The following is a 115,343-nucleotide window of genomic DNA, read 5'->3' as shown; positions in this document are numbered from 1 at the left end:
GCCTGGTTGATTTTATCGGTAAATGCGTCTTGTACTTCAAAATACGTCAAAAGGTCATCGCGTGTGTTGGCAAGCTTTATATTGACAAGGCTGGCAGTGTTGTCGGCAAAGGTGCTCATGGGGATAAGAAGCGTGACCCAAATACTAAAAATAAAGGGGAGAAGATATCGTTTAGACTGCATCAAAAATTTCATGGTCAATTTGCCTATTCCATCCTTGCGGGTCCAGTTTCCCAGCAATCTTTATTTTCAAGAAAGGTTTTAATGAACAAATGATTCAGGGTATGCCCGGACTTATGGGTAATAATATGTCCCTGGATGGGCATGCCCAGAAGGGAAAAATCTCCCAGGCTATCCAGCAGTTTGTGCCGGACAAATTCATCGGGATAGCGCAACCCTTCTTCATTTAAAATTTTATCTTTATCAATAACGATGGCATTGTCAAGGCTTCCTCCTTTTCCAAGGGAAAATTTTCTTAAAAGCTCAAGGTCCTTGATAAATCCAAATGTCCTGGCGCGGCTGATCTCTTGCTCAAAATTATTCTTTGCCCGGTCATAGGTGATCTTTTGTTTGCCGATCAAGGGGTGGTCAAAGTCAATGGAGCAAGTTATTTTAAAACAGGGTTCCGGCAGAACCATTACCGATTTGTCCTGGTCTTGAACCTGAATGGGTCGTTTGACAATGATAAAGTGTTTGGGGGCATCTTGCTCAATGGTTCCGGCGGCTGTCAAGGCCCTTGTGAAATCCATAGCACTGCCGTCCATGATGGGCATTTCATAATCATCAACTTCCACCAGAGCATTATCGATGTCAAGGCCGGCAAAACTGGCCATGAGGTGTTCAATGGTGGAGACGATGGCACCATTGGTTCCCAGAACCGTTGCCAGGCTGGTATCCACCACCAGTTTGAAAAGGGCCTGAATGTCCTGGGTGCCGGGCAGGTCTACCCGTCGAAATTTGATGCCATGATTTTCCCTGGCCGGTTTGATGGTAATATTGGTTCGTTTGCCCGAATGAACCCCTGTGCCGGACAGGGCTACATTTTGGGCCAGTGTGATTTGTTTGTAATATTTTTCCATATTCCTTCGTTGATTTTAGAAGTTTTTTTAATATTTTGAGTAAATATAGCCGTTTTTAAACCACAAAGCAAATGAGAAAATTCTTTGGTTAATCCTAAAATTTTGATAGATATAAGTAATATTTATATTGTAAAGTTTAACCGGGTTCTTAATCCGGTTTTCCGGGGGTGGATGTGATTGCACGCGTAAATTCATGTGCGGTTTGTGGTATAGACGCCATGGTGGTGGAGGTGGAAGTGGATATCTCCTTTGGCCTGCCGGTTTTTAATATGGTGGGACTGGCTGAAATAGCTGTCCGGGAAAGCAAGGAACGGGTGCGCACTGCCATCAATAATTCCGGATATACCTTTCCCATGGATCGGGTGGTGATTAATCTGGCACCGGCAGACGTCAAAAAGGAGGGCACCGGACTGGACCTTCCCGTGGCGTTGGGGATACTTGCGGCATCTGGCCTGATTCCAAAGGAGACGCCCCTGGCCTGGCTGATTTCCGGGGAACTTTCTCTGGATGGAAGGGTAAAGCCTGTAAAAGGGGCTTTGCCCTATGCCCTGGCTGCCCGGGATGCTGGTTTTAGAGGGATCATTGTCCCAAGTGAAAATGCCGATGAAGCTGCCATGGTAAGCGATATAGAGGTGATTGCCGTCAGTCACCTGGCCCAGGTGGTAGACTTTTTTTCAGGCTTTTTACAAATTGCCCCCCATCAAGTGGATCCAAAGCAATTTGCCCGGCCATCTGATGTGTCCCGCCTGAAAGATTTTGCCGATGTCAGGGGCCAGGCCCATGTTAAAAGAGCTCTGGAGATTGCAGCAGCCGGTTTTCACCATGTACTGATGACAGGCCCCCCGGGATCCGGGAAGAGTATGCTGGCCAAGAGACTGGCCGGTATTTTACCGTTGCCGGTTTTTGAGGAGTCCATGGAAATCGCCCGGATTTATTCGGTAATGGGACTTGTGGGGAAAAATTTTGAAATGTTTGGAGCACGTCCTTTTCGATCTCCCCACCATACCATTTCAGATGCAGGCATGGTGGGAGGAGGTTCCAGGCCTACTCCGGGAGAAATCAGCCTGGCCCATCATGGGGTCCTTTTCCTGGATGAATTGCCGGAATTTAAGAAAAATGTGTTGGAAGTATTGCGCCAGCCCCTGGAAGATGGGCAGGTCAGCATTGCAAGGGCCGGGGTAAAGGCGACATACCCTTGTGTTTTCATGCTGGTGGCTGCCATGAATCCTTGTCCCTGCGGCAATTTTGGGAATCCATTGCAGGAATGTACCTGTGCCAAGCCTATGATCCAGCGGTACCGTTCTAAAATATCCGGCCCTCTTTTGGATCGCATTGACATTCAAATCGAGGTTCCCCAGGTGTCCTATGATGATCTGGCAAACAATACACCGGGTGAGTCTTCGGCTGATATTCGTATCCGGGTGGATGCGGCACGAAAAATTCAGATCGGCCGGTTTGAAAACCAGGGGGTTTTGTGCAATGCCAGGATGGGATCGGGCCTTGTGAACGAGACCTGTGTTCTTGAAAAGGATGCCCAATCTGTTCTTCATCAGGCCATGGACCGACTTGGATTTTCTGCCAGAACATTTAACAGTATCCTAAAGGTTGCCAGAACCATTGCAGATCTTGCCTGTGAAAAGAAAATTAGCCGCCGGCATGTTCTGGAAGCAATTCAATATAAAAGTTATGGCAGAAGTGATGCATCGGCTTTTTGAAATTGAGCGGGTAAAATTGGCCTGGGTGGTCTAAAAACAGGCGGTTTAAAATGGTACTGGTTTACAATCTGTTACAAACACTTATAATAGAAGTTGCCCTCTATTAGGAGCCCCCTGTTAACAGCAGGATAACCCCATAATTTTTTTAATAAAAAATACTGCGAAGAAAGAGATATGATAAAAAAAGATATTTTTAACAAGGATGTAAAAGCACAATTTAAAGCCGCTGCCAAGGACCGTATCTATCGGTTTGTCATGGCCGATGGCATGATAAAAGGAGCTGTGGTCCACACCACCCGGATGGTCAATGAAATGCGGGCTAACCACGAACTTGGGCCTTTGGAGACTTTGGTGCTGGGCCAGGCGTATATTGCGGTGGCGCTCATGTGTTCGAGCCTTAAGGGCAAGGACAGGGTCAGCTTCAATATCCGGTGTTCAGGACCTGTCCAGGGGCTGGATGTGGAAGCCAATACCTTTGGCGAGGTCAGAGGCTCTCTGAAAAATAGGGAAATTCGGGTGGAAGACCCTGGGCAGATTAAATCTTTATCCGCCTTGTTTGGCGCCGGATTTTTAACGGTAACCAAATATCTTGAGGATGCCAAAACCCCCTATTCAGGACAGATCGCCTTGGAGCACGGGAGCATTGCCGAGGATTTGGCCGCTTATTTTTTAAGGTCGGAGCAGATCCCGACCGGATTCAAGCTAAGTGTGGCGTTCAATGGAAAGGAAGAGGTGGAAGGCGCAGGCGGTATCTTTCTCCAGGCCATGCCGGGGGCCTTGCCCGAACAGGTCATTGAAGCGGAAAAAAGGATCCAGCAGATCCATTCTTTGGGCGAAGCCTTTGCAAAGGGGGCGTCACCTGAAGGCTTGATTGAAAAAGAATTTTCAAGCCTCTCTCCTCGCTTTCTGGATAGTTCCCGGGTGGAGTTTTTCTGCCGGTGCACTAGGAAAAGAATGGCAGATTATCTTAAAAACCTGCCCGCCCATGACAGGGATGAGATCATGGAAAATGGGCCCTTCCCTCTGGAGACCAGGTGCCATCATTGCAATTCCGTGTACCAGTTTTCCAAGGATGATATTTCCTCTTTTTAAACCCCATGTTCATGCTATAAGAGATGGACTCCAGGGGATTAAAAAAAGAAAAACTGTAAAAAACAAGAGTTTTCCTTGCAAAAAAATATAAATATATTATAAATATCGGTAGGGAAGTATAGCCATAAGATGGCTATAATAAAGCTAAGTATAAAATAGTCGTTAATCCATAAAAAAGGCAAAAATTATGTGTAATAGTTGTAATGAGCATTCCCACCATCATCATCACCCTGAGATTGTTCAGCTGATGCCCGTTCAAAATAATCTCTATGCGGTTTACAAGACAAAAAACCCTCCTGATTTTGCGGTCGAAACAGGGAAGGACGATATCAGTCTTGTTTCTGTGCTGTTCATGGGGCTGATCCGCCATGGAGAAAAAACCATGGTGGAAGGATTTTTTGCTTCCAGTTCCATTAACTCCTGTGAAGATGTGGAGGGATTTTCAGGGTATGCGTCTTCCCTTGAAAATGCAGAAAAATTGTACGCCTAGTCTAATGTAAAACGTCTCAAACCAAGGAGAACAAATGCATAAACTATTAAATGACAGCCCGGGTGAGAAAATCATGCTCCTGGGGAACGAAGCCATCGCAAGGGGTGCTGTTGAAGCTGGTGTGGCATTTGCCACCACCTATCCGGGTACCCCCTCTTCTGAAATCTCTTTGAATCTGTTTCAGATGTCCCAGGAATCCGATCTCTATTTTGAGTACAGCACCAATGAGAAGGTGGCCCTGGAAGTTGCCGCTGCTGCGGCTAATTCAGGTCTTCGAACCTTTTGCATGATGAAGCACGTGGGGCTGAATGTGGCGGCTGATCCCTTGATGACCCTGGCTTATGTGGGGGTTACCGGCGGCATGGTTATTTTAAGTGCAGATGATCCGGCCATGTTTTCCAGTCAGAATGAACAGGACAATCGGTATTATGCTAAGTTCGGCGGCATGCCCATGCTGGAACCTTCTTCGGTGGCAGAAGCCAAGGAGATGATTAAGGGTGCCTTTGAACTGTCAGAATCCTTGGGTCAGCCCGTGTTGTTGAGGACCACCACACGGATCAACCATTCCAATGCGTTTGTGACCCTTGGGGATATTCAAAAACCGGCCACCCAGGGTAAATTTATCCGGGATCCCCATCGGTGTGTCACGGTTCCGGCCGTCTCCCGTGGTCTCCATGCCAAACTTCTGGAAAAACTTGAAAAAGCTACTGGGATAGCCGAGTCTTCCTCCTTCAATTTTGTCCAGGGCAGCGGTAAATTTGGTATTATTACCAATGGGGTGAGTTTTCATTATGCCGAGGATGCGGTGAAAGATCTGGGCATTGAAGACAGGGTCCAGATTTTAAGACTGGGATTTACCAATCCTTTGCCTGAACAAATGATAAAAAAATTCCTGGGCGAGTGTGACAAGGTATTGGTCATTGAAGAGGGGGAACCCTTTATGGAAGAAGCGGTCAAAGCCTTTGGCCAGGAAGCTTCTATTGTTATTCCCATCAATGGTAAAGATAGAGGGGGCAAATCCAAAGGGGGCAAATCCAAGGACCTTTTCTCCCGCCTTTCCGAGTATGATCCGGCCATGGTCCGGGAAAAAATTGCCACCTATTTCGACATTGCCTATACCCCGGCAACAAAGATGGATACGGCCGATATTCCTGAAATTGCCATGCGTCCGCCCAATCTTTGTTCGGGCTGTTCCCACAGGGCCACCTTCTATGAAGTGAAACAGGCGGCCAAGGACATGGATGTCATCTGTCCCACGGATATCGGTTGCTATACCCTGGGGTTTATGCCTCCTTTGAGCATGGGTGATTTTGTCATCTGCATGGGATCTTCGGTCAGTACCTCCTGCGGATTCAGCAAGGCAACCGACCAGAAAGTGGTCTCATTTATCGGGGATTCCACCTTTTTCCATTCCGGTATCACAGGTCTTGTGAACGCGGTTTTCAACCGGCATAATTTCACCCTGGTCATCCTTGAAAATGACATCACGGCCATGACGGGCCACCAGCCCCATCCAGGTGTTGATATGGAGCGGTTCGGTATGGACACCTTTGGCCGGGTGAATATTGAGAAGCTGGTCCGGGCTTTAGGGGTGGAGCATGTCTCCATTATTAAACCCTTTAAGGTTCAAAAAAGTATCGATCTCATCAAGGAGGCTCTTGCATTTAAAGGGGTTTCCGTTATTATTTCCCAGGAGCCCTGTATCCTGTTTGCCAAGAGCATAGGCCTGAAAAAGGCCAGGCCCTTTATGGTAACCGACAAATGTACAGACCACAAAGAGTGTATTAACGGCATTGCCTGTCCTTCCTTTTATATTGAGAATGATCGGGTGAAGATCGATGCCGATACCTGTGTGGGATGTGCCCTTTGTGCCCAGATCTGTCCTGAAAATGCCATCAGGCCCTTGAAAAAATAACCCTAAAATAAGGATACCAAAAAGATATGGAAACAACCAGGCTTGTAATCGTAGCCGTTGGCGGACAAGGCAATCTTCTGGCTTCCAAGGTGCTGGGCGAAGCTGCCTTGATTTCAGGGGTGCCGGTACGAATGAGTGAGATTCACGGCATGGCCCAGCGGGGCGGTGTGGTGGAATCTGCCATTGTGTTCGGGGATGCCAAAAGCTCTATCATTTCAGACGGGGAGGCAGATATTCTCCTGGGTTTTGAACCGGCCGAAACCCTTCGCGCCATCAATCGGTGCAGCAAAAAAACCATGGTGATCACCAACACCGCCACCCTGCCGCCCTTTACCGTGGGCATTGGCAAAGGGAATTACCCTGAGGTGGAGGAGATCAAGACCCTGCTTGCGGCAAAAACCGCAGGACTCGTTGCCCTTGACGCCATGGCCCTTGCCAGGGAAGCCGGCAGTCCCATGAGTGTTAATATTGTTCTTTTGGGTGCCCTGATCCAGACCGGCGCCCTGGGGTTTACCAAGGAAAACGTGATTGAGGCCATCCGTCGCCGGACCAAACCGGCCTTTCTGGAAAAGAACCTGAAGGCTTTTGACTTGGGGATGGAAGCGGCAAAAACAAATTAATTGGCAAAGGCGCATCAACGCAGATGGTCAGGACAAAATTTAAGGGTGATCACTTAAAATGAACGAGGTAAAACCGCGGGTGTATGTGATAAACGGGCCGAATTTGAATATGCTGGGAAAAAGGGAGCCAGAGGTATATGGCTTCCTTTGCCTGGAGGAGATCAACCGGCAACTTGCCCTTGCGGCAAAGGATCTGGGTGTGGAAATTTCTTTTTTTCAGTCCAACCATGAAGGGGTGATACTGGACCGGATCCATGAAATTTTTGAAGAAAATCCTGCCGGCATTATTATTAACCCCTGCGCCCTGACCCATACCTCTGTGGCGTTGCGGGATGCATTGCTCCTATTGTCTTGTCCCATTGTGGAGGTCCATTTGTCCAATATCCATAAACGCGAGCCTTTTCGCCATAAATCCATGCTGGCGGATATTGTCACGGGCCAGCTGACCGGATTCGGTCATTACGGGTATCACATGGCCCTTAATGCCATTCATCAATTACTTAAACCCCCTGTGTGACATCATGTCAAAGGGGTTAATCCTTTGTGCCACTGAGTTTGAGATGGCCCGGTTTTTAGGCGAGCAGCCTCTGGTAAAAGGGAAAACCCCATCGGGCCTGACCCTGTATTCGGGTATTTTAGAAGATATCCCCTTTGATTGTATGATTTCAGGCCCCGGGGTCTTTAATACAGCCCATGCCTTGACCGTCTACCTGGAGCATACTCGCCCGACGCTTATCCTGGATACCGGAATCGCAGGGGCCTTTGCTTCTTTCGGATTTGGTGATGATGATGTGGAAGGGGTCCGCATTGGAGATATCGGTATTGCCGCCCGGGAGCAGTATATCCATGCCGTGGCGGGGTGCCATACCCCAGCGGCCGGTCTGCCATTTGACCTTATCAAAAACCAGCCCTTGACCCGCCAGGGGATCTATCCCTCAGACCCTGGATTGTTAGACCTTTACCATGGAATTTTTACCCGGGAGTTAGCAGGTCCCATTGCCCGGGGTGATTTTATAACGGTCTCCTCCATTACGGCCTCCCATCATCATGCCCAAAAAATTTATAATAGGTTTTTCCCAGCTATGGAAGCCATGGAAGGGGCAGCTGCCTTTCATGTGGCAGCCTTGTACGATGTGCCCGTCATCGAAATCCGGGCAGCTTCCAATTTTGTGGGGGAACGGGATAAGGATCGCTGGGATTTTCCTTTGGCCTGTGACCGGGTCAGGCAAATCTGCGAGATTGTCATTGCCAATGGATTCAAATTAGAATAAATCCTAAAATAAAGAAGGCTTCTTTGAAATAAGATAGTTTATCTGGAAGGGGTCCTTTCTTTTTAGCCTGAGGGATGCCGGCGTTAGAACCAAAGCAACACGGATCGTTCCGGATTCAGTGAGGGTGTCCAACGATATCTGTTCGGTAAAAATGGTGGCAATATCTCTTAGTGCCAGCCCCCCGCCAATGATTTTAACGGTTGAGGGATTAGCTGTGGCTTCCGTCATGACAAGGCCTTTGGGTAATTTTCCGCTCCATTGGGGCTGGACGGGGAGTTCTTTTTCAACCAGGGTGTCCAGGGTGATATCCAGCTCTGAAGGCTCAATGCTTTTGAGCCGTATTCCCGGTGGAAGCAGGACATTTTCTCTGGTGATGGTCAACTTGTTACTGCCGACCACAGATTGGGACAGGTTTAGTTTTATATTGATCTGTTCGGGCTTGATGGCATTGATTAAGGGTCTTGCCCCGCTGATCAACAGCTTCACACTGGAAGCTGAAGAGGAAATGATTTCCATTCGTTGATCCGGGTTTATAAATTCCACGGGAACCTTTTGTGTTGCCAGGGTTTCCATTCCTTTTGAAAAACTGAGCCATATCCCCGTGAAGCAGACAAGACATATCAAACCTGCGGCGACCAGTTCTATTGTCTGGCGTCGGATGCCTTTTGAGGTTGAATCGTCTCCTGCATCTTCCTTGAGTAATTTTCCAAGGGCCAGTCGGTTATGGATCGTATGGGTTTGATTCTCTTTGAACAGGGTGATCTCGCCCCGCTCTTCTGAGACAACAATGACCAGGGCATCTGTGCGCTCTGTTAATCCCGATGCCGCCCTGTGACGGGTCCCAAAAAAAGAGGGCAGTTCCTTGCTTTTTGACAAGGGAAGGATCACACCGGCACTGGTGATTCGCTCCCCCTGTATGATGGCTGCACCGTCGTGTAAGGGGGAACCGGGCCAGAAGATGCTCACCAGCATTTCCTGGGACAGCCTGCTCTGTATGGGGATACCGCCTTGCACCACACTGTCCAGACCCTGTTTTAAGGGCAGCACGATCAAGGCCCCAATTTTTTTCCTGGCCAGTTCAAAAACACTTTCAATAATAATATTTAAAGGCGTATTAAATTGATGTTGGGGGATCCCCCAAAAAAATGATTTCAGACTTTTGGTCTGGAGAACGCTGGAAATTTCATTTCTGAAAACAATGATGACAATGAGTGCTGCCACGGTAATTATACCCTGCATTGCCCAGTTTGTTATGATCAGCCCAAGGGAAACTGCGGTCTGGCTGACGGCCCAGAGGACGCAAATGGTCAGGAGAGCCCGGATCACATTGGTGCCCCTGAAAAGCACATAGAGCCGGAATGAAATATAGGTATTCAACAGGATATCCAATCCATCCTGCCAGCGAAATCCGGAAAATAAATCGAGAAGCGTTTCCATTGTTAATCAATCGACCATACTGAATCTTAGGGTTTGTATCAGGGAATCATCGGCAGCGTGTATCTCAACCCGCCAGGGTCCCTTGTCGGCTTCCCGGAGCTGCACCCTGCTGAAGGAGGACCATTTGGGAGGTGACAGGGTGAGGCGCATGGTGAAAATTAATTTATCTTTTTTATACCATCTGTGAAAAATATGGGTTTTTTTAATCACCGGATCAAAATTTGAAAAACAAAAAACTTCTCCCTGGGAGATTGAAAAGACCACTGCCGGGTTAAGGGGTTGAAAATTTTCAATGGCTTCACACATCACCGCCTGAACCAGAGTTGCATTTGATGGTTCAGCACTAAGGCCGTTTATAAAGATAAGCCCCAGACCAATAAAAAAGAGGAAAAGGGATATGGGTTTTTGGGTAAAGAATTGTTTCATGGCCCTCACTATAGTGCATCCTTTATTTTTTTCAAGATAAAAACAACAAAGAGTCTTAAACCCGACGGGAAATTTTGTCGGGGTTTTTGGGAGGCGTGATATAGTGATTTGAAGCGGGTCCATGATTCATCCCGCAGACTGAATAAATTCAAGAATCATGGGCCAGATTTCTTGCTTTGCATTTTGACTGGCAATGAGCCGGGGATGGGTATAATCTTCCTTATAACCGTTTTCTTTTGAACACAAAACAAAGGACTTTTCGATACTGCCCAGGGAATTGACCAGGGTTCGGCAGCCGTCGGGCGGCGCAATCTTGTCCTTTGCACCGGCAATGAAAAGGGCTGGGATCCGAATCTTTTTCATGGCCTTGTCATAATCAAACCCGTCTGTTCCCACCCATTTACCCGAGCGATTCCATCGGGACCACTGGGATAGAAAACCAGACACTTCGTCTTCGGGCCCCAATCCGGATAACGGCCCCGGAACTTTACCCACCAGGGTATCGATCACAGGCAGTATTCGGGTGATCAGTTTGCCTGTTATTGTTTTGCCAGCCCCTGTGGTTTGGGAGCCCAGGCCGGCAATAACCTGTATTTTTTCCTGGAGAAGGGGATTTCTTGCCATAACCATGAGGGGTAAAAAACCGCCGCCGCTGTGGGCGATCCAGCTGCATGTCCTATTGTTGGTTCTTTTCAGCACAGCTTGAATAACCCTTGGCACATCATGGCGGGCAAATCCTTCTGCATCAAGATACAATTGTCCGGATTCACTTCGCCCATGGCCGGTCCATTCATAAATCCAACAGTCAAACCCGGCTCTGTTGAGGAATGCTGCCAGATTTTTGCAGATCAAGGCATTGGAAAAGGTCCCATGGGTTAAAATAACCGGCGGGTATCTGTTGGATAGATTGGCATACCGGTACAAGGCGATTTGACTTTTTTTTTCACCCGGAATAAGGACAGGAGCGGGCAGATAATTTTTATGACTTTCAACCATTCAGGCAGACTCTCAATATACAAATATTATTAATATCACTTAGGCTGTATTTTACTGATGCCGTGACCTACTGATACCGTATCTGATTGAAGAGGGTGACCTATATTCCCTAATCTTGCAAGTATAGTTGTCAATCCTGATGGGGCCATGGTGCAGGTGGCAGGCCGCTAAAAATAATTTTAAATCGGGTCTATGGACAAAAATCAACCGTTACATCTTCTGCACCAATGGTCACGGTGGCTTTGGCTTTTTCCATGCGGCTGATGATCTTTCCTCGCCGGATAACAAATAGTCTGGCGGGACGAAGGCGGATCGCTTCCTGCTTGGAAGATGCCTGGAGGATCACCATGTCCGCATTGCACCCCGGTTCAAGACCGTAGTTTTCAAGATTCAATGTTTTTGCCCCGTTAACGGTGATTGCGTCAAATAAAGCGGCCTGCTGGTCAATGCCTGTCATGTGCAGGGCATGGGCGCCCATGTGGGCCACTTCCAGCATATCATGGGTTCCCATGGGGTACCAGGGGTCCATGACATCATCATGGCCGAGACTGACATTTATCCTTGCATCCAGAAGCTCTGGAACCCGCATGAGTCCTCTTCTTTTCGGGTAGGTATCATGACGTCCCTGGATACTCATATTTACAAGGGGATTGCAGATACAGTTCATCTTTGCCTCTGCCATGAGGGGCAAAAGTTTGGACACATAATAGTTGTCCATGGAATGCATGCTGGTGAGATGAGAGCCTGCCACGCGACCCTGGAGTCCCAGGCGCTGGGTCTCAAAGGTAAGGGCTTCAATGTGGCGGGAATGGGGGTCATCGGATTCATCACAATGCATGTCCACCATAAGGCCCCTTTGTTCCGCAAGTTCGCACAGGAGGCGAACCGACGTTTGTCCGTCTGCCATGGTTCTCTCAAAATGGGGGATACCCCCCACCACATCCACCCCCTTGTCCAAAGAGGAGGTTAGCGTTGCCATGCCGGTCGTTGACCGCAGAACACCATTCTGGGGAAAGGCCACCAGCTGGAGATCAATAAACTCTTTCATTTCATGGCGAAGTTCCAGGAGAACATCAACGGCCATAAGGCACGGGTCCGATGTGTCCACGTGGCTTCGAATGACAAGGTTGCCCTTTGCAATGGACCAGTGCAGCAGTTTTTTGGCTCTGGCCTTAATGGTTTCATGGGTAAGGGTGGGTTTGAGCTCTCCCCATATTTTTATGCCCTCCAGAAGGGTGCCGCTCTGGTTTAAGTGGGGCAGGCCCAGGGAAAGGGTGCCGTCCAGGTGGAGATGGCTGTCGACAAAGGGAGGGGTTACAAAATATCCTTCGGCGTCAATGGTTTGAAGGGTTTGGGTTTGAAGGGTCTTGGCGTCTATTTGCGGGGAGACCCCAAGGATTTTTCCCTCTTTGCAAGCGATTTGCATCAATTCTTTTTTGTTGTGGAGTCGTGCATTTATAACCAGCAGGTCCAACATGATTACCGCTCTCCTTTTCTAAATGGAATAAGCAAGGCTTTGGGGTAGGCTGCCTTTCGGGACATGATAATCAGGGCAATGATGGAAAAAATATAGGGCATCATGAGATAAAACTGATAGGGGATGGCCATGCCGGCTTGTTGCTGAACCCGCATCTGGATGGCATCAAAAGCGGCAAAAAGAAGACATCCGGCAAGGGCCTTAAAGGGTTTCCAGGAGGAGAACACCACAAGGGCGATGCAGATCCATCCCCGGCCGTTTACCATGCCGATATAATAGGCATCAAAGGCCGACATGGTCAAAAATGCCCCGCCAACAGCCATCATGGCGCTACCTGCACACACGGCAAGGGTTCGAAGATAAAAGACGGACAACCCTTGGGCTTCCACGGCCAGGGGGTTTTCACCCACCATGCGAAGGGCAAGACCCAATGGGGTTTTAAAGAGGATAAAGGCCACCATGATGATGGCGGCAAAGGCAAGGTAGGTCAGCGCCGTCTGGCTGAAAAGAATCTGTCCCAAAAAGGGAATATCTTTAAAAAAGGGGATATCCAGGGTTTGGAAGGGGATGATTTTGGGCGGAGTCGTCGCATGGGGCAGCAGCATCCTGAAAACATAGGCGCTCAGACTGCTGCCCAGCATGGTGATGCCAAGACCTGTTACATGCTGGGAAAGTCCCAGGTAAACCGTGAACAAAGAGTGAAGAAGGCCGAACAGGGCACCGACGAATGCGGCAAAAACAATCCCTCCCCATAGGCTTCCCCCCAGATACACCCACATCCAGCCTCCCATGCATCCTGCGGCCATGATGCCTTCGATCCCCAGGTTTACAACTCCAGCTCTTTCACAGACAAGTTCACCCAGAGTGCCAAATATAAGGGGGGTTGCCATTCGGATGCAGGCCATCCAGAAACCGGTTTCAAGAAAAAATCCCATTAAATCCATGGTGTTACCCCCTTTTTATCCGGTAGCGTGTGAAAAATACGGCAACGAGCACGGATAAAAGAGACACCGCAGTGGTCACATCGGCAATATAGTTTGAGATGTTAATGGCCCGGCTCATGGAATCGGCGCCTATATAGATAATGGCCACAAAAAGAGCAGAGGCAATCACCCCCAGGGGATGCAGGCCAGCCAGCATGGCCACCACAATACCGGTGTAGCCAAATCCAGGGGAAAGATCCGTGGTCAGATAGCCTTTTACCCCGCAAAGTTCACTGACGCCTGCCATTGCGGCAAGGCCACCGCTGATCAGCGCGGTGCGGACGATGGTTTTGTTCACCGGCATTCCTGCAAAGGTGCTGGCCTTTATGCTGGATCCCACCGCCCTTATTTCGAAACCCCAGGTGGTTTTTGCCATGAACCACCATACAAAAACACTAGATAAAACAGCAATGACAAAGCCCAGGTGAAACCGTGTCTTTGCCATGAGAATCGGCAGTATGGCCGAATCAAGAACCGGTTCTGACTGGGGCCACCCCATGGACATGGGATCCTTCCAGGGTCCGAAAACAAGCCAGTTCACAAATAAGAGAACCACAAAATTAAGCAGCAGGGTGGTGACCACTTCATCCACATTAAGGTGGGTTTTCAGGAAGGTGGGGACAAGGAGAAACAGTCCGCCGGCAAGGGCGCCTGCGAAAAAGAGATAGGGGATCATGACAAAGGGGGGAAGCATTTCTCCCCTTGTTCCCAAAAGAACGGCCACGCAGGCGCCAATGTAAAATTGTCCCTCTGCCCCGATATTCCACAGCTTTGCCCTGAAGGCAACCGCTGCAGCAAGGCCGGTAAAGATGAGGGGGGTTGCCCGTGTGAGGGTCTCACTTACTGCAAATTTAGAGCCCAGGGCGCCCTGTATCATGAGCATCCATCCGTCAATGGGGGAGGCGCCTCCCCAGATGATCAGAACAGAGCAGATGGCCATGGAAACCCCTACGGCAATAAAAAGGGCTGCTGTCAGCCTCACCACGGAGATATTTTCACGAACTTCAAGTCTCATTTATTTTCTTTTCTCCATTATGGGCGCTAAACTGGCCGGACATGATGAGCCCCAGCTTTGCCCGGTCAACCCTATCCACATCCTGTGGATCTGATAGTCTTCCACGGTACATGACCTGGATTTGGTCTGCCACCTGGAAAAGTTCATCCAGATCCTCGGAGATAAGAATGATACCGGCACCTTGTTCGGCTGCTTTCATAAGCTGTGTGTGGACATAGGCGGCAGCTCCCACATCCAGTCCCCAGGTGGGTTGATTGGCAAGAATTATTCTGGGAGATCCGGAAAGCTCTCTTGCCAGTATCAGTTTTTGCATATTGCCGCCGGAAAGTTTTTGAACCGGTATATCTATGTTAGGACAGCGCACATCAAACTTTTTGACCAGTTTTTTTGCCCGGGTTGCCATGGCCTTAAATTGTAAAAAGCCTCGTTTTGAAAAGGGATGCCCCCCATAGGTATCACTGGTAATGTTTTCCATGACGGTCATGTCACAGATAAGACCGGTCCCGTTTCGATCATCGGGGATCCGTCCCACCCCCGCTTGAATCATTCGCCGGGGGCTTATGTTTTTAAGTTCTTTTGAATCAAGAAAAATTTTGCCTTCATAGGTATTGATGAGTCCTGAGATTATATCGGCAAGTTGTGACTGTCCATTTCCTGAAACACCGGCAATACCGATGATCACATTGGATCGAAGGCTAAGGTTGAGATCTTTTATGGATTTTTCCTCGCCGTTTCCTTCATTAACCAGGGTAATTCCCCTCAAAACGAGCACCTCGTTGCCCGGGAGCTGTCTTTGCCGGATCGTCTGGGGTATTTCAACGCCCACCATGGCCTTTGCAAGGGCGTTGGGGTTTGTATCTTTTGTCAGAGATTCAAACACAACCCGGCCCTGGCGCAGCACAATGCACCGGTGGCTGGCCGCCATTACTTCCCGCATCTTGTGGGTAATAAAGATAACACTCAGCCCTTCTTTTACCAGCTGGGCGATTGTCTCAAAAAGTTTGTCTGATTCCTGGGGGGTCAGCACCGCAGTGGGTTCGTCAAGGATGAGTATCTTTGCATCCCGGTAAAGCACCTTTAAGATCTCAACCCGCTGCTGCTCTCCCACGGAAAGGTCCTTAACCAGCGCTTTGGGATTAATGGTCAGCCCGAAGCGTTCCATGAGCCGGTTAAGTTTTTTCTCGGCTCCCCTGCGGTTGCTTTTAAAGGCTGCAAGGGACTCGGTACCCAGCATGATATTATCCAGAACACTCATATTGTCGGCAAGGGTAAAGTGTTGATGCACCATGCCCACGCCTGCTTCCAGGGCAGCCCGGGGAGAACCCGGGGTAAGGTTTTTTCCAAACACCTCAATTGTTCCGTCATCGGCAACATAGTGGCCAAATAATATGGACATCAGGGTGGTCTTTCCGGCACCATTTTCACCCAGAAGTGCAATAATCTCACCCTTTTCCAGGGAAAAAGAGATGTTTTCATTGGCAACAACTGAACCGAATTGTTTGGTGATGCCGGATAATTTAAGTATGGCGTGTGTCATGGGAAAATGAAACATGTGGTCCCTGGCAGGGGACCACAGTTCTTTATATTTCTTTTATGTTTAGAAGGTTGATTTGGGCTCTTCATCGTTGATCTTGACGGCAAGTGAACCTTGTTTAATGGCCTCTTGGGCTTCCATAACTTTAACTTTGATCTCAGCGGGTATTCTAGTTTCAAATTCGTAGAAGGGAGACAGGGAGGCACCGCCTTTGCCCATCATGGTCCATTCTTTGTAATCCTGGGCGGTAAATTTGCCCTGCTTGACAAGGGAAATTGCTTCATTCACAGCGCTGTCCATATTCCATAGCGCAGATGCTACAACGATATCCGTTCCATTCTCTTCTTTGTTCATATCATTTACATTACCAAAGGCAAGGATTCCCTTTTCCCGGGCCGCATCCACAACGCCGGCCCGTTCTGCATAGAGGATATCAACCCCGGACTCCACCTGGGCATAGGCAAATTCCTTTGCCTTTGGCGGATCATACCAGGCGCCGATGAAAGAAACTTTGAACTTAACCGCAGGGTTGATTGATTTTGCCCCTGCCATGAAGGCATTGAACAGCCGGTTCACCTCACCAATGGGATATCCGCCCACCATTCCGATTTTATTTGTCCGGGTCATCTTGCCTGCGATCATGCCCATGAGGTAACAAGGCTCATGGATATAGTTGTCAAAGACCGAGAGATTGGGGTCGGAAGGTCCAAAGGTATCTCCCATTAGATAGGCCACTTTCGGGTAGTCCTTTGCCACTTTTCTGACATCACGGGAGATGCCGAATGCCTCGCCTACAATCAGGTTGACGCCCTTTTCAGAATATTCCCGAAGCACCCGGATATAATCTGTGTTGGACACTTTTTCCGAATACACATATTCGATTTTTCCTTCATCGGCAGCCTTTTGGAGAGCCTTGTGAAGACACGCATCCCATTTTTGCTGGATGGGCTGGGTATAGATACCGGCAACCTTAATCTTTTGTGAGGCAAAGGCACTTGCCCCAAAAAGAGTCACACCCAAAAGCAGGATGCTGGCAACAATAGATAAGCGTTTCATAAATGATCCTTTTTAAAAAATAGTGGTTAATAAAAAAATAGGTTATTTGGTTTTGATGGAGCGTTCATTCTCGTTGTATTTAAATTATATGAAAGCAAGAAAGAGACCACCTGAACCAAAGTTGATTTTGTGAGCGGAAACTACCATGTTACGGATCAAAATACAACCAAAGCAAATTGATAATAGAAACGGAAAATAACTATTTTGTAAGTTTAAGGGAGGGAAAATAACTTTTTTGTAAAACAGTGGGATTAAAAGAAGGGGATTGACGGCCTGGACTGAATTCTGAAATTTCTTTACACGGATATGAAAATATTGGTACTTGTAAAATGAAGGCAGGCTAAGCAATTGCAACAGGCAAGGCCCAACAAAATTAATCTTAATAAATGAGGAAGGGAATCACCATGGGCGGTTTTTTCGGATGTGTAGCAACCAAACCATGTAATAAGGAACTTTTTTACGGAACTGATTATTTATCCCATTTGGGAACCAAGCGGGGGGGACTTGCCACAGTTGGGAAGGATGGGTTCCAACGGTCGATTCACAGCCTTGAAAATGCCTATTTCAGGTCAAAATTTGAAGCGGATATTGATGGCTTGACCGGTCACATGGGGATTGGGGTCATCTCGGATACGGATTCCCAACCCATTATTCTCCATTCCCATTTGGGAACATTTGGCCTGGTGATGGTGGGGAGAATTGCTAATCTGGAAGAGCTGGCCAAAAAGGCCTTTGACCGGAATGTCCATTTTTCGGAAACAAGCCAGGGAGATATCAATCCCACAGAGCTTGTGGCCGCCCTGATCTGTGAAGCCCCTTCCTTTGAAGAGGGTATCAAAAATGCCCAGGATAATATTATGGGGTCCTGCTCCATGCTGGTGTTGACAAAATCGGGCATTTTTGCTGCTCGGGACCGCCTTGGCAGAACCCCCATTGTTATTGGGAAACGGGAGAATTCTTTTGCGGCCAGTTCTGAATCCAGTGCATTTTCGAATCTGGGGTTTGAGGTGGACTATTATCTGGGACCTGGTGAAATTATCCTGATGACCCCCGAGGGGAGGGAAACAGTTCAGGCACCCGGGGAAAAAATGCAGGTTTGCTCTTTTCTATGGGTTTATTACGGATACCCGGTTTCCTCTTATGAAGGCATCAACACGGAGCAGGTCCGGTATAATTGCGGTGCGGCCCTGGCCCGGAACGAGACGGAAACGGTTGATCTTGTGGCGGGTATTCCTGATTCCGGTATTGGTCATGCCATTGGATTTGCCAATGAGAGTAAATTGCCCTATATGCGGCCCTATGTGAAATATACGCCTACCTGGCCCAGGAGTTTCATGCCACAGAACCAGTCCATGCGAGATCTTGTGGCCCGGATGAAGCTTATTCCCATCAGGGAGATTATCCAGGACCGTCGGATTCTCTTTTGTGACGATTCCGTGGTCCGGGGAACCCAGCTACAGGATAATACCCAAATCCTCTACGAATACGGGGCAAAAGAAGTTCACATGCGTATTGCCTGCCCCTGCCTGATTCATCCCTGTGAGTTTTTAAATTTTTCAACTTCCCGATCCACCCTGGACCTGGCCGGGCGTAAGGCCATTTACGGAATAGAAGGGACCGAAGATATCGATTTGACCGAATATGCTGTTGACGGATCTGAAAAACACCGGGCCATGGTGGCCTACATTGGGGAACGCTTGGGGTTGACCAGTCTCCGGTATCAGAAACTGGAAGACCTGGTGGCGGCCATAGGGCTTCCCAAGGAAAAATTGTGCACCCATTGCTGGGATAAATCCAGTTATTATTAAGGTGGAAGAAGGATGACCCTTCTGTTTTTTGATGCCCATTGCCATCTCCATGATGAAAGGATTTACACGGACCTGTCCAATATTGTGGCCCGGGCCCAAGAAGTCGGGGTTCGCCATATGGTTTCCTGTGCCACCAGGCCGCAAAATTTTGACCGGACAGCGGCGCTGGCTTGCACCCATGGGCAGGTAATTCCCTGTTTTGGCATCCATCCCTGGTTTGTTGACACGCTGCCTGAAAACTGGCAGCAGTGGCTTGAAACCTTTTTGACTGCCCATCGATCGGGTATCGGTGAAACCGGGTTGGATTTTATGGACAAGAGGGCGGACCAGGATCTTCAGATCCGGGTTTTTTCCCATCACCTGGCCCTGGCAAGGGAACTTGAAAGACCTATAAATATTCATATCCGCAAGGCCTGGGATACCTTTATCCATCTGCTGAAAAAATTTGGCCCCTTAAAATCGTCTGGTCTGATTCATTCCTATTCCGGATCGGCAGACATGATTCCCTTGTTTGAACGATACAATTTGTATATTTCTTTTTCAGGGTCTGTGACCCGGCCCAATGCCAAAAAGGTGGTCAGGGCTTTGGGGGCAGTCTCAAGCCAGAGGCTTGTGATTGAGACCGATGCTCCGGATATCTATCCGAGCCTTTCAGATCCTCCGGGAAACACATTAAATGAACCCAAAAATTTGCCGGCCATTGCACAAATTGCTGCCCGAAGAGTGAATATGGGGTTTGAAGAATTTGCAGCCCAAGCCTATCATAACAGCTTAACCCTGTTTAGACCTATTTTGCCCCAAAAAATTGCCCAAAAGGAGATATAAAGAAATCCCATGAATCAGTTTGTCCGCACAGAACAGTTGTTGGGCCAGGCAGCCCTGGAGAAAATTAAAAAAGCCCGGGTGGCTGTATTTGGTTTGGGGGCGGTGGGGTCATTTGCCACCGAAGCCCTGGCAAGGTCAGGGGTAGGGTCTTTGCGTCTGGTGGATTTTGACCGGGTGGACGCCTCCAATATCAACCGCCAGCTCTATGCCCTGCATTCCACCATCGGCCGGGAAAAAGCCAGGCTTGCCCAGGCGAGGGTTTTGGATATCAATCCCCTTTGTGAGGTGGATATCCACGACACCTTTGTCAATGCCGACAGTTTAATTGATCTTTTATCCCGGGATATTGATGTGGTGGTGGATGCCATTGACGGGCTTAATTCAAAGGTCAACCTGATTTTTGGCGCTGTCACCATGGGGGTGCCCGTGGTTTCGAGCATGGGGGCCGCAGGAAAGATGGATATCTCCATGATCAAAACAGGGGACCTCGCCCAGACCTGTGTCTGCCCACTGGCCCGGGTGGTGCGCCAGCGGCTTCATCGCCGGGGAGTCTATGAAGGGGTTACCTGCGTTTATTCCATTGAAAAGGCCTTGAACAAATTGCCCTGCCCGCAGGAAGATGCAGTGGATGCCCTTGCAAGTCATGGCCGGCCCCGGCCTCCCATTGGCACCATTCCCTGGGTGCCAGGGGTCTTTGGTCTTAACATGGCAGCCGAGGCCATTAAAATTATCACCCGGATATGATCGGATTTAATATTTAAAATCAATATGAATATTATAAAGGGACTTGATAAAGGGAATATCCAGTGATAATGGATAGACCTAAGAAAAAGATAACCATAAGGGAGAATCAATGAATATGAAAATAATGAAATTTCTGGCTGCCATTTGTCTTCTGGGACTGGTGTGCACAGGCCCTTTGTTAGCCAAGGATATATATGTCACCGGTATTACAAAGATAACCATGCGGACGGGCCCGGGGGTTGATCACAAGATTGTTGCCATGCTCACCTCCGGCTCAAAGCTTGAGACCATTGAGTACCAGAAAGATTGGTCCCATGTGAAGACCCAGGACAATAAGACCGGATGGGTGCTGTCACGGTTCCTTACCGAAAAAGTTCCCCAAACCCTGCTGGTAAAACAATTGCAGGCTGAAAATCAAAGACTTGTGGCCGTCCTTGAGCAGACAGAGGAAAAAAAAAGGGCCCTGGCTGAAAAAAATGAGTTTCTGGGGGATATCGAGGAAAAATATAAAAAGCTTGAGCAGGCATCCGCTGATTTTTTAAAGCTCAGCGACAGCTACAAGACCCTTGCCCGAGAGTCCCAGGATCAGAAGGATCAGATCCTCACCCTTGAAAAAAATATGAACAATGAAGAAAAATTATGGTTCCTCAGCGGTGCCGGAGTCTTTATTGTGGGATTAATTATTGGATTGAGTACCCGTAAAAAGAAAAGAAGTTCCTTGCTATGATAAAAAAAACTGATTTTTTAGTGATCGGCAGCGGCATTGCTGGACTCAGCTATGCATTAAAGGTGGCAGCCTTTGGTAAGGTCACCATTGTAACCAAGAAAAAAATTCAAAAAAGCAATACAGCCCTTGCCCAGGGAGGCGTCGCAGCGGTTTTCAGTGAGCTGGATTCCTTTGATCTCCACATACAAGACACCCTGGATGCAGGGGATGGCCTCTGTACAGAAGAGGTGGTAAAAATGGTGGTGGAAAATGGGCCCAAACGTATTATGGAACTGGCCCACCAGGGTGCCCACTTTAATATGGCCGGTGATGGGGAACGCGATTTTGCCTTGGGGCAGGAGGGGGGACATTCTGTTAAACGGATTGTGTTTGCCCAGGACCTTACGGGTAAGGAAATTGAGGATACCCTGGTGGCAAGGGTTGAGGAAAATGAGAACATTACCATTCTGGAAGATCATATTGCCGTTAACCTGATTACATTTTCCACCATTGTCAGAAATGGTCTTGTGGTTACCCAAAATGAGAATATCTGTTGCGGTGCCTATGTCCTGAACAATGAAACCGGAGAAATCGAGACCTTTTATTCGGGCATTACCCTGCTTGCAACAGGCGGTGCCAGCAAGGTATATCTTTATACCTCCAATCCGGATATTGCCACCGGGGATGGGATTGCAATGGCCTACAGGGCCGGTGCATCCGTGGCCAACCTTGAGTTTGTCCAGTTTCATCCCACCTGTTTGTTTCATCCCGAAGCCAAGAATTTTTTGATTTCAGAAGCGGTGAGGGGAGAGGGGGCTTTTTTGATTGATGAACAGGGGCGCAGGTTCATGGAGGACTATTCTCCGGACAAGGAGCTTGCCTGCAGGGACGTTGTGGCAAGGGCCATTGACAATGAATTAAAAAAGACAGGGGCAGAATCTGTTTTTCTGGATATCTCCCATAAAGATGCCACTTTTATCAAACAAAGGTTTCCCAATATCTATGCAAAGTGTCTGGAATACGGCATCGACATGACAAAAGACCCCATTCCCGTGGTGCCGGCTGCCCATTACATGTGCGGAGGGGTGGCAACGGATTTAAACGGAAAAACCGATGTCCAGCGGCTTTATGCGGTGGGGGAAACCGCCTGTACAGGCCTTCACGGTGCCAACCGTCTGGCATCCAATTCATTGCTGGAAGCCCTGGTTTATTCCCACAATGCTTATAAAGCTTCCCTTGAAGAGTTTAAGACCATTGGCAACAAGATCGCCGTGACCCTGGATCCCTGGGATGAAACCAATACAACCGACAGTGACGAAGCCATTGTGGTATCCCACAACTGGGATGAGATCCGGCGGCTCATGTGGAATTATGTGGGGATTGTCCGGTCTGACAAACGGTTACAGAGGGCCAAACGAAGGATTGAGAATATCCAGCAGGAGATCAATGAATACTATTGGGATTTTAAGGTGACGGCCGATCTGATTGAACTGAGGAACCTGGCCACACTAGCTGAATTGATCATTCAGTCCGCCCTGATTCGGAAAGAAAGCCGGGGACTCCACTATAATATTGGATACCCGGACAGAGACGATTTAAACTGGCTTCAACACACGATTCTTAAAAAAACATTCTAATCAGCGACTTTAGGCAGTTAGAAACCGGGTGTTTGGTGTCTTTTCCCTATTTGGTCTCCCCTTTTCTATATTCCGCAATAAATTTTTTGATCTGCTTTAAATAGGGGATCATCACAATAACAACAATGGCGCCGAATACATATTGGATCATGTGGAAACGCTGTTCTAAAAATTCAAAGCCGTAACACCAGGCAATATTGGCGGTCAGGGTTCCAAGGGCTGTGGCGGTGAACGTTCTTAAAAGCCCCATCCTGAGCATGTAGCCGATGATGGATCCCACCACAGGCCCCGTCACTGGCAGGGGGGCCATGACAAAGAGAAAAATGCCGATCCATCCATAGGATTGAATTTTTTCTTTTTGTTCCAGAGCTTTCAGGGCCAGTTGGTTCATGAAGCGATTGATCCATTCAATTTTCAGGTAGTTGGTGGTGCTGAGGACAAATCCTGAATAGGTAAAACAGACAATCAAAACTTCGACATAAAAGTTATAGGCAATGGTTGTGAAGGGGCTGAATCCGTTGAGGATGCACAGCCCGATGCCGCCGGCACGGCTACCCACAAGATGGGTTATAAATACAAAAAAAAGTATTTTGGTTGTACTAAAGTCTATAAATCCGTAAATTCCAAGAAAGGTGACAAGCACCAAGGTCAGTATGATACCTGCTAAAAGCAATTTGCCTTCAACGGTTTGAAATAATTTTTGTCTCATTTGTGCCTGGCAACCATAATTGTAATGGGGAAGATTCCAATTGTTCATTAAGCAAAGAATTTATAAAATAAGCCATAAAGATTGTCAAGAAATTAGGTGTCACCCAAAGTTGTGGGGAGCGTTCCCAAAGATACCCCCCGGAATGCCTGTCAGGCATTAAACCTTTGTAAAATCTTGGTATGAGTATTACGTTTTTATTACAAAATCAGGTAATGGGGATACGTATATTTATTTTTTGGTTCCCACAAATAAGGTGACTATACCAAAGGTCATTTGCTTGAATCGGATCTTCTCAAACCCTGCGGTTTTCATTATTTTTGAAAAGGAAACAGGATCTGGAAAATTCAATACAGATTCGGGCAGGTAGCTATAGGCATTATTGTGTTTGGAAAAAAAAGAACCGATCAAGGGAAGAACGCGTTTAAAATATCCCAGATAGATCCGACGGAAAAAGCCTTTTTCAGGAGTGGTCAATTCCAGTACCACAAGTCTTCCCTCTTTTTTCAGAATCTTGTAAAATTGGCGGATAGCCCCTTTGCGGTCCATGATATTCCGGATACCAAAGGCAATAAAAACGGCATCAAATTTGTCTGGTTTAAAGGGGAGATGGAGTGCATCCGCGTTTAAAAGATCAATGGTGGTATTTTCTTTGAGCACCAGCTTTTGACGGCCAAGGGAGAGCATGCCAGGGGAAAAATCGATACCGAAAATTTTTACCCGGCCCCTTAACTGTGCACTGATCTCAAGGGCCACATCACAGGTGCCGCAGGCTACATCCATGACCCGACTGCCTGATGCAAGTTTTGCCGCACGCACCATTTGGCTTCGCCAGAAGATGTCCTGTCGAAAACTGAGCAAGCGGTTTAAAAAGTCATATCTAGGGGATATTTTGTCAAACATCTCTTTGACAAAATCAAGTTCTTCATTCATCGTTGACAACCTGAATTTCTGAGTTAATATATTATATTTGCCAGAACAGGTAGGGAAAATACCATACTAGAACCAATATTACAAATATAAATGCGCCATAACGCTTGGGATGATTGGGTAGAATATGACTGATAAACGTGACTATTATGAGATTCTTGGGGTTGCCAGGGATGCAGGAAAGCCGGAGTTGAAAAAAGCCTATCGAAAGCAGGCGATTAAATATCATCCGGATAAAAATCCAGACAATAAAGCAGCTGAAGATAAATTTAAGGAAGCGTCTGAAGCCTATGAAGTGCTGAGCGATGACAATAAACGTCAAATCTACGACCAGTTCGGTCACCAAGGGCTGGAAGGTTCCGGGCATTCAGGCCCCAGCGGGTTTGAAGATATCTTTTCCAGTTTCGGTGATATCTTTGAAGACTTTTTCGGGTTTGGCGGCAACCAGGGAGGACGGGGAAGTCGGGTCCAGAAAGGTTCGGATCTTCGTTATAATATGTCCATTGATTTTATGGAAGCCGCCTTTGGTACGGAAAAAACTATTTCCATTCCCAAAATGGATACCTGCACGGAATGTGAGGGGTCTGGGTGTGCGTCGGGAACAAGTCCCGAGACCTGTTCCCATTGTCATGGTACGGGCCAGTTTATCCAGAGCCAGGGATTTTTCAAGGTCAAGACCTCCTGCCCCTATTGCCGTGGCAGAGGGACCATGATTTCCAACCCCTGTGCCAAATGCCGGGGGGCTGGAAGGGTTGAGGTTACCCGGAAGGTTCAGGTCAAGATTCCGGCTGGAGTTGATGTGGGCTCCAAACTGCGCCTGACAGGCGAAGGTGAGGGATCTCCCTCTCCAGACGGCCCTCCCGGAGATTTATATGTGGTGATCAATGTGAATCCCCATAAGTTTTTCCAGCGGGATCACACCGATATTATCTGTGCTATTGATATCTCATTTATCCAGGCAGCTCTGGGGGATGAGATTACCATCCCCACCCTGGTGGGTGAAGAACAATTCAAGATTCCCAAGGGAACCCAGTACGGGGATAGTTTTAAGCTGCGGGGCGAGGGGATTGCCTCCCTTCGAACCGGACGACGGGGAGACCAGATTATAAAAGTGATTATCAAGACCCCCACAAAATTGAGCCAGAAACAAAAAGAGCTGTTAAAAAAGTTTGACAAACTGGACTCAAATAAAATATCAAACAAATTAAAAAATCTATTTAAGAATCTGTAATGATCAATTAAGGCGGTAATATGTTTGAGCTAAAGGTGAAAACCCATTTTGCAGGTGCCCATCAACTCACCATGGTGGGGCATAAATGTGAAAATCTTCATGGCCATAACTGGCAGGTGGAAGTCTGTGTTACAGGAAAGGAACTTAATTCAGCCGGTGTCCTGGCTGATTTTGGAGATATTAAACGGGCCGTGCGCCAGGTAGTGGACAAGGAACTGGATCATCGGTTTCTCAATGAACTTCCCGCCTTTAAGGATCAGCAGCCAACCTCTGAACGTATTGCCGTTTATATTGCTCAAAAAGTCCAGGCCCTCCTTGGGGAGAGCCTGGATACGAGTCTTACCGTATCCCGGGTCATGGCATGGGAATCCGAGAATTCCTGCGCCACTTATATTCCCGATGAATAAGGCTATTATTGAAGTTCGATGATCCGCTTGGCCGGTATCAGTCCGGTGGCTGCTGCCGATACAATATTGCCGGCCACTCCGGGTCCATCCCCTGCCACATACATCCCCTTTATACTGGTTTCCAGATAATTGTCGGTTTCAACCTGGGTGGCAAAGAATTTGATCTCGGGGGCATAGAGCAGGGTTTCATCGTTGGAAACTCCTGGTACCACACAGTTTAAGGTCTCAAGCCCTTCAGTGAGGTTGGTGAGAATCCGTTCGGGAAGGGCCATGGCAATGTCCCCGCACACCACATTGGTCATGGTGGGTTCAATATAGCCCTTGTGAATCCGGTTCCATGTGGAGCGACGTCCCCGCTTTAGATCCCCGAATCTTTGGAGAATCGGCTTTCCCCCGCCGATGATGGTGGCAAGCCGGCCGATGGACTCTCCATAGGCCTGGTTGTCTGTCACAGGTTCCGTCAGGATCACCTTTGAAAGAAATGCAAAATTGGTGTTGGAAGATTTTTTGCCCGAATAGGCATGGCCGTTGACACAGACAAAATCCTTGTAGTTTTCAAGGGAGATAAATCCTCCCTGGTTGGTACAAAAGGTTCGGGTCTGGTCATCATAGGTGTTGGTCTGAATGAAAAAAGTGGGATCATAGATGACATTGCACAAATCATCCATGATGTCATTGTGGACCTCCACCCGGATCCCCACCTCAATACCCCGCTGGCTTACGCTGATGCCGTGTTTCTGGGCAATGGAAGCCATCCAGTGGGCGCCGATTCTGCCCGGGGCCAGGATGACATTGGGGGCCTTGTACTCCCCCTTGTTCGTAATGACCCCCTGGACCTGACCCTCCTGTTCAACAATATCAATTACGTCTTCACTTGTTTTGATTTCAAGGCCTTTGGACTTTAAGTGAGTTGCCATTCCTGCAATATATCCGGGGAGGTTGTCACTGCCCAGGTGTTTTTGCTTGATCAAAAGCAGGTTGATTCCAAACCGTTTGGCCTCTTTTCGGATCTGTTTTGCCGCTTCCATATTGGTGGGGTAGATGGGCCCGTCCATTTTAAATCGGGTAAAGATTGTTTCTGTCTCATCAATGAGTTCCTGGGCCGAACTCAAGGGCATAAACTGGGTCAGGTCTGTTTTGCCAAGGCGGGGGATGAAATTGAGTTTTCCGTCGGAGTGGAGACCCGCTCCCCCAATCCCTGCCAGAATGTTGCAGGGATCGCATTGAAAACATTTTTGAAGATGGTGGTTGGGGCATTTTCGTTTCAGGGAATCTCGTCCCTTTTCGATCAAAAGGACCGAAAGGTTTGAGTGTTCTTTTAAATGATAAGCCGCAAAAAGACCTGCAGGCCCACCGCCTACGATAATTACATCATACATCAGAAGTCACCTTGATTTTTTTGATTTATAGACAACTTTTAATACTAACCGTATTTGAGATAGTATCAAGTTATTTTTATTGGGAAGCGCCATTTATATTCAAGCGGTGATTGGTGCCAGAGCGACTATTGATAGGATCGGTTGATTTTGATTGATTTTTTTATTTTACAAATGGTTCGTACCATATTAGGGTATTGGGATGATGGAAATTGTGTCTAGGATTATCAATGCAGTAAAATATATGGATCACCTTAAAAAAGAGGCCTTGCCCTTGAGATTTCTTTTTTAAATGAATCTTAAAACCAATTACATCGTGATGACCGTTCTATTGGTGATTATTCTGACCTTGATCGGCGTGACCTATAACAGCTCCCGAACCATTACCGAAAAAACAATTGAAAATTACCAGCAGAGCATCGCGGCAGAAGCCGCAAAAACCGTTGATCTGTGGCTGGCGCAACACCTGAATATTATTAAAGCCACCGCAAAAGCGGTTGAGCAAATTCCCATTGCCGATAATCCTGAAACCCTGAGGCTTTTGAAAATGGCACTCCATGCCGGCAATTTTTCCGATGTGTATATCGGATTAAAAGACGGCACCATGATTGACGGCGCTGACTAAAGGATATGATCCACGTATTCGTCCCTGGTACAAAAAGGCTGTCCAGGATAATAAAATTACCTTTACAACTCCTTATGTCGATCTGACAACCAACAAGCTTGTCATTGCCATTGTCAATCCATTGGTGGTGAACCATTCGTTTGCCGGTGTCATCAGTTCCGATATCATTTTGACCACCCTGGAAAAGGAGATGATGAATGTAAAAATAGGTACTTCCGGATATACCTTTATCATTGACAGTTATGGAACGATTCTGGTTCATCCGGAGCAGCAGCTGTTAATGACGACAAAAATCCAGGATTCCGACAAAAGTCTGGAAACGGTTCTTGATTTTTTTAAGGCAGCAGGGTCCGGGTCCTATTATTATAATTTTGGCGGTAAAGAAAAGATCCTTTCATTTCAGCGACTCGTAAATACCGGCTGGTATCTGTGTACCACCGCAAACAAAAAGGAAGCCCATCTGCTTGCCAAGAACACGGCCATGCTATTTGCCATGGGGCGGGTATTTAAAATCCTGGGGATATTGTCCATACTGCTGCTTTGCGTCATTTTTTTCAGCGCGTTGATTCTTTCCATATCAAAGCGCAGGTTCGAAGCGATTGTCCAGCAGCACCAGCAGCTTTTGCAGGGTAAGAGCGAGGATTTAAAAGGGGAGATTATCCGCAGGAAGGAAATTGAAACCCGGTATCAGACCCTGTTTGACGTGGCCACCAATGCCATCATGCTCAGTCAGCGGCTCGCCTATATCGAGTGCAATAAAAAAGCCATGGACATGTTCGGCCTGGATCATGAACAGATTATCGGCAAAACAATGCTGGATCTGTCTCCTGCCATTCAGCAGGACGGCCGGGAAAGTAAAATAAAATTTGATCTTATCATTGAAAACCTGGTGGCCGGGGGGCAGGATATCTTTGAATGGGCATTCAAAAGATCCGACGGCACGGAATTCCCGGCAGAAGTGGGGCTTAAGACCCTTCGTCTTGACTCGGAACTTGTGACCCTTTACAGCATCTGGGACATTTCAAAACGGGCAGAAGCCGAGCAGCACCTTCGCCAGGCCCAGAAAATGGCTGCCATGGGGGAAATGCTCAGTTCCATTGCCCATCAATGGCGGCAGCCCCTGAACGTTTTGTCCACCTATATTGCCAGTCTTCCGCCAGCTTTCCATAATAATATGCTCTCAAAGGAATTTGTGGAAAAGCTGGTCAGAGAATCCGATTCCCAGATACAATTCATGTCAAGAACCATTAATGATTTCAGACAATACTTTCGGCCGTCCAAGAAAAAGCAGGCCTTTGACGTCCAGGAATCCATCCACAGTGCTGTAAAACTCATCCGGCCCCAGTTAAAACAAAACGCCATCACCCTTCAGATGAATAAGGATGCAGAGGCACAACCATTTTTTGTCTTTGGGTATGAAAACGAATTTGTCCATGTGCTGGTCAATATTATCTCCAATGCCAAGGATGCCATCATCGAAAAAAAGGCAACCGCCAGGAACAAAAATTTTCACCGCCTGATTGACCTGTCCATCTCAACTCAAGGCCAGAATGTTGTTCTGGCAATAAACCCCAATCCACCGCCTAAAAAAAGAAAAACCCCGTTGCGCTTGATGGATCAAGCCGATAGAGTGTTTGTGCGACCAAAAACCTATCATCAACGGGGTGAAACAGAGTATGACACAAGGCGTATTACCATTCAAGTACGAAGAAGAAAAATCAAATAGCGGGATGACAGCCCTGGCGGGGTTACCACTGTATCTCGACTTGGCTGAAGTGATTGGCTTGTCTAAATCCATTCAAAAGCACTTAAAGATAAGAACAGGCTCTCAAGGCTGGACAGACACTCAGGTTGTGCTGGCGATAGTATTGCTGAATTTGGCTGGCGGTGATTGTGTTGATGATTTAAAAATTCTGGAAGCTGATCAAGGATTTTGCGCAATACTGGACAAAACAGAAATACACGGGCTGAAACGTAAAGTGCGGAGGGCTTTGGAAAGACGGTGGCGCAAAGAGAAAAAACGCTCGGTGCCGTCACCCTCTGCGGTCTTCAGATATTTATCCAAATTTCATGATGCAAAACAGGAGGAACTTCGTTTGTCTTCAGATGTTAAAGCGTTTATCCCCAGACACAATGAACATCTGAAAGGGCTTCGGGAAATCAATAAAGATATGTGTGCTGGGTTGAACAAGGCAAAGCCTCAAACAACAGCGACCCTTGATATGGATGCGACTCTGGCCGAGACCATGAAAAAGGCTGCTCGCTATTGTTATAAAGGATTTAAATCCTATCAGCCGTTGAATGTTTGGTGGCATGAACAAGGCATTATTCTGCACACGGAATTTCGTGATGGCAATGTACCTGCCGGGTATGAACAACTCAAAATATTCAAGGAAGCTTTGGCCTGCCTCCCGGAAAATGTAAAAAAGGTAAAACTCAGATCAGACACGGCTGGATATCAGCATGAATTATTAAAGTACTGTGAAATAGGTGAAAACGAACGCTTCGGCAGGATAGAATTCGCAATCGGATGTAATGTAACTACAGCATTCAAAACAGCTGTGGTTCAAGTTCCGGATCTTGAATGGAGACCGATTCATAAAAACGAAAAGGGGGTCAAAATAAAAACCGGCAGTGAATGGGCAGAAGTGTGCTTTGTTCCCAATGAATTATGCCATAGTAAAGATACGCCTACATACCGGTATATTGCCAAACGGCAACGCCTTGAGGAGCAACCGCCTTTGCCGGGCATAGAAGGACCCAAACAGTTAGAGTTTCCTTTCCCTACAATGGAAATGCAAGAAAAAAAGTACAAGGTTTTCGGGGTCGTGACCAACATCAAATACACCGACATGAAAGGAGAAACCATAATTCACTGGCTTCATGAGCGATGTGGAAAAAGTGAAGAGATCCATGCCGTAATGAAAGATGATTTAGCCGGAGGAAAATTTCCATCTTCTGATTTCGGTGTAAATGCCGCCTGGTGGTGGATGATGATAATCTCCTTGAATTTGAACGCAATGATGAAAAACTTGGCCTTGGCTCCCATTATGGCAGTTAAACGAATGAAAGCCATCAGGTACTCCGTCATCAATATACCGGGCAGAGTGATTACCCATTCACGCCGTTTGATTCTGCGTTTATCTCAAGGCCATCCGGCATATGACCTTTTTGTTGAGGCACGCAGAAGAATAGCAAAACTCAATGGAGCTTGGGCTCCACCAGGATAAGGGCAGATGAAAAAAACATGTTAGAAATTATATTTTTATGGTTCGTCCAAGGGATAGCTGCGCCTAAAACTTGGTGACATCAGGCAGAGGGACCTTCAAAAAATACTCGCTCATCAAAATAACCAACGCCCCTAAAAAAAATCTCCCCGAATTGCCGATGGCATGGTGCACAAAAAAATAGGCGGTGGATTTGGGTAAAGGACACGGGTTGCGGAATTCCCGGACATTTGTTAACAAAGATATTCACGCCCTATTTTACAACCAAAAGCGTTGCAATGGGGACAGGCATCGGGCTTTATATGGCAAAGATGATTGTGGAAAAGGAAATGCTGGGTCACATCAGTGTGGAAAATTTGTCAATGGGAACCCAATTTATTATCAAACTGCCCATGTCAGACCTGAGAAGGGAAAATCATGCTTAATTTTTCCCATGTGGATACCCATATCCTCCTTGTGGATGATGAACAATCAGAACTGGACGCCTATAGTTTTCTGCTGCAATCCATGGGGGTTAAACATATCACCACCATAAAAGATACCAGGAAACTTCTGCCCATAATGGAGGAATTTGTTTCTAGTGTCCTCTTCCTTGATTTGAACATGCCCCATAAATCCGGCAGGGAAATTCTTGCCGAAGTCCGGGAGAAGTATCCCCACACGCCCGTGATTGTCTGCACGGCCAATTCAGACATTGAAATGGCGGTTGAGTGCCTGAAGCTGGGGGCCCATGACTACCTGGTCAAGCCCATTAATATGAACACCTTTGGATCCGCTCTCAGAAATGCCCTGGAAATATCCACCCTTCGCACTGAGGTTATGACCTTAAAGGGGCTTTCCTTTACAAAAAAACTCAAGGAACCCCGGCATTTTTCCCGGATCATTACACAAAATTCGGTCATGACCGGGTTGTTCCAATATATTGAATCCATTGCCCCCAGCGGCCAGCCCGTCCTCATCCTGGGAGAAACCGGATCGGGAAAGGAATTATTTGCCAGGGCCATCCATGACGCAAGCCAGGTTCCAGGCGGCTTTATCGCGGTTGATGTGTCCGGCCTGGATGACACGCTTTTTTCCGATACCCTGTTCGGCCATAAACGAGGGGCCTTTACCGGCGCTGATGCGGACAGGCCCGGGCTTATCGAAAGCGCAAACCAGGGGACCGTGTTTTTAGATGAAATAGGGGATCTGAGCAAGGCCTCCCAGGTCAAACTGCTCCGGCTGCTCCAGGAAGGCATCTATTACCCCTTGGGGTCGGATTCACCCCAAAAGTGCCAGGCAAGGATCATCACCGCCACAAACAAACGATTGAACACCCCGGCACAATTGGAAAATAATTTTCGCATGGATCTTTACTACCGCCTGTCCACCCACCTCATCCTGATCCCGCCGCTTCGGGAACGAAAAGAGGATATTCCGCTGCTGGTGACCTGTTTAACGGAAAAGGCAGCCGAACAAATGGGCAAGCAGATCACAAGTATCAGCCCGGATCTGCTGGACCTGCTCGCTGCCCAGACCTTTCCGGGAAATGTCCGGGAGTTGAAAACATACCTCTATGATGCCGTGGCACAATGCCAGACCCGGGAACTGACAAAAGAGGCCATCCAGGAACGCCTGACCCCTGAATGCACCTGTGTTGATCCTGAAATATCAAAGGACAACAGGAGTTCTCTGGAACATCTGTTCGGTCATTTTCCCACCCTTGTCCAGTTGACGGAGTATGCCGTGAATACCGCCTTGAAATCAGCCGGCCATAACCAGAGCATGGCGGCCAGGATGCTGGGGATTTCCAAACAGGCCCTGAGCAAGCGGCTTAAAAAGAAGAATACCCGGGGATAAAAGATGACTGGACCCAGACCGTTTTGATCAGTACCCACGGCATCACCTCCCTAATTTTTCTGATGAGATTTTTTCACTGGAAATATGAGGCGTATGAGACTGCGGATCGATTTTCAAATTGCGGTTATATTGTTTTAACGCTGAATAAGGACACCGATGCCTATTCAATTTCAATGGATAACAGGTCCGGGCAGTCCGTTGATGATATGAACACCAACGGATAATTGGGTATGTCTTTTAAATCGGCAATCAGTGTTTTATTCCTGACGGGAGTTGTCATTGGCCTGTATTTCGCAATTGATGGCCTATTACAAGGGCCCAATTATTTTGCAAACCGTCTGATTACCATTGAGCAGATGCACAAAAAGGAATCCCTTGTTGAAAATAAATGGGGGGAACGCAGGATTAAACAAGAGTGGATAATGGCCTATTCCTTTCCGGGTGTTCAAAATCAAAGGCAGTATGGAATTCGGATGCTGTTTGACAACGAACTGCCGAAAAAGCCTGAATATTATCGATCCGGGGATACCTTGGTCCACCGTATCCCTGTGCCTGAATCTCAGGGCGGCCGTTTTGGATTGAATCTCAATGTTCGTAATGGTTTAGGTATTTCGGGTTATTTTTTAATCCTGGGGGGGCCAATCCTGGTACTGATCCATTTGGGACACTTGCCCGTGGTAAGAAAGCGAAAAACACTCATTTTGATAATCCCGTTTCTTATCATTGTCGGAGGGATTTTATTTCAGATCCTGGGGGCATTTTTATCATAAACGCTCTGGTATGGTTGAAAGGAAAATGATGGTTCGCACAAAAATAGTAGGGTCAATTTTATCAATAGTCCTCTTGGCCGGTTGTAATAATTACTATTCCGGCAATAAAAATATACAAAAAGAAAAGGCATCAGCTCCCTGCAATCAACCTGCCTGGGATTTTAATCTGCATCGGTATGCCTACATTGGTGATCTTAAAAAAGTCAAACATGCCCTTAAACATGCCGCTATTAACGCAAAAGATCAAAAAAGAATGTCCGCACTGATGCTGGCAGCATTTAAAGACCGGGAAGATGTTGTTGAATACCTTATCAACCAGGGCGCTGATTGTCATTTTCTAAGCCCTAATGGAAGAAATATTCTCTCCTATGCGGTGCAGAATAAAAATGCAGGGCTGGTTAAAAAGTTTCTTGCCCTGAATGTACTTCCCGGCCGGTACAAGGATGGTAAAGATACATTATGGCAGGCCGTATATAGTGAAAACCTGCCTGTTCTAAAGTTGCTCCTTGCGCATTTTCCTGGGGTGGACACAGCCTATGTGATCAAACCGGAAAACGATACATACCGGACACAAACAACCTTATTGCTGCAATCAATTGAATACAGCCCCTTTGAAGTGACCCAAATACTTGTTGAAAAAGGGGCTGACATTCAAAAAGCAAATTCAAGGGGAGAAACACCGCTTCTTTCAGCCATGAGGAACGGTAAGTATGAGACGGCAGAATATCTCATATCCAAGGGGGCAAAGCTTGATGCAAAAGACAGGGCGGGAAATACCCTTTTGAGCTACGCCATGAAAGCAAAGAAAGAGGATTTAGCTTTACAGGCCATCACCTCCGGTATTCCTCTGGACACACAGGTTACCTATAAAATCTTTAAAGAAGACCCGGTTTTTTATGAATACGATATTAAAAGAGCAAGGCCTGACCGGCGCCATTACAATTATCTTCACATGGCTGCAGCCCATGGGCTGACAAGGGTCGTTAAGGCATTTCTGGATAAAGGAGCCGATATCTCTTCTCCCAATGGAGACGTCTTTGATTTGGATGCTGCAGGCTTTGCCGCATTCTACGGCCATGCCGATACATTGAAACTTTTGCTGGATTCAGGTGCCACGCCTTACAACCTTTACACAAACAGCAATCCTGCGGGCGATTACGGGCTTGCCTATTTTGCCGGTGCTTCCGGTTCTTATACCCTTTTGAGCCTGGCTGTAATTTCTCAAAACAGGAGTGAAAAGATGATCGCATATCTGCTGGATCTGCCGGAATCCAGGCAATATGCCAAGATAGAAAAAGATCCTTTTTACATCAACTTGATGATGATCACCGAAGTTGACTCTCCCACCATATTTAATAAAACATTGGTAAAAATGAGGGAATGGGGATTTGAAAACAGCGATGTCCTTGACCGGAAATACAAAAATGAGATTCAATCCCCAAAAGATGAAACGCCTGTTGAAAAGAAAACCACAAAGGATTTGATTTTTGAAGCCCTGAAGCAAGGGGACCTGGAAAAATTAAAAGAAATAAAAAACAGGGGGGTCAATATCCCCGAAATTTGCCCGGATGCTGCATTTTATGCTGTTTACTTTGACCAGGAACATCTGATTTTGCCTTTGATTGATGATTTTGAAATTGATATTAACAGAACCGATAAAAATAGCCGTAACCAAACCATTGTAAATAAGCTTGCAAAATTCTACCAACCCAGACCCTTTATCACAAACAAAGAACTTTTCATGGGCCTTATGGACAGGGGGATGGATATTAACATTGCCCCGGAAGGCATAACCCCTCTGACGGATATAATAGATGATTTTGACAGGGATCCGGACATGGCGTTTATTAAAGCAATGATTTACCGGGGTGCTGATTTCGGGGATCAGGCCTTTGCATTAAAACGGATATATACGCTTTTCGATCATGATACCTATAATCTTGTAGTAAATGATCCGCTTTTTCAGCCGGTAATGGAAAAGCTATACCGTAATTCAGACCTGGCGGATGTGGCAATAGACCTGCTTAAAAAACGAGATCCCATTACCTATGAACCGAAATACCCGGAACGGGTTGAAAAATTGATGGAGATTGCCTATTGGAACACCTATGCCTTTGACCACTCAAAGCTTGCAGACTATGCCAAACAAAAAGGGTATGAAGATTTTCACAGGGTTGTCATCTTTTATAAAGGGAGTGGCGACCAAGACCAAGACGCGCTTATTGAGATCAGGCTTGACCCGATTGACTCAGCCGATAAAGGCACCCATGATAAATAAAGCATCATGCTAGCATCTATCTATTCAAGCTATTCAAGGTCGGGATTTTTTTCATGGTGTTGATTCAATTTTTAGGTTTATGGGAACTCATATGAATAACGAGATAGAAAAGAAACTGATAGCGATAGGTGTTGATTTGCCAAAAGGGATCGGTGAGGTTACATTTGTTTCAAAGTTCAACCCCACCCTTTTGAAAAATTTTACATATCTGAAATTGTTTTATTTGGTTGGAATTATCAGTTTGATATTGATTACAAAATATCATCTGCAAACAAATGATAATTCCTGGGACATTCATTATTTCATGTTAATGTTTTGGATATATGTTGCGGGGATCATTTTTTTTATAAAATGGTTTTTCTGGAAAAGTGATGTCAAGATAGCAGGAGTCAATGGTCTTATCGTATACGGGTTTAGGTTCAGTGTTAAACACCCCAAAAAAACCTTGGTGTTTTATAAAGATATAGAAAAATTACAAAAATATGAAGGTGGGGATGAATGGTGGAGACGATATAAATCCAAATATTACCAGTACGATTTTATTCAAAAGGATAAAGTAATCTTTAGTGAAACAATTTTTTGGAACAGGCCCGACAACGACGACGATGATGATTTGGATTTTATGGATCATGTTTTAGAAAATTGGAAGAATTCTGTCAAGACTGCAAGATCATATTCGGTTCAATAAATTTTAAGGGACAGAACAAGCGGTTTAAAAAGAGAAACACCCCGGGGTAAGGGGCAATTCCTGATACCCGGTACCGATACCCAGGACCGACACCCGACACCCTGCCGGGATAAATTATTCTGTTTTTGGTGCAGCCCATTTGGTGGAACCTGCGGATGGCTTAAAAAGCGGGTGATTTGGTTTGATTTGTTTGTTTTTCGCTCCTTACCGGCCGGGGAGGATTGCAGCGTACTGATTGAACAATTCCGACAGGTTCTAAATTACGCTGCGCTAAAAGCCGTGAACCGCGGTCCAGTGGGTCCTCAAACAGCACGGCTTTCTTAACGCTCCACTGCATTAAGAACCTGTAAGAAATTGCAATCAATGATATGCCCGCAATCCCCCCCCCCCCGACCTTTGGACAAACTCCGACCGGATTTCCACAGTCCAACTATTCACTGTTTTTGAAACACTTCTTCCCAATCCCAAGATATTGTGTCGTGTTTTGATTCAAATATATTGAGATTTTTAATAATAGTGTGTGCCTCTGAATTTGGCACTGGAAAATTCCGTTTTTGACGTAGTCCTCAGAAAAAAAATTTAAAGTGCCGATATAAATCGGAACTAATCACTGATAATGTCTTCGATCCATAGTGGAGTCATCTCATATCCCACTTTTTTTACCGGCAGATATTTTCTTTATTCCTGTATTTTTTTTGCCGGTATTATTCAAACAAAATCAGATCTTTAAAAATCGAACATTTGATGTCTCCGCTTGAATCATGTATCTTTTGACAGTCAATCCGCCCGGAGTTATGAATAACTTCTTTTTAAGGACTAATTTGCCATGGGTAGAAAAAACCTAAAATTTGTTTCTATTTCTGAAGCCGTAAAAGAGTTAAAAAACACCCTGATGATGCAATCTGAACTAAAAAAACAAGAAGAGATCAAACCGCTAATTGAGGGTTTCGGAAATTTTGAGATTCGAAAAGACCGAATAAAGGTGCATCCATTAGATTTTGTCGATCGTAATGGGTTGTGGATAAAATCAGATAGCAGCGAACAATTCTATTACGGTGTCGACCTGGTGGAAATTTTTATAGATTTGGTAAATTCTATGCCGCCAGAAATAATTGCAGAGGTATATTCAAGGATTGAGATGGTAAGTGCAAAAGTTGCCAGACACCCTAAAACTGATGGCACCGGGATTTTGGTTGAAACTGGAATGGAAAAATTCGAATGCATCCAATGTGGTCATTGCTGTCTTGATTTGTCAGATGCCTTTGAGACGTCTGTTCCTGACTCTGATGTGCTACGTTGGGAACGGGAAAATCGATATGACATTTTGGATTGGGTGGTTTCATTTGTAGGATTGAATGATATTTGGGTCAATCCGAAGACCGGCGAACCAGTAAATCGCTGCCCTTGGTTAAGAAAATTCCCTAAAAAAGATAAATATATCTGTAGGATTCATGAAACCAAGCCCGACCATTGTCGAAATTTTCCGAAATCTAAAAGACATGCTATAGATAATGACTGCAAAGGATTTTCCGCAGAATAACCGTTTAACAGAGCCGAAGTGCTTGATTTATAAATGCCTGGAGGCCCTGCTTGATCACCAGTTATGAATACCAGATAGGAAGGACTATCAGAAATAGTGATCGCCTTTTCTGGCAAGTCTTTGGGCGGTTAATAATAGACATAGTCCACATTACATCTAAAGGTTTGATTTGCTTTTGATAAGATTTTTTTAATCTTAAAAAACTCAATTAAATTGCTAAACTGAGGCTGAGGTTAACGCTTCTTTATCCCGTTCCGAAAATGAAATAATTTGACTGACAAATGAATCTACACTCCACTTAATCAATCCAGAAAACATGGTATCTATCTCAGCATGATAAATATCTAAAATGGTTAAAAGATTTTTCTTTTGCCAGCATTCCTCAATATTTTTAAGGTTGCATGCTTCATTGTTGAAATCCTTGTGGTTACAACAAGATTCTAAATATCTGATAGCATCGTCATGTAGTGTAAATCCATCCGTAATTTTATTCCCTTTAAACATGGATATGGTTCCTTCTTCATACCCTTCATGAACTAACCAATTTCTTATTTTATAGGATACTTTAAGCGGCCAACTATATGCTTGCTTCAGATGTTTATGGGCGCTAAAACCTAAAGTATCTTTCTTGTTTAAAAAATCTTCAAAAATCTTTGGATTTTGTTTAGGGTTTTCAGATAAATTAGAGATGGCTGCAAGTCTACCACAAACATTAGCAAGACGATCATATATTGCCCAGGTGGTAGTAACATAAGGTGTTAATAATAAATGCCGAAATATTGAGAAATCCATTTTATGATCTCCATATTTGACATTATTTGATCCTTCCTCTGTATTTTCGAGTATAGAAGGAACGCTTTGTAATATTTCCCATGCTTTTTTACGAGCAGGCAAAATATCACCGGTGGAAGATAACACTCTATGGAGGCTAGCTTTCTTAGTCCAATGTTCATAACATTCTATTGGAAGAATTGTTTTTGGGGGTGATTGGACTAAAACCCAAGCCTTTTCCAATTTTTTGGCGCTTCTAAGGATATCTTCTTTTAAATCAACCATTGGTAACCTCTTCTGCTATCTCTTTTTCTCTTTTTAACTCTGCTTCAGAAAGAAATACTTTTCTTTCTCGATACTCCATTAGAGGTGAGGATTTCGATTCCGCATTCCGCATATTTATAGCATCATTTTTGACTTTAATATAATAGTCAGAGACCTCTCCTGGCCTACCTGAAATGACCTGCATACCCGGCTTGTTTAAATTGAAATAGATGTGATATCTATCTTCTCGTGGCAATAATTGAGCAATCTTACATATCGGTTTAGCTATTCTGGACCATTCTTTAGTCGTATCTGGATATTTAGAGGCTAATGAGGATAGCCGATTCAATTTATTTATATCAGTAGGTTCCTCTTTTGCAATCAGCCCCTCAACAAACATTGCAGTCTGCTGCCCAGACGGGTCAAGTTTTGAAACATATTCTGGCAAGTAATAACTAACAATAAAACCAGATTCAAAGATTAAAGAACAAAATTTATTAAAAGAAGTGACATCTTCAGGGTTTGTAGCATCAAATAGACACCATTTATTGATTGGAAAATTATTTGGCATCTCCCTGAATGAACTTTTTTTCTCAGGCTGTTTTTCTAATTTGATACGATCGATAAGGAATTTTAACATGTCAGACATACTGAGGCGAAAGCCGATTTTATCTCTAAGCTCTTCGATATCATGCCTTTCTAATAATGCTCCATCAAGGTTGTACTCCCAAATCATATCAACAATCCATTTCATTGGGATCATATCTGTAGGCCACTTAAATCTAAGAAATGACACCCACAAAAACTGAATAAAAATCCCTATGTATCGACTTGTATCTTCCGAACTTTTTTCAATGGATATAAGACGTTCAAGCAAATACGGGCGAACTTTTTCCCAATGGACAAAAGCAAATGTACTGAACAAGATAAAACATTCTTGGTGTGAAAAATCTTTTTCAAATTTTAATATATTGTCTAACTCGATTTCATTTAAGTAGCCATTCGAATCAGGATGTGAATTTGAGTACAGATCAAATAAAAATTTTGATTTGTTATCCGTTAGTGACATTATGGTTTGAAATTCTTCACCGAATCTTTCTTTTTTCTTTTTTATGCAGCATAAAAATTTCTGACATATTCTGATCGAAAAAGCCCAGGACCATTTATTATCATTAGGGGATTTGTTTAATACATTTTTCACAAAAACAGTGAGTGTGTTAGAAGAAGACGTATCAGAAGACGGGAGGAAAAGATCACACAATTTATCGGCAATAGCGGAAATTCGACCCATATCGGCTCCATCCACACCTCCTGAACGGACAGCGTCCAAATAAAGCTGGGCTTCATAGAAGAAGTCATCGAAAACGGATATGTCGGACGCCATTTTTAGTAAATCAGTTATACGCAAGGTTTCTGGATACAGATTTTCCTCTGTGTCAAATTGAAAGAAATCATGCAAACGCCATTTAGAAAAATTATTATAAATATCTTCACATTTTTGAGCCAAGGCGCAAATATCGTCATCCCGACCATATTTTAAATACCATTTCCAGATTTTACGAGCCTGGGTTGTTTCCTCAATAATATTTCCCGATGATAATTTTTTTAAAATATCTAAACATGTCATTAAGTCATCAATCAGTACTTCTTTATATGCTTGAGTATACTCCTCAGATACTTTCCCATGTAATAACAAACGATGAAATTGATGATGAGACTCGGCGAGTGTATTCCAGTATTGTGACCGTAAATCAGAGATGATAGATATTTCAAGTTCAGTAAAAACTTTTTTACGCAAATCTATATTCATGTTCCAAATGTCACTCTTAGGAACTATTATCCTCCTAACAATAGATAGCTGCCAACTGGTTACCCATTCGGTATGTTCTCGTTCAGGGTTCAGAAGGCTTTCAAGAAGTAGCTTAACGAAAGGCCAAGAAGTTGGTTCATTTAGTTCTTTTTTCACAATTTCAAATGCTGGTAGGGCATAGAGTTCCCAATTTTTAGATCGACATAAAAGTCGCTTTACTAGTTCCTTGGCTTCTTTGCCTCTCCCTGGATTACAACAAGAAGCTTCTTCCAAGATTATAAGTGCCTTAAATTCAATCAAATACCGCATCGCAACATTCGCTTCAAAAACATATTCAGATAGTTGATATAAATACCAAGGCAATTTTGATACAATATCTTCATGTGTAAACGTTTGATGACCCCACAATGAATCACCAACCTCCATAGATTCTTTTTTGTTTTTACGAATAGAACTGAGTATTTCTAAAGCACTTTCTGGATCTGTTGCCCCTGAGCTCTCAACTAAATTTGCAATGCGATATTGTTCCATCAGACTACCAGTTTTTGCAATTTCTTTCATGGAATGAAAAATGGGTTTAAGGAACGTTAGACTATCAAATGTTTCGAGCCGTGATCTAGTTAAGTATGAGAGTGTCCCAAAAATATTGTCTGTGCCTGGGACCTTACTATTTATTAAGCTCTGAACAATTAACTTCCCCTCAGCACTTACTTTATATGTTCTATCCTCTTCTTGGAAAAGCCAATCACTGAGAATGTATTCTCGTATTATTAATGGTTCAATAGCATAAAGCCGTTTTCCCATCCCCCAATTACGGATTAAACCTGAGCCAGTAAGAGTTCCCAGCAGATCCCGAACTATTGTTTCGGAAACTCCTTTTTCGTTAAGAAATGTAAAATATTGCAGATCACTTGAATCCTCTTCAAGTTTAAGGGTCCCCCATAACGATAGCCAACGAAGAAGTTCACGTCCTTTGTCTCTTTTAGAAGAATCAATCGACTTTAGACATGATTCTACATAGCCGGAAGCAATCTCATCACCACTTATTGAAAGACTTGAAAGCGACTGGCGGGAGGCCAACTCTGCAACCAGGCATAACCAACCAGGAATGCCTTTTGTATATGTATAAACATTATGAAGCCAGGCTTCTCCATCATGTTTAGGTAAAAGATCCTCTACTAATTGTTTTGCCGAAGCTTCATCCAATCTTTTTAAATGAAGAGGATCAGCGATCAATTTGTTATTAGCAAAATGAGCTCGTGTCATGGCATTCTCTTGGCGAAAAGCAATGAGAATCTTCCAGTTTTTGCGTTCAAAAGCCGCCAATTGTTCAACAATTAAACGCAAAAGATCAGGATCATCAGGATCGTCTATAGCTATGCAGGTCTTTTGATTACTATTTAAGAGATGGAACCAACTTGTAGATCGAGCCATAGTTCCGGGTAAAGCCCATAAAACACGCCACCCGTTGTCTCCCAATAATACGAGACTTTCAAAAAGCAAACGCGATTTGCCCAATCCTCCAGATCCAATGACAGGTAGAATAGATTTATTGTCATTCGCAATAAAATCCTCAACTATCTGAATCTCATCATCTCGTCCAACAAACGGCTTATTTAAAGATGCTCTACTTGGATATCCATTATTGAGAAGATCGTACGCCTCCTTTAGTCCTATAAGTATTCTATTTTTCCCTTCAAAGAAAACTTCTCTAACGTGGGGGTGTAATGCCAGTTTTCCTTCTATCGTTTCGATACTCCAGAAATCTACCGTTAAGTTTTCTTTTTGGAATTCAGATGTAACTTTCGTGTCCCATTTAACTCTATCATTAGGATTGATTGAAAAATTTGCTACAAGAATCCATTCCCTAACATTTTTCCAATGTATGCTGTTTGGATGATCCCTCTTTTTATATTTTTTAATCATTTTTAATTCACTAAGAGCTAGAGCTATAGCAATATCCATCGTTAAGTTTTTACGGTATTTGGCTTGATAGACCGTCGAACCATTGGAAGAACGAGCGTCTTGCCCCCCATCAGGACCAGGTCGTCCAAAGAGGATTGCTCCTGGATCATCAGCGCCTATTATAGATTGCATTAATGATTCGAAAGTACCACCGTCCTGAATCATACCCCAATTTAATTTAGACATACGTACCTCATTAGAATGATAATAAAATATTTTTAGGTTAAAAAATGAATCCAAAAATAGGGTATCATACGAGTTCAAAACCTATATAATTTTCTTTCCTGATAACAAAAGAAAGAATTATACACCATTTCTCGATTTTGACAAATGACGTTCGAAATCATTACTCAAAATGAATAGGAAAGAATACTTCTATCGGAACCAAAGTATCATAGAGGAAAAAGATAGCAGTACATTTTTATGAGCTACAATAATATTGGTCTGAACAGTGAATTATAGGCCTTGGTCATCGTTTCGGCCATCGCTTTAAATCATAGCCTGGAAGGGGTCTATTTTTTTAGGGATTCTTCTTTTCTGGGCCGGCCTCCCAGGGAGGTCGACATTATCAAGCAAGAACTCGAATATTGCCTTTGGCTTGGTGTCAAAAAATCTTTCAGCCGCAGTTGTTCCATCCTTACGTGTTATAAAAAAATTATGAACAGAGGTAAGTGCAGATAATTTTCGGTTACTCAGGCGATGAAAGCTGTGATGCCTTAGTGACAGCTGCCCGTTGCGGCCTTCTACGCATGAACTGGATCGTTGAAAAAGGCAGGCGCATTCCTTGGCAACATTTTGAATCACTGCCAATTCTTCTTGGGTGATTTCTGAAAAGGGGCCTTGTATGCATCCAAGAGAAGAAAAGATTTTCTCAGATTTTTCTTGGAAACGATGGCGGGCATCTGCAGTCTTTGCCTTATTGGAAGCATAGTTTAGGTAATATGCTGGGATCAACTTTTCGAACATAATTCGCTTGATTGCCGGGGAAACGCAGAGGATTTCAATCTTCTTTTGAACTGTGAGATGAAAAAAAACAATGGTTGCCACCATGTCAACTACTACTTTTTTGGCCTTCTTTATTTTCTTGAGACTACGTTCTGATAAACTGGCATCTGCTGCAATTGTTTCGATTTCAACAAAGCATTGATTCAATGAGTCTGAGACCTCTTCAATCCCTTTGAGTTTTCCGGTTTCAAGATCCACAGGATGATATATTTCGCTGATTTTACGCATTCCTTGCTTCATTCGTACTTGATGAGATTCGGCTGCATCAAGCGCCTGAATGGCTTCAGTCTCTTTAAACAGGGCTTGGTTGATTTTCACATTAAATTGAGGCGGACGTCCTGGCATAGGCTTTTTGGAATCGTAGTTCACTTTTTTGTCGATACATCGGTTTACATCCTCTGAAGCCTTTTCAAGTGCCTGTTGAGCCTTTTGGGTTTTCTTGGCAAGTGGTCCGGTTGTACCTTTTACAATTTCATGTTGAACATGAAAGATATCCGGTGAATGATGTGCGCCAAGGCATTTTTTAACATGAGACAGAAGACCTTTTCCTTCATCGCTGGTGGACTGAATAATTTGGATTGGGAGTTCTTTAACGGCTTCCTTCATAGCGTCTGTCCAGTCGGAACCTTTCCTGCCCCCGGAATATTCTTCCAACAGTATATAGTTGGAATCTGCCTCAATGGCTACAAGGATGGTTTCAGGATGAAAAGTCTCGTCTTGGCAAACTGTTATTTCTTTTGGTTTCATTCCTTTTGCCAGCCGACTTGTTTCCTCCTTGCTGAACTTGATGATTGATTCTTCCAGTTGCACTGAAACTTTTTTTTGCCTTCCATATGAGGAGGCAATAAATCTATCAAGACCGGTCAACTCAAAAAACTGACATATTTGACGAATGCTGTTTGCCCCTAATAGCGTCATCGCAAAATGTGAGCCCAAAACCAGTCTGTGCAAAAAGGCAGTCCCGGCTGTGGACTCGAAAAAATTAATGATGTCCGGGTCGGCATCAATAGAATCCTTACGCTTAAGCCAATATTGCAATGTTGAGCGAGGAATCCCAAGTTCTTCTACTATCTCCCGTTGGCTTTGGGGTAACTGAATTGCTGCCTCATACTTTTGAATATGAGCAGCTATCTCTTGTCTTGTTTTGCGTGCCTGATGGCTAAATTCTGAGTCATACTAATAGTTTATATATTAAAAACATGTAAATGTCTATATTCATTACATATTTTTATATGTCTGTTTTTAAGTGGTCGAAACGACGATCAAGGCCGAATTATACATAAATTTTCAATTCTTCAAGCGTGCGAAGGGGTTTACTACTGGCTATAATCATGGGCTTTCAGGATTCAAAAATTACTGTGGACTTTCCCTGTGAGTCCGGGGGTTTTCCAAAATAATCTAACCACAACATATAGATTTATGTCATACCAGGAAAAAGAGAGCCCTATGAATACAAAGTAATGCCCTCGAATCCTGAATCACATTAAGAAATGGAAAAAGAAGTCATCGCCTTTATTGACAAACCTATCGGAGACACATGATAGACATATTGTGGGGTCTGCATTTCTTTCAAAATTTACTGAAAATTAGATTTTTTCTGCTCAGGAAATGTCATGTATACAACAGGTATCGTTTAAAAATTTGACCCTTGTGAAACTTTTGCTTTGGATAATAATACTTGAGTTCAATCAGATATAAATTTTATATCTATCCCCCTTACTATGAGCTTTCTATCTCATGGATCTTGATAACAGGATGAAAGAACTGGATATAAAATATTTCAGATCATGGATCGATATTCTGATAATTGCCCCAACAAGATGGAAGTTGAAAAAGGCAATCAGAGTAATGAAATAGACTTTTAATGAACAAAAAATAGAGCAGCACCCTGATAAGACAAAGATCGGCAGGGCAAAACGAGGGTTTGATTTACTTGGCTATCATTTTAACCCTGATAGTCTGTCGGTTGCAAGGAAGACAGTTGAAAGATTAATGGTGCGTGTTGCCCGGTTTTATGAGCAAGCTGTGGATTCTGTTCGCATTGGGCTGTACGTCTCCAGGTGGGTAGGATGGGTGGTGGGGGGCTTTGGTCTGCTGGGAAGACAAAAAGGGCAGATCCTGTTATGGCTCCCTGCCCTTCTATTGCAATGGTTGGTTGTTGTTTACACTTTTCTTCTGTTAATCCCTGCAAGACCTAACATCCCTATGCCGACAAGGAAAATGGTTCTGGGCTCTGGGACCGCCGCGATTTGTATAGAATAAGTATAAGAATTAGCAAAAGTGGATGTGTATACTGCTGATGGTTGTGCAACGCTTCCGGTGTTAGATAATAACCATGACTCCAAACCATGGACCGCGTTAGCATCTTGCACGAACGATAAGGAAGGGGCTCCTATTATCATGTTTGGTATCTACAAAATGCTAATCATGCTGTTCTGAAAATCGGGAAAGATGTCAACCATTCACTTTCATTGAGTGACCGGGGATATGTTCTGGAGCACGGCCGCATTGCCATGGAAGGCCCTGCAAAGCAGCTGCTCAATGATCCCCATGTAAAAGAGGCATATCTGGGAATTTAGCCATGGAAAAACAGCTTTGGACCGGGGGAAACCATATCCCCACAGACGAGTATCAAACCCTTTGTAGCCCTTATTCAGGGGAAGAAATTGCAAGGATAGCCCTTGCCCGGGAGCACCATGTTCTTGATGCCGTGGTTTGCGCCCATTCAATGGCGCCTGCCATGGCAAAGATGGCCGCACATGAACGGTCGGCCATCCTGGCAGATGTTGCCAGACAGCTTAGCGACCGGTCAGACGAGGTCGTAGCTTTACTGGCCCTGGAGGCGGCCAAGCCCTTGAATTCTGCACGGGTGGAAATCCAGCGGACCATTCAAACCTACCAGTTTGCCGCAGAGGCAGCCAAGCAGATAACAGGGGAAATGATCCCCATGGATGCGGCTCCGGGAGGGGTGGGCAAACTGGCCTTTACCATTCGTACCCCTTTGGGGGTGATCGGTGCCATCTGCCCCTTTAATTTTCCTTTTAACCTGGTGGCCCACAAGGTCGGACCTGCCATTGCAGCTGGGAACACCGTGGTGCTCAAACCTGCCAGCCAGACCCCCTTGTCTGCCCATTTTATTGCACAACTTTTTGACAAGGCCGGCCTGCCCAAGGGGGCCCTTAACGTGATAACCGGCAGCGGCCGTCTCGTTGGCGATGCCCTGGTGACAAATCCCCAGGTCAAAATGATTACCTTTACCGGCAGCCCGCCCGTGGGCAGGCAAATCCGGAACACGGCAGGGCTCAAACGGGTGACCCTGGAGCTTGGGTCCAACTCCGCCGTCATCCTGGACAAGGGCATTGACATTAACGCGGTTGCCCCCAGGTGCGTTACTGCTGCCTTTGCCTATCAGGGACAGGTCTGCATCTCCCTTCAGCGCATCTATGTCCACAGGGATATTTACGATGATTTTGTTTTGAAATTTGTGGAACTGACCCGGCAGCTTAAGGGCGGGGATCCCAGCCAGGCCGGGTTTGATTATTCCGCTGTAATCTCTTCCCAGGATGCCGACCGAATCCAGACCTGGCTTGCAGAAGCACGCAAGGCCGGGGCCGACATCATTGGCGGAGAGCGAACCGGAAACATGGTGTCTCCTGCCGTGGTAATCAATGCACCGGTCGGGATAAAGGTCTCCTGCCAGGAGGTTTTTGGCCCGGTGGTGGTGATTTATCCCTTTGAAACAATGGATGGGGCCATCGACATGGTCAATGATTCTGTTTTTGGCCTCCAGGCAGGTATCTTTACCCCCTCCATCAACCATGCCCTGGCGGCTGCCGCCAAGCTTGAGGTCGGCGGTGTCATGGTCAATGAGGTGCCCACCTTCAGGGTGGATCAGATGCCCTATGGCGGCGTGAAAGACAGCGGCATGGGCAGGGAAGGGTTAAAATATGCCATCGAGGAAATGACCGAGATAAAACTGATCTGCCTTCAGCCCCTGTAAACCCTGTGTATTGATGTTCCTTCCTTTAACATAAAACCGGGGGATGACCTTAAAATAATTTTTTTTTGTCACACTTTCCAATCCCAATTGTCTATAGTGTAAAAGGACTTAAAGGAGACTTTTACAAAGATGGACTATTCTATCGAAAAACAGGTTGGCCTGGCAATGTCCGGGGAAAAAACAGCCCTTGAAGCCCTTGTCCTATATATTCAGGATCCTGTCTACAGGCTGGCACTTCGCATGCTTGCCCACCCTGAAGATGCCGAAGATGCGGCCCAGGAAATATTAATTAAAGTCATTACCCACCTAAGCCGTTTCAGGAAAGAAAGTGCCTTTATGACATGGGTATATCGTATCTCGGCCAATCACCTGCTGAACACCCGGAAACGACGTGCCGAACTTGCTGAAATTAATTTTGAACAATGCCAGCAGCAAATTGACAAAGGATTTGCAGATACATGGCACCCTTCTATTTCCGAGGCCGAACAAAAATTAATTGTGGAAGAATTACGGTTGAACTGTCTCCAGGCTGTACTTCAATGTCTGGACCGCAATCTGCGAATGGCATATGTCCTGGGCGAAATATTTGAAGTAAATAGCAGTGAGGGCGCTTATATATTGGAGATTATTGCGTCAAGATAAGCCCGAAACATCGGGAAAGGAGGAAATAAACTCTTTGAAATTTGTTATTGTTACCCAGTGGGTGCAAATCCCACTTGATCAAAGCTTAGTCAGCAGATCAATAGAGAAGTCCGAGGGTAAACCTGGTAACAGGAGTCCTAAGCCGGGCGTGATCGAGAATGTAGGCCTTGTATTGAGCTTCGAAAACAATATTAATCGTGGTCATTGGATAAACTCCGCCCTATATCAGGAGGAGTGAACGCCGACGTATTTAGTCTGACGGAAGGCAACAGACCACTGAACGCCATGACGAGTTTGGTGGACACCACCGTAGTCTTAGACCAGGGCATGTATTCAAAGGGGTAACTCGGGAACTTGAGAGAGCCCACAGCCTCCTTGTGAAAACACGGACACAGGAATATCCGTACCAAAATTCCCGGTGTTTAAGGGGAATGTCCACCTCCCTTGAACAAGTCTGGAACTCATTTTCTATGGAATGAATTCCGGAATTACAAATAAGGTTGGGCAAACATCACAAGGTATCAGGGGCGGAGAGCGAACAGCGAACAAACCTGAGATGGACTATGGGCAGTCTTAGCGGAACATATTACCGATGATCGGGTAGAGAATATCTGATCGGAAAGGTGGGGAAGTGATGTCCAAGCGACCCACTGCAGGGAAGGTGAAGCCGGGCATAACGTGAATACGGAGGGAATTATGGGAGATACTCAGAGATCACAAACCATATCAACGCAAAACCGTAGAATTGTGAAACAGACCACTTGCAAAACCAATCGTGCAAGCTCAATGCAAAATAAAGATGGTGGCAAACCGCCTTTACTGGTGGGAGAAGTGTCATTATCGAACATTTCCATACTGGCAAAGAAGAATCCAGAAATGACCTTCACCTCTCTATCTCACAGGGTCGACCTGTCCTTGTTAAAAGAGGCATTACGGAGAATAAAGAAAGGTGCGGCCACAGGTGTGGACGGGGTGACGGGCATGGCATATGCCGCTAACCTCGACCAAAACCTCTATAATCTATATCAACGACTGTGCAGAGGTCAGTACGTTGCAACTCCTGTGAAACGGATCTGGATAGAAAAAGAGAACGGCAAATTAAGACCGATCGGTATCCCGGCTTTTGAAGACAAAATAGTCCAGAAAGCGGTTGAAATGATACTGAGCGCAATCTATGAACCGAACTTTTACGACTTCTCCCATGGTTTTCGAACCAGGCACAGTCAGCATATGGCAATAAAGGAACTGCGTGAGAACTGCATGAAGAAGAACACAAATTGGATAGTAAGTGCAGATATTACTGGATTATTTGATAATATTGACCATCATTATTTAAGAGAGATTCTCAAACTGAGGGTCAATGATGGGGGAATCATTCGGCTGATAGGGAAATGGCTGAAAGCCGGTGTTATAGAGGAAGGACAGTATTATCTCTCTGATTCCGGTACTCCCCAGGGAGGAGTTATTTCTCCCGTGCTCAGCAATATTTTTCTTCATCATGTGCTGGATGACTGGTTTGTTCGGGAAGTTCAGCCAAGGATGAAAGGGCGAAGTTTTTTGATTAGGTTCGCTGATGATTATGCGGCGGGTTTTGAGCTGGAATCGGATGCCAGAAGGGCATTAGAGGCAATGACCAAGCGATTTGCTCGTTTTGGTCTGGAACTTCATCCAGACAAGACAAAACTGATACGTTTTGGTAGACCATTTGTCAAAAATGGTCAATGCTACAAACCTGAAACGTTTGATTTTCTGGGATTTACCTTTTACAAGGGAGTCTCTGGCCGTGGTTATTGGGTTGTTTTAAAGAAAACAGCCCAGACGCGCCTAAGTCGCTTTAAGAAAATGGTGTGGGGATGGTGCAAGAAGAACCGGCACAGTCCCCTGAAATGGCAGTTTATAACCCTGAGTAGTAAATTGAGGGGTTATTATCAGTATTTTGGCGTGATGTGCAATTTTAATGCAATTGCCAAGGCATTTCATTACACCTTGAGGGCATGGAAGTACTGGCTATCACGAAGGTGCCATAAGGGAATGGTCAAGATTGAGGACCTTAAAGCACTGTACTCCCTGCCAAAACCAAGAATAATTCATAAAATCTGATAGTCTGGGGGACAGCAAAGTTATGCGCTAAACGAGTAGAATTGTTTGGTTTCCAGTTTGGTCAAAAGAGCTGGGATTGAGGAACCGTATGCGGGAATTCCGCACGTACGGGTCTGGTGTGCCACGAGAGCAAGTAGGTTTTGTTCGCAACTGTAAGAAAGATGGAGGTAGGCCCTCCGGCGACGACTTCCAGAAGTAGTCGCCAAACCGCCGTGAGCTGCGTTGATAAAGAGTCAAGGTGGTGAGCGTCACGGAAAAGGCAGGACAAGATCCTGTCAGGTATGAGATATGGAGATGAGCGCAAGCGAACCGCTGAAGACGTGTCGAAAGCGTGTATGGTGATATCAAAAATGGGGTTGCAGATCTGTTCCATGAGGAGTCCAAGGGGAATCTGGTTACTGCTTGGGTGATATCCGGCATAAAGGCGGCATGAACTTATCTTAGGCTTTCTTATGGAACGTGGGAACCTGTCGTTCCGATGTTAAGGGAGAAATCCAAGTGGAAGCCCCACAAGGATGAGAGTACCAATGCGGAGCACAGGGGCGGAGCAACTCGTAGTAGTGATGAAGGCACTGTAATGGGGCTGGAGCAAAGGGGTTGCGTCGTTCAACTTTTAACATAAGAACAACCCGAAAAGGGAAGGATTCTGTTGGAAAAAGTAAAGTCGTTTAATATCTCAAAACGTCAAGTTTGGGAAGCGTACAAATGCGTAAAAGCGAACCGTGGAGGTGCTGGGATAGATAATCAATCCATAGGTAATTTTGAAGAAGATATTTCCAATAACCTCTTCAAAATATGGAATCGGATGTCTTCCGGCAGTTATTTTCCTCCACCAGTTAAGCGTGTAGAGATACCAAAAGGGGATGGTCGAATGAGGCCCCTTGGTATACCGACTGTGGCAGATCGTGTTGCCCAAATGGTTGTGAAACAGTATCTTGAACCGCTACTGGAACCTCACTTTCACCCAGACTCGTATGGTTATAGGCCGAACAAGTCTGCATTGGATGCAGTGGGGCAAGCACGCAAAAGATGCTGGCGATATAATTGGGTATTAGATCTCGATGTCAAAGGATTTTTCGACAATATTAGTCATGAACTCCTGATGAGAGCATTAGTAAAGCATACCGACTGTCGCTGGATACTTCTGTATGTTGAACGGTGGCTTAAAGCCCCAGTTGCAATGTTGGACGGATCACTTGTTTACCCTGAAAAAGGAACTCCGCAAGGAGGAGTGGCTAGTCCTTTGTTGGCAAACTTATTTTTGCATTATGTGTTCGATAATTGGATGCAGCGGAAGTACTCTCATGTTCCCTTTGAGCGTTATGCCGATGATGCTGTTTGTCACTGCCGAACTGAATCTCAAGCCAACCAATTGAAGGCTGATTTGGAGGAACGGTTTGGTAATTGTGGATTGGAGCTTCACCCTGAAAAGACAAAAATAGTTTATTGCAAAGATGGGGATCGTAAAGGAGAATATCCTGTTATGAAATTTGATTTTTTGGGATATACATTTCGTTCCAGATTATCAAGGACTCGCAGGGGAAAATTCTTTGTAAGCTTCACGCCAGCGATAAGCAACAAGGCGGCAAAAGCAATCAGGCAGAAAGTACGTAGTTGGAACTGGCAGTTACGGCCAGGGGACACGCTTGAAGATTTGGCTCGAGAATGTAATTCGATAATTCGAGGCTGGATTAATTACTACGGGCGATTCAATCCTTCTGCAATGCTTGGGATTCTCGATCATATAAACTGGCGCTTGGTGCGTTGGGCAACCTGTAAATATAAGAAACTCAGGGGGCGTCAACGGAAGGCAACCAGATGGTTGAGGAAAATTGCTGAACATCAGCCGAATATTTTTGTCCATTGGAGTGTCTTGTATAAAAACGGCTGAGCGATAGGAGCCGTATGAGTCGAGAGATTCACGTACGGATCTGAGAGAGCCTGAGGGGGAAGTTCCCTTGGGCTACTCAACTGGGGGAGGCGCCGGGTAACCGGTGCCTCTACCCGGACCCCTCAAGCCTTTCGCCAGCGCCTTTCCCGGGCCAGAAGCCGTGTTAGAAAATTCATGCAGAAAAATTGCGGCCTTATCAATGAAGAAAAGCCCTGCCTCTGTGAGCGGTTGGCGCCGGCTGCCGTTAAAACCGGTTGGATCAGGCCGAAAAAATTATTGTTTGCAACCCATGAACAAAGGTTTCCAACAGAAGAGTTTGACAAATCTTGTCTCCATGAGCTGGATGAGCTGAACCGGATTGCCACGCTTTTTCGCAGCCATCCGGATTATGCGGCCCCAAAAACCTTCATGGAAAACATAAAAGGCCTGGTAAATTCAGACAATTTTAACTTGTTTCAATACCCATAGGGAGAATAGAAAAATGAACCCGGAATTATTGGCCCCCTGCGGTCTTTACTGTGGCGTTTGCGGTGTGTACATGGCAAGCCGTGACAACAATGAAAAATTAAAAGGCAAACTGGCCAAGGCATATGGGGTTACCCCGGAACAGATCGTGTGTAGCGGCTGTCTGTCAGACAAAAGATTTGTTTATTGCCAAACCTGCGAAATTCGGACCTGCGCCATGGAAAATAACCGTGACGGCTGCCATCAATGCGACACATTCCCCTGCAACTTAATTGATGAATTTCCAGTTCCAGTGGGCAAACAAGAGATTCTCCGGTCTGTTCCTGCCCGGAAAAAACAAGGGACCCAAACCTGGGTAAAACAAGAAGAGGCCCGCTATGAATGCCCCCAGTGTAAAACTCCTCTCTTCCGGGGTGCCAGGCGTTGTTCCAATTGCAAGGCCCTTGTGGAAACAGTGTAACAGACTGATAAAAAAAATAATTTCGAAGTGATCACGTACCAGATTATAAAATTATTTTATCCAAAGGGGTGCCGGTCCTGGCACCTCCATCCATCTTCCATTTTCCATAACACCCAGGCCAGTGAAAGGGATCTGCCTGGTTTGACTTGTCATGGGTGAGTATGGTAAAACCTCGATCGTATTGAAACAAAAGGCAGGTTCGCAAAGATGAGCAAAAGATTCTGACAATTTACCGTGGAAGATAATACAAGGATAAAATTTGGCAGAATGAAAATAAGATTTGGCATAACAAGCAAGTTGCTGATGTTGTTTTTCGTCCTGATTTTTATCTTTTATGGCACCCTGCTGGTATTATTTATCGATATTCAAAGATTAAAGGAAACATCCCAGCAGATTATCAGCATCAATAACCAGGTCGCAGCGTTATCAAAGGGCATGCAAGATAACCTCATCAGCATGGATGTGAACCTTAAGAAATTTAAGCTACTTAAAAAGAAGGTGTATCTGTCCTATTTTGAAACAGCCCAAAATGATTTTTGTGAGGGGCTGGACAAAATTATAAAACTCAATGCCCCCACATATCCAGTTTCCAGCCAATGGGAATGGCTCCGTAAAAGTTTCAAAGACAACGCCAACACCTCAAGTCGCCTGGAATCTGCCCAGGAATCGTCAGTCTGGGTTGAAGACAGCTTGATGAACAAATGGATGGAGGGTATTTCAACTGCCAGAAAAGAGAATCAAGGGCAAATTGAGCAGGCACTTATTCGAATCAATGACCTTGGCAGACAAAGCGCTAACAAGAGTTTGATCGGGATGTTGGTATCCCTTTTTGCCGGTATCCTGGGGGCAGTTTTTATCTCCAAATCAATGATAGGACCCATAAAAAAATTAAAGCACGGGCTAAACGATATTTCCAGGGATCATTATCATCGAATTGAAATCAATTCCCAGGATGAGTTCAGTGAACTTGCCGCAGCTTTTAATAATATGAGCAGACAGCTCAAGGAGGATGAGGATATCAGATCCGATTTCATTGCCATTTTGAGTCATGAAATCAGAACACCGCTTTCTTCCATCCGGGAATCTGTGAACATGATAATTGAAAAAGTTCTTGGGCCTGTTAATGATACCCAGAGGAAATTTTTAAAAATTGCCAGTTCGGAAATAAGCAGAATAAACGATCTTCTTGACCGTCTTCTGGATGTCTCCATGTTGGAATCATATTCAGGAAAAATTCGTCCCGAACCCATTGATCCCAATCAGCTGCTTGGGGAAGTTTCCAATAGTTTAATCGCCAAAGGAAAAATCAAGGATGTTGCCATCCGATTGCACAAACTAGGTGATGCGCCAATGGTACTGGGTGTAAAAAAGGAGATCATTCAGGTATTGCTCAATATTGTTTACAATGCCGTAAAATTTTCCGACACGAACAGTGTTGTGGATATCCATGTATTGGACCAAAAAAATAATAAGGGCCTCACCTTCAGAGTCTCTGACCAGGGCCCTGGAATCCCTGAGGAAGAGCAGTCCTTGATTTTTAAAAAATATTACAGGGCAAAAGAGGTAAGGGATCATATGGATGGCGTGGGGCTTGGATTGAGTATCTCCAAGCGGATAATCCATGCCCATGGCGGCATCATTTATATGGAAAACAACAAAGGGAGAGGGTGTTCTTTTTTTTTCACCCTGCCCACAACAAATGAATCAATAACAACCCAGGGAGAAAACAGATGATACCGGTACCAATTGGTAAAACCACCATCTCCAAAGGATTTTCTCGGGGGTATGGATATATTTTGCTATTGTGTTTTTGCTTGACCCTATCCGGGTGCTACCTTGGGAACCAGCCGGGGAAAAATTACGCTGAAATAAAAACACTAAAATCAGGGGAAACCGCATTTTTCAAAGAAGAATACACCCGGGCAGATGAAATTTTCACCTTGATTGCAAACCAAAGCAAAGATCCTGGTATTCAAAACATTGCCCGATACAATCTTGCCTGTACAAAACTTATCCAGTCTGAAACCCAGGAAAAGTTTACCGAGGCAATGGCATTATTAAGCCAGTGGCATCCTGTAAAATCTGCTAATAACCCCATTGAAAATCCCCTGCTTGTGATACAAACTCTTAAAAAGATAGCCGATGCAAACAAAAAATACCAATTGGAAATTTTGGAAAAAAATCAAGCGATGGACACCCTTCTTAAAAAGGAAAACACAAAAATTTGTCAATTGGAAAAATTGATTAAAACCCTTCAATATCAAATTTCAGAACTTGAAAATATTGACCAGGAGATTCAGGAAAAGAGGAAAGCCAATTGAACGAGGTGAACATATTAATTGTCGATGATGACCCCAATATACTTGAAGTCCTTGATGCCAGGCTTACCGCTGCAGGGTTTCAGGTCCATAAAGCCGGTAGTGCAAAGGCCGCGGTTCAGATACTGAAGAAAGTGCCCATAGCTCTTATGATTTCAGATATGAAGATGCCTGCCATGAGTGGCATGGACCTTCTTGCTAAGATGCAACAGATATTGCCCGATCTGCCGGTTATTTTTTTAACGGCCTATGGCACCATACCCGGTGCCGTAAATGCCTTAAAACAAGGTGCTGTGGACTATATTTCAAAGCCCTTTGACGGCAGGGAGTTAATCATCAAAATCCATGATATCCTTGCCAAGCAGCAACCTGTCAATCATCAATCTGCAAATCACCAACCCGCCAATCACCAACCCGCCATTGATCAATCCGGTTCCGCCGGGATCGAAGAAAACTTTTATTGGGGTAAAAGCCCGGCCATGAAGGCCCTTTACCAGATCACCAAGAAGGTGGCCGCAAGCAATGCAAATGTCCTTATCCTGGGGGAAAGCGGTGTCGGCAAGGAATGTATCGCAAAATACATACACCAGGACAGCTTGAGAAAAGACAATCCCTATATTGTTGTCGACTGCGGCTCGACGCCTGCCGGAATATTGGAAAGCGAACTTTTCGGTCATATGAAAGGATCTTTTACCCATGCGGTTCAAGACAAAACAGGTCTCATTGAAGCCGCGGAAAAGGGCACTCTGTTTTTAGATGAAATCGGAAATATTTCACAGGAGATGCAGAGCAGACTGTTAAGATTTCTTGAGGACAAAAAAATTCGACGGGTTGGCGCCATAAAAGAAATTTGTGTTGACTGCAGAGTGTTGTCGGCAACAAATGCGGATCTTCTAGCGGATATTGCAGACGGAAGGTTTCGCCAGGATCTATACTATAGACTCAAGGTTGTCACCCTTACCGTCCCGCCATTGAGGGAAAGACAAGAAGATATTTTGGAACTGGCAGATTTTTTTGTCGCCAAATATACCAGGGAACACAAGCTTCCCCAGGTGACGCTTGCCGATAACACCCTTGAACTATTGCTAAATTATCCTTGGCCCGGCAATATCAGGGAATTGAAAAATGCCCTGGAAGCCGGCATTGTCCTGTGCAAGAATCATAAAATTGCGCCTTCTGACCTGCAGTTGGAAACCCGGGAACAAACACCGTCCATATCCGAAGACAGTCTTTCCATTGAGGACAGTGAAAAAAACACCATCATTCGTGCCCTTAAACAAGCCAACGGGGTACAGAAAAAGGCGGCGGATCTTTTGAAAATCAGCAGAAGATCCATACATTACAAAATAAAAAAATACGATATCATCGTATCTGAATTTAAAAACTGAGTAAAAAAGTAAAAGGGGAGAAAACCCAAACTATAGTTTCTCCCCTTTTACGGTCTAAAAGCTTGTTAATTTGAGTGGGTGCTTATTTTGTCTCTCGTATCTTGGCAACAAGAATTGTGTCGGCAATATCCCCTTTTATGAGTTTTCCATTTACCGTTACCGTTTTCCCTACCAGGTCCTCAAGTTTTTCACCTATCAATAAATAGGCGGCATCTTTTGCCATCAGGGTAATTCCGCTTTCTGTATTTACAACCATTCCCGCATACTCCTGGGTTTCCATTTCACCGGATTTTGCCTGACTGCTTGCCACAGTATCCTCAGAAATCGTTTTTGCCGTAGCAAATGTAAGACCTGCCATTCCAATTAACCCAATAGCCAATACCGCTGTTAGAAATTTTTTCATCGTTGTTACTCCTTTTAAAAGTATATTAAATGCCATTATAAATTTTTCAAACAAACCAGATCATTTCAAAACCGTGCTTGTTGAAAAAGCCAACCCAAGGGTGGATACCTTCCACCGTCAAAGGGATAACGACCTATATAGCAACCCCCATGCCATAACAGTAACTATCTGTTTTAATAAATGTTATTATGATGGCGGTAGAATTCTACACAGGCGTTAAGTTACGAGAACATTGCCCCGGGTTACAATTTTTGCACCTTTTTTAAAAAATCAGGGAATCTTCGATTGATTGACATTCGTTGTCTTGCCAAGGAGCCGGGATATTGGTATAAAACAGTTTTCATAAGAATAGAACTGGAGCCAAGTGGAGTGAGTAAATTGGAAATAGGTGATCATCCGGGCAGGTTCCTGGTCCTTGAGGGGATCGACGGATCGGGTAAAAGTACCCAGATGCAGCGGATTCATAAGCGGTTGATAGAAAAAGGGATTTTGGCGGTCTCCACCTTTGAGCCCACGGACGGCCCGGTGGGCTCTTTGATTCGAAAAATGCTGTCCGGCAGTGTTGAGACAGACCAGCTCACCATTGCCTCATTGTTTGCAGCGGACAGGACCGATCATTTGCTGAATCGGGCAAATGGGGTCAAGGCAATGGTGGACCAGGGGCAGGTTGTCGTCTGCGACCGGTATTATTTTTCTTCCTATGCCTACCATGCCCAGTATATGGATATGGACTGGGTGATCCAGGCAAACGCCTTGAATGCCAAGATTCTAAGACCTACGGCCACCTTGTTTATTGATGTGGATCCAGATATCTGTATTGAACGGATCCGGGCCAATCGTGATTCTTTGGACATGTATGAAAAGATTGATATCCTAAAACGGGTCAGGGATAATTATTTTCTGGCCTTTGAGCGACTTAAGGATCAGGAAAAGGTAATAATTGTTGACGGCAATGACCTTCCGGACCGGGTGGAAAAAAATATCTGGAAAATTGTACAGGATTTATTGTAAACTCAAATGTGCGACAAAGGCCAGGTTATGAATAAAAATGATATGAAAAAAATCTGCATTATTGACGGCCAGGGCGGCGGCATTGGATCTGCCGTTATCAAACGGATCAAGGAGCGGTTTGGAGAGTCCATAGAGGTGATCGCCCTTGGTACCAATGCCATTGCAACGGCTCAGATGCTCAAAGCAAGGGCAAACAAAGGGGCGTCGGGCAGCAATGCCATTGTGCAGACGGTTAAAAAGGCCGATGTTATTATCGGTCCTGTGGGCATTATCATGGCCCATGCCATGATGGGGGAGGTTACCCCGGAAATGGCAGAGGCGGTCTGTCTTTCCCAAGCCAAAAAAGTATTGTTGCCCCTGACCCAGGAAAACATCTCCATTGTGGGGGTGGCAGGATTGTCCCTGCCCCTTTTGGTGGATGAACTCATAGAATCCCATTTATCTTTTTTAGACGAGGAGTAAAAAAATCATGTGTGAAGCAAGTGCATATATAATGGAAGCAGAAAAAGAAGTATTGGTTATGGAAGCTGTTGACAAGGTTGAACCCGAAGAGGATGGGGTTCGTCTGGTGTCTATTTTTGGTGAACAAAAATTTATCAAGGGAAGCATCCATTCCCTTTCCCTGGTGGACCATAAAGTATACATTAAAACCTCAAAATAGGGTGGATTCCACTTTTAATGCATAAACCCGTCGGTATTTTTTAAATGTTTAAGAAATGCAACAAATGCGGTTATCAATGGGAAACCAGAGATGATTTCTTATCTGATAAAACAATTCGGGTGATTGGATATCAGGTTTTTTTTGAAGATCTGAGATTGGGTATGTTTTTGTTCAATCACTCGTGCAATACCACCATAGCGATCAATGCCGATTTACTGCTGGATTTGTATGACGGCCCCTTCTTCTTTGATAGAAAACCTGAGGGCAGGGAATGCCCTGGGCGCTGTTTGAATATAAATATATTGTCGCCTTGTTCGCCTGAATGCAAATGCGCTTTTATCAGTGAAATCATTCAGGTTATAAAAAATTGGGGTGTAAACAGATGATACTGTGTTCAAACTGCCCCCAAACAGCTGCTATTGAAAAACAAGAAAGCAGAGTATCATTATAAGGGTTGGTATAAGGGCACTTAAAAACAGCCCTCCAGGGGAGATGCCGTTTCCAAAATGTTTTTTTAACATTGCCTGACCCGCTGGATTGGGTGCATTGGCAATTACAGTCAAACCACCGCCAGAGACAGCTCCGGCCACAACGGCATATTTTAAACTATCGGTAAATCCGGGGACCAGGGTACTTAAAAAGGTGATGGCGGCATTATCGTTGAACGCAGTTAAAATGGTTGCTGAAAACATCAGTGATATGTCATTGAGATTACCTAATAACGGCTCAATCCACCACCCCTGAACGCCGCCATGGATCACCAGTCCCCCCAGAAAAAAACCGACTAAAAGCGGTGGCTTGAGGTCAATCTTGTTCTGGTAGGGTATGGTGACTTGGGAAAACCCAATGAAAAACAATAACCCCGGAATAAAGAGGGCGGGGTGATGTGCATTGTAAATTGTCCAGACCATGAACAACACATGGACGATCATGATCCATGGGGGGACGTCATCATCCCGGTTGTCCCATTCCGGATCAAGAATAATCGGTCGTTCATGTTCAGGCATTAATCCGGGTATTGTTTTTCGCATCTCCCGCCGTTGAATTTCATCAAACCTTTGTTCATAGGCCGCTCTTGCCAGATCAATATCAATTCCTTCGGAAGCAAAGGCAGCCTGATGGCGGTCTATAATGATCTTGCCGATATCTTTTTTCATTTTTTGGGACCTGCGTTCAAATTCACTGGCAAATCCAAGCTGATCTCCCAGCACATTTTCCAGTTTATCAAACTCAGCTTCAAGATCTTTCTGGCGCATATATTTTTTTTGAATTTTATCCTTTAACGTAAACAGGGCGAATTTTTCCTGGAGTTGTTTTAATTCAAATCGAAAAATCAAATAGTAAAGAGTGTTTGCCAAAAGGATGCCCAACCCGGCTTTCCAGCCAAAGTTCAGGAACATATGTCCCATACCCCAATCCCATTTCCCTGCAACCATAAGAACGGGGGGGGCCGCAAAATGTGAAAATGTCCCTCCCACTGAAATATTTACAAAAAGAAGTCCGATGGTCGCATATTTAAATTTTTCACTGGGCTCTAACGCATAAAATTTTGAAGATAATAAAAGTGCCGATATGGTCATGGCAGCCGGCTCAGTGATAAAAGAACCTAAAATCGGTCCAATGGTGAGAATCGTAAACCACCAGGCTGTTAGGGTTCCGCCAAAAAGGTTTGCAAATTTCCACATGAAAAATTCAGTCAGTTTTAAAATAGGCCGGGTTGATGCAAGGGTCATGATCACAACGACAAACATGGCCTCGGTGAAATTGACCGTGTGACTGATGTAAGTGACGACTGTTGTCCAGTCATAAAAACCGATAATGGTAAAAACAAGAGCTGCCGCCCAGATACCAAAAACCGCCTCAACTTCACCCAGGAAGTGAAGCAGTTTTGCCCCGTGGGAAACAGAATATTTGCCGGCCTGTCCCTTTGTTATCTTATGTGCATGTTCAGTTTCCCATTTATGTGAAACAGCAATGAATTTGCTTGTTAAAAACGTATGGATGATTGCCAGAAAAAAAATAAGCGTTGCAAGCACATTGAACGGCACCTTGATTGCCCGGGACTTTAGTATTGCAAAAATGCTAAGGCCACTGTCTCCATAACTTTCAAGGGCAGGTGGGAATGCCAATGCCTCCGGGGACAAATGCCCTCCTGCTGCGAACACGGCATGTGTGAAAATAATGCTTCCTAAAAATATCATTACGATGGTTTTCATTTTACAAGCATCCTTTTTTTTCGGAAAATATGTCCCGTAATTTTAAATTATGGGTGTATATTCGGCTGACAATCTTGATTCCGTCTTACCGCAATCGTTTGTACGAATAAATCAGGTCTATGGTTTCGCGTTTCCATGATTGTATTCTTGAATCAAAAAAAATGCTATTATAATAGGATAAACTTTTTTTTGTAAATTTATTTTTTAGGCCTGATACAACGATTGTGGAATTCTGGGGGGTGAGAATCAATGATCTGTTAGAGAAAAAGCAGACATTTTTTCTTGATTCATTAATGAAAGAGAAAGAGGAAGAAGATCAGTGGATAAAAAAAAGAGAGCAACACCCATGAATGAAAATGTCCAGCATCCGTCCTTTCCCCGTCTGTTTGCTCCTCTGGACCTGGGTTTTACCACCCTTAAAAACAGAGTGTTGATGGGATCCATGCACCTGGGACTGGAGGAACTTCCCAATGGGTTTACCCGAATGGCGGAATTTTATGCCCAACGTGCCCGTGGCGGAGTGGGGCTTATCGTAACCGGTGGCATTGGCCCCAACAGGGAGGGGGCGGTTCATGCAGATGCGGCATTGATGGCCTCGGCCCAGGACGTTTCAAACCATCGAATTGTGACCGATGCGGTCCATGCGGCAGATGGAAAGATTTGTATGCAGATACTTCACACAGGCCGTTATGCGTTTAATCCTGATGCGGTGGCACCTTCGGCGGTCAAGTCGCCCATCAGTCCATTTTTGCCCAGGGCGTTGACCGATGAAAAAATTGAGCAGCAGATCCGGGATTTTGTCCAATGTGCATTGCTGGCAAAGGATGCCGGTTACGATGGCGTTGAGATAATGGGCTCTGAGGGCTATCTGATAAACCAGTTCATAGCGCTGCGTACCAACCAGAGAGAGGATCGGTGGGGAGGGGATTATCAGAATCGAATCAGGTTTCCCAAGGAAGTGGTTCGCAGGGTACGTGAAGCGGCGGGCCCTGATTTTATTATCATTTATCGGCTGTCCATGCTGGATTTGGTGGAGGGGGGCAGTTCTTTAGATGAAGTGATTACCCTGGGCAGAGCCGTCGAGCTGGCAGGGGCAACTCTCATCAACACGGGTATCGGCTGGCACGAAGCACGTATACCCACCATCGCCACCCGGGTGCCCCGGGCCGCCTTTACCTGGGCCACTGCCAGGGTGAAGGCTGCGTTGAAGATTCCCTTGATCACGTCCAACCGGATTAACATGCCGGATGTGGCAGAACAGGTGCTGGCAAGGGGGGATGCGGATATGGTTTCCATGGCACGTCCGTTTTTGGCCGATCCTGGGTTTGTCTGCAAGGCCGCGGAACAACGCACCGATGAGATCAACACCTGCATTGGCTGTAACCAGGCCTGCCTGGATCATATCTTTGCCGGCAAATTGACCAGTTGCCTGGTGAACCCAATGGCTTGTCATGAAACCGAGTTGTTGATTAAACCAGCCCAGCAGTTTAAAAAAATTGCAGTGGTGGGTGCCGGTCCTGCCGGCATGGCCTTTGCCACGACCGCCGCAGGCCGTGGTCACATGGTTACCCTGTTTGAAGCCGCTGGGGAAATAGGCGGTCAGTTTAATATTGCCAAGCGGATTCCGGGGAAGGAAGAATTTCATGAGACCCTTCGTTATTACGGCCGACAAATAGAACTGACCGGTGTAAAATTAAAGCTCAACAAAACGGTTACAGGGGAAATGCTGGATCAGGGGGATTTTGATGCAGTGGTACTGGCCACCGGCATCATCCCCCGCAAACCCATGATTGATGGTATCGATCATCCCAAGGTATTGACCTATATCGATGTTGTGAACGGTGTTGAAGTGGGCAAAAAGGTTGCGGTCATTGGCGCCGGTGGTATTGGTTTCGATATCTGTGAAGTTCTGATTCATCAGGGGCCGTCCATTGCCCAGGATATACCCTCGTTTATGGCCGAGTGGGGAATCGATATGTCTCTTACGGCACGGGGCGGAGTAGAGGGGGTTAGGCCAAAGTTTAAACCCTCCCCCCGGGAGGTCTATCTCCTGCAGCGCAAAACCGGGAAAGTGGGGGACAATCTTGGAAAAACCACCGGTTGGATTCATCGCATGGAATTGACACGCAAGGGGGTGGTAATGTTTTCCGACTGCGAATATAAGCGGATAGATGATCAAGGGTTACACCTGCTCAAGGAGGGTAAACCCACACTTTTGGCGGTGGACAATGTGGTCATCTGTGCAGGCCAGGAATCCAATCGGAAACTGGTGGATCAGATTACCCATCTGCCGGTTCAGATTATCGGTGGTGCAGACACGGCATCTGAGCTGGATGCCAAACGCGCCATAGACCAGGGTACAAGGTTAGCGGCCAAGTTTTAATTCACACTCCGGGGTAATGGCAGTCTGGTGAAAAGCGTGGGAAGGTGTTTTTAGAGACTCCTGAATTAATGAAATATTGTTGATGAAAAATTTATAAAAAAACATTGACACATTAATGAAAAAATGGTTGGGTATATTGTTTTTAAAACGTCTCTTATTGTCTTCTCTTACTGTCTTCTGTTTAATATGAATTTTCGCACAAATGATTTCAAACATTTATTCAATCCTATTTTAAAAACAACTATATCAAAATAAGTTACATCAAAATAAGTCACAGGATAGATATAGATGGCAGAGATAAATCAAGAAGCATTTGAAGATTTGGAAGTATCTCTTGGTGTTTTGATACCGGAAATAAATGACCCTGATATTGAACTTATTTGGAATGTTCATCCCCGGAAATTTTTAACTGCTGGAATAGGTGGTTTTGTGGGGATTGGTTCTGAAGCCAATAGTGAACTTTTTGGGTGCAGGATTGATGCTCAGATATTGGTATTCATAGAAGCCGGTGGTCGGAGTGAACTGAATCAAGCTGCGAGTATTGTCATGAAATCCCTTCTTGGAGCAAAGAGAAAAGATACGGTTGAATTGGGTATTCAAAAGATCTGGCTGAAAGAAAACGGGAACGTGGCGGAGAAAGGAAGTGGTAACAATTTAACGGTTTCACAGACGCTTACCTTTGAGATACTCTATGAATATGTTGTCCATCCTGACGCCAGTGATGAAGTGATCGAAACAATTTCGCAAAATATTCAAATAGGTAGCTTATAAAGCTACCTATTTTTTTTATTAGAACGCTGTATTTTAGATGATTTTTGACTTTATTTTTTATGAGGGACAATTGTTTGAACACTCGTTTTAGAAAATGTATTAATCAGGAGGTGAAGGCATGGCCGAAGATCAATTTGCAGAACAAATTATACCGGGAACATATGTTCGGGTTCAGGCCGAAGGGCTCATTTCAGCGGGTGGTATTTCTGCTGGAAATATCGGTATTGTGGGAACCGCTGCAACCGGAACCGGAAGTACAAAAGTGTTGTCTGATTATGAATCAGCCCGCACTGCGTTTGGAATGTACGATGCGTATGATGATGGCAACGGAACACTTAACTTAACGCGAAGCCTGGAGATTCTTTTCAGAAGCGGTGCCAGAACGATTTATGCATACGGTTTGGCAGCCGGTTCATCAGAACCTGATTTCGCAACCGGGTTTAATGAATTGTTAAAAGATAATGTGAATATACTGGTTGCACCAGAGTTAACAACAGATCAGGCCAATACCTTATTTGGCAGTTTGGTTGACACTGCGGAAGCAGCGGGTCGAGACACGATTGCGGTGATTGGTGCGGATGAAACCGGTGCATCAGCGATTGCAGGGCAGGTGGTTTCGAATAAAAGGATTGTGATGACTGCACCCGGGATAGTGACGTTTGATGCAGTCGCACTTCCAAAAGGCGAGAACGTAACCCTCAGTGGGATATACAGTGCCGCGGCAGTGGCCGGACTTATCAGCAGTTTAGCAGCCCAGTCAAGCCCGACGAATAAAGTTGTCCCAGGATTAACCACTCTTGGTACTAAATTTTCCTATGGTGACATGAAAATATTAGTGAGTGGCGGCATTTGTGCCCTTGAAGACCGGCGTGGAATACGTGTGGTTCGTGGCGTTGGTACCCAGGCGTCGGAAAATGGTGCATTCAGTCAGATTACGACGCGTAGAATTACTGATTTCGCGAAAGCCGGTATTCGGCAGGTCTGCAATCCATTTATTGGAAGACTGAACAATCTGCGGGTTCGAAAAGCAATGGAAGGCGCGATTGATGGATTTTTGACGACAATGGTACAAGACGAAGCACTTACTGAGTATCAGCTTGAAGTTGTGGCCACACGGCAGGATGAAATTGCAGGTCGGGCAAACGTCAATATTGTATTAAAACCGACCTTTTCCATTGATTATATTCGAGTAACTTTATCATTGCAGTAGGAGGCAACCATGGCGAATACAAGTGTTTTTACAGGTGCAGACGGTTCAATCACCTTGTCGACACCGGAAGGCATCGAAGGCGAAAGTGCTCAGGGTGTAATTGATTCATATGAATTGATTTCAGTCGGGCGTGTTCAAGGCGTAAAAATGATAGTAAAAACAGACGTAAAAGCATTTCATGAAGTAGGCCAGCGATATGCAACTGAATTGCGACCCGGAAATGTTCATATCTCCGGAACCATCGGTCGGGCTATGATCAACGGCGCAATGTTAAAACTGTTGCTGGGTGAAGCTGCTGAAGCGAGACCTTCGGCAAGCTGGGCACAACCGTCTTTTAATATTACATTGATGGCAGAAAATGCTGCAACACCGGGTACCCGGAATACAATGACGCTTCATGGCGTAAAAATTGATTCCTGGACATATGATATGCCGGAGGATGATTTTTTAATGGAATCCGTCAGTTTTCAGGCACTTTTTATGACCACTGGGGATGAAGCTTAATGATGTTGACTGCCGAAGATTTACTTGCAGGCGCTAAATTGACCTATGATGTTAAATTGTCAGCTGAAGTGTTAACGCCCGGAATTCAAAACCAAAATGACAATACATCTCATAGTATTAAGCTTAAACCCTTAACGGTGAGTGATTTACAGACCATTTCACGCGCTGCAAAGGAGAGCTCGGATCTCCTTGCAGCGCTGATGGTTCAGCAATCTTTGGTGGAGCCGAAAATGAAAATTGCCGAGGTAATGGCAATGCATGTGGGTCTGTTGGAATTTATTCTTGCCAATGTGAATAGAATCAGTGGGATTGAAACAGAACCGGATCAATTTTCAACTGCCATGGAAGCACCACTAACCAAGGCTGCTTTTATTTTGGCCCAGGAGTTTGGATGGACACCAGAGCAGATTAATGATCTTACACTGGGACAGATTCTTCTTCATTTAAAGATGTTGGAAAAAAATAGTTAAGGAATTGAATATTTAATGGGTAAGGTAACGGAAGAAAATTCAATCAGGCGTGTAAAAAAAATGATACGTCGATTAAATACGGCGCCAGGTGCATTAACAGCACAGACGGTTGCATTCAATATTTTCAGACAACTCAATGACCTGGAAATAGCCTTGGTCGATTATTCTCCTTTTCATGTATTGGAGTGTCAATATGCTCAAAAACAAAACGAAAACGCTACGATAATCTCAACATCAGAACCTGTTTCTGAAATTGAACAAAAACCTGTAATATCAAAAAAAAGACCCACATTTTTAAATGATGATAAGGCTACTTGCGCAAAACAGAACAAATTAAAGCAAGATGCAACGATAAAAACGGTGGGACTGATATCAGATGATCTGTTAAATTATTCGGAAAATAGATCAAAGGCGGTTGATAGAGAGAAGAAGACAAACGATACCAAGGAGAAATTCAATCTGCTTGAAACTGCGTATAAAAATGATTCTGAAAAGGATACGAATAAAGCAAAGAGGGTATTTAGTTTTAAAAAAATCATAGGTCAGGATTTAGGTAAGATATTAGAAGAAGATTATCCGAAAAGGACTCAAAAATTTTCAGTACCCGACACTGTTCAGTTGAAAAATTCGCCAAATTATTTAGATGACAATTTGGGCGAGCGTTTGAATAAAACACTGGGTAATATTTCAGGATTATCTATGAGTAACGCTCCTATGGAAAGGTTATCTGATGCAAAAGAATCCAAAGGCAATCAGAACAATGTATTTAAATCCATGGATGAATCATCAGAAAAATTGCTATCTTCCTTGTCAATAAGGCAATCTGACAACATAGCGGGTGAACAATTATTTGAAAATACGAGGGTTAACCAGGATCAATCAAAAATCATCGTTCAAAAAGGTCATCATAACAGCTTGATAAAAATTCAAAAAGGAACAGCTGTTTCATCCATTGAACTGATTGAAAATAGTGTGATGACGATTGAACGTACCGGGAAAAAAATAAAAAACGAAAAAAGATATCAGACCCGTGAGACAGAGAAAAATACTAAGAAAACGGATAGTTCCCATAATGTTGTATCCGATTTGTCAAAGACCGACCTAGGGCAGGCCAGAAGCAATGAATTGGAAAGAAATATGTCCAATAACCAGAATCCAATGATCGAACAACTTAAAACCGGGCCCAAAGATCAAAAAGATCCGGTGCGGCAAATGCATTCGGTTTCTTCACCGGCAGCATCAGGCTCACAATCTCTTACATCGATTGTTACAGATGAGCTTATACGCCAGGCCCGGCGATATGGAGTAGATATAAGATGATAGTAAAACCGGTATTGGGCGACTGGGAAATCCCAAACATCGAATCAATTCGATCCCTTGAGAGTCGATCTTTTGTGGAGCTGCCGGTGCCCGGAAAAGGTGGCAATCTATTCCAGGATATGAATGCCGAACCCGTCCGTATCGCCATTTCAGGGAGTCTTTTCGGTGATGAAAAACGGGATACATTTCTGGAAACACTCCGGGAAAAATTTACTGAGGGAGAACCGGTCACATTTGTGGCGGATATCATTACTGCTACCAGTGTACAATACGTTGTCATTGAGCAACTTTTTATAGAAGAGAATGCAAATGTGCCGGATCAAACAAATTATCAATTGATTATTCGGGAAAGTCCGCCACCGCCGCCTTCAACAAATGCCTTAGCTGATCTGGATGCCGGCTTGTTAGATGGTGTTGACGGATTACTTGATTCTGTTACCGGCGCTTTGGATGTGATTGACGGCATCCCAAGCATTCCAAACCTGCAGGATCCGACAGCCCCTTTGGCCGGTGCGCTGAACGAGGTTGGGGCAGCGGTTTCTGAGCTGAGTGGTGCTGTTTTAGCTATTACCGATTTATTTGGGGGAAGTGATTAACGCATGCCGACACTTTTTGAAAGCCTGGGCTCCATTTCAGATAGCAGTACGTTTTCTGTTGACCTTGCAGGGCAAATCGGTAATTTGGCCTCTGTGGTCGATGTTGTTACAAATTTAATTAATAATCCACCCGACGGATTGGACGGATTGATGCAGCTTGTGGGCGAGCTTCCGCTACCCGACTTTGATCTGGGAGACGGGCTTACATCAGGATTCGGCGCAATTACAGCAGCATTACCTGAAGACCTGGGATCGGTTACCGGAGATATTACCGCCAGGCTTGGAGACATCGAGTCATCTGTCGGAAATGATATTTCCGACATTATTACGTCTTCTCTTAAAGCTGCCATGGCAATTTACCAATTGACCCAGCTTGACTGGAAATGCACGGTCCCTGGAGATTCAAATGCCGGGGGCACTGCAGATGATAGTTCCGGTGATGCACCCGGTGACGCACCTGTTGATACAGGAGATGGTGCTAGTGAACCCCATGAAAGTAACGTCAAATCTTCTTTTTCAAATGCGGGTGCAATGCTCGATCTGTTACCGCAGCCGGTTACCCTTAAATCCTCACTCATTGCCTTAAACGGTTTGATAGATAAGGTCAGCAAATTGCCGGTAACACTGCCGGTCATTGATGACCTTAGAGATCCTTTGGATGTACTGGTGAGATTTGAGGAAATGGATGCAGCAGGGGTTACCGCTAGTATTGAAGAGACCTTTACGGATCTGTCAGATTTTATCAGAGAGCATAATCCTAAGGTTTTTGATCCAATTACGACAGAAATGACGGCTGCTATAACAACACATCTTCCTTTAACGGATTTGACACGGGTTGCAGACGGTATTTCCAACGGGTTTGCCGATTTGAAGACAGCTATTGATGCTGAAAATTATGGTGAGACAACCGCTATTATAGCAGCCATTGATCCGATTCTCTCACAATTTCAGACGATAAAAGAGAATTTGCCTGAAAATTATGCTGAAACACTCAACAGCCTTGAAGATAAGATTGAGCATTTTGTTGATGATTTGCACGATCAGATGGATCATCTGGTATCGGTTCTTGGTGACAACAGCCTTTCAGATAGTCTGGGGCCCCTGCTTGATCAAATTAAATTAACGCCCGATCCCAGGTTAATGGTAAAGTTTGAATTTGTTTTAGATGATATCTTTAAATGGATTAATGATCTGGTTGATCAAATCGATTTGAAGGCAATACAGGATCCGCTTTCAACTGTGGCAGACGCGTTGAGGTCAGCGGTTGATGCACTTGATGATGCCATGGTAACTATGACCATGGCAATTGGGTCTGCATTTGGTGAAGTAGAATCTGCTATTGATTCTATTGATACCGAATCGCTGACCGACCAGGTACGCCAGACCCTGGCAGAATTTCGAGTTGAATTGACCTCACAGATGGAAAACCTGTTCGCACCCGTAAAGGATGTGATTAGTGGGTTGATTACGGAAATCAGCGGTCTTGTGGATGGCTTTGATCCTGATTCCGTCAGACAACCCCTGAATGATATTTTTGACAGTATCAGCGGGTTATTGAACGATCCGGCGGTCAGCAACGCATTGGATCAGATACAGACAACCTTATCCATAGTTGAGCAGCAAATCTCTTCCATCTCTTTTGCACCGGTAACCGATCAGGTCGTCGATGGCATTGAAGGGGTTACTGACGCACTTGCAAGTATAGATACTTCACAACTTGATACAATGATGGAGATGGCTCTTGATGCAGCGGTGGCGGTATTGCCTTCTGATTTGAATCCTGTTATCGATCCTCTGATTGATCAAATGGGGGAAATAATCGACGATGGTCCGGTTAAGTTTATTTCCCAGGTTGAGGATTTGCCCGGGCAACTTTTAGACAAAATAAGAGAATTTGACCCCTCTGCTATTATTGGAGACGCTTTATCCGAACCGTTTAACACTTTATTAGAACAATTGTCCATGTTTAAGCCCAGTGAGTTGGTTGGCGAACCCATGGAAGACCTTCTCGATGCCTTAAAAGAAAGACTGGAGCAATATGCCAACCCAGGTCAACTCATCGAACCCCTTGAACCTGTGTTTGATAATCTGAAAGAACTAATTTTCAGATTAAAGCCGGGTGATCTGGTGCAGCCCTTATCCGATCAGATAAATGAAATCATCAATAAGGTCATTGATGCAATGCCGGTTGATGAAATATTTGAGCAGATCGACAAAGTGCTTGAGATTATACAGGATGTTGTAGATACCGGTGATGTGATTAAAAATACATGTGAAAAGGCGCTGACTGTTGTAGATGCGTTTACGGATGTGGAAAGCCAGCTTAATTCATGGGCAGATGAGCTTGTTGATAAAATTGATTTTTCAGATGCTATGGCACTTACGACGCAGTTGTCAACTATTGCTTTATCCATTGAGCAGACACTTGCATCAGGTTTGACGGTTCAATTTAATACCCATATTCAACCTTCCATTGACAGCTTAACCGACTTTGCCCCTGATGTGAAAATGGCAGCCATGATCCAGGGGTTTCGGAGGTGTCAGGCTGCTGTCAACGCTATTCCCGGATCAATACCGGAAAAAGCCGCTTTGGTTGATTTGCTTGGCCGGGCCAATCTGCTGGAAGAAAATTTTATGATGCCGTTTCAGGCATTAACCCAATTAACACAAAAATTATCAGCGACTAAAACTGGTTTTCAAACGGAACTGATTAACTGGGATGCAACCTATCATGGGGCAGAATCTATTTTGGCTGATTACCAAATTTCAGGATTGTCCGCTGCTGAACTCAAGGAAAAAATCAGAGAAGTGTTAAGAACTCAACTGATTTTGCCGCTCTCATCCCTTTTTTCATACACTCAAATCGTGCGGGACGGGCTATCGCTGATCATCTCAAAGGTGAACCCCTTGGTCACCTCGCTCCAGGTCAAAATTACGGACCTATTATTAGGGCCTGACTCTCTTGGTGGCATGAAGACATCTATGGACGAGCTGGTTCAACGGTTAAGGGACATAAATTTTGACTTTATTTCAGATAGTCTCAATGAAATATTTGAACAGATCGAATCCAAGTTAGACGAGATCAGCCCGGCACAAATAAGGCAGATCGTAGAAACTGAATTCAGCAATTTATTAGATGCGTTGTCTGTCAATCTTCTTATCCCTGAAGAGGACATGAATAAACTTGACTCTGATTTTGATGATGTCATTAAAAAAGCGGAGGCGCTGAACCCCGATACTTTGGTGGTTCAACCCCTGCAGACAATTTATGATGACCAGATTGTACCGCTGCTCGATGTTTTTGATATCAGTGAAGTGATAAACGCGCTACTTACAAAAATAAGAAATCTGGATGATGAATTGAAAGAAGAAATGGAGACAGTCAACATAGCTTATTCGGCAATGCTTCAGGCTGTGCCATAATGATCAGGAGATAAAATGTCTTTAGCCAGTTTATTGTTGCAGCCCAAAAAGTTAGGTAAAGCAAAAACACAGGATCCCATGATGGGATTGGTGGAGGATCTGATGACCCTCGCTGTGAAACTTGCAATTGACCAAACAAAGGAAGGTGAAATCAGCAAGATCCTGGAAGCGGCATTTGTGGCGGGTGCAATTAGAATGGTGGAGGGATTCGGTGACAGCTTTCAACAGGCTAAAAATCGAATGCAGGTGTGGGTTCAACCGTTTAAAGAACAGTTCGAAGGCATGGGTGATAAGCTTGAGACCATGGATGATTTTTCACAAGTCATTGCCTGGCTTCTTGAAAACCTGAATCTGATTGCCGATGGTCTTGAAGACTTTTCTATTGAGGATTTACGGTTGCCGATCCAGGAAGTGATGGACATGATCGAGGAGGATCTGGGTATTGATTCTGTGTTTGTTGAGAACATGATCTGGGAATTGCTTGATGATATTGTGACCCGATTAAAAACATACCCGCCTGATATTTCCAGGGAAGACCGGCAAAACAGACATCAGATGATATCTGTTCTTCGGCGGCTGAAACGGCAGATGAAAAATTCTTTTAAATTTCCCATGCCCACTGCAGAGGATATTTCCGGTGCCCTGATGGCCTGGTTGAGAAAAATCGGGTTTGACAAAATCGCAAAAAAAGTCGCCTGTCATGGCGGCAATATGAACAGCGTCTTTGATTTAATGAAAAACTTACCCGAATTACCGGGCTTTGAAAATGTTTTTGGTTTCAACTCCGTGGGTGCCGCAGCCAATAGTGATTTAGAAAAAACATATGCATGGTATGCCAGCTGGGTAATGGGTGACCGTTACAGAAGTCGGGGATATTATTTCATACCATTCTGGCCAAAGGATGACATTTTTATTAATGAAACAAAAGACAAGTATATTCGGGAGAATTTTTGTCGATCCAAGAAAGAGTTCAACCTGACGGCCAGTGACGGTGACTGGAAAAAAATTCCCCATTTTGACCCAGACAGCGCAGGGAACCATGATCAGCCTTACTTTACTTTTGATGAGGATGACATGGACGCAGGTTCAAAGGCCACGAGGGACAGCATGGAAAAAGCGGCCCTTTATCTGGCCGGTATTGCTGAATATCTGGAAGGTGCAATGCATTTACTTTCCATTGAAGAAGGCGATGAGGTGTCCAATACCTTGCATGCTGTTGGCAATTTGGTGTTTGGCAGCTATATCCTGGGAGCAAAAAAACCACCCAACTCGGTTCTTCGATTCTGTTTATATCGGCTTTTATGCCCGATACTGGGATCCTTTCAGGGAATGCATACCAAGTCTTCAGCGGAAACAAGTTTTATATTATGGATAACTGTATTTCTTGGTAATATCGGAGAGGGGTTTATTTATGGGGGCACTGCAAGCGGTGTTAGAAATTTAGTCCTCTCAATGATGACATTACTCAATTACCATGAAAGACATTCAAATTATCAAAGTGATCCCTTTCCATCCGACAGGTATAATCCGGACGACCGTCCTGATAATCGGTTGGTGATAGACGGTGTTGCCGATCCGTTTATTTCCCTTGCCGGATGGTGCCTTGCGAAAGCCACACCAAGGGAACACTATGGACACCCGTTTGCCGGTGGTGGTGAAAGATGTGCCCAAATGTGGCTCTTGTGGGGGGTGCTTGCCGGTACCGGATTTGGGTTTCTGGGTGCACTTGTGGGAACCATAGTGGCTGAAATGCTGTCCTGGGAAGAGGACTTTCCGGTACTTGGATGGAAAATGCTGCAAGGCGCAGAAATGACATTTGTTATGTTCTGGGCCAGTCAGTTCACGACCAAGGAAGGCGACACAGATGAAGGCAAGTTCAATCCGAGGGGAGACGATTTTGCCGGATATCCATCTCCTGGTGAATCACCATACCGCCTCCCCTGGGCCGGTAGTCGCCCGGTTTATTGCCCCCAGGGAAATCAGGGCTATATCACACACAACGCATTTGCTACACCTGCACAAGTATATGCCTATGATTTTGCACTTGATCAGGATGTTGAAATTCTTTGTTCACGTGATGGTATTGTTGACGCTTATTACGATGACCATGACAATGGGTCTGATGGCAGCTGGAATTATATTAGAATTCGGCATGATACTGTTAACAATGATCATGATAAAGGTCCCGGCGGAGGGGTTGTAACCACATATGCAGTTTACGGTCATGGTAGAAAAGGGAGTGTGGAAGCTGCCTTCAATGACAGAGGCATTGCAAAAAACAATATTAAAAATAGCCCTGTAACCCAGGGACAGGTTATCATGCGATCCGGTGATACAGGAAACAGTGCATACAATCATCTTCACATGCATGTATTGCCGCAAACAACAGGTGGGGCAGTGGGCGACAACACCATCCCATTTGTCTTTAGGGATGCAAAACATCGGGATTTATACAATGTACTGAGCCAGGATGGTGTACCCAAAACAATGAATCATTATATTTCGGAAAATACGCGGACAGGATGAAGTTTAGTGAGTGTTGAGTGTTGCTGTCTCAACTCATAAACGCTTATTATAATTAAGATATCAGGAAATTATTAGCAGATGTTTAATTCCAACGCCACATCCGGTTTAAAACAACCGGTACATGAAATAGAAATCGGATCCGCATCGGCCGATGATTGGAAGGATTGTCTGATCCATGTGGATGTGGAAACGGGCCTGGGACCATTTGTTGACGTTGCTGTATTGACACTATCAGACAATGATACGGCACCCGCACCTGAGATTGGAGATGATGCAAGTATATCCCTGGGCTTTGCAGATGAACCGCTGCAATTGATTTTTTCAGGTGTTGTAGACGAAATTTTGCATACCCTTGTTGGCAGAAAAATAATTACACTGGTTAACAGCGGTTCTTTACTAAGCAGAACAAGGCTCAATCAAAGTTATGAGCAGCAGTCTGCCGGAGATATTGTGAGCGATTTGCTGTCTGGTGCAGGTGCGGATACCGGAACCATAGAAAGCGGGATAGCGTATCCTTTTGTTGTTGTTGATGATGCCCTGAATCTGTTTCAGCATATCAATGCATTTGCAAATACCTGTGGGTATTTAGCGTATGTGGATGAAACCAATGCACTTAATTTTGCCCCTTTTTCAGGTGAGCCCGCTGTGCAGACATTTACATATGGAAGCGATATCCTTTCATTTGAGAAAACCGTAAAAGATGCCACTGTTTATTGTGTTAAAGTGGTCGGTGACGGTGCTGCCGGAAGTGAAGGAGAGGATGCATGGCCCTGGCGGGTTAAAGATCTGGAGTCCATCAGTGCAACCTCAGGTGCGGGTGAAATTGAATTGCTGATGAATATACCCTCCCTCACAAGCCAGGACGCTTTGCAACAGGCTGCTGACAGCAAAATTGAAGCACTGCTTTCACTGCAGCAAACCGGCAGGATTTTGGTTCCGGGTGCGCCGCTTGTTTTGGTCGGTAAAACATTTGATTTGTCGGATATGCCTGATAGCAATGATGACGGAACTTATATGGCACGACATATTCAACATATTTTTTCAAAATATGAAGGGTATACAACCAAAATTCAGTTTAATAAGGTGCCGTGAAAATGAGTTTTTCAGCCGCAAATTTATACGATGTCATACAGAAAATAATTCAGTCTGAGTTAAAGCAGCTTCGTGTTTCTGAACTTGCCGTGGTTGAAGAACAGCACTCCCATGCGAGTGATTCGGATAAAGATAATTATTCTTGTACTGTCGCACTTCGCAATTCCGGAATTGTTTTGAAAAAAGTACCGGTTACCACAGCCAGGATCGGCAGTGTTAGTTTACCGAATATAGGAGACCTGGTATTGGTGCAGTTTGTAAATGGTAATATCAATGCCCCTGTGATCACCGGCTGTTTATACAATGAAGAACACAGACCGCCTGTCAATGGGGATGGGAAAACCGTCATGCATTTCCCACTGGGTGAAGATGATGATAATGCGGTGCATGTGGAATTCTCAGGACAGGACAATCGGGCGCTTGCCTTAAAACTTGGAAAGGGTTTGGAGATTAATATCAAAGATGATGACCCGGTGATCGACATCCAGGTAGATGGTGGTAAAGCCGCTATCACGATTGCAAGAGATGGTGAAATCAACATCCAAAGTGATGGTAATGTCACTTTAAAAGGCAATGAAGTGACTATAGAAGCACAAGGTACAATGAATTTAAAGGGGAAAACAATTAATCTCAATTAGTAAAGAGGTATGAGAAGTTGATTTTATAACGCACCACTCATTGAAATATCAGGGGGATGGAGATGGGACAACCGGCAGCAAAAGAAGGTGATCAGATAATGGCTACAGATACGCATATTATAAATATCCCCTCTCCCGGAGGCCCAATTCCAACGCCGTTACCACATCCGTTTATGGGAAAAATAGATGGGAATTTGTCCGGTGACGTGAATATCGATGGCAAGCCCGCAGCATTTGAAGGCAGCACGGCAACCAACACGCCGGCGCATATTCCCCAGGGGGGGCCTTTTCAAAGTCCGCCTAAAGATAAGGCAACCATTAAAAAAGGCAGTGGTACGGTGTTTATTAATGGCAATCCTGTTGTAAGAAACGGTGATATGGCCGAAACCTGTAATGATCCGGCAGACCTTCCCATTGGTACCGTTATTGCGGTAAGCACAGTGATGGTTGGGGGATAGTCGATAAAAAGGGTAAGAAACAATGAAAAAATCATTGTTAACAGATATTAAATTAGAACTGTCCCATAGTGAGTTAAGGCCGGTTTATACCGTTAAAACAGATAATTTTCGAAAACCGGAAACCATTGACTATCAGGTGGATATGGCGCTTGTATCTGATAAGGAGAACCTGGGACAGGCGATTATGATTCGGTTGCTGACGCCCAGGGGCGAGTTGGCATCATTGGGGCACCCGGATTACGGATCACGGCTTTATGAACTTGTCGGTGATAAAAACACTCAAACCAAGATAAGTTTGGCAAAATTATACATACTTGAAAGTCTGGCTTTTGAATCGAGGATTTCATCGGTCGATACGGTCAAGGTTACACCTGCAAAAGGTCACCGTGATTCAATTGATATTTTTATTCAGGTCAGATCCGTAGACGAATCGCAGATCGTTACGGTTGGCCCTTTTGTATTGGAGTTATAATATGAGTTTTAGAAGACGAATCTATCCTGAAGTCATTGAGAACATGTTGACCTTCATTACCGGTGGTGTTGATGCTGAAGGCCATCCTTTTCCCCAAACAGGTGCCGTTGCACCGGATTATTTCCATGCACTTGAAAAGCCGCCTGTGAAAAATATCGTGTCTGTTTACGGCACTCGTAACGGCAAACCCCATACCTTTAAAAAAGATGCAGATTTCAAGCTGGACGCTGATCAGCAAACGCTGAAATGGGAGGGCAGTGCTGAGCTACCTGACCTTGGGACTGTCTTTTATGTGAATTATATGACCCAGCAGTCAAGCGCTGAGATGAATGACATCAGTGTTGGCAGTGTCCTCAGAACCTTAACAGAGTCCGTTGGATTGGAAATATCAAGACTGTATGCTTCCTTAGAAGGGGTTTATAAAGCGGGCTTTATTGATACAGCCACAAAAAAATCACTTGATAATGTTGTGGCATTATTGGGTATCAAGCGGGTTGCAGCAGGCAGAAATACCTGTGAAATTGAATTAACGCGCGTATCCGGCACCCGGGGGAGTATTTATGTCCCATCCGGCACCCGGATTATGACAGAAGACGGAAAGGTGGAGTATGAAACCACCACACCTGTAACATTGCTTGATCGGCAGGATAGGATAAAGGTGTCTGCACGGGATATTGAAGAAAACCATGAAGAATTACCGGCAGATAGTTTGACGGTTCTGGCCAAACCCATTGCCGGAATCGAAAAGGTGAGAAATCCATCCCCCTCTAAAATGGCAGCAAAAGCAGAATCTGATGAGCAGCTCAGGATACGGGCAAAGAGCTTTTTACATGGCAGTGAACGTGCCACCCTGGGGGCATTGAAAGAAGCGGTTGCGCGTCAGGGGGTGCTTGCTGATATTGTGGAAAAAGAACCTGGGAAAGTTGAAGTCATTCCCCATGTTGAACAAATGTCACCTGAGATGTACCAGCAAATCGAAACCGCTATCGAAGATGTCAGGCCTGTCGGGGTTTGTGTTGAACTAAAAATCGATGAAATGACATCCCCCCAACGCGTAAATATCGCCATTCATATTTCAACAAAAGACGGGTTGCTTGAAACGGATATGCGGGCGGCACAGGAATCGGTCAAAGAGAAAATCAGTCATTACTTTTCACAACTTCCCATCCGAGAAGCGGGCAGCATTAATAAAATTGTGGGGATGGTTCTGGAAATTCCTGAAATTGAAGATGTTCAAATTGTCAGTGCGAGCTTGTCTGACGCATTGTCAAATACAGTGTCTGTTCTTGATTTTCCCACAGGAAAGCTTTTAATTGAAGGGGTACCAACGGTTTTGGGTGATCTTCAAATTGCAGATCCGAATTTGCCGTCCCGACTGGCCGTTACGATCCGGTTTCCCAATACAGAAACACCGCCCGACGAATCTGAAATTCACCATTCATTAAATACCATGGTCACCTATATCAATGATCAGAACCAAAAACGGTCGGAAGCTTTGTCAGGCATGGGAACCGGATCAACTGACGAGATCAGTCTATCTTTTGGTACCTTGTTGTATATTCTTCCCTTGGCGGTGACTGACAAGCCATTTGGGTCCTTGCAGGCATATGATGAAGCAGTAGAAGGCGGAGCCGCACCTGCATTCCCTGATGAGACAAGCATCGCACCCTATGTTGTGCAATTTGTTTTTACAATGGAAACGGGTTTGAGTCAGATTTGTGAAAGAATTTCTGATTCTGATTATGTGCTTACACCCTATGAACGGATAACACTTGCAGATGTTCAGATTCATATGGAGAACGGTTCATGATGAACTATGAGAAAATTATAGACAGACTCCCGTCTTTGTATCGGCCACAGCCTGAAGACACAGGTTTTTTGTCTTTTTACCTCCAATCCATCGGAAATGTGCTTGATCGCTTTGAATCCGATATGCAGCAGGTTTTGCTATCCCATTGGTTCCCTGTTGCAGACCGGGCAATTTACAACCCCTATTTCAAAGAAGATTGCAAACACAGAGGATTGTTACCCTATGACTTTAATAACCAGGACCTGAAACTATTGTTGAAGGGATTTGCCTATGTAACGGACCTGGCAAAAATAGGTTCTTTGCTGGCGTTATCTCCCTGGCGTGAACCCATATCATTAAAGGAGGGTGTTGAAGCTTACCGGGAGCGTTTGAGTAAATATGTGATGCTCTATCGCAGTGGGCTTGGGACGGTTGATGCCTTGCGAACCATCGTCACAGCAGAATTACCCGAAGATATCAGGCGATCTGAAATAGATCAGGAACGCCCGTTTAGAATAGAAGAAAAAGTGCCCTATGAAGTGAAATCCTATGCCGTTTCCACCAAAGGAGACCCGGCGGAGATACTGGGGCCGTTGATGAGATGGCAGATGCGTCAGAAGGGCATCGAAGCCACCACCCCGACTGTTTATATTCAGGGACAAACACCCATTCCCGATGATGTTGAACCAGCGGTCAATCCAATGATCGAATTGGTTAACCCCACGGATGATTTGATGGGTGAAGGTATTGCCTATGAAGGAAATCTTACGCCGGATCAAACCTTAAAGCTGAGTCCGGCATATGCTTGTTTTTTGGGTCATGAAACCGGACTGCTCTCTTTTACATCCATTCCAAAAAAAGATATTGTTGCAGATAGAGTAGCAGCCGGGCCCTGGTCTACTGTTGCCGATAGCCCTGATGCAAAGATAACATCCATCTGCCGGACACAGGATCATATGATATGGGCGGCAATCAATGTCACTCAACCCGATGACAGTATCAGTGGTACTATCTGGCAATACAACGGGCGTTTATGGCAACGCATTCTAACGGGTGAGACTGTTTCCAAAATCAATACGCTTGCAGAAGATGGAAAATATCTTTGGGTGGGAACCGATACCGGCCTGGCGATGATTAACTTATATCCTGAACCTGCAAATACATATGAAGCCGTATCAGCCGCAGCCGAACTTGATGGTATAGCCGTTTATGCTATCCTTAAAGCCGGGCATCATCAACTGCTGATCGGAACGGAAAATGGCACAGCGCGTGTCGGTATGGGCAGCATTTCAGCAGACAGTCTGGGGGCTTCTGATCTGGCAGGGATGGCCGTATTTGCGATTCATCAGGATACATCCGGCGTTTTTTATTACGGGACAAATTTGGGGTTGTTTCAATATCAGACAGGTTTAGGCCACTGGTATTTTTATTGCGGTGAATCCCAGGCAGATAATATTCCGGATTGGAACAGGTTCACTCCAGGCGTGTTACCCAATGAGGCAAATGTTTTTTTACCATCCGTTAAAAGCATCTGCCGCGGGCCGGATAAAACTTTGTGGATAGGCACTGAAAAGGGATTTGCCCGGTATCTTGCCAGGCCCGCCGATGACACTGCCTATGAAAGTATTGCCGCGCCGGTTGGGTATGTGGCGTATACAACCGTTTTGGAAGCCTACCCTGATTTTGTAGACAGTGAGGTTTATAGCATTGAAAGGGATCATGCCGGTCAAATCTGGTTTTGTACCGGTCGGGGACTGTTTCGTTTTGACGGTCAGGAGATGAATCAATACGATCATGTGCAACAGGAGTGGATTCGTTTGGGTAAAGCCCAAAAAAGAGTGAGTGATGAGGTGGGTATCTTAAGGGGCAGCTGGCGCTATGCCCGTTATATACGAGACGAGACCGATACCCTTGTTTTAACAAATCAATGGCAGTATTTTGATACAATATCCGGTTGGATAAATTATGCCGCGGATTTCAACAGTTTAAATCAGGAACACGTTTTTGATGTACTTTGGTCAAATGCGGTAATGGCGGAGCTGGGAACCTATGATGGCAGCGGTTTTACGGCAAGTCAAATTGTGGATAATTCATTGCTCAGAACCCGCATTAAACCCAGACGTGATTTGATTCATGATGGCGGCATTGCGTCGATCCCGGAGTTACCCGCAGGAACTTCAAGCTGGCGATATCTTTCAATGGAACCCCCGGGAATGGTTGAAGCATCTGAGCGGCCTTCCTGGACACAGGAAGGCCGGTTGTTGTTACCCCTGGAAAATTTAGCCAAAAATGCATCCCCATTTCCTGGAAGATATAATGTTGACGAACCCGTAAAACCAGAAGGCTTTGATTTTGAAGATGTATTCGCCTATCTGCCAGCTGCAAAAGTATGGTTTGAATGGCAACCGGTTCAACTCTTTACAGCTATTGTAAGACTATTGAAACGATCACAGGAAGATGACATTGATCCTGCCATTATTGACCGGGTATGGCAAGGTATTCAACGGGTACGCCCCGCAGGCTTAAAGGTGATGCTGGCCGTGGAACAGTCTATCGTACGAGGAGGATAGTATGGCAATAGGAGAAGAAATTACATACCTGGAAACCCAGGAAAACAAAGGCCCGGGTTACCTGATTAAGGCACAGGACTGGAATAAATTTGTTCATGCCGTCATTGTAATTGGTGAAACCCTGGTTACCCATCAGGCAAAAACCGAGCAACAATTTGAAGCGCTGAATACCCGTGTGGAAAATTTGCAGAATAATTTTGAAACTCACCGGGATAAAGTAACTGCTGAACTTGTTGAACTCCGCAGTTTGATTCAGGGCCTTGATGGCCGATGTGAGGTGCTTGAAACCAAGGTTGATCCGTTAAATCAGTTCTACAAAGTGACCATGGAAACAAAAACCATCAATAATTACTTTGCCATGGGGCAGGCTGCTGAAATTACGGCAACGGTAACAGATCTTCATGGAAATCCTTTGGAATTACCGACCAATCAGATGCCTTGGGTAGACTTTGTTTCCACATGGGGCAGATTAAAACCTGTTGCCGGTTTTAAAAGCAGAGGAGGGGTGGCAGACAGAAGTATCTCGGTTCAGGCCAACGGGAGTGGTGTTGCAATGGTTTATCTTCGGGTAGAACATAGTGATGAACTCAGTGAAGCAGAAGAAAATGGTGTGGAAGCAGCGCTTCAGGCACCTGTGGGAGATACCGGACTATCCATCGCCAGTACGATCCTTTCTAAAAATGTTACCCCGGGCAATGCAAATGTAAAGAGTGCTTTCAGCTTGATTCAAAATGAATATGAGCGAAGTGACTGGGGGGCGATGCAGTCGTTTGCAGATACCTATTATATGCGGATTCCCAAACGTAGTATTAATATACATAATCCAAATACGATCAGTACCTGGAAAGATTACAGATCCATCGTCACTGCATTTGCCAAAGCAGACGCTGATCCCAGAACACCGGATCAGAGTCGGGGCAGCAGTTCAATTCAGGTCAGCTTCAGGGATTGGATTACACCCTGGATTTGTGATTACCTCCAAACGTTTGAAACGCTGGTGCCGCAATATCTCAATACGTTTGTGTCCGGTATTAAAAAAACCTCCTTTGAAACCTCTATGAATCGTTTACAAACGGAAGTTAATAATTCTGTAAGGGAAGCACCTGTGATCGGAAAACAAAGACATTATTCTGCCATGCAGCGTTCATTAAGCCAGGTAAAAAGTCAAATGTCTGAACCGCCGGAATTTATGGATCGTCTTTCCCAGTCGTTAAATAGCGGTATCAGTATGCAGAAAAATCTTGATATTAGCTGGCACCCTCCTTGTGGAAAAGCGGTGGTTGATGTTCAGGAGCCTGCATTTGAAGCCATAACACAGACGAATACATTTGTTGCATTGGCACAGGATCTGATTATTCAGGTGAAAGAAAGTGTTAAAACCATGGATACCCGGGTCACCGGAATGAATGATTCTGTATCATTGCTCAATACACGGATGGCATCGACTGAATCCACCGGACAGATGATTCGTACAAGCCTGAGCAGTATTGAAGATAAAGTTCTAGATATTGATGTCACAAAACCTGCTGAAATTAAAAGTAAAATGAACGAGATTCAAGCCAGTATCGGCGGTATAATGACAGAAATATTAAAAACACCACCGGGTTAGGAATCGGGTTAGGAATAGAGATTTAATATGACGGATATCAGAATACAACCTGAACAAGTAGGGGCAGAAATTCGTTTCAGGATAATCGATTTTTTCAATAATGTAAAAACAGCACAGGAAATTTCGATTGCCACTGAAATACCCGATGAAGTTGATATTGGTATGAAGCTCTCCCAGCGAATACTGGATGAAAGGGAGGCGCTGGGAGGTTCCTTTACCAGTTTGAACCAAATTGCAGGCGTACGACTCATCGGACCGGAACGGTTTACTGAAATTATACTTGGGCTTACAAATTATTTTAATAATTTTCCCAATACCGTCGCCATAAATATTCAACCAATGTTCGAAGAAGTGCTGCGGCTTAAAAAAGAGCTTGAGAATATGGGGGGTATAGCCGGCGGCCCTCAATATGTAATCAGCTTAGAGCCGATACTCTTGAATCCCTTCGAAGGTCAAACAATTCAAATATCAGCAAGAGTGACCGATCGACTGACACATACACCGGCGGTCAATAAATCGCTTACCTTGAGCACCTCCTGGGGAGAACTTGAACATTGTATTGGTTTTTCAATAAACAAAGGCAAGGTGATCCGTGTACGAACAGATACAGATGGATTCGCAAGATTTAAGTTGTTACCCAAACTCAATGATCAGTTGAAGGGACGCCAGCAGGATGTTCTTGAATCTGCTCTTTCTTTCCTGACACCTGATGCACCGAATCCAAAATCAACATCCGGTGGTTTTTTAAAAATTGTCAGCCAATATCAGATGGAGCGCAATACCAATTTAAGAATTGCCGTTGATCGGTACTATTTGGACAAGGAACACCAGATATCACCGGACAACGATTATTTAAGTGCCTGGGTTTACTCTAATGCGCTGATTGTTGCCTATTTAACGGATATGCCGGGTCAGGAAAACACAGGCGTTCCTGTAAAAACCATCGGCATTCTGATGTTAAAAATGAAAGACTGGGTAGGTGCATGGTTTCAGACCTATATGGAGAAACTTGCCAATGAAAATCCAGTGGATGACATAATTGTATCAATGAAGGCCCTTGGTGGAAGTGGTAGCCAACTCTCAGGACGTATTTTGGGTTTTACCGAGAATTATATGGCAGGTCAACGAGGTGTTGTTGGCACAATGCTGGGGAAAAAAAATGTTAACGACGCCATTACAGATTTTCTTGGAACCGGTATGGATGATCTTGATCTCGAAATAAAATTAGATCTTTTCCCTGCTCTAACGACAGCAACCAGAAATATCCGCGATAGTAGTATTGGTTTAAAAAGTATTAAGATGACACAAACGGTCAGTGTGGCACAGCCTGTGAAATTTTATCGGGCGAACGATAAATTAATTACGCGTGTGGAATAGTGTTTTTTAAGAAATAAAAAAATGAAAGAAACCCAATAAGATGCAAATCAGCAATGTTTCATTAACAAAAGGCGGCGCTCAAATATCACCACTTGTCCACTGGACAATCGATACTGCCACAGGGGAAATACCCGTTATCTTTTATCGAAAGGTATTTCATATCCGGTTGCCAATGGATGCGTCTTCAAAGGGGATTTCGATAAATAGCCCCTCTACAACAATTGCCGGATCATTTTCTTCTTATGATTATAATATAGTAAATCCATCGGCTGCACAATTTTTGGATAAGGGTGATAAGGTTTTGGTGTCACTGAATACAGCACCCAAAGAGGTAAAACGCATCCATGTCAGCAAGGCAGGTGTAACAACGGTAAGTTGTCATCGGGTGGATGTGAATAAGGTTGTGGATGAGCCTACAATGACGCATTCAAACAACGCGACTATCAGCAGCTTTATTGATACACGTTTTGCGGTTGGCGTGAACAATGATATTGATATTTCTTTCGACGATATTTCAGAGCTTATTGTTCGAAGCCATCCGACAGGTCTTCGGTTTGGGGTAGTGATACCACCGGGAGTTTTAACCGATAGTGTTCCGGATGTTTTTTTCTGGCAGTCACCGGGTGAACATAAGACGGACATTGAATTTTTAATTGAGAAAGAATTTAATGAAGCATTGCAGCAAAAACTGGACGCATATTTCAAGTCTGAAGATTATGACCCTGCTGCAGCTTATATTGATATTGCATTAGTTGCCGAATCGGATACCCCCTGCAAATTAAATCTAACAACGCTTTCCATCGATTATAATGTTGTGTTTTTTCCTAAGCTTATGGGTTTGAATCTAAAGACTGGCCTTTTGGAAATAGTGGATAAGCTTGTTTTAAGATATCCGGAAAAAAATATTGAAACAAAAGGGATTGCGTTTGATGTTCCGGCATCTGCAACATCTGTTATCTTAAAATTGGATGCCAGCTTTTCTGAAAATGCGGCACCTATACCTGAAGAAGGGTTACCAAAAACCTATCAACATATTAAAACCGGATTTCTTGTTGAAAGCGACACATGGATTGCCCAACGAATAGATGTTGCAGATCCCCAGGTGATAAAGGGCTTCATGCTTGCATTGATGCCTGTGGGAGATAAGATTGAAATAATCTGCGAACTTCAAACAGATTACCGAAACAAACCCTCCGGTGAATCTGTTTTTTTTGTTACAAAAGCGTTGTCCTCGGCGAAAAAACAGCAACCTGTTCAGTTTATCCCTCAAAATCCGGTTGCGCTTCAACCCCAATCCTATTGGTTAATGATTAAAACCACAGAAAAAAGCGCTGTCTGGTTGGCACAACCGGTAAGCAAACCGGCAATGCTGATGCAACAAAAGAAACCACAAAATATCTGGACTGAGATAGAACTTAAAACCACTATTGAGGCCATTTTTATAGTGATAGGAAATAACCCGGCATCAACGGCACTCCCCTACAAAATCAGCATTAATGATGTTTCATCACAGATTACGCCAGACGTTCAGGGCTTCTGTGATTTATCCCTTGATATTCAAAACTATATTCAATCTCAAAATCCAGCCCAATCGGTTCGTATCCCTGTCGATTTTACTGCTGCTGGTCCTGGTTTCATCACTATCTATTCACCTGAGATAAAATAGTTGGCGTAACTCTGGCATTTCTCCAAAAAGATACTTCATAGGGTTACCTGACATTGAAGCAGGCCACCAGATGCCCCTGGTTTTCCAATAATTTTGGCATATTCTTAACACAGGCTGCGGTGGCCCTATTGCATCTGTCAAGGAAACAACAGCTGGCATCGGTTTTTTCAAACAACGGAATGACGGCTTTCTTTTTTTTCTTTTTGTTCAAGGGGTTCAGGTCAGGAATCGCCCGAAGCAAGGTTTTGGTATAGGGATGAAGGGGGTTTTGAAACAGGGATTTGGTGGTTCCCTGCTCCACAATCTGGCCCATGTAGATGACGGCTACCTTGTCTGTGATGTATTCGACCACACTCAAATCATGGCTGATGAACATGTAGGTAAGATTGTATTTTTCCTGGAGGTCCATCATTAAATTTAATACCTGGGCCTGGACCGATACATCCAGGGCCGAGACCGACTCGTCGGCCACAATCAAAGCGGGACGGGTAATCAATGCCCTGGCAATGGCAATTCTCTGGCGCTGGCCCCCGGAAAATTCATGGGGAAACTTATCCATATCCGTGGCATTCAACCCCACTTCGGTCAGAATTTGACCCACCCGCTCTTTTTTTTGGGCAGGTGACAATTTTCCTTTCAAGGTTTCCAGGGGTTCACAGACAATTTTGAGTATGTTTTTCCGCGGATTTAAGGACCCATAGGGATCCTGGAAAACCATCTGAAAATTTTGTCTGGCGTGTTTGAGCCGGGCCGTAGATATTTTAAATATATCCTCACCCTCAAAAAAAACCGTGCCAGCTGTTGGTTCATCAAGGGCCATGACGATTCTGGCCAAAGTTGATTTCCCGCAGCCTGATTCTCCCACAATTCCAAAACTTTCGCCCCTTTGCAATTCCAGGTTGATCCCGTGGAGGGCACGGAAAACAGGCGCCTTTTGGAATAAATAGCGTTTGGGAAGTAAATAATCCTTGTACAGGTCTTGAATTTTAACCAATGGCGGCTTCATCTTGTATTTTCTCTATTTGAACTCAAATTGATGGGGTGATAGCACCACACCCGATGATGATCTGACACCCATGTTGCCGGGGGCTCATTCTCTTGGCACCTGCGAGAAGCCCGGGGACATCGATCGGCAAAATTACATCCCATAGGTCTGTTATGCAGTTGCGGTACCTGACCGGGGATACTGGTCAGTCGTTTTCGCCTGGAATCCAATGAAGATCCAACATGGGGAATGGCGGAAAAAAGACCATGGGTATAGGGATGGCGCATATTTTGGAAAACATCCACGGTATCGCCCATTTCCACAATGCTACCCGTGTACATGACCATTACGCGTTGGGTTGTTTGTGCAATAACGCCTAAATCATGGCTGATCATTATTAGGGCTATGCCGGAAGAATCAGAAAGATCCCGGATCAAATCCAAAATTTGCTCTTGAACCGTCACATCCAATGCCGTGGTCGGCTCATCTGCAATGAGAATAGTGGGGTTACAGGCAATTGCCATGGCAATCATCACCCGCTGCCGCTGTCCGCCTGAAAGCTGATGGGGATAAAGGTTTAAGGGGAATCGGCTGACCGGAAGCCCGACCTTGTCCATGAGCTCGGTGACCCGTTCAAGGGTTTGTTTTCGGGAAAGTTTCAAGTGCAGACGGATGCTTTCTCCTATCTGAGTGCCTATTTTTTGTACCGGATTCAGGGCGGTCATGGGTTCCTGGAATATCATCCCGATCCGATTGCCCCGGATGCTGCATATCTGGGTGGAATTTAAGCTCAGCACATCCTGGCCTTCCAGGATGACTTTTCCATTGGTCTGGGAATCGGGGGGTAAAAGGGAGATGAGGGCCAGGGCAAAGATGGATTTTCCGCAACCCGATTCCCCAACGATCCCTAGTTTTTCTCCGGCATCCATGGAAAGATTGACATGGCGGATGACATCTTGCAGCCCCTGGGCGGTCTTCAAGCTGACGGACAGGTCTTGTACCTCTAAAAGACTCATGATTTTATCTGCTTCTCCGAAGCTTTGGGTCAAGAACATCCCGCAGGCCGTCTCCAAACAGATTCAACCCCAAGACGGTCAATGCAATGGCGATTCCAGGGTAAATGGCCAGCTGGGGGGCAAAATGCATAAAGGTCTGGGCTTCATTGAGCATTTTCCCCCAGCTGGGCATGGGGGGCTGGGTTCCCAGGCCCAGATAGCTTAAGCCGGCTTCTGCCAGGATGCCCAGGGCAAACTGAATGGTGGTCTGAACAATGAGCATGCTGGCAATATTGGGCAATACATGCTCCAGCGATATTCTAAATTGACCTTTCCCCGCACTTCTGGCCGCCAGAATAAATTCGCGTTTCCAGATGCTCAATGCTGCCCCCCTTGTAACCCTTGCAAAAACCGGCACATTGAAAATGCCGATGGCAATGATGGAATTGACAGATCCAGGTCCTAGGATTGCCGTGATCATGATGGCTAAAATAAGGGAGGGAAAGGCAAAGGTAAGATCATTGAACCGCATGATCAACTCATCAACCCACCCTTTTCTAGCGGCAGCGGTCAGCCCCAGGGGAACGCCGCAGCCGATCCCGATGCCAATGGCAACAAAGGCGACAATCACTGAATTTTGTGTCCCCTTGATCAGCATGGACAAAATGTCCCGGCCAAAGTGATCGGTCCCCAGCAAATATTGGGTGCTGGGGGGGAGTAACTTTTCTGAAATATTTATATTTTCAACCGGATAGGGTGTCCAGAAATAGGAGAGAAAGGCCACCATGAAAAAGAGCAGCGACATCATTCCGCCAATGACAAAACTGCGATTCTTTCGCCCGTGGCCCAGGATCTCTGCCAGAGCTCTAAACATTTTCGCCCCCTCTCAAACGCGGATCAATTACTGCATACAGCAAATCCACCATAAAGTTGATCAGGATCACCGCCCCTGCCAATAAAATAACCAGATTTTTCACCACAATCAAATCCCTCTGGGAAACGGCCTGGAAAATCAACCGTCCGATCCCGGGCAGATAAAACACGTTTTCAATGATAATGGTTCCGGCCAGCAAAAAAGAAAATTGCAGCCCCATGATGGTCACAACGGGTATCAGGGCATTGCCCAGGGCATGTTTCCACAAGGTTCCCTGGTTGTTCACCCCCTTGGCCCGGGCCGTGCGGATAAAATCTTCGTTTAAGACCTCCAGCAATGCCGACCGGGTGACCCTGGTAAGGATGGCTGCCTGGGGAAGGGCCAAGGCGATTGTGGGCAGCACGAGAGATTTGAAGGCAGGAACAATTCCCGCATCCCAACCGGGAAACCCTCCGGCGGGCAGAAGCCTGAAGGTGACTGAAAACACAAGCGTCAGGAGCATGGCAAACCAGAAATTGGGAATGGCAATACCCATCTGGGAAAAACTCATCACAAAAAAATCCACAGGCTTATTGTGATGGGAAGCTGCCATGATACCCATGGGAATGGCGATGAGGGTAGACAGGGTCATGGCCAGCAGGGCCAGGGGGAAACTTAGGGTAATGCGGCTTAAAATCAACTCGGATACCGGCACATCATAGGTGTAGGAGATGCCCAGATTTCCTGTTGCCAAATCTGCCACCCACTGAAGATACCGGACCCACGCCGGACGATTAAGGCCCAGTTGTTCTTGCAGGGCATTGAGTGTGTCCGCTTCTGCATTGATTCCCAGCATCACTGCTGCTGGATCCCCGGGTAAAATTTCAAGGACAACAAAGACCACCAGGGTCGCCACCAGCAGGGTCAGCAATAGCGTAAAGATTCTTTTTATCAGAAAAATTCTCATTTGCCCAAATCGTTAATCAACCCAATAAACGTCTGTCAGGTCATTTGCCTGGACCGGACTGTTCTCCCATAATCCTCGCAACTTTTTGTTCCACACCCCACTTTTGGGCAGCTGGAACAAAAATCCATTGACACATTCCTGAGCGATCAATCGCTGGGCCTTTCTCAGGATGTCATACCGATTCTTTGTATCCACGGTGGCGTCCAGTTTTTTCATCAACGCTTGAAACCTGGGACTGTCATAGGCAAAATAATAGTCTCGTCTGGCATAGATGCCGATATCCATGGGCTCGGTATGGGAGACAATGGTCAAATCATACGCCTTGTTTTTAAAGACCTGGTCCAGCCATTGGGCCCATTCCACTGGAATAATTTCCAGGTCAATCCCGATTTTTCTCAGCTGGGAGGCCACGATTTCACCCCCCCGTCGTGCATAGGCAGGCGGCGGAAGCTTGATAGTCCCCTTGAATCCATCGGGGTAACCGGCTTGGGCCAAAAGTTGTTTCGCCTTTTCAAGGTCATAGGAGTGGGTAGCGATCAGGTCAACATAGGCGGGATGGTGGGGGGCAAAATGGGTCCCGATGGGGGTCCCATAACCAAACATGGCCCCGTCAATAATAGCCTTGCGGTCAAGGGCATGGGCGATGGCCTGGCGGACTTTTAAGTGTTTGAAAGGGCCTCGTTGGTTGTTGGTGGAAAGGATGGTTTCGCCTTCGGTGGTGCCGATGACCACTTTAAACCTGGGATCGCTTTCAAATTGTGCCAGGCTTTCCGGCGCTGGATAATTGGCAAATGCGTCAATATCCCCGGACATGATTGCCGAAGCAGCAGCAGCAGGATCTGGAATAATTTTAATGGTGGCGGATTTGAGTTTTGTGGGTGTCCCCCAATAACTGTCATTTCTGACCATTACAATTCGATCCCCCCTTACCCATTTGGAAAATTTAAAGGGCCCGGTACCAATGGGATGGCTTTTGTTTTTTGCTGCACTGGCGGCATCCACCATGACGGCATCTCCCCAGCCCATATTGAACAAAAAGCCACCCGTGGGCTGGGTCAATGTGACCACCACGGTATGGGCATCTTGTTTGACCACCGACTCAATGGGGTTAAACAATGCCTTTTGGGCATTTACACTGTTTTTGGCACGGGCTCGGTCCAGGGAGAAGACCACATCATCGGCATCAAAGGCGTTGCCGTCATGGAAGGCCACATTCTTTTGTAAATTAAAGGTGTAGGTTCTTTTATCGTCTGAAACCGTCCAGCTGCTGGCAAGTGCTGGTTTTACAGCACCATTTCTATCAATTCTTGTCAGTCCCTCAAAGATATTGGCATAGACCACTTCATCAATGGCAGCGGCTGCCCCTGCAGTGGGATCAAGGTGGGGGGGTTCTAAGACCATCCCCAAATTCAAGCTGCTTTTTGCCGCCATAGCCGACGGAGCTATGACGATTCCCAGGGTTAGAATGATGAATGTAGCAAGGGTTTTCATTTTACGCATCTTGTCTCCTTGATTCATTTTGGTTTTAGCTACCGTACCGATCACGGTAGCTGTCCACGTTACCCAGACTTTGAGCCTGGTAAACCCCCCGGGCAATTGCCCGGGCCACACAATCTGCCGCCAGCATACCCAACCTGGATACACCGATCACGGGATCTAAAAGCGGTTTTTTCCCCGTTGACAGGACAAAAAGGCTGTCCCCGTCAAAGGGTGAATGGATGGGTCTGATCGCCCGGGCCAACCCATCCTGGGCCATGATGGCAACCCTTCTTGCCTGGGGCTTGGTCAGAGCCGCATCCGTGGCAACGGTCACCAGGGTTGTATTCTTACCAACGGGCAGCTCAAAGGTAAAGTCCAGATCCATCTTTATTTTGTTATCCGGCATGGGCTGGTTGCCAAGTTCTTGGTTTTGCTCATAGGGAAAGGCCCACATGGTTGGGCTGCCGGGCATGGTCAAGGATCCCATGGAATTTACCGCTGCAATGGCCCCAAGGGTTATTTGAGATTTGCCGTCAAAGAAAACAAAAGAGGCGCTGCCAAGCCCCCCCTTTAGCCCGCCGGCGATTGCCCCATACCCTGCACCCGCATTTCCCAGGTCAAAGATTTTGCCTATTCGTTCAACAGCCTTGACCCCCATATCAAAATAGGGGGATCTCATGCCCCATTCCTTATCACCGCCATTTAACAGGTCAAACAAAATGGCCGAAGGAACAATGGGAATAATGGCATCCCCCAGGTTAAAGCCTATTCTTTGCTCCCTCAGGCTTGCCATGACCCCTCCGGCTGCATCCAGTCCAAAGGCAGACCCCCCGCTTAAAACAATCCCATGGACCACATCCACAAGACAATCGGGGTTTAAGGCTTCGGTCTCACGGCTTCCAGGTCCCCCTCCCCGGATATCTGCGGCAGCAACGGCGGGTTCATCGGGTATGATAACGGTCACACCGGATCGGATTTTTTGATCATGGAAATTTCCGACGCGTATTCCCGGAACATCTGTTATCAGATTTTGTTTTCCAACTTTAATCATCTTTTTCCCCTTGGTCCTTTATTTGCAGAATCGGTTACGCCTCAAGAATGGGAAAGGTGTTGGCGCCCTGGGGCATGATGGTAAATTTCGGGGTATCACAGCCACACTTTTCATAGGCTAGCTTCAGGGCTTCTTCCATGGTGGCAACCCCTATAACCCCAGCATTTTTTGACACTTCAATGTTCTTTTCCTGGGTCACCAGTATGATGAGACCCAGGTTGGCATATTCCAGCTGCCGAACCGCAACCCAGCCTGAGATCAGAAAATTTTCCCGTACCGCCTTTTCCATGGCAAATGCCGAAGGGTGGTTGAACCAGTCAAAAAACTCACTCGGTTCTTTTATATCCGGACAGTCCGCCAGGATAATGGCAATCCCTCCTTTTTTCATGGCGTAAACTGCGTTATCAATGGTTTTTTGGGATTGATAGAGGTTGATATCCTTGGGGTAACCACCGGCGGATGCCACAACAATGTCGGCTTGTTCCTGAATGTTTACGCCAAAAATTTGATCAACCAACTGGGTTGCCTTTAACCAGGCCGTGATCCAGTTGCCGGCAAAAATGCCGGTGATATCCCCGTCCAGATTGGGAACCACATTCACGATGAAATCGGCTTTGAGAAAGGCTGCCACCTCCATCATGTCCTCGTGGGCTGGATTCCCTTGGGTTTTCATATTGGCGGCCAGGGGGTTTGACCCGTCGCCAAGGGACTTTCCCATGGCCCACATATGGCTTTGCTGGATGGTTTTAAGGGAAGACACACCCGGCATGATACTTTTTCGCCCGCCCCCATACCCCACCATATAATGGTAGATAACCCCGCCGGTTAAAATAACCCGGTCCGCCTCTGCCACGATACGATTATAAGCGACTGCGGTTCCCCGGCTGGTCTTACCGTAATAGACCATGTTCTCTGTGTCCCAGGCGTTGTGATTGACCACCCGCACCCGCTTGCAGATATCCTTACTGCACAACTCTTGCATTTCTGCTGTTGTGTTCTGCCGGTGGGCGCCAACAGCGATAATGACGGTTATGTCCTTGTCTTTTATCCCCGCTTCATTGAGATAGTCTATCAGTATTGGCAAGGTTAATTCATTGTGTTGCCAGACCCGGGTGATATCACTGACGGCAATGGCTATAGTTTCGCCGGGATTAACAATTTCCTTTAAGGGGGGGCTGTCAATGGGGTGGTCCAGGGAGTTGCGATAGGCTGCCGCCAGATCCTCTGGTGGCTTACGGTTTTTGCCGACAAGTTCGTAAAGAACCTGCTCTGGGGGTATTGAAAATCTTTCGGTCCTTTTCCCTATTTTTAACTCAAATTGTTTGTCGGCCATGATGTGCTTCCTTATGTTTTCTATCTTTCCTATCTAATTTTTTTTGACCCCTATTCCAGGAAAATCATATTAATTCAGTTCTCTAAAAAAAGACACTGGATTTTCAATTAAAGCCTTGACGCATAATTCGATAGTTGCATACTATGAAAAAAGTTTAACTGTATGAACACCCGGGTGATGAAGTATAGGAGTAAAATAAATTAATACCAGCCATTATGTTCCATAATTAACCTAACCCCCCACATTTTAAGGAGGATTTAAGATGAAAAAATTGTTGATAGTCTTGTCGGTTGCAACCTTATTTCTCTTTTCCGGCAACAGCTTTGCTGCCACTAAAATTAAGCTCGGTGTTGTAACCAAACCCGGCAGCGCCCAGAATATTGCCGCACAAAAATTTAAAGAACTCATTGAACTGCGATCAAAGGGAGGATTTGAGGTTAAAATCTATCACTCTGCATCCCTTGGCAACGAAACTGAAATTTTGCAGCAGGTGCAGATGAATACCATCCAGATGGGTGTTATCACTGGCGGTCCATTTGATACCTTTAACCCCATTTCCCGTGTCATCAACTACCCCTTTCTTTTCAAGGACAATGCCCAGGCAGATGAAATCCTGGATGGCCCCCTGGGCACTCAAATCCTTAAAAGTCTTGAAAGTTCTGGTTTTAAAGGGCTGAGTTTCTCTGAAAACGGTTTTCGAAACCTGACCAACAGCAAAAAACCGGTTAAAAGTCCGGATGACATCAAAGGTCTAAAAGTCAGGGTGATGGCCTCTGCAATTCACAAAGCCATCTGGAGCGCACTGGGTGCCAATCCTACCCCCATGCCCTGGCCAATCTATACGGAACTGGAACAAGGGGTCATCGACGGACAGGAAAATCCTCTGTGGGTCATGGAAGTCTATAAATTTTATGAAATTCAGAAATATCTGTCCCTTACCCGACATGTCTATTCCTATCACATTGATGTGGCCTCCCTTAAATGGTGGGAAACCCTTGAGGCAAACGATCAGGAAATGATTCAAAAAGCCATGTATGATGCAGCCGTATACCAGCGTCATGATAACCGTTCCAAGGATGCCGCCCGCCTGAAGCTTTTGAAGGAAAAAGGTATGGAAATTGTCGAGAATCCGGATATTGCCGCATTCCGAGCCAAGGTTGTAAACTTAAAGGATATGGACCTTTACCAGGATCCAAAGGTCAAAGAGATGCTTTTGAAAATCATGGAAGCCGTTCAATAATGATTAAAAAAGCAAGTTTTTTGCTCAATCAGTGGATAGAATACCTGTTGTTCAGTCTGGGGTTTACCATGACCCTTCTGGTTGCAACCCAGGTGTTTTGCCGATATGTGCTGAACCAGTCTTTATTCTGGTCAGAGGAGCTTGCACGGTTTCTTCTGGTTTGGTTGACTTTTTTAGGCGCTTCCTGTGCCTATTATCGAAGGGCTCATCCAGGGGTGGATTTTTTGTATACCAGAATGCCCCCTGGATTGAAAAAAATATCCGCCATACTGACCCACCTGGCCTCCATGGCATTGTTTAGTGTCATGGTTGTCTATGGATACCAATTTGCTTATTTTGTCAGGCTGCAGATTTCGCCTGCTCTCCAGATACCCAAATGGATTGTCTTGAGTATTATTCCCATAAGTGGTGCCATTTTAATCTTCCATGCCCTCACCTTCCTTTTAGAAGAATTAAAGGGAGACTCCCATGACCACTGAAATTCTGATTTTATCCCTTGTCTTTTTGTTTGCCATCAATGTCCCCATTGCCATTGCCATTGGGGTCGCTTCTGTCACGGCCGTCCTGATCCAGGGTGATTTCGACCTGATGATGGTGGTGCAACGCATGTATGGCGGAACCGATTCCTTTCACCTCATGGCGGTTCCTTTGTTCATGTTCACCGGTACCATCATGGAAGCCGGCGGCATCAGCCGCCGGATAATCGATTTTGCCAATGCCCTTGTGGGCTGGCTTCCCGGGGGGCTTGCAGCGGTGACCATTGTGTCGGCCATGTTTTTTGCCGGTATTTCAGGATCGGCTGCTGCCGATGCTGCTGCCGTGGGGGCCATTTTAATCCCTGCCATGAAAAAATCGGGTTACGACTCTGACTTTGCGGCTGCTGTCCAGGCATCTGGAGGATCCATCGGTGTGATCATTCCTCCGTCCATCCCCATGATTATCTTCGGCTTTTTGACAGGGGCCTCCATTGGTCGGCTCTTTGCCGCTGGAATTTTGCCGGGTATTCTCATCGGCCTTTCCCTCATCTGTGTGGCCACCTTTATTTCCTGGAAAAATGGATATTCTTCCACCACATCTTTCTCCCTGGAAGAAACCTGGAGAACCTTTAAACGCTCACTTCTGGCACTGGGCGCACCGATTATTATTCTGGGGGGCATTTTGTTTGGTATCTTTACGGCAACGGAATCTGCTGCCATTGCGGTGGTCTATGCCCTGGTTGTGGGTATGTTTGTGTACCGAAAAATCAGCGTACGAGAGTTGGTTCCCCTGTTTATCAACGGTGCCATCACCTCTGCCATTGTGATGTTTATCATTTCCACGGCCTCTGTGTTCAGCTGGATTGCCGCCATCGAAGATATTCCGGCCCAGCTGGCAGGCAACTTGCTGGGGCTGACGGACAATCCTGTGGTCCTGCTGCTGCTCATCAATGTTATATTACTTATCGCAGGCACCTTCATTGAAACAACGGCCGCCTTGATTTTGCTTGTACCCATGATAACGGCCATGGTGCCATCTCTTGGCATTGACATCATTCAGTTGGGTGTTATTGTGGTGACCAACCTTGCCATCGGCATGCTGACCCCGCCCATGGGTATCTGCCTGATTGTTTCCTGCTCCATATCCAAGGACAGTATCGGCGCTATCAGCAGGCGTGTTCTTCCCTTTTTAGGGATACTCATTGTGGATCTTTTGATCATTACCTTTTATCCCCCCATCACCATGTGGATGGCAAATCTTGTGGGCAAGTAAAAACAGCATTGACGGCATTGGTTCAAACCCTTCAATAAAATTAAACTAAAGGAAAGGCCCATGATCACAGAGACGGAAAGCAGGCTGCTCAGCTTTATTGACAGGGACGAATTAATTGGTTTGACCCAGGATTTAATCCGGATAGATTCGGTGATTCGTCCTGAAATCGGGAATACTGAGGCCGGGGTTGTCCGGTTTATTAAGGAGTGGATTTCCAGGGAACTTGGTGTCGACCCCCTGATTGAAGAGGTGGTTCCGGGCAGGGAGAATATTATTTTGACCGTTGATTCGGGCAAGCCCGGCCCCTGCCTGATGTTTGAGGGGCACACAGATGTGGTGTCCGAGGGTAACCGGGATCTGTGGCAGCATGATCCTTTTGGCGGGGAAATTGAAGAGGGGAAAATCTACGGCAGGGGAGCCTGCGATATGAAGGCAGGTCTTGCCGTTAATTTATTGACCGTCAAGGCCATGATGAAATCCAAGGTTGATTTCAAGGGAAAAATGCGTTTGGGAATCGTCTGCGATGAAGAGGCATTTATGATCGGAATCCAGGACTATATCCGCCAAGGACACGCAGATGATGTGGATGCCTGCCTGGTATCGGAACCGGAAGAAAATCAGCTATGTATCAGTATGAAAGGAGCTTTGCGGGCCATTGTCAGGGTGAAAGGGAAAATGGCCCACGGCGCCATGCCCTTGACCGGAATTAATACCAGTGTTCGATTGGCACGGATTATTCTGGCCTTTGATGCCTTTGAAGGATCGGAAATCAAGCGATGCGGCAAGGACGAGTTTCTAGGATGGCCATCGATCACCTTTACGGTGGTGCAGACACCACCGCCGGGAGAGCCGATCCAATTGAATGTCATGCCGTCGGAGTCCATGGCATATCTGGACATCCGGACCACCCCCTGTCAGGATCATGAAAAGATACGGCAGCAATTGCAGGAAATCCTCGACCAGCTGGCACAGGATGATCCTGATTTTTGTGCTCAGATCGAGTTCATTGCAGATAAACCTGTGGTCAGCATGGAAAAAGATGAACCCATTGTCAGGGCTGCGGCAGGGGCTTACAAGGATATCACTGGCAAGGACCCTGTTTACAACGGTGTTCCCGGCGCCACGGACGGAACTTTTTTAAGGGATTTAAAGGGGATTCCCTCCCTGGTCAATGGACCCGGGCCCCGGCATATGCCCCACCAGACAGATGAATATGTGGAGATCGACGAGCTGTTTGAATCGTTACAGATATATCTTCTGTCAACCCTTCGGTTTTTAAACGGAACAATTTTAAATGGAATAACAGATGCTAATTTTGCCCGATAAGGCGGCTGCCAGTGCTAATTTTACTGGATCGCAGCAGCTCTTTTTCCTGTTTCTTGGGCAGCCAGTTTAAAAAATCATCATTGCTCAATGGTTTGCTGAAATAATAGCCCTGGATCAAGTCGCATCCAAGTGTTTTCAGATAATCCGCAGTTGCTTTGTCCTCCACTCCCTCTGCCACTACCTTGAGGCCTAAATTATGACCCAGGTCGATGATGGATTTGACGATGACGGCATCATTCTCATTTTTCAGCATGTCCGTGACAAATGACTTGTCAATTTTAACCTCACTTGCCGGCATTTTTTTTAGATACACCAGGGAAGAGTAACCTGTACCAAAATCATCTATTGATATTTTGATCCCTTTTCTCGTAAGCCTTTCCAAAATTTCCATTGCCAGGTCCGGATCTTTTATCATGGATCCTTCCGTAATTTCAAGGGTAACAAAATCCGGCGGAATATCATAAAGTGAAAGCATTCCGATGATGAGATTGGGCAATTCCGTGTCCAGAAAGGTTGTGGGGCTAAGGTTTATGGCAATGCTTAGTTTAAGATTTTGTTTGTGCCATTTTTCACCCTGGCTCAGGGCATGGTTTAACACCCAGATGGAAAGCGGCTTGATAAGCCCGGTCCGTTCGGCCATGGGGATAAACTCATCCGGGGGCATGAATCCGTGTTCAGGATGCTGCCAGCGAACCAGGGCTTCAACGCCGATGATGCTGCGTGTCTGTATATTGATTTTGGGTTGGTAATGGAGAATCAGTTCATCGTTTTCAATGGCCTGCCGTAGTTCCCCCATCATGGTGAGGCGGTGGGGATTGTGTTTGTCCAGGCTGTTGGAATAGATGGTGTATTTTTTAATATCCTGTTTTGCCGCACAGAGTGCCACATTGGCCCGCTGAATAATGGTATCCACTTCTTTGCCGTGCTGTGGAAACATGGCAATGCCGATGCAGGCCTGGACTTCAAGTCCCAGGTCCTCAATGGAAAAGGGCTCTATGAATGTGTTTTGGATTTTTTCAATGACGCGGATGATATCTTCTTTATTTTTTACCATGGGTAGCAGGATGGCGAATTCGTCACCGCCCATTCTGGCAAGGGTGTCTGACTTTCTTACGACACCCTGTAGCCTGGTAACGATCTGTTTTAAAAGCCGGTCGCTGCTGAAATGCCCAAGGGTGTCCTTGATCTCTTTAAAATTATCAATATCAAGGATAAAAAGCCCCAGGACAGACTTCTGGCGTCTGGCGGCCTGGATGGCCTGTTCAAGGCGGTCCAGCAGGAGTATTCGGTTGGGCAGATCTGTTACCGTATCGTGGGTGGCGTCATGTGCCGCCTTGTATTCCAGGGCCACGGTCAGGTCTCTTAAATCTGCGGTCTGGTCTATGATCATGGTGCTGGCTTCATAGGCCATGATGGAACTTGTATATTGACCCCAGAAGGCAAAGACAAAGGGCATGGCATCCATGAACCAGAGCGTTACATTGTTTTTCTGTGATTCCAGAATCGTAATAAAAGTGATCTCACCATATTGAAAATAGCTGGAAAGCAGGGTGGCCATGATAATCGCAACAAAAGCAATAATAACCCCAAGTATGGCATGATTGCTTACCCTGGACTTCATTATTTTGACATTTTTATCAAGTGCCTGGCTTAGTCTGTCCATAACCTCAAATTTCAATAAGAAGTGGCAAAAAAGATCTCATGGTTCAGTCGAAAATGATCCAAAGTAATGCAACACTTAAGTTTGAATTAATCTTTCACATGGAATACCGTGTGTCAATAGTTTTTGATTAAAAGAAATGCTGTTTTGGTCACCTTTATCTGCATGGGTATACCCAAAAAAAACAGGGGCAATGATATCTTTAGGATACCATTGCCCCCATTACTGTTTTTTACCAAACTTTTTTTAGATTACCAACCTATGGTCAGGTAATCATGCATGGAGTTGGCAACCGCACGGCCAGCACCCATGGCAAGGATAACCGTGGCAGCTCCGGTGACAATATCACCTCCTGCCCAGACCCCTGGTTTGGAGGTTTTCCCGGTAAGAGGGTCCGCCTCAATATTGCCCCATCGGTTCAGGTTCAGATTCGGGGTGGAGTTTGTCAGTAGCGGGTTGGCATTGGAGCCCACCGAGACCACCACCAGATCACAGTCGAATTTGTACTCAGACCCTTTAATGGGAATAGGCCTTCTTCTGCCGGAATCATCCGGTTCTCCCAGTTCCATTTTCAGGCATTCCATGCCCGTAAGGCGTCCGTTTTCGTCTCCAAAGAACTGGGTGGGATTGGTCAGAAGAACAAATTCAATTTGTTCCTGTTCGGCATGGTGGAGTTCTTCTTCCCTGGCCGGCATTTCATCTCGGGAGCGTCTGTAAACAATTTTGACCGAGTCTGCGCCCAGGCGCATGGCGGTTCTGGCCGAATCCATGGCCACATTTCCAGCGCCTAGAACCACGACATTTTTGCCCCGGGCAATGGGGGTGTCATATTTGGGGAAAAGATATCCCTTCATCAGGTTGGTTCGGGTTAAATACTCGTTGGCCGAATAAATACCAATCAGGTTTTCACCGGGCAGATTCATGAACCTTGGCAGGCCCGCCCCCACACCGATATAGGCTGCATCATAGCCTTCTTCAAACAGTTCATCAATGGTGACCGAAGCCCCGACAACGGTATTACACTGGATATCGGCACCCATTTTTTCCAGGGTGGCCACTTCCGATGCCACAATTTCCTTGGGGAGCCGAAACTCCGGGATTCCATACACCAGAACACCACCGGGTTTGTGGAATGCTTCAAAAATAGAAACCTCATGACCCTTGAGCAAAAGGTCTCCTGCAACGGTGAGACCCGAGGGCCCGGAACCGATGACAGCTACTTTTTTGCCGGTTTTTTCCTTTACCGCAGGCACATTGCCGGTCCCGTTTTTGCGTTCATAATCTGCGGCAAATCTTTCAAGATATCCAATGGCAACGGGCTGGCCTTTTTTGCCCAGGATGCAGCGGCCTTCGCATTGTTCTTCCTGGGGGCAGACCCGGCCGCAAACAGCGGGCAGGGCGTTGCGTTCCCATAATTTATTGGCGGCACCGGAAAAATCACCTTCGGCAATTAAATGGATGAATTCGGGTATAGTAACGGATACCGGGCACCCTTCAACACAGGCTGGTTTTTTACATTGAAGGCAGCGTTTGGCTTCTTTTATGGCCATCTCCGGGGTGAGTCCCAGGGGGACTTCTATGAAATTTCTGCGCCGGACATCCGGGTCCTGTTCGGGCATTTTTGCCCGGGGAACCGCGTCTTTTTTTGGTTTTTTTTCTGACATTTATTCCTCCCTATATACAACCGTCTCCGGTGCTTTTATTGTACTTTGCAATTGTTGTAGGCATCCATGCTTGATTTTTCATCATCCAGGTAGGAAGCCAGACGTTTGGCCAGTTCATCAAAATCCACCTTGTGGGCATCAAATTCCGGTCCGTCAACACAGGCAAATTTGGTTTCTCCCCCGACGGTCACCCGGCAGCAGCCGCACATACCGGTGCCATCCACCATGATGGGGTTGAGACTCACAAGGGTTTTGACCCCCGCTTCCTTGGTGATGAGGCTGCAAAATTTCATCATGGGAATGGGGCCGATGGCAACCACCATGGCAATATCGTCCTTTGCAAGGGCCTCTTTCAATACATCGGTGACAAATCCGTGGTGGCCCTTGGAACCGTCATCGGTGCAGATGTGGAAGTGATCCGAGGCGGCTCTCATTTTTTCTTCCATGATCAGAAGATCATAGCTTCTGGAGCCCAGGATGGTGGTGACCTCATTGCCGGCTTCCTTCAGGGCACGGGTGATGGGATGGAGCACAGCAATGCCGGTGCCGCCGCCCACACAGATAACTTTCCCCATATTTTCAACATGGGTGGGGGCCCCTAGTGGGCCGATGAGGGCATAATATTCATCTCCCACCGCAAGCTCCTTGAACACGGCCGTGGATTTGCCGACCACCATATAGATGATGGTAATGGTTCCTTTTTCAGGGTCTGTATCTGCCATAGTTAAAGGGATCCGCTCCCCGGTTTCTTTTGCCTGGAGTATCACAAACTGGCCGGGCTTGGCTTTGCGGGATATTCGTGGTGCTTCTATCTCGTTGAGAATGATGGTCCCTTGGGCCATTTCTTCACGATATACAATTTTTGCCATTCCTTCCTCCTGTTCTATAAATCCATATGAAAGAGCCTAGTGCTGTAATAATATTAGGTTACATTGTATGGCATTTAAAAAATTGAACTATTATCTAAAAAAAATCTAATCTTAATCAGATTAGTCTATAAAATCAAGGAGAAAAGAAGCATTTGTTCAGGTATCTTTTTCCAGAGCAATGGGGATGATTTTTAGCCTTGGATATGGGAAGTTAAATATTGTAAAGCGGTTCCAATTTTGCTACCGTTTTTACGATGAAATTTATACTCGATATTATGCAAGATTGCGATCAAGGAGAACAAGAATGAAAAGAGCAATGATACTGGCAGGGCTTGTGGGGATACTTTTTTTTAGTACACTTGCCACTGCCGGGGAAAAAAATACGGCGGTGCTAAAAAAGGAAACACGAGAGATTACGGTTATGGAATCAGCAGATCTGGCCCGTCAGATTTCCTATGCACTGGGGTATGACATATTTGAGAATGTGAACCGCTACATGGATCTGGATCTGGAATCCTTTATAAAGGGGGTAACCGATAACCGTGCTGGTGACCCCAAGATGGATGAAGAGCAGCTTCGTCAGATGCTTCTGACTTACCAGCGGATTGCCAGGCAAAAACAGACCGAAAAGATGGAAAAGGCGGCTCAAGCCAGTCGGGCAGAAGGGGCAATCTTTCTTGAAGGCAACAAGCTAAAGGAGGGGGTTGTCACCCTGTCTTCGGGCCTTCAATATAAGATTCTGGAAAAAGGGGAGGGTGCCATACCCGGTCCCGACGATACCGTGGAATGCAACTACCGTGGCAGTCTCCTGGACGGGACTATTTTTGATTCCTCCTATCTTCGGGGCAAGCCCGCGGTTTTCCAGGTGAATGGTGTCATCAAAGGGTGGAGTGAGGCGTTGCAACGCATGCCCACAGGCTCAAAATGGGAGCTGTATGTTCCTGCCGATCTTGCCTATGGGGATCAGGGGGCCGGGGAATCCATCAAGCCCGGGCAAACCCTTATTTTTGAGGTGTCACTTCTGGCGATTATTGATTGATGATCCGTTTGACCTTGGCATCCACCCCGTATTTTTTCTTGTTTGAGTTGAGCCGAAGCGCTGTCAAAAGGCCCTTGTCCCGTATGGTATAAAACATGAGTTTTCTTTTGTTCATGCTGAAAAAGTGGGTGCCATAGCGTTTGAGTTTGTCATTGTCGATGTCAAACCCTAATCCTGGAGCAAAGGAGGGTGTTAGTATCCCGTTTTCATGCAGGAAGGGTTTTTTTAAGATGCCGTCTCTTTTTTGAACGGTCCAGGAAGGGGGATTGATGGGATATTCCAGGGGCTTTATTCCGTTGAAACCGCTGGCCAGAAGCACCTGGAGATTTACGGCAAACCCGATGCCGTTGGTCCAGGTGTGGGGGGTGAATTTTAGCCCAAATCGTTTGCAATGGGCCGCCACTTCAAGGGCATGGGCAATGCCGCCGGTCATGATGGCATCGGGCTGGAAAATATCATAACATTTTTTTTCCACCATCATTTTAAGTTCTGCCTTGCCATTGGTGTGGATTTCTCCGCCGGTAACGGGGATACGGCTGTAGCGGGTGATGGCGCAAAGCGCGTCATAATCATCCATGGGAAGGGGTTCTTCCAGCCAGGCAATCTTCATCTCGGCACAGGCATCTGCAAAATATTTGGCCCGGTCAAGGTCCCACAGGGGGGCATCATTGATGATGGTCACCCGCCAGGCTTGATTGGCATCCACCCCAATGGTCATTTTGTCCCCCACCGCATCCACAACTGCCCTCACATGGTCGATATCGGTCTGCACATCAAAGGCATGGACCCGGATCTTGATGGTTTTAAACCCTTCGGCAAAGCGTGCCCTGGCTTCAAAAATCCTGGAATCTGCATCCTTGATTTCCCCTGTGGAGGCATAAAGTTCCACAGGCTCCCTTCGGCCGCCCAAAAGTTCATACACCGGCTTGTTGGCAAGTTTTCCTTTGATATCCCAGAAAGCCGGTTCAATCCAGTTGGCCCGGACTCCCAGATAGGAAACCTCCCGGAGGCGCTGGAGCATGAGATCAATGTCCGTGGCATCATGGCCCAGAAGATAGGGGGCAATCAGATTGCCAAGCCCTTGTCTTTCCGAGGCGATGGCAGGGGCGGCACTATATCCTTCGATCCCGCCTTGGGTGGTGATGCGGATCAGGTCAAACCGGTTGTCCGTGGCAGGATATCCCGGAATCCAGCTGGGATAAAAGGGACGATCAAGGGGGATTCTTACATGGTACAGGTCTACCCTGGTTATCCGAGTCCTTTGGTTCCCCTGTTCTTTTTGACCCATGATGCCCCCTTATCTGATGTGAAATCGTCTCGTTTTTGCCCTCTATCCCGGCAGATTATCCGGGGTTACAATGGCTCCCTTTTGTGCTTTTAATTCGATCAAGTTCTGCTTTTGAGAGGATAGAATCTCAAATAATTCCTGGGGAATTTCCTCATCTTTGGCATAGGCAGTTTCCTGCAGTTCGATACGGTTGATAATGTTGTCGATATAGAGGGAAAATTGTTTGTCATAAAGAGAGCGCGGGTAGTCCTTGTTAATAATTTCTTTAAATAATTTTTGTAAATCTTCGTATTTCGGCAGATTCCCGATGGGGGTGCCTATAAATTCTACTTCAGCGTGGGCATACCGTTCAAGCCAGGCAAGCCAGACCTTGACATCTTTTTTTTCACCCAGAAGTTTGTTGGTGGTGCCTCCCCGGGCTTTTTCCGTTAAAAAATAGTTGAGCCCGGCCATGACAGGCTGGTTGGCTTCCTGGATGGCGGGGTTTCCAAAAAATTTGAATTGGGCATCCATGTAATCACCTAGAGCCCCGGGAATAAAAGGGGCATTTGCCCAGGGAGCTCGTTTTACCCCGGAGGCACCCACTTCTGTGGCAGTTGCCGCCGATACAATACAGGCACCAATGACCACGCCGTTGCTGGAATCTGGTGCCACCCACACCGGGGGCATGGTGTCGGCATCTCTGCCGGAATAGGTAAAAACCCGGGTCAGAACCCCTTCAGGATTCTGGGCTTCCGGGGAATAGTTGTCAAGGGAGCTTGAGGCCAGGGTGCAGCGGGAATTGGGATGGGACATGGGAATAGGGGAGCCGGCTTCATCTGTTTTGCCTTTTTGCCATTCCCCCTGGAAATTAATGCCCTTTGCAGGAGAGGGCTCATTGTTGCCCACCCAGTGGGGAACCTTGTTGTCATCTATGAGGACGTTGGTCCAGATGACTTCATGCCCTTCATGCCTTAAAACCTTCATGAGCAATGGGTCCCCTTCCTGGTTTACATCCTCCACAATTCCGAAGATTCCGTTTTCCGGGTTGACGGACCGGATACTGCCGTCATCGGCAATCCACATTTGGGCCAGGTCATCACCGACAAATACGCTGCCGGCCATGGCAGTTGTGGTTTTGCCGCATCCGCTGGGAGCAGCACCGGCACACCAGGTCACCCGATTCCCAGGGCCGGGTATACCGGTAATAAACATATGCTCGGATAATTCTTTCCCGCGGTTTGTGTAGACCGCCTTGTCCACGGCAAATCGATGATTTCCTTTTTTCAGCAGCAGGGTGTTGCCGGCATAGGTGCAGTTATAACTATAGGTGGTCTGAAATTTTCTATCCATAAAAACCCTGGCATCGGGAAGATCCTGGGTTCTGTTTTTCCCTTCGGAATGGAGGTTGGTGAAAAAATGGCCCTGGCGGATCACTTCTTTGTGAAAATTATTATAGGCGTTGCGGTAAAGCAGTTCTGCACTATGGCTTACGTAAGTGGAACTGGTGATTTCAAGGGCGGGATTGGAAACAGGTGATCCCACAGGTCCCCGCATATAAAATCCCACAATCATGGTCATGCCTTCCATGATGTTGGTCAGGCTTGCCCCAATATCATCCAGGGCTTTTTTTCGGTCCATGCGCTTGGCAAGGGAAGAAATATGGTCCCCGGGGTTGGTAATGTAGAAGGTCCGGTCCACGATCCTGCCCTGTTCACCCGCCAAATCAAAGTGGATGGTATGGTTTGCCATGGCAAGGGGGGCTTCCTCTCCTTTCTCAATGGCCAGGTTTTTTATGAAGGTTTGATCTTCAGAGGAACCGGTATTGATAAAAACCTTGTCCGGGTTGCAAAGAAAAATAGCATTGGCAATCCGTATGAGTATTTCCGGGTGTTCAATTTTTGATATCCGGGCCAGATGGGTATCATCCATTTTTTGTTTAAAAACATTGAGTGCTTCTTCAGGTGAGTTGATTTTTCCAAGAGTGTTCAAGATATCCATGTCATTATCCGTATTATTTGATGGATTGTTATTTTCAAAAAAAAAAAGAGCTATTTTCTTCTAACATTTAATAAATAAAAATCAAATGATATCTTAAAAAAATAATAATTAAAAACCTTTTTCCTTTTATATGGAGAAGCTGTATAAAAACAGGTGCATGACAAATAAATTTCAGACCAGGGGGGAGAAAATATCCATGGGTTCAAAAATATTTGCAGATTTACACAACCACACCACCGCCTCCGACGGTGATTTTCCGCCGGAAAAATTGGTAAAACAGGCCAGAGCTCTGGGATTAAAGGCCCTGGGTATCACAGACCATGATACCCTCAACGGCCTCACAAAGGCCCTTAGGGCTGGAGATGACAGCCAAATTGAGATAATCCCCGGTGTGGAGGTTTCCATCCGGTTTAAACGCCCCTATTTCACGGGATCCCTTCATATGCTGTGTTATTTTTCCCGGGAGAGACTGTCAGATGACAGCTTTGTCCAGGCGTTTGAATCCATTCTGGCCCAGGGCAGGGGCGAGGGCCTGGTCAGGGATCGGGTGGCGCAGATCAACCGGGTATTTGGTCCAAAAGGGGGGTCTCCACTGTTGAAACGGGATCTTCTCGTCCAGGATATTGCCGATTACAGCCCAAATGCCACCCGGCGGCATTTTGCATTGGCCCTGGCGGAAAAACTGGGCCTTGGGGACAAGGAAATCATCAACCAGGTGATCGGCAACGATAGTCCCGCCTACCTGCCCTCGGGCATAGAACTCTCCCAGGGAGCTGCCATTATTCAACGACTTCCTGTTGTTGCGGTTCTGGCCCATCCTGCCGCAGGTTCTTTTCCCGGGAAAGGGCATTATAAAGAGGTGCTGCCCCCCATTGAGGTGGTTGAAAAAATTTTACCCGAGTTTATTGAAGCCGGTATTAAGGGGCTTGAGGTATATTACCCCGGGCATACGCAAGAACACCAGGACCTCCTTAAATCCTGGGCAAAAAAATACAATCTCGTTGTGACCGGTGGATCGGATTGTCATGATGCAATAGAGCGTCCCCTGGGAGTCAGTGGGTTATCTCAATCAGAATTTAACCTGTTTAAGGGAGCAATTCCATGAGGCGAAAAGAAAAAGAAATACAAGATATGGCTTTAATTGAAGAGGTTATCAAACAATCCCGGGTCTGCAGGCTGGCAATGGTGGATGGAGATAAACCCTATGTGATTCCCATGAGTTTTGGATACGACGGGTCCCATATTTATTTTCATTCCGCCCTGGCAGGCCGGAAAATAGAAGTGCTTAAAAAAAATCCCCAGGTCTGCTTTGAGTTTGATGAAGTGACAAAACTTGTGAAAAATAAAGACGCCTGCGAGTGGGGAATGGCGTTTAAAAGTGTCATTGGTGAAGGGGAAGCTGTTTTTGTAGAGGATATCACACAAAAAGCCCATGGCCTTAGCGTGATCATGGCCCAGTATTCCAACAGGAGTTTTGAGTTCCCAAAAGAGAGCATGGACAAGACAGCCCTGATAAAAGTTTCGATCACCCGGATAACGGGAAAACAAGGGTAATAGTGGCGGATACGTTCACCGTATCCATTTTCACCTAATCTTTTTTCCCTTGGTTTTTTTCAATATGAAAAAGGGCAAACAAGACCACAACACCTGACAGGGTGATGAGGGCCGAGGCATTAAAAGATGCCATATAGGCATAGGTTTCTAATTTTCCAAGGTAGATGAGACCGTCGGTGATAGGTCCTGCAATAAGGGTCCCTGCCATGCCCCAGCTTAAGAAAAAAGTGGCATTAAAGATGGCAAATAACCGCCCCCTTTTTTGGGCCGGGATATAGGCGGCAGCCAGTTCATAGGAGGCGGCAATGATAATGACGTCGGAAAATCCCATTAAAAAGGAACTGAGGCAAATCCAATAAAGGGAGGTTGAAATTCCCAGGATAAGAAGGGACAGGGCTGCGGCAAAAGAAGAAAAGGCCAAAAGGTGCCGTTCTCCAAACTTTTTACACAGGATGCCCACGAAAAGGCCGGTGATGATAATCCCCAGGGACCGGATATTGACCACATGGCTCAGGGTAATGGCGGACAGGTTAAGGCCCGTGGGCAGAGACAGATATTGGGGCATGGTAACGGCCACGGAGTTCCTTCCAAAATGGATCAGTGTCATGGCTGCGATAAAGACAAAAAAGGCGGGGGGAACAAAATTATCCTGATCCTTTATCTGATCTTTTATAGGGAACTCTATATTTTTTTGAGGTGTTTTGTCAATACCGCCCTCGGGTACCAGAAACATGGGGAAAATGGACACAAACATGATGATTCCAGATATCCAGAACAGGATGCCATGGTAAAATCCCCATCCCGCAAAGGCCGTTCCCATCCGGTCGTATAGGAGACCTCCCGCAAGAACGCCCATCACCCTGCCAACCCCTCCCAGGCTTTCCAGTTTTCCCATCACAGCGCTTCGGTTTCCTTGTGCATAAATGTCGGAGATCAGTGCACTCCACCCGATATTGGACATGGACCAGAAAATTTCAATGATGGAAAGTCCCAGGATTACCACCCAGCCGGCCTCGGTTTTTCCCGCCGGGATCCTATGGCAATACCAAAGGAAAATGGTGCCCAGCCCCGCCAGAATCTCTCCCCAGACGATCAGGGATCTCCGTTTTTGGTATTTGTCTGAAAGCACACCCCATAGATAGCGTTGGGACAATACATTGACAATCATGGGAAAGGTGGCGAACAAAGTGGTGGTGGTGACGGAAAGGCCTAGGAAATGCCGCAGGTAGATGGTCAGGTAACTGTAAAAAAGGCCTCGCCTGAACATGGCCAGTATTTGAAAGGATGATATGCCTAAAAATATTTTCATGGGGCAGGGGTACCAGTCAAAACCTGAAAAATCAATGAAAATAAATCATAAAATTATGGCGTGTCATTGGAACAAGGAGGGGGGATTCCATTGAGACTCATATGTTGTTGTTAAGGCTTACATACCCCGCATGGCTTATATCCTTCCTGGATAGCGTCTTCGCTGGTATTGAAAATAGCAGTACAGTGTTTGTTCGTTGAATATCGACAATCAGGCATGTGAAAAACAAGTGAGTCTGTATTGCCAAATAATTGGGGACCAGGTTCGGTCTCAACAGGTTGGGTCTCAACGGGTTCGGTCTCAACAAGCTCGGTCTCAACAAGCTCGGTCTCAACGGGTTCGGTCTCAACGGGTTCGGTCTCAACGGGTTCGGTCTCAACAGGTTGGGTCTCAACGGGTTCGGTCTCAACGGGTTCGGTCTCAACGGGTTCGGTCTCAACGGGTTCGGTCTCAACGGGTTCGGTCTCAACGGGTTCGGTCTCAACAGGTTCAGTTGCAACAGGCTTGGTCGCTGTTGGTGATGTTTGGGGGGGCGCTGTGGGAGAAGGACCCTTTGTAATATTGTTCTTGTCCCAGGTGTCTGTTGCTGTTTCTCCATGTTTAAGATAAAGGGCCAGGCCGCCACCTATGATAAGGGATAGGGGGATTATACCTGCTAAAAAGTCTAAAAATGCTGGGAAGAATAGTGTGAAAAAGAAAATCCCAAGGATAATTGCTATCAAGCCGCCAATAACACTTTTCATGCGTAAACCCTTTTCGTTTAAATGTTTTAGTTTAATTGTGCACAGTGATTCACCCTTACGCCCATTGGTTGTATTGCGATTTGGGGAATTTTGTCAAGGGATTGGGTACAAAAGATAATGGTTCTTGAATAAGCGATATCCATTTTTACCAGTATCCCAACGATTGCAAGTCGGTGGATTAATCCTTTTTATCCCTGAAGGTTTCAACAGCTTTTTCCAGAACCGGCATGCTAAGGGAATATTGTCCGGCGCAATTTAAGGCAGATTCCATATCCAGCAGAGATTGCAGGTGTATGCCCTCATTTTCATATTGTTTTTGGATTTTTGAAAACATTTTATGGGGGGCCCGGCCTCGTTTAACCCCCTTTCCCACTCGTTGACCAAAATCTCGCCAGATACCTTCAAGGCAAAGAGCTGTAAAAGTTGCCGTCCAGGGGAGGTTCCCTGCTTCAAAGGTCTGGGTGCGACCGCCTAAATTAATGGCAAGGGCGCAGGCTTCATCCGCAATCTGGGCAACGAGATATCCTGTTTGGGTGCTGGTGGAAACAAGGCCTGCACTGTGGACGTAATTTAACCATATGGCATAGATTCTGGCCAGGATATCAGCGGTCTGAACACCGATGGGATCCTGTAAAATAAAGGGCGACACAAAAGGGGTGTCAAACAAGTCTGCCAATGGGTCTGTGCCGTCATCTGTTCCTGAGATAATCCCTTTTATTAATTGAGTCTCAACCAGGTCTTCGGGATTAAAAGGGCTGGTCAGGGTGTAAAGGGTAATCTCTGTTCTGCGAGATTCCTTTAGCAGGTCAAGGGCGGTCAGGTAGGGAATGGTATTTGTATCCGGTATAAATCCCCGTGTTGCGATCATTGCTTTAAAGGGTTGTTCAGACACGCCCAGTATTTTTTTGAATTGTTCTTTAAAGTCAGATGGTTTGGAGGCAATGATAATATCACTTGCTTTTCTGAAGGCGCTTGAAAAATCACTGGTGACAAATATGTTTTTGGGCAAAAGTTTTTCAGCGAATCGGCCTTTTCCATTCCGATCCCGGCCCATTTGCCTGGCAACTTCGACACAGGGGTCAAAGATTGTCAGGCTGGCATTGTCGTATCGTTTATCCTCTAAAATTCTATTGCCGATGAGCGATGCTATGGCAAATCCCCAGTTGCCTGCTCCCACCACCACAATATTCTGATCCGCTGTGGGAGAATACAGTCTTCTGTCGGCATGGGTTGCATAATAGGAGAGTCCTGCTTCATCCCTGACAACAGGGAGACCGTTTTTATCCTTTCGCCAGCGTTTAATGATCTTTCTTCTGACAAGCACGCCAAGGCCGTCGACAACAATATTCTTTACGGAATTTTTTAATATGAAATCTTCAAAGTCCGGGGGTACCCCAAATGTTTGCAAATGATAGTCTCGTATTGCATTCATTTCATTGGTAACCGATTCGATCATATCCATCCGGCCCTTTCTTCTTGCCTTTAGCAGGCCCAGAGCCGTGAGTTGGCTGGCCATTATTTTCTTTGATCGGGCAATCGCGTTTATGGCGGAGAGTGCCACAAATTCGTCTAACTGGATTCCGCTTTTGTCTTGTTTGTGTCGTTCTTTTAGTTCGCTGAGAAGAAAGGGCTCTGGTGCCGTTACATAGGCACGGCCATAGAGATTTTTTGCAGATTTCCATAAAAAGGATTTTGGGCTGAAGGGGATTCTGAGAAGGGTTTTGAACGCTCCCAGGCCCCTGACCCAGCTCACCTGGCTTTTCCGTGAGCACATGGGCAGGTCTTCGGGTACCGCGGTAAATGACAAGGCAATGGGTTGAATCACAATATCGGTTTCAAGTGCTGTGTCAATATCAATGGCACCCTGCAAGGTGATCAGTCGTTTGGGATATCTCAGGCTTCCGTCCCGGGTTCTTGCCCCCCCTCTCCAGGCTTCGAGAAAGATGCCCTGTTGTTCTCCTGTCATACTGATGGCCCGGCAATAGTTATACAGGGCCGTCATCTGGTATTTGTTAGCACCATGGCGAAGGACAACATAGGACCCGGCCATTAGAATTGATGCAATGCTTTTTATGGCCATCATGTTTTGCCCTGCCGCAAATACCGGCAACCCAAGGCCCAGGTGCTGCCATAAAATAATCAAAAGAAATTCATCCAAATGGGAGGAATGATTGATCAGATAAACAACCCCAAACCCTTTTTTCTTGTATTCCTTGAGTTTATCTAGGTGGGCAAGATCTCTGCCGTCCATGGAGGTAAAGGGCAGGGCTTTGTTTTGTTGTTCAAAAACCTGATTAAACAAAAGAGAGAGGGAAGTGGCGGCGTTAATATGTATCTGTCGGTCATACCGGATTTCAATTTCTTCGATCAGCGCTGCTATTTCGTTCCTGTCCGGTTCCTCCCCTTTGCTTTTGAGCTGGGCCAGGGTGAGTTCAAGGGCAAGGGAACTGATTTTTTGCGCCCCTGTCCAGCTTTCCGGAAGCTTGGAAAAATGAGCTGCCAGATCTCGTCCGGAATCGGACAGGGCGATTTTCTCGGCCATGTTGACAAAATTGATTTTATTGACAATCCAGGCGATTCTTCCGGTAACACTCCGTGAGATTGAAAATTTTTTTTTCTTCAAAAAAACAGCTCCCTTAAAAGTAAAAACGATCCCCTGAATCGGGAGGGGAAAGGATATCTCCTCTCCCTTATTGGAATCCGTCAAATATTGCTGTGGATACCATGTCTAAATCTTCAGGCTTAAAACAATACTGCATCTCCAAAAAGTTTTTCCTGAAACCCTGCACCTTTTCTTTCACGGGGATCTGTCGGTGGATCAGGTCTGCCATGAGGGCTGCAAGCCCTTTGAAATCGGCTTCTCGCATGCCAAACCGGGTCATTTCTGAAACCCCCATGCGAAGGGCGCCGGAAGCGGTAAATCCTTCTTCCACAGGCGTTGCCTGGTAATTTACTATGATGTTGTTTGCTTCCAGCTCCTTTGCAATCACAGCCCCTTTGCCATATCCCACATTGAGGATGACCTGGTGGGTTTCGGTATAGGAAATATCAGGGTCTCCTGCCACATCCATGCCTTCCTCTTTAAGGGCAAGTGCAAAGGCTTTGGCATTGAGGATCACCTGTCGCTGATACTCTTCCTTAAAATGGTTCATCTCATAGGCGGAAAATAGGAGACCGGTCATGGTGCCCAGGTGATGGTTGCTGACACTGCCGGGAAAGGTTCGCCGTTTAATGGCTTCCCACAGGTCATATTGGGGATCTTCCTGGGTGAAATTGGAGGCAATCACCCCCCGCTGGGTACCGAAAAAGGTCTTGTGGGTGGAGCCGGTGACAAGGTGGGCACCCTCCTTGAGGGGTTCCTGGAAATGGGGGCCATAAAGACCCAGTACATGGGCCATATCATACATGACCACACATGAAGGGGCATAGGCATCTACCAATTGCCGGATTTGGGCCACCGGCTCCTTGTGGAGGATCATACTTTTGCCCAGGATCACAAGCTCGGGCTGGTGGTTTTTGATGATCTCTTCACAGGCCGCAATGTCGATTTTATAGGGATTGTCCTTTAAAACCGGGAAATTGATCACTGCCGGTTTTTCAGTCTTGGGATCTCTGGCCACAAAGTCCCGCAAGGCCCCCATGGGTTGGGCACTTAGGTGTCCCCCCTTGATAATGTGGTTGTTCATGATTTTGCCAATTCTTCTCTGCTCGCTTTTTCGGTTGGACCGGTTTAAAAAATCCACCAAAGCACTGAAGCATGCCGTGTTGGCCATCTGGCCTGAAATGACACGGGATTCAACGGCAGCGCATCCCAGAAAGGTCTGAAATTCCTGGTTCAGCCGATGTTCAACCTCTTCGATAAAGGCAGTTCCCTGGTAGTAAAATACATTTTCTCCTGAAAAGGCCTTGACCTCCTTGTGCTCGGCATACCGGTTGACAGGATCGCTGATGGACAGCATCCGTGAGAGCCATGACTGGCTCATTTCCGAAGGAATAAGGTTGATGCACTCTTGCTGGCGCCAATGGTGGTTGGAAAGGGCCTTTTCCACAAGGGCTTTTGCCTGGCGGGGGATATCCCTTTGGGCCGGGGGGAGGCTCGCTTGTCCCAGCCGGTCATGGGGAATGGCCCGGACAAAGGGCGGGGCTTCGGAACTCATGTGATAGGGAACCACAACAGCGGCACAGCGTTTTTTTCGGATTTCAATTTCCAGGATGTCGCCTTCAAGCAGGTTGCTGTCAATAAGAGCCAGGGCCACGGCCCTGCGTTTGGGTGTTTCCTCAAACTTTGAATCAAGCCCGCTGCCGGCAGCTTCCTGGAAAGGGACCATGGTGCCCGAGGTGATATACCCCACATGGCAATCATTTTTAAAAACCCGATACCCCGCTCTGGCAATACCTTTGCCCGTAACGGCGATGGGCATAACCATCCGGGGCAGGGCTGCGATATTGTCAAACTGCCTGTCCACAATGGCTTTAAATGATTGGTATTGTGCTAGAAGGGCCTGTTTCCCAACAAAGGCTTTCTTCAGCGGTGAAAAGGAGACGGCAAATTTTGACAGCTTGGAGGCAAAGA

General features: G+C 45.8%; 95 protein-coding genes (2 of these 95 cut by a window edge). 60 read left to right on the top strand and 35 right to left on the bottom strand.

Annotated features, from left to right (window positions below):
* Together ACZ45G_RS23425 and lpxC are read right to left on the bottom strand one after the other, a co-directional pair.
* Window positions 1-194: the 5' end (the start) of a DUF4390 domain-containing protein gene (locus ACZ45G_RS23425; RefSeq protein WP_464172933.1), read on the bottom strand. Its footprint begins 391 nt before the window's first position; only the first 194 of its 585 coding nucleotides appear in the window; it begins with the start codon at window positions 192-194; its stop codon lies beyond the left edge, outside the window.
* An 11-nt stretch (window positions 195-205) separates the two neighbouring features.
* Complete coding sequence (gene lpxC / locus ACZ45G_RS23420) at window positions 206-1,078, bottom strand: UDP-3-O-acyl-N-acetylglucosamine deacetylase (protein WP_464172932.1); 873 nt, start codon at window positions 1,076-1,078, stop codon at window positions 206-208.
* A 173-nt stretch (window positions 1,079-1,251) separates the two neighbouring features.
* On the opposite strand from lpxC, the gene ACZ45G_RS23415 reads away from it, so the two are divergent.
* The 7 genes from ACZ45G_RS23415 (at window position 1,252) to ACZ45G_RS23385 (ending at window position 8,181) form a co-directional block, all read left to right on the top strand.
* Complete coding sequence (locus ACZ45G_RS23415; protein WP_464172931.1) at window positions 1,252-2,793, top strand: YifB family Mg chelatase-like AAA ATPase; 1,542 nt, start codon at window positions 1,252-1,254, stop codon at window positions 2,791-2,793.
* Between the two features lie 174 nt (window positions 2,794-2,967).
* Window positions 2,968-3,885 carry an Hsp33 family molecular chaperone HslO gene (locus ACZ45G_RS23410; protein WP_464172930.1) on the top strand — a complete coding sequence of 306 codons (918 nt, stop codon included), beginning with the start codon at window positions 2,968-2,970 and terminating at the stop codon, window positions 3,883-3,885.
* Between the two features lie 187 nt (window positions 3,886-4,072).
* Complete coding sequence (locus ACZ45G_RS23405; RefSeq protein WP_464172929.1) at window positions 4,073-4,375, top strand: hypothetical protein; 303 nt, start codon at window positions 4,073-4,075, stop codon at window positions 4,373-4,375.
* A 34-nt stretch (window positions 4,376-4,409) separates the two neighbouring features.
* Window positions 4,410-6,290, top strand: a complete 1,881-nt coding sequence (iorA, locus tag ACZ45G_RS23400) for an indolepyruvate ferredoxin oxidoreductase subunit alpha (RefSeq protein WP_464172928.1) — start codon at window positions 4,410-4,412, stop codon at window positions 6,288-6,290.
* A gap of 26 nt (window positions 6,291-6,316) precedes the next feature.
* Window positions 6,317-6,910 (top strand): indolepyruvate oxidoreductase subunit beta, encoded by a 594-nt coding sequence (locus ACZ45G_RS23395; RefSeq protein WP_464172927.1) that lies wholly within the window; start codon window positions 6,317-6,319, stop codon window positions 6,908-6,910.
* Window positions 6,911-6,968: 58 nt separating this feature from the next.
* Window positions 6,969-7,427 (top strand): type II 3-dehydroquinate dehydratase, encoded by a 459-nt coding sequence (aroQ, locus tag ACZ45G_RS23390; RefSeq protein ID WP_464172926.1) that lies wholly within the window; start codon window positions 6,969-6,971, stop codon window positions 7,425-7,427.
* 4 nt (window positions 7,428-7,431) lie between these two features.
* Window positions 7,432-8,181, top strand: coding sequence for a phosphorylase family protein (locus ACZ45G_RS23385; RefSeq protein WP_464172925.1), 750 nt, complete (start codon window positions 7,432-7,434; stop codon window positions 8,179-8,181).
* A 3-nt stretch (window positions 8,182-8,184) separates the two neighbouring features.
* Here ACZ45G_RS23385 and ACZ45G_RS23380 read toward each other — a convergent pair whose 3' ends face one another.
* The 8 genes from ACZ45G_RS23380 to ACZ45G_RS23345 all read right to left on the bottom strand — a co-directional run bounded on the left by ACZ45G_RS23380 (window position 8,185) and on the right by ACZ45G_RS23345 (window position 17,105).
* Window positions 8,185-9,618 (bottom strand): diadenylate cyclase, encoded by a 1,434-nt coding sequence (locus ACZ45G_RS23380; protein WP_464172924.1) that lies wholly within the window; start codon window positions 9,616-9,618, stop codon window positions 8,185-8,187.
* A 6-nt stretch (window positions 9,619-9,624) separates the two neighbouring features.
* Entirely contained in the window at window positions 9,625-10,167 is a 543-nt protein-coding gene (locus ACZ45G_RS23375; protein ID WP_464172923.1) for a DUF2914 domain-containing protein, read from the bottom strand.
* Window positions 10,168-10,170: 3 nt separating this feature from the next.
* Window positions 10,171-11,040, bottom strand: a complete 870-nt coding sequence (locus tag ACZ45G_RS23370; protein ID WP_464172922.1) for an alpha/beta fold hydrolase — start codon at window positions 11,038-11,040, stop codon at window positions 10,171-10,173.
* A gap of 190 nt (window positions 11,041-11,230) precedes the next feature.
* The gene (locus ACZ45G_RS23365; RefSeq protein ID WP_464172921.1) at window positions 11,231-12,517 is read right to left on the bottom strand and encodes a cytosine deaminase; all 1,287 of its coding nucleotides are present in this window, start codon (window positions 12,515-12,517) and stop codon (window positions 11,231-11,233) included.
* 2 nt (window positions 12,518-12,519) lie between these two features.
* Window positions 12,520-13,461 (bottom strand): ABC transporter permease, encoded by a 942-nt coding sequence (locus tag ACZ45G_RS23360; protein WP_464172920.1) that lies wholly within the window; start codon window positions 13,459-13,461, stop codon window positions 12,520-12,522.
* 4 nt (window positions 13,462-13,465) lie between these two features.
* On the bottom strand, window positions 13,466-14,515 hold the full coding sequence (locus tag ACZ45G_RS23355; protein ID WP_464172919.1) for an ABC transporter permease: 1,050 nt from the start codon (window positions 14,513-14,515) through the stop codon (window positions 13,466-13,468).
* Window positions 14,505-16,067, bottom strand: coding sequence for an ABC transporter ATP-binding protein (locus ACZ45G_RS23350; RefSeq protein WP_464172918.1), 1,563 nt, complete (start codon window positions 16,065-16,067; stop codon window positions 14,505-14,507). The genes ACZ45G_RS23355 and ACZ45G_RS23350 overlap by 11 nt, the downstream gene beginning before the upstream one ends.
* 45 nt (window positions 16,068-16,112) lie before the next feature.
* Entirely contained in the window at window positions 16,113-17,105 is a 993-nt protein-coding gene (locus ACZ45G_RS23345; RefSeq protein ID WP_464172917.1) for a BMP family protein, read from the bottom strand.
* 404 nt (window positions 17,106-17,509) lie between these two features.
* Between ACZ45G_RS23345 and ACZ45G_RS23340 the strand changes: the two genes are divergently transcribed.
* The 5 genes from ACZ45G_RS23340 to nadB all read left to right on the top strand — a co-directional run bounded on the left by ACZ45G_RS23340 (window position 17,510) and on the right by nadB (window position 22,825).
* Window positions 17,510-18,913: an amidophosphoribosyltransferase gene (locus tag ACZ45G_RS23340; protein WP_464172915.1), complete on the top strand. Its 1,404-nt coding sequence runs from the start codon at window positions 17,510-17,512 to the stop codon at window positions 18,911-18,913.
* 12 nt (window positions 18,914-18,925) lie between these two features.
* Window positions 18,926-19,738: a TatD family hydrolase gene (locus ACZ45G_RS23335; RefSeq protein ID WP_464172914.1), complete on the top strand. Its 813-nt coding sequence runs from the start codon at window positions 18,926-18,928 to the stop codon at window positions 19,736-19,738.
* Between the two features lie 9 nt (window positions 19,739-19,747).
* Window positions 19,748-20,482 (top strand): tRNA threonylcarbamoyladenosine dehydratase, encoded by a 735-nt coding sequence (locus ACZ45G_RS23330; RefSeq protein WP_464172913.1) that lies wholly within the window; start codon window positions 19,748-19,750, stop codon window positions 20,480-20,482.
* A 109-nt stretch (window positions 20,483-20,591) separates the two neighbouring features.
* Window positions 20,592-21,209: a TIGR04211 family SH3 domain-containing protein gene (locus ACZ45G_RS23325; RefSeq protein ID WP_464172912.1), complete on the top strand. Its 618-nt coding sequence runs from the start codon at window positions 20,592-20,594 to the stop codon at window positions 21,207-21,209.
* Window positions 21,206-22,825, top strand: coding sequence for an L-aspartate oxidase (nadB, locus tag ACZ45G_RS23320; protein WP_464172911.1), 1,620 nt, complete (start codon window positions 21,206-21,208; stop codon window positions 22,823-22,825). The genes ACZ45G_RS23325 and nadB overlap by 4 nt, the downstream gene beginning before the upstream one ends.
* 46 nt (window positions 22,826-22,871) lie before the next feature.
* Here nadB and ACZ45G_RS23315 read toward each other — a convergent pair whose 3' ends face one another.
* Together ACZ45G_RS23315 and ubiE are read right to left on the bottom strand one after the other, a co-directional pair.
* Window positions 22,872-23,534: a small multi-drug export protein gene (locus ACZ45G_RS23315; protein ID WP_464172910.1), complete on the bottom strand. Its 663-nt coding sequence runs from the start codon at window positions 23,532-23,534 to the stop codon at window positions 22,872-22,874.
* Between the two features lie 228 nt (window positions 23,535-23,762).
* Complete coding sequence (gene ubiE, locus ACZ45G_RS23310; protein WP_464172909.1) at window positions 23,763-24,464, bottom strand: bifunctional demethylmenaquinone methyltransferase/2-methoxy-6-polyprenyl-1,4-benzoquinol methylase UbiE; 702 nt, start codon at window positions 24,462-24,464, stop codon at window positions 23,763-23,765.
* A gap of 124 nt (window positions 24,465-24,588) precedes the next feature.
* Between ubiE and dnaJ the strand changes: the two genes are divergently transcribed.
* Both dnaJ and queD read left to right on the top strand, forming a co-directional pair.
* A complete protein-coding gene (dnaJ, locus tag ACZ45G_RS23305) occupies window positions 24,589-25,692 on the top strand; it encodes a molecular chaperone DnaJ (protein WP_464172908.1) in 1,104 nt (367 codons plus the stop codon).
* A gap of 20 nt (window positions 25,693-25,712) precedes the next feature.
* Complete coding sequence (queD, locus tag ACZ45G_RS23300; protein WP_464172907.1) at window positions 25,713-26,099, top strand: 6-carboxytetrahydropterin synthase QueD; 387 nt, start codon at window positions 25,713-25,715, stop codon at window positions 26,097-26,099.
* Between the two features lie 5 nt (window positions 26,100-26,104).
* Here queD and ACZ45G_RS23295 read toward each other — a convergent pair whose 3' ends face one another.
* Window positions 26,105-27,478: an NAD(P)/FAD-dependent oxidoreductase gene (locus ACZ45G_RS23295; RefSeq protein ID WP_464172905.1), complete on the bottom strand. Its 1,374-nt coding sequence runs from the start codon at window positions 27,476-27,478 to the stop codon at window positions 26,105-26,107.
* Window positions 27,479-27,767: 289 nt separating this feature from the next.
* On the opposite strand from ACZ45G_RS23295, the gene ACZ45G_RS23290 reads away from it, so the two are divergent.
* From ACZ45G_RS23290 to ACZ45G_RS23250, 9 genes are all read left to right on the top strand, one after another.
* Window positions 27,768-28,100, top strand: a complete 333-nt coding sequence (locus ACZ45G_RS23290) for a hypothetical protein (RefSeq protein WP_464172904.1) — start codon at window positions 27,768-27,770, stop codon at window positions 28,098-28,100.
* Window positions 28,084-29,826 carry a cache domain-containing protein gene (locus ACZ45G_RS23285; RefSeq protein WP_464172903.1) on the top strand — a complete coding sequence of 581 codons (1,743 nt, stop codon included), beginning with the start codon at window positions 28,084-28,086 and terminating at the stop codon, window positions 29,824-29,826. The genes ACZ45G_RS23290 and ACZ45G_RS23285 overlap by 17 nt, the downstream gene beginning before the upstream one ends.
* A complete protein-coding gene (locus tag ACZ45G_RS23280) occupies window positions 29,777-31,330 on the top strand; it encodes an IS1380 family transposase (protein WP_464172902.1) in 1,554 nt (517 codons plus the stop codon). Before ACZ45G_RS23285 ends, ACZ45G_RS23280 begins: the two co-directional genes overlap by 50 nt.
* A 140-nt stretch (window positions 31,331-31,470) precedes the next feature.
* A complete protein-coding gene (locus ACZ45G_RS23275; protein ID WP_464180002.1) occupies window positions 31,471-31,752 on the top strand; it encodes an ATP-binding protein in 282 nt (93 codons plus the stop codon).
* The gene (locus ACZ45G_RS23270) at window positions 31,745-33,166 is read left to right on the top strand and encodes a sigma-54-dependent transcriptional regulator (RefSeq protein ID WP_464172901.1); all 1,422 of its coding nucleotides are present in this window, start codon (window positions 31,745-31,747) and stop codon (window positions 33,164-33,166) included. The genes ACZ45G_RS23275 and ACZ45G_RS23270 overlap by 8 nt, the downstream gene beginning before the upstream one ends.
* 230 nt (window positions 33,167-33,396) lie before the next feature.
* Window positions 33,397-33,936: a hypothetical protein gene (locus ACZ45G_RS23265; RefSeq protein WP_464172900.1), complete on the top strand. Its 540-nt coding sequence runs from the start codon at window positions 33,397-33,399 to the stop codon at window positions 33,934-33,936.
* Between the two features lie 25 nt (window positions 33,937-33,961).
* Window positions 33,962-36,214: an ankyrin repeat domain-containing protein gene (locus tag ACZ45G_RS23260; protein ID WP_464172898.1), complete on the top strand. Its 2,253-nt coding sequence runs from the start codon at window positions 33,962-33,964 to the stop codon at window positions 36,212-36,214.
* 79 nt (window positions 36,215-36,293) lie between these two features.
* The gene (locus tag ACZ45G_RS23255) at window positions 36,294-36,902 is read left to right on the top strand and encodes a hypothetical protein (RefSeq protein ID WP_464172897.1); all 609 of its coding nucleotides are present in this window, start codon (window positions 36,294-36,296) and stop codon (window positions 36,900-36,902) included.
* Between the two features lie 826 nt (window positions 36,903-37,728).
* A complete protein-coding gene (locus ACZ45G_RS23250; protein ID WP_464172896.1) occupies window positions 37,729-38,442 on the top strand; it encodes a YkgJ family cysteine cluster protein in 714 nt (237 codons plus the stop codon).
* A gap of 216 nt (window positions 38,443-38,658) precedes the next feature.
* On the opposite strand, the gene ACZ45G_RS23245 is transcribed toward ACZ45G_RS23250, so the two are convergent.
* The 4 genes from ACZ45G_RS23245 to ACZ45G_RS23230 form a co-directional block, all read right to left on the bottom strand.
* Window positions 38,659-39,498, bottom strand: coding sequence for a hypothetical protein (locus ACZ45G_RS23245; RefSeq protein WP_464172895.1), 840 nt, complete (start codon window positions 39,496-39,498; stop codon window positions 38,659-38,661).
* Complete coding sequence (locus ACZ45G_RS23240; protein WP_464172894.1) at window positions 39,491-43,438, bottom strand: P-loop NTPase; 3,948 nt, start codon at window positions 43,436-43,438, stop codon at window positions 39,491-39,493. The genes ACZ45G_RS23245 and ACZ45G_RS23240 overlap by 8 nt, the downstream gene beginning before the upstream one ends.
* 303 nt (window positions 43,439-43,741) lie before the next feature.
* A complete protein-coding gene (locus ACZ45G_RS23235) occupies window positions 43,742-45,295 on the bottom strand; it encodes a DUF6399 domain-containing protein (RefSeq protein WP_464172893.1) in 1,554 nt (517 codons plus the stop codon).
* A gap of 1,124 nt (window positions 45,296-46,419) precedes the next feature.
* Window positions 46,420-46,659, bottom strand: a complete 240-nt coding sequence (locus tag ACZ45G_RS23230; protein WP_464172892.1) for a PEP-CTERM sorting domain-containing protein — start codon at window positions 46,657-46,659, stop codon at window positions 46,420-46,422.
* A gap of 179 nt (window positions 46,660-46,838) precedes the next feature.
* Here ACZ45G_RS23230 and ACZ45G_RS23225 point away from each other — a divergent pair, with 179 nt between their 5' ends.
* The 9 genes from ACZ45G_RS23225 (at window position 46,839) to ACZ45G_RS23185 (ending at window position 57,521) form a co-directional block, all read left to right on the top strand.
* A complete protein-coding gene (locus ACZ45G_RS23225) occupies window positions 46,839-48,257 on the top strand; it encodes an aldehyde dehydrogenase family protein (protein WP_464172891.1) in 1,419 nt (472 codons plus the stop codon).
* Between the two features lie 129 nt (window positions 48,258-48,386).
* Entirely contained in the window at window positions 48,387-48,899 is a 513-nt protein-coding gene (locus tag ACZ45G_RS23220) for an RNA polymerase sigma factor (protein WP_464172890.1), read from the top strand.
* Window positions 48,900-49,595: 696 nt separating this feature from the next.
* Window positions 49,596-50,999 (top strand): group II intron reverse transcriptase/maturase, encoded by a 1,404-nt coding sequence (gene ltrA, locus ACZ45G_RS23215; protein WP_464172889.1) that lies wholly within the window; start codon window positions 49,596-49,598, stop codon window positions 50,997-50,999.
* Window positions 51,000-51,648: 649 nt separating this feature from the next.
* Window positions 51,649-52,890, top strand: a complete 1,242-nt coding sequence (gene ltrA, locus ACZ45G_RS23210; protein ID WP_464172888.1) for a group II intron reverse transcriptase/maturase — start codon at window positions 51,649-51,651, stop codon at window positions 52,888-52,890.
* A 174-nt stretch (window positions 52,891-53,064) separates the two neighbouring features.
* Window positions 53,065-53,358, top strand: a complete 294-nt coding sequence (locus ACZ45G_RS23205; RefSeq protein ID WP_464172887.1) for a hypothetical protein — start codon at window positions 53,065-53,067, stop codon at window positions 53,356-53,358.
* 13 nt (window positions 53,359-53,371) lie between these two features.
* Window positions 53,372-53,815: a DUF3795 domain-containing protein gene (locus ACZ45G_RS23200; RefSeq protein ID WP_464172886.1), complete on the top strand. Its 444-nt coding sequence runs from the start codon at window positions 53,372-53,374 to the stop codon at window positions 53,813-53,815.
* A 267-nt stretch (window positions 53,816-54,082) separates the two neighbouring features.
* Window positions 54,083-55,549, top strand: a complete 1,467-nt coding sequence (locus ACZ45G_RS23195) for a HAMP domain-containing sensor histidine kinase (RefSeq protein ID WP_464172885.1) — start codon at window positions 54,083-54,085, stop codon at window positions 55,547-55,549.
* Entirely contained in the window at window positions 55,546-56,136 is a 591-nt protein-coding gene (locus ACZ45G_RS23190; RefSeq protein WP_464172884.1) for a tetratricopeptide repeat protein, read from the top strand. The genes ACZ45G_RS23195 and ACZ45G_RS23190 overlap by 4 nt, the downstream gene beginning before the upstream one ends.
* Window positions 56,137-56,141: 5 nt before the next feature.
* Entirely contained in the window at window positions 56,142-57,521 is a 1,380-nt protein-coding gene (locus tag ACZ45G_RS23185; protein WP_464179999.1) for a sigma-54-dependent transcriptional regulator, read from the top strand.
* Between the two features lie 82 nt (window positions 57,522-57,603).
* Here ACZ45G_RS23185 and ACZ45G_RS23180 read toward each other — a convergent pair whose 3' ends face one another.
* Window positions 57,604-57,924, bottom strand: a complete 321-nt coding sequence (locus ACZ45G_RS23180; protein WP_464172883.1) for a hypothetical protein — start codon at window positions 57,922-57,924, stop codon at window positions 57,604-57,606.
* Window positions 57,925-58,293: 369 nt separating this feature from the next.
* Between ACZ45G_RS23180 and tmk the strand changes: the two genes are divergently transcribed.
* The 3 genes from tmk to ACZ45G_RS23165 are packed head-to-tail and all read left to right on the top strand — an operon-like array spanning window position 58,294 to window position 59,596.
* A complete protein-coding gene (gene tmk, locus ACZ45G_RS23175) occupies window positions 58,294-58,935 on the top strand; it encodes a dTMP kinase (RefSeq protein WP_464172882.1) in 642 nt (213 codons plus the stop codon).
* 27 nt (window positions 58,936-58,962) lie between these two features.
* Window positions 58,963-59,397: a DUF3842 family protein gene (locus ACZ45G_RS23170; protein ID WP_464172881.1), complete on the top strand. Its 435-nt coding sequence runs from the start codon at window positions 58,963-58,965 to the stop codon at window positions 59,395-59,397.
* Between the two features lie 7 nt (window positions 59,398-59,404).
* Complete coding sequence (locus ACZ45G_RS23165) at window positions 59,405-59,596, top strand: CooT family nickel-binding protein (protein ID WP_464172880.1); 192 nt, start codon at window positions 59,405-59,407, stop codon at window positions 59,594-59,596.
* Between the two features lie 416 nt (window positions 59,597-60,012).
* On the opposite strand, the gene ACZ45G_RS23160 is transcribed toward ACZ45G_RS23165, so the two are convergent.
* Complete coding sequence (locus tag ACZ45G_RS23160) at window positions 60,013-61,812, bottom strand: putative Na+/H+ antiporter (protein WP_464172879.1); 1,800 nt, start codon at window positions 61,810-61,812, stop codon at window positions 60,013-60,015.
* A 319-nt stretch (window positions 61,813-62,131) separates the two neighbouring features.
* Here ACZ45G_RS23160 and ACZ45G_RS23155 point away from each other — a divergent pair, with 319 nt between their 5' ends.
* The 18 genes from ACZ45G_RS23155 to ACZ45G_RS23070 all read left to right on the top strand — a co-directional run bounded on the left by ACZ45G_RS23155 (window position 62,132) and on the right by ACZ45G_RS23070 (window position 86,686).
* Window positions 62,132-64,195, top strand: a complete 2,064-nt coding sequence (locus ACZ45G_RS23155) for an oxidoreductase (RefSeq protein ID WP_464172878.1) — start codon at window positions 62,132-62,134, stop codon at window positions 64,193-64,195.
* A 288-nt stretch (window positions 64,196-64,483) separates the two neighbouring features.
* Window positions 64,484-64,966, top strand: coding sequence for a hypothetical protein (locus ACZ45G_RS23150; RefSeq protein ID WP_464172877.1), 483 nt, complete (start codon window positions 64,484-64,486; stop codon window positions 64,964-64,966).
* A gap of 118 nt (window positions 64,967-65,084) precedes the next feature.
* Window positions 65,085-66,176: a phage tail sheath C-terminal domain-containing protein gene (locus ACZ45G_RS23145; RefSeq protein WP_464172876.1), complete on the top strand. Its 1,092-nt coding sequence runs from the start codon at window positions 65,085-65,087 to the stop codon at window positions 66,174-66,176.
* Between the two features lie 9 nt (window positions 66,177-66,185).
* A complete protein-coding gene (locus ACZ45G_RS23140) occupies window positions 66,186-66,680 on the top strand; it encodes a hypothetical protein (protein ID WP_464172875.1) in 495 nt (164 codons plus the stop codon).
* Entirely contained in the window at window positions 66,680-67,150 is a 471-nt protein-coding gene (locus tag ACZ45G_RS23135; protein WP_464172874.1) for a hypothetical protein, read from the top strand. Before ACZ45G_RS23140 ends, ACZ45G_RS23135 begins: the two co-directional genes overlap by 1 nt.
* A gap of 15 nt (window positions 67,151-67,165) precedes the next feature.
* Window positions 67,166-68,470: a hypothetical protein gene (locus ACZ45G_RS23130; protein ID WP_464172873.1), complete on the top strand. Its 1,305-nt coding sequence runs from the start codon at window positions 67,166-67,168 to the stop codon at window positions 68,468-68,470.
* Window positions 68,467-69,066 carry a hypothetical protein gene (locus ACZ45G_RS23125; protein WP_464172872.1) on the top strand — a complete coding sequence of 200 codons (600 nt, stop codon included), beginning with the start codon at window positions 68,467-68,469 and terminating at the stop codon, window positions 69,064-69,066. Before ACZ45G_RS23130 ends, ACZ45G_RS23125 begins: the two co-directional genes overlap by 4 nt.
* 3 nt (window positions 69,067-69,069) lie before the next feature.
* Window positions 69,070-72,489 (top strand): hypothetical protein, encoded by a 3,420-nt coding sequence (locus tag ACZ45G_RS23120; RefSeq protein ID WP_464172871.1) that lies wholly within the window; start codon window positions 69,070-69,072, stop codon window positions 72,487-72,489.
* Between the two features lie 15 nt (window positions 72,490-72,504).
* Entirely contained in the window at window positions 72,505-75,015 is a 2,511-nt protein-coding gene (locus ACZ45G_RS23115) for a M23 family metallopeptidase (RefSeq protein WP_464172870.1), read from the top strand.
* A gap of 78 nt (window positions 75,016-75,093) precedes the next feature.
* Window positions 75,094-76,107: a phage late control D family protein gene (locus ACZ45G_RS23110; protein ID WP_464172869.1), complete on the top strand. Its 1,014-nt coding sequence runs from the start codon at window positions 75,094-75,096 to the stop codon at window positions 76,105-76,107.
* 2 nt (window positions 76,108-76,109) lie between these two features.
* Window positions 76,110-76,745 (top strand): phage baseplate assembly protein V, encoded by a 636-nt coding sequence (locus tag ACZ45G_RS23105; protein WP_464172868.1) that lies wholly within the window; start codon window positions 76,110-76,112, stop codon window positions 76,743-76,745.
* A 62-nt stretch (window positions 76,746-76,807) separates the two neighbouring features.
* Complete coding sequence (locus ACZ45G_RS23100; protein ID WP_464172867.1) at window positions 76,808-77,203, top strand: PAAR domain-containing protein; 396 nt, start codon at window positions 76,808-76,810, stop codon at window positions 77,201-77,203.
* Window positions 77,204-77,225: 22 nt separating this feature from the next.
* Window positions 77,226-77,675, top strand: coding sequence for a contractile injection system sheath initiator (locus tag ACZ45G_RS23095; RefSeq protein ID WP_464172866.1), 450 nt, complete (start codon window positions 77,226-77,228; stop codon window positions 77,673-77,675).
* Between the two features lies 1 nt (window position 77,676).
* On the top strand, window positions 77,677-79,485 hold the full coding sequence (locus tag ACZ45G_RS23090) for a baseplate J/gp47 family protein (protein ID WP_464172865.1): 1,809 nt from the start codon (window positions 77,677-77,679) through the stop codon (window positions 79,483-79,485).
* Window positions 79,482-82,034 carry a hypothetical protein gene (locus ACZ45G_RS23085; RefSeq protein WP_464172864.1) on the top strand — a complete coding sequence of 851 codons (2,553 nt, stop codon included), beginning with the start codon at window positions 79,482-79,484 and terminating at the stop codon, window positions 82,032-82,034. Before ACZ45G_RS23090 ends, ACZ45G_RS23085 begins: the two co-directional genes overlap by 4 nt.
* Before the next feature lies 1 nt (window position 82,035).
* A complete protein-coding gene (locus ACZ45G_RS23080) occupies window positions 82,036-83,643 on the top strand; it encodes a hypothetical protein (protein WP_464172863.1) in 1,608 nt (535 codons plus the stop codon).
* 27 nt (window positions 83,644-83,670) lie between these two features.
* On the top strand, window positions 83,671-85,020 hold the full coding sequence (locus ACZ45G_RS23075; RefSeq protein WP_464172862.1) for a ComEA family DNA-binding protein: 1,350 nt from the start codon (window positions 83,671-83,673) through the stop codon (window positions 85,018-85,020).
* A gap of 40 nt (window positions 85,021-85,060) precedes the next feature.
* A complete protein-coding gene (locus tag ACZ45G_RS23070; protein WP_464172861.1) occupies window positions 85,061-86,686 on the top strand; it encodes a hypothetical protein in 1,626 nt (541 codons plus the stop codon).
* A gap of 43 nt (window positions 86,687-86,729) precedes the next feature.
* Here the strand turns inward: ACZ45G_RS23070 and ACZ45G_RS23065 are convergent, their stop codons facing one another.
* From ACZ45G_RS23065 to larAH10, 7 genes are read right to left on the bottom strand one after another with little or no spacing between them, the layout of a single operon-like run.
* Window positions 86,730-87,692: an ABC transporter ATP-binding protein gene (locus tag ACZ45G_RS23065; RefSeq protein ID WP_464172860.1), complete on the bottom strand. Its 963-nt coding sequence runs from the start codon at window positions 87,690-87,692 to the stop codon at window positions 86,730-86,732.
* Entirely contained in the window at window positions 87,689-88,687 is a 999-nt protein-coding gene (locus ACZ45G_RS23060; RefSeq protein WP_464172859.1) for an ABC transporter ATP-binding protein, read from the bottom strand. The genes ACZ45G_RS23065 and ACZ45G_RS23060 overlap by 4 nt, the downstream gene beginning before the upstream one ends.
* A gap of 4 nt (window positions 88,688-88,691) precedes the next feature.
* Window positions 88,692-89,540 carry an ABC transporter permease gene (locus ACZ45G_RS23055; RefSeq protein ID WP_464172858.1) on the bottom strand — a complete coding sequence of 283 codons (849 nt, stop codon included), beginning with the start codon at window positions 89,538-89,540 and terminating at the stop codon, window positions 88,692-88,694.
* On the bottom strand, window positions 89,533-90,486 hold the full coding sequence (locus ACZ45G_RS23050; protein WP_464172857.1) for an ABC transporter permease: 954 nt from the start codon (window positions 90,484-90,486) through the stop codon (window positions 89,533-89,535). Before ACZ45G_RS23050 ends, ACZ45G_RS23055 begins: the two co-directional genes overlap by 8 nt.
* A 12-nt stretch (window positions 90,487-90,498) precedes the next feature.
* Window positions 90,499-91,986 carry an ABC transporter substrate-binding protein gene (locus ACZ45G_RS23045; RefSeq protein WP_464172856.1) on the bottom strand — a complete coding sequence of 496 codons (1,488 nt, stop codon included), beginning with the start codon at window positions 91,984-91,986 and terminating at the stop codon, window positions 90,499-90,501.
* 25 nt (window positions 91,987-92,011) lie between these two features.
* Window positions 92,012-93,016, bottom strand: a complete 1,005-nt coding sequence (locus tag ACZ45G_RS23040) for a P1 family peptidase (protein ID WP_464172855.1) — start codon at window positions 93,014-93,016, stop codon at window positions 92,012-92,014.
* Between the two features lie 34 nt (window positions 93,017-93,050).
* Window positions 93,051-94,349, bottom strand: coding sequence for an NPN-dependent 2-hydroxyacid racemase, LarAH10 family (gene larAH10, locus ACZ45G_RS23035; RefSeq protein ID WP_464172854.1), 1,299 nt, complete (start codon window positions 94,347-94,349; stop codon window positions 93,051-93,053).
* 262 nt (window positions 94,350-94,611) lie between these two features.
* Here larAH10 and ACZ45G_RS23030 point away from each other — a divergent pair, with 262 nt between their 5' ends.
* Genes ACZ45G_RS23030 through ACZ45G_RS23015 form a run of 4 tightly spaced genes read left to right on the top strand, consistent with a single transcriptional unit; the run spans window position 94,612 to window position 98,664 of the window.
* Window positions 94,612-95,589: a TRAP transporter substrate-binding protein gene (locus tag ACZ45G_RS23030; RefSeq protein WP_464172853.1), complete on the top strand. Its 978-nt coding sequence runs from the start codon at window positions 94,612-94,614 to the stop codon at window positions 95,587-95,589.
* Window positions 95,589-96,068: a TRAP transporter small permease gene (locus ACZ45G_RS23025; RefSeq protein ID WP_464172852.1), complete on the top strand. Its 480-nt coding sequence runs from the start codon at window positions 95,589-95,591 to the stop codon at window positions 96,066-96,068. The genes ACZ45G_RS23030 and ACZ45G_RS23025 overlap by 1 nt, the downstream gene beginning before the upstream one ends.
* Window positions 96,058-97,338, top strand: coding sequence for a TRAP transporter large permease (locus tag ACZ45G_RS23020; protein ID WP_464172851.1), 1,281 nt, complete (start codon window positions 96,058-96,060; stop codon window positions 97,336-97,338). Before ACZ45G_RS23025 ends, ACZ45G_RS23020 begins: the two co-directional genes overlap by 11 nt.
* A 60-nt stretch (window positions 97,339-97,398) precedes the next feature.
* The gene (locus ACZ45G_RS23015) at window positions 97,399-98,664 is read left to right on the top strand and encodes a M20 family metallopeptidase (RefSeq protein ID WP_464172850.1); all 1,266 of its coding nucleotides are present in this window, start codon (window positions 97,399-97,401) and stop codon (window positions 98,662-98,664) included.
* Here the strand turns inward: ACZ45G_RS23015 and ACZ45G_RS23010 are convergent.
* From ACZ45G_RS23010 to ACZ45G_RS23000, 3 genes are all read right to left on the bottom strand, one after another.
* Window positions 98,648-100,327, bottom strand: coding sequence for a putative bifunctional diguanylate cyclase/phosphodiesterase (locus ACZ45G_RS23010; protein ID WP_464172849.1), 1,680 nt, complete (start codon window positions 100,325-100,327; stop codon window positions 98,648-98,650). The genes ACZ45G_RS23015 and ACZ45G_RS23010 overlap by 17 nt on opposite strands.
* Before the next feature lie 248 nt (window positions 100,328-100,575).
* Window positions 100,576-101,988, bottom strand: a complete 1,413-nt coding sequence (gene gltA / locus ACZ45G_RS23005) for an NADPH-dependent glutamate synthase (protein ID WP_464172848.1) — start codon at window positions 101,986-101,988, stop codon at window positions 100,576-100,578.
* A gap of 35 nt (window positions 101,989-102,023) precedes the next feature.
* The gene (locus ACZ45G_RS23000; protein ID WP_464172847.1) at window positions 102,024-102,857 is read right to left on the bottom strand and encodes a sulfide/dihydroorotate dehydrogenase-like FAD/NAD-binding protein; all 834 of its coding nucleotides are present in this window, start codon (window positions 102,855-102,857) and stop codon (window positions 102,024-102,026) included.
* A gap of 304 nt (window positions 102,858-103,161) precedes the next feature.
* Here ACZ45G_RS23000 and ACZ45G_RS22995 point away from each other — a divergent pair, with 304 nt between their 5' ends.
* Window positions 103,162-103,896, top strand: coding sequence for an FKBP-type peptidyl-prolyl cis-trans isomerase (locus ACZ45G_RS22995; RefSeq protein WP_464172846.1), 735 nt, complete (start codon window positions 103,162-103,164; stop codon window positions 103,894-103,896).
* Here the strand turns inward: ACZ45G_RS22995 and ACZ45G_RS22990 are convergent.
* The gene (locus ACZ45G_RS22990; protein ID WP_464172845.1) at window positions 103,886-105,184 is read right to left on the bottom strand and encodes a mandelate racemase/muconate lactonizing enzyme family protein; all 1,299 of its coding nucleotides are present in this window, start codon (window positions 105,182-105,184) and stop codon (window positions 103,886-103,888) included. The two genes, ACZ45G_RS22995 and ACZ45G_RS22990, sit on opposite strands and share 11 nt — an antisense overlap.
* 42 nt (window positions 105,185-105,226) lie before the next feature.
* Window positions 105,227-107,164 carry a phosphoenolpyruvate carboxykinase (GTP) gene (locus ACZ45G_RS22985; RefSeq protein ID WP_464172844.1) on the bottom strand — a complete coding sequence of 646 codons (1,938 nt, stop codon included), beginning with the start codon at window positions 107,162-107,164 and terminating at the stop codon, window positions 105,227-105,229.
* A 196-nt stretch (window positions 107,165-107,360) separates the two neighbouring features.
* Here ACZ45G_RS22985 and ACZ45G_RS22980 point away from each other — a divergent pair, with 196 nt between their 5' ends.
* Both ACZ45G_RS22980 and ACZ45G_RS22975 read left to right on the top strand, forming a co-directional pair.
* Window positions 107,361-108,269 (top strand): PHP domain-containing protein, encoded by a 909-nt coding sequence (locus ACZ45G_RS22980; RefSeq protein WP_464172843.1) that lies wholly within the window; start codon window positions 107,361-107,363, stop codon window positions 108,267-108,269.
* Entirely contained in the window at window positions 108,266-108,718 is a 453-nt protein-coding gene (locus ACZ45G_RS22975; protein ID WP_464172842.1) for a pyridoxamine 5'-phosphate oxidase family protein, read from the top strand. Before ACZ45G_RS22980 ends, ACZ45G_RS22975 begins: the two co-directional genes overlap by 4 nt.
* Before the next feature lie 34 nt (window positions 108,719-108,752).
* On the opposite strand, the gene ACZ45G_RS22970 is transcribed toward ACZ45G_RS22975, so the two are convergent.
* From ACZ45G_RS22970 to gcvT, 4 genes are all read right to left on the bottom strand, one after another.
* Complete coding sequence (locus ACZ45G_RS22970) at window positions 108,753-110,027, bottom strand: MFS transporter (protein ID WP_464172841.1); 1,275 nt, start codon at window positions 110,025-110,027, stop codon at window positions 108,753-108,755.
* A gap of 110 nt (window positions 110,028-110,137) precedes the next feature.
* The gene (locus tag ACZ45G_RS22965) at window positions 110,138-110,770 is read right to left on the bottom strand and encodes an Ada metal-binding domain-containing protein (protein ID WP_464172840.1); all 633 of its coding nucleotides are present in this window, start codon (window positions 110,768-110,770) and stop codon (window positions 110,138-110,140) included.
* Between the two features lie 178 nt (window positions 110,771-110,948).
* Window positions 110,949-113,393, bottom strand: a complete 2,445-nt coding sequence (locus tag ACZ45G_RS22960) for a 1-acyl-sn-glycerol-3-phosphate acyltransferase (RefSeq protein WP_464172839.1) — start codon at window positions 113,391-113,393, stop codon at window positions 110,949-110,951.
* A 67-nt stretch (window positions 113,394-113,460) separates the two neighbouring features.
* A protein-coding gene (gene gcvT / locus ACZ45G_RS22955; protein WP_464172838.1) for a glycine cleavage system aminomethyltransferase GcvT crosses the window boundary here: on the bottom strand, window positions 113,461-115,343 show its 3' portion. Its footprint extends 769 nt past the window's final position; only the last 1,883 of its 2,652 coding nucleotides appear in the window; the start codon falls outside the window, past its right edge — the gene reads right to left on this strand; it ends in the stop codon at window positions 113,461-113,463.

The sequence above is a fragment of the Desulfoconvexum algidum genome, from assembly GCF_055382125.1.
This window is presented reverse-complemented; position numbering and strand designations above follow the sequence as displayed.

Coding starts and splice junctions, on each gene's coding strand:
- ACZ45G_RS23385 (WP_464172925.1), top strand. CDS start 7,432: ATGTCAAAGGGGTTAATCCTTTGTGCCACTGAGTTTGAGATGGCCCGG.
- ACZ45G_RS23080 (WP_464172863.1), top strand. CDS start 82,036: ATGGCAATAGGAGAAGAAATTACATACCTGGAAACCCAGGAAAACAAA.
- ACZ45G_RS23355 (WP_464172919.1), bottom strand. CDS start 14,515: ATGAGACTTGAAGTTCGTGAAAATATCTCCGTGGTGAGGCTGACAGCA.
- ACZ45G_RS23040 (WP_464172855.1), bottom strand. CDS start 93,016: ATGATTAAAGTTGGAAAACAAAATCTGATAACAGATGTTCCGGGAATA.
- ACZ45G_RS23150 (WP_464172877.1), top strand. CDS start 64,484: ATGGCAGAGATAAATCAAGAAGCATTTGAAGATTTGGAAGTATCTCTT.
- ACZ45G_RS23120 (WP_464172871.1), top strand. CDS start 69,070: ATGCCGACACTTTTTGAAAGCCTGGGCTCCATTTCAGATAGCAGTACG.
- ACZ45G_RS23020 (WP_464172851.1), top strand. CDS start 96,058: ATGACCACTGAAATTCTGATTTTATCCCTTGTCTTTTTGTTTGCCATC.
- ACZ45G_RS23255 (WP_464172897.1), top strand. CDS start 36,294: ATGGGAACTCATATGAATAACGAGATAGAAAAGAAACTGATAGCGATA.
- ACZ45G_RS23205 (WP_464172887.1), top strand. CDS start 53,065: ATGCAGAAAAATTGCGGCCTTATCAATGAAGAAAAGCCCTGCCTCTGT.
- ACZ45G_RS23075 (WP_464172862.1), top strand. CDS start 83,671: ATGACGGATATCAGAATACAACCTGAACAAGTAGGGGCAGAAATTCGT.
- ACZ45G_RS23270 (WP_464172901.1), top strand. CDS start 31,745: ATGCTTAATTTTTCCCATGTGGATACCCATATCCTCCTTGTGGATGAT.
- queD (WP_464172907.1), top strand. CDS start 25,713: ATGTTTGAGCTAAAGGTGAAAACCCATTTTGCAGGTGCCCATCAACTC.
- ACZ45G_RS23190 (WP_464172884.1), top strand. CDS start 55,546: ATGATACCGGTACCAATTGGTAAAACCACCATCTCCAAAGGATTTTCT.
- ACZ45G_RS23000 (WP_464172847.1), bottom strand. CDS start 102,857: ATGGCAAAAATTGTATATCGTGAAGAAATGGCCCAAGGGACCATCATT.
- ltrA (WP_464172889.1), top strand. CDS start 49,596: ATGGGAGATACTCAGAGATCACAAACCATATCAACGCAAAACCGTAGA.
- ACZ45G_RS23110 (WP_464172869.1), top strand. CDS start 75,094: ATGTTTAATTCCAACGCCACATCCGGTTTAAAACAACCGGTACATGAA.
- ACZ45G_RS23330 (WP_464172913.1), top strand. CDS start 19,748: ATGAATCAGTTTGTCCGCACAGAACAGTTGTTGGGCCAGGCAGCCCTG.
- ACZ45G_RS23015 (WP_464172850.1), top strand. CDS start 97,399: ATGATCACAGAGACGGAAAGCAGGCTGCTCAGCTTTATTGACAGGGAC.
- ACZ45G_RS23090 (WP_464172865.1), top strand. CDS start 77,677: ATGAGTTTTAGAAGACGAATCTATCCTGAAGTCATTGAGAACATGTTG.
- ACZ45G_RS23140 (WP_464172875.1), top strand. CDS start 66,186: ATGGCGAATACAAGTGTTTTTACAGGTGCAGACGGTTCAATCACCTTG.
- lpxC (WP_464172932.1), bottom strand. CDS start 1,078: ATGGAAAAATATTACAAACAAATCACACTGGCCCAAAATGTAGCCCTG.
- ACZ45G_RS23405 (WP_464172929.1), top strand. CDS start 4,073: ATGTGTAATAGTTGTAATGAGCATTCCCACCATCATCATCACCCTGAG.
- ACZ45G_RS23375 (WP_464172923.1), bottom strand. CDS start 10,167: ATGGACCCGCTTCAAATCACTATATCACGCCTCCCAAAAACCCCGACA.
- ACZ45G_RS22995 (WP_464172846.1), top strand. CDS start 103,162: ATGAAAAGAGCAATGATACTGGCAGGGCTTGTGGGGATACTTTTTTTT.
- ACZ45G_RS23025 (WP_464172852.1), top strand. CDS start 95,589: ATGATTAAAAAAGCAAGTTTTTTGCTCAATCAGTGGATAGAATACCTG.
- ACZ45G_RS23410 (WP_464172930.1), top strand. CDS start 2,968: ATGATAAAAAAAGATATTTTTAACAAGGATGTAAAAGCACAATTTAAA.
- ACZ45G_RS23290 (WP_464172904.1), top strand. CDS start 27,768: ATGAATCTTAAAACCAATTACATCGTGATGACCGTTCTATTGGTGATT.
- ACZ45G_RS23125 (WP_464172872.1), top strand. CDS start 68,467: ATGATAGTAAAACCGGTATTGGGCGACTGGGAAATCCCAAACATCGAA.
- ACZ45G_RS23160 (WP_464172879.1), bottom strand. CDS start 61,812: ATGAAAACCATCGTAATGATATTTTTAGGAAGCATTATTTTCACACAT.
- iorA (WP_464172928.1), top strand. CDS start 4,410: ATGCATAAACTATTAAATGACAGCCCGGGTGAGAAAATCATGCTCCTG.
- ACZ45G_RS23060 (WP_464172859.1), bottom strand. CDS start 88,687: ATGAGTCTTTTAGAGGTACAAGACCTGTCCGTCAGCTTGAAGACCGCC.
- ACZ45G_RS23095 (WP_464172866.1), top strand. CDS start 77,226: ATGAAAAAATCATTGTTAACAGATATTAAATTAGAACTGTCCCATAGT.
- ACZ45G_RS23180 (WP_464172883.1), bottom strand. CDS start 57,924: ATGAAAAAATTTCTAACAGCGGTATTGGCTATTGGGTTAATTGGAATG.
- dnaJ (WP_464172908.1), top strand. CDS start 24,589: ATGACTGATAAACGTGACTATTATGAGATTCTTGGGGTTGCCAGGGAT.
- ACZ45G_RS22985 (WP_464172844.1), bottom strand. CDS start 107,164: ATGGATATCTTGAACACTCTTGGAAAAATCAACTCACCTGAAGAAGCA.
- ACZ45G_RS22970 (WP_464172841.1), bottom strand. CDS start 110,027: ATGAAAATATTTTTAGGCATATCATCCTTTCAAATACTGGCCATGTTC.
- ACZ45G_RS23045 (WP_464172856.1), bottom strand. CDS start 91,986: ATGCGTAAAATGAAAACCCTTGCTACATTCATCATTCTAACCCTGGGA.
- ACZ45G_RS23195 (WP_464172885.1), top strand. CDS start 54,083: ATGAAAATAAGATTTGGCATAACAAGCAAGTTGCTGATGTTGTTTTTC.
- ACZ45G_RS23350 (WP_464172918.1), bottom strand. CDS start 16,067: ATGTTTCATTTTCCCATGACACACGCCATACTTAAATTATCCGGCATC.
- ACZ45G_RS23380 (WP_464172924.1), bottom strand. CDS start 9,618: ATGGAAACGCTTCTCGATTTATTTTCCGGATTTCGCTGGCAGGATGGA.
- ACZ45G_RS23100 (WP_464172867.1), top strand. CDS start 76,808: ATGGGACAACCGGCAGCAAAAGAAGGTGATCAGATAATGGCTACAGAT.
- ACZ45G_RS23105 (WP_464172868.1), top strand. CDS start 76,110: ATGAGTTTTTCAGCCGCAAATTTATACGATGTCATACAGAAAATAATT.
- ACZ45G_RS23220 (WP_464172890.1), top strand. CDS start 48,387: ATGGACTATTCTATCGAAAAACAGGTTGGCCTGGCAATGTCCGGGGAA.
- ACZ45G_RS23170 (WP_464172881.1), top strand. CDS start 58,963: ATGAATAAAAATGATATGAAAAAAATCTGCATTATTGACGGCCAGGGC.
- ACZ45G_RS23315 (WP_464172910.1), bottom strand. CDS start 23,534: ATGAGACAAAAATTATTTCAAACCGTTGAAGGCAAATTGCTTTTAGCA.
- ACZ45G_RS23200 (WP_464172886.1), top strand. CDS start 53,372: ATGAACCCGGAATTATTGGCCCCCTGCGGTCTTTACTGTGGCGTTTGC.
- ACZ45G_RS23265 (WP_464172900.1), top strand. CDS start 33,397: ATGTCTTTTAAATCGGCAATCAGTGTTTTATTCCTGACGGGAGTTGTC.
- ACZ45G_RS23050 (WP_464172857.1), bottom strand. CDS start 90,486: ATGAGAATTTTTCTGATAAAAAGAATCTTTACGCTATTGCTGACCCTG.
- ACZ45G_RS23135 (WP_464172874.1), top strand. CDS start 66,680: ATGATGTTGACTGCCGAAGATTTACTTGCAGGCGCTAAATTGACCTAT.
- ACZ45G_RS23030 (WP_464172853.1), top strand. CDS start 94,612: ATGAAAAAATTGTTGATAGTCTTGTCGGTTGCAACCTTATTTCTCTTT.
- ACZ45G_RS23145 (WP_464172876.1), top strand. CDS start 65,085: ATGGCCGAAGATCAATTTGCAGAACAAATTATACCGGGAACATATGTT.
- ACZ45G_RS23115 (WP_464172870.1), top strand. CDS start 72,505: ATGTCTTTAGCCAGTTTATTGTTGCAGCCCAAAAAGTTAGGTAAAGCA.
- ACZ45G_RS23365 (WP_464172921.1), bottom strand. CDS start 12,517: ATGTTGGACCTGCTGGTTATAAATGCACGACTCCACAACAAAAAAGAA.
- ACZ45G_RS23010 (WP_464172849.1), bottom strand. CDS start 100,327: ATGGACAGACTAAGCCAGGCACTTGATAAAAATGTCAAAATAATGAAG.
- ACZ45G_RS23345 (WP_464172917.1), bottom strand. CDS start 17,105: ATGAAACGCTTATCTATTGTTGCCAGCATCCTGCTTTTGGGTGTGACT.
- ACZ45G_RS23335 (WP_464172914.1), top strand. CDS start 18,926: ATGACCCTTCTGTTTTTTGATGCCCATTGCCATCTCCATGATGAAAGG.
- ACZ45G_RS22980 (WP_464172843.1), top strand. CDS start 107,361: ATGGGTTCAAAAATATTTGCAGATTTACACAACCACACCACCGCCTCC.
- larAH10 (WP_464172854.1), bottom strand. CDS start 94,349: ATGGCCGACAAACAATTTGAGTTAAAAATAGGGAAAAGGACCGAAAGA.
- ACZ45G_RS23280 (WP_464172902.1), top strand. CDS start 29,777: ATGACACAAGGCGTATTACCATTCAAGTACGAAGAAGAAAAATCAAAT.
- ACZ45G_RS23085 (WP_464172864.1), top strand. CDS start 79,482: ATGATGAACTATGAGAAAATTATAGACAGACTCCCGTCTTTGTATCGG.
- ACZ45G_RS23395 (WP_464172927.1), top strand. CDS start 6,317: ATGGAAACAACCAGGCTTGTAATCGTAGCCGTTGGCGGACAAGGCAAT.
- nadB (WP_464172911.1), top strand. CDS start 21,206: ATGATAAAAAAAACTGATTTTTTAGTGATCGGCAGCGGCATTGCTGGA.
- aroQ (WP_464172926.1), top strand. CDS start 6,969: ATGAACGAGGTAAAACCGCGGGTGTATGTGATAAACGGGCCGAATTTG.
- ubiE (WP_464172909.1), bottom strand. CDS start 24,464: ATGAATGAAGAACTTGATTTTGTCAAAGAGATGTTTGACAAAATATCC.
- ACZ45G_RS23250 (WP_464172896.1), top strand. CDS start 37,729: ATGGGTAGAAAAAACCTAAAATTTGTTTCTATTTCTGAAGCCGTAAAA.
- ACZ45G_RS23230 (WP_464172892.1), bottom strand. CDS start 46,659: ATGATAATAGGAGCCCCTTCCTTATCGTTCGTGCAAGATGCTAACGCG.
- ACZ45G_RS23165 (WP_464172880.1), top strand. CDS start 59,405: ATGTGTGAAGCAAGTGCATATATAATGGAAGCAGAAAAAGAAGTATTG.
- ACZ45G_RS23130 (WP_464172873.1), top strand. CDS start 67,166: ATGGGTAAGGTAACGGAAGAAAATTCAATCAGGCGTGTAAAAAAAATG.
- ACZ45G_RS23070 (WP_464172861.1), top strand. CDS start 85,061: ATGCAAATCAGCAATGTTTCATTAACAAAAGGCGGCGCTCAAATATCA.
- ACZ45G_RS23325 (WP_464172912.1), top strand. CDS start 20,592: ATGAATATGAAAATAATGAAATTTCTGGCTGCCATTTGTCTTCTGGGA.
- ACZ45G_RS23370 (WP_464172922.1), bottom strand. CDS start 11,040: ATGGTTGAAAGTCATAAAAATTATCTGCCCGCTCCTGTCCTTATTCCG.
- ACZ45G_RS23260 (WP_464172898.1), top strand. CDS start 33,962: ATGATGGTTCGCACAAAAATAGTAGGGTCAATTTTATCAATAGTCCTC.
- ACZ45G_RS23240 (WP_464172894.1), bottom strand. CDS start 43,438: ATGTCTAAATTAAATTGGGGTATGATTCAGGACGGTGGTACTTTCGAA.
- ACZ45G_RS23295 (WP_464172905.1), bottom strand. CDS start 27,478: ATGTATGATGTAATTATCGTAGGCGGTGGGCCTGCAGGTCTTTTTGCG.
- ACZ45G_RS22965 (WP_464172840.1), bottom strand. CDS start 110,770: ATGAAAAGTGTTATTGGCGGCTTGATAGCAATTATCCTTGGGATTTTC.
- ACZ45G_RS23340 (WP_464172915.1), top strand. CDS start 17,510: ATGGGCGGTTTTTTCGGATGTGTAGCAACCAAACCATGTAATAAGGAA.
- ACZ45G_RS23065 (WP_464172860.1), bottom strand. CDS start 87,692: ATGAAGCCGCCATTGGTTAAAATTCAAGACCTGTACAAGGATTATTTA.
- ACZ45G_RS22975 (WP_464172842.1), top strand. CDS start 108,266: ATGAGGCGAAAAGAAAAAGAAATACAAGATATGGCTTTAATTGAAGAG.
- gltA (WP_464172848.1), bottom strand. CDS start 101,988: ATGTCAGAAAAAAAACCAAAAAAAGACGCGGTTCCCCGGGCAAAAATG.
- ACZ45G_RS23055 (WP_464172858.1), bottom strand. CDS start 89,540: ATGTTTAGAGCTCTGGCAGAGATCCTGGGCCACGGGCGAAAGAATCGC.
- ACZ45G_RS23245 (WP_464172895.1), bottom strand. CDS start 39,498: ATGGTTGATTTAAAAGAAGATATCCTTAGAAGCGCCAAAAAATTGGAA.
- ACZ45G_RS22990 (WP_464172845.1), bottom strand. CDS start 105,184: ATGGGTCAAAAAGAACAGGGGAACCAAAGGACTCGGATAACCAGGGTA.
- ACZ45G_RS23360 (WP_464172920.1), bottom strand. CDS start 13,461: ATGGATTTAATGGGATTTTTTCTTGAAACCGGTTTCTGGATGGCCTGC.
- ACZ45G_RS23225 (WP_464172891.1), top strand. CDS start 46,839: ATGGAAAAACAGCTTTGGACCGGGGGAAACCATATCCCCACAGACGAG.